The sequence below is a fragment of the Deltaproteobacteria bacterium genome, from assembly GCA_017302835.1.
GTDB lineage: Bacteria > Bdellovibrionota > Bdellovibrionia > Bdellovibrionales > Bdellovibrionaceae > UBA2316.
The window spans coordinates 228,557-343,899 of the sequence record JAFLCC010000002.1 but is presented as its reverse complement, the minus strand read 5'-3'; the positions used below and the strand labels follow the sequence as shown (position 1 = coordinate 343,899).

Sequence of the window (115,343 nt, the reverse complement as noted above, 5' to 3'; positions counted from 1 at the left end):
TTGATAAACAGTCGCTACTCCCATTTCTCTGCGACCCAATTGCTTGGGCACACCTTTTCCCGAAGTTACGGTGTTAAGTTGCCGAGTTCCTTAACTACGATTGACCCTATCGCCTTAGGATATTCACCCCACTCACCTGAGTCGGTTTACGGTACGAGTATTAAATTAAACATACGAAGCTTTTCTTGGAAGCATGGCTAGACCCACTTGATAGCACTAACGACTCAGAATTGTTTTACGGATTTACCTTTAAAACTTCCTAATCGCTTACACCTGAATCCATTAACAGGCTGGGCTTACCTACTACGTCACTCCTTACGCAATCATTTAATAGTTACGGAATATTAACCGTACATCCATCGATTTAACAAATTTGCTTAATCTTAGGTCTCGACTAACCCTGGGAGGATTATCCTTGCCCAGGAACCCTTGAGTTTTCGGCGCTCAAGTTTTTCACTTGAGTTAAACGCTACTTATGTCAGCATGATCACTTCTGTTTCGTCCAGCTGTCTTTACAGTCAACCTTCATCCTAATACAGAACGCTCCCCTACCCTTGCTTACGCAAGCCATAGCTTCAGTACTACACTTAGCCCCGTTGTATCTTCCGCGCAGAGTCACTAGACTAGTGAGCTATTACGCTTTCTTTAAAGGATTGCTGCTTCTAAGCCAACCTCCTAGTTGTCAAAGTAACTCCACAACGTTTACCACTTAGTGTAGATTTAGGGACTTTAGCTGATGGTCTGGGCTCTTTCCCTCTCGTCTATGGACCTTATCACCCACAGACTGTCTCCTAGAATAAATATCAACGGCATTCGGAGTTTGTTTGGGTTTGGTAATCCGGTAAAGACCCCTAGCCCATTCAGTGCTCTACCTCCGTGATACAATTATCTAAGGCTATACCTAAATATATTTCGGGGAGAACCAGCTATCACCCAGTTTGATTGGCCTTTCACCCCTAATCACAGCTCATCCAAAGGTTTTTCAACACCAACTAGTTCGGCCCTCCACGAGGTGTTACCCTCGCTTCAGCCTGGCCATGATTAGATCACTGGGTTTCGGGTCTATTTCTACAGATTAACGCCCTATTCAGACTCGCTTTCGCTACGGCTACATCTTTCGACTTAACCTTACCTGCAAAAATAACTCGCTGACTCATTATGCAAGAGGTACGTAGTCGCGCATATAAAACGCTTCTACTGCTTGTAAACTTACGGTTTCAGGTTCTATTTCACTCCCCTCTCGGGGTTCTTTTCACCTTTCCCTCACGGTACTAGTTCACTATCGGTCATTGAGTAGTATTTAGTCTTAGAAGGTGGTCCTCCTAGATTCCCACAAAATTTCTCGTGTATTGTGGTACTTGGGAATTTACTAAATTTATTCAATCTTTAAACAACAGGACTATCACCTTCTATGGTTTTTCTTTCCAAAAAATTTGTCTAGATCTATTAATTTTTATGTAAACCCCACAACACCAACTCAAATTTCTTTAAGTTGGTTTAGACTTTTTCCGTTTCGCTCGCCACTACTACGGAAATCTCAATTGATTTCTTTTCCTGACGATACTGAGATGTTTCACTTCTCGTCGTTTGCGATTCGCTCTTACGAGCAGGTTTCCCCATTCGGACATCTACGGATCAATGTGTGTTTGCCACTCCCCGTAGCTTATCGCAGCTTACCACGTCCTTCGTCGCCTCTCAATGCCTAGGCATCCACCGTAAGCTCTTAATAACTTCAATAAATTGCTAAAAATCACTTAAATATACTTTTAAATTGTCAAAGATCAAGATTTGTTGGTGGGCCTGGGATGACTTGAACATCCGACCCCACGCTTATCAAGCGTGTGCTCTAACCAACTGAGCTACAGGCCCATGCCTTCACTCTTTCAAAACTAAATAGCTAGTACTTTTTTCCTTAGAAAGGAGGTGATCCAGCCGCAGGTTCCCCTACGGCTACCTTGTTACGACTTCACCCCAATCATCGACCATACCTTGGGCATTTGCTTCAATGTTAGCGCAATGACTTCTGGTACAACCAACTTTCATGGTGTGACGGGCGGTGTGTACAAGGCCCGGGAACGTATTCACCGTGGCATGCTGATCCACGATTACTAGCGATTCCAGCTTCATGCAGTCGAGTTGCAGACTGCAATCCGAACTTAGACAGCTTTTCTGGGATTAGCTTCACTTCGCAGTTTTGCTATTGCCCTTTGTGACTGCCATTGTAGCACGTGTGTAGCCCTGGATATAAGGGCCATGAGGACTTGACGTCATCCCCACCTTCCTCCGACTTAACGTCGGCAGTCCCTCTAGAGTGCCCAACTGAATGCTGGCAACTAAAGGCAAGGGTTGCGCTCGTTGCGGGACTTAACCCAACATCTCACGACACGAGCTGACGACAGCCATGCAGCACCTGTAGACAAGCTCTTGCGAGAAGACCATTTCTGATACTTTTCTTATCTATTTCAAACCCAGGTAAGGTTTTTCGCGTTGCATCGAATTAAACCACATGCTCCACCGCTTGTGCGGGCCCCCGTCAATTTCTTTGAGTTTTAATCTTGCGACCGTACTTCCCAGGCGGGATACTTAACGCGTTAGCTTCGTCACTGAAGGGGTCAATACCTCCAACAACAAGTATCCATCGTTTACGGCGTGGACTACCAGGGTATCTAATCCTGTTTGATCCCCACGCTTTCGGGTCTTAGTGTCAGTGTTGGACCAGCTATCCGCCTTCGCAACTGGTATTCCTCCTGATATCTACGTATTTCACCACTACACCAGGAATTCTAATAGCCTCTTCCACACTCAAGCTTGATAGTATCAGATGCACTTCTAGGGTTGAGCCCTAGGATTTCACATTTGACTTAAAAAGCAACCTACACCCGCTTTACGCCCAATGATTCCGAACAACGCTAGGATCCCTCGTCTTACCGCGGCTGCTGGCACGAAGTTAGCCGATCCTTTCTTATATGGTACATTCATTATTATTCCCATACGACAGAGCTTTACGACCCGAAGGCCTTCATCGCTCACGCGGCGTCGCTGCGTCAGGGTTTCCCCCATTGCGCAATATTCCCTACTGCTGCCTCCCGTAGGAGTCTGGACCGTGTCTCAGTTCCAGTGTGGCTGATCATCCTCTCAGACCAGCTAGAGATCAAAGCCTTGGTAAGCCATTACCTTACCAACTAGCTAATCTCACGCAGGCTCATCTCAAAGCGAAATTCTTTTACTACAAAATGAATCGTAGTCTTATGCGGTATTAGCCAATCTTTCGACTGGTTATCCCCCACTTTGAGGCAGATCACCCACGCGTTACTCACCCGTGCGCCACTAGTACTCACCTTGCGGCTTTCCCCGTTCGACTTGCATGTATTAGGCACGCCGCCAGCGTTTGTTCTGAGCCAGAATCAAACTCTCCAAAATATAATTCTTTAATTTTTGTACTAGCTATTTAGTTTTCAAAGAGCGATGTTGAGGCTTATATTTATTATTAACTACTAAGTCAACATTTATTTTTGTGGAGGCAACAGGGATCGAACCTGCGACCTTCTGAATGCAAATCAGATGCTCTCCCAGCTGAGCTATGCCCCCAAAGTGTTGAAATGTAATAATCAAACACATTCTAATAGTCAATTTTAAATATTTGATCTAATTTTTTTTAATTCATCGTGCTAAGAGACCGAAGAATGCTCTAGCTCTACAAGTACTAGAAGCCAAAAGGTCTGCTGTTGTGACACCGTCAAATAACTGTTGAGGAAAATAAAAGAAGGGAATTTTAGAAAGACTTTAATTGGCTATAGGATAAACCAAACCAAGGGAGAAAATTTTTCGGTCAAAAATACTTATAAAAATGTACGATAGTATTAAAATTTTACAGTATCTTAATAAATGCCATTGGAGAATTATCACCGGATCTGTTTGGCATTTTAACAACTGTTGTGTATCCACCATTTCTTTGCAACATTCTTGGAGCTATTTCATTGAGAAGCTTACTAGCTGCCTCTTTATTGCTAAGTCTTGCCATCAACAACCTAAACGAATTTAAATTATTCTTTTTTGCTAATGTTACGCTCTTATCAAAGAGCCTTTTAATTTCAAATGCTTTTGCCTTCGTTGTAACCATTTGATTGTGTGTAATTAAATTTACTAACAATCCCTTAATTAACATTTTTTTTGGACCATTGCGTCTTGAAAATCTTTTTGTCAGCTTTTTATGAGAGCTCATTTTTAATTCCTATTGTTGTTCACGTTTAAAATTTGCAATACTAGGATCCCAACCTACAGGTGGCCATCCATCAATTTTCATTCCGAGACCAAGCCCCATCTCAGACAAAATCTCCTTAATTTCATTTAAAGACTTTCTTCCGAAATTTTTTGTTTTTAACATTTCAGCTTCAGATCTAACAACAAGTTCCCCGATAAATCGTATATTTGCGTTTTTCAAACAATTTGCAGATCTAACTGAAAGCTCTAGATCGTCTACCGATCTAAACAAATTATCGTTTAACTGAGGTGAGAACCCATCAGCTTTATCCTCTTTAGGCTCAAAAGCCTCATCAAATAGTAAAAAAACCTGCAATTGATCCTTCATAATTTTAGATGCCAACGAAAGCGCCTCATCTGGTTTTATAGAACCATCAGTCCACACTTCCAAAACTAAATTATCGTAATCAGTCCTTTGCCCCACTCTCGCACTCAAAACACTATAATTTACTTTTTTAATTGGACTAAATAGAGAGTCGATAGCAATAAATCCCAAAGGAAAATTATCTTGTTTCATGTCTGATGAAACATAACCTCTGCCAAAACCAACAATAATATCCATGTTGAAATCACCGTTTGGACCAACGGTAGCAATATGTGTATTTAAATTTAATATTTCAATTTTATCGTTAACCTGAATATCAGATGCTTTTATCTTACCAGGACCTTTTTTACTTATACGCAATGTTAAATTTTCAGAAGTAAACATTTTGAATCTTAATTCTTTTAAATTTAAAATAATATCAGCAACATCTTCCAACACATCAGGCAGTGAAGAAAATTCATGCAATACGCCCTCAAATCGAACTGCTGTGACCGAAGCTCCCATCATAGAAGAAAGTAATATTCTTCTAAGAGAATTTCCTATTGTAACTCCAAAACCTTTCTCTAATGGTCTAATTGTAAATCTACCATAATCATCTTTAAAAGTATCTTTATCGACTTCGAAACTTTTTGGCTTAATGAGATCTCTCCAAAATTTATAATAATGCTCTTGCATGCAATCCTCACTTTATCTTGAGTAATACTCAACAATCATATTTTCTTCAACTGGCAACGACAACTCAGATCTACTTGGCATATCCTTTACCACTCCAGTTTTAAGATCAAAATTAAGATCCAACCATGATGGCACGGTTTTTTTACCTTGACTGTTCAAATTAGAAAAAAAACTATTCTTAGCACTGTTTTCAGATACTTTAACAACATCACCTTTTTTAAGCATAATACTTGGTATATTTATGACTTTATCATTTAACATAAAATGCTTATGTAAAACCAACTGTCTAGCTTGACGCCTTGATGAGGCTAGCCCTAAACTGTACACAACATTATCAATACGCAATTCTAAGTTTTTTAGTAACTCAATTCCCGTCATCGAATCAGTTTTAGATGCTCTCAAAAAATTATTACTAAACTGTTTTTCAGACAATCCATACCATCTCTTTGCTTTTTGCTTTTCTCTTAACTGCAAAGCAAACTCAGAGAACTTCAGTCGTGATTGGCCATGCTGCCCAGGGGGGTATGGCCTTCTCTCAAACGCACACTTATCCGAATAACACCTATCGCCCTTGAGATATAATTTCAAATTTTCTCTTCTGCATAATTTACAAACACTATTTACTACACAACTCATTTACATCTCCCTAAATTCTTCTTCTTTTTGGAGGTCTACATCCATTATGGGGAACCGGCGTTATGTCCTTTAAAGACAATATTTTTAATCCCGTTCCGGAAAGAGCTCTAATTGCCGGCTCACGCCCAGCGCCTGGACCCTTCAAATACACTTCAACTGTTTTAAGGCCTGTTTCAATTGCCTTTTTTGCAGCATCTTCTGCCGTTACCTGAGCCGCAAACGGTGTGCCTTTCCTGCTTCCCTTAAAACCCAAATGACCCGCAGAAGACCAAGATATCGTCTCACCCTTCAAGTCTGTTATTGTTATAATAACATTACCAAACGCAGCTTGAATAAAACACAATCCATTTGGTGAGCTTTTCTTATTTTTTTTCTTTTGAACTTTTTTTTCTACTGTATTCATAACACTACCTATACTATTTTTTTCTTATTTGCGACAGTTTTCTTTGGTCCTTTTCTAGTTCTTGCATTTGATCTGGTATTTTGACCACGAACTGGCAACCCTTTTTTATGTCGAATTCCACGAAAACAATTTAAATCTGTTAGTCTTTTAATTGACAAACCTACTTCTCTTCTTAGATCACCTTCTACTTTAAAGCCTTGTTCCACCATAGCCCTAATGTTAGCAACATTTTCATCTGAAAGATTTTCAGTTCTTAATGAATCGCTAATATTTAACTTCTTACATATTTCTTCAGCTCTGGTTTTTCCAATTCCAAAAATATATGTTAAAGCAACTTTTACTCTTTTATTCTTTGGTAAATCAACACCGAATAATCTAGCCATTTTTATCCCTGCCTTTGTTTGTGCTTAGCATTCTCACAAATTACTCTCACAACACCTTTTCTTTTTATAACTTTACATTTATTACAGATTTTTTTTACAGATGGTTTAACTTTCATAAAACTTCCTAATACTTTAAATTTTTAAATTTTCCTATAACTAATTAAAATTAACTCTTCTTGCTGAAATTTTTTTTCCCTTTAAAAACCCTTCATACTTCTGAGTTAAAATATATGAGTTAATCTGTTGCGCCGTATCTAGAGCGACCCCAACTAATATTAGAAGTGATGTTCCTCCGAAATAAAAAGGTAACTTTAACTCAGAAGCCAACAGTCCTGGCATTATACAAATAAAGCTTAAATAAATACAACCTAATACATTGATTTTATTTAACACATCCTGAATGAATTGCGCGGTTGATGTTCCTGATCGAACGCCTGGAATAAAGGCCCCCGATTTCTTCAAGTTTTCTGAAATATCATTAGGATTAAAGATAATATCAGTATAGAAAAATGAAAAGAACACAATTAAAAACACGAAAAGAAGATTGAAAATCACACCATTTGGATGAATGGCCTCTTGTATGGATTTTAGCCATTGAATATTGGTAAATTGGGCCAATGTAGCTGGAAACATTAAAATAGAACTAGCAAATATTGGAGGAATAACGCCGGCATAATTGATCTTTATTGGCAGATGCGAAGTTACTTGTTTTGCAGTCTGACTCGTACTTGTTCTCTGTGAGTAATGGACCAAAATTTTTCTTTGAGAAGTCTCCATATAAACAACAAAAGCAATAACGGAAACCATCATTATCAACAAAAGAATCAGTGAAATCATATTAATTTCATTTTGAGAAAAAAGTGTATACAATTGGCTTGCCCCATTAGGAATAGACGAAGCTATACCAGTAAAAATTATAAGGGAAGAACCGTTTCCAATCCCACGCTCAGTAATTTGCTCACCAAGCCACATTATAAAACAAGTTCCAGCCGCCAAAGTCAGAACCGCAATTACTTCAAACGGAACTACCCCCACATAAGGCGAAGAGACTAACATTTGCCCAGACTGAGACCTATAATTAATAAGAAACTTGCTCATCCCATATCCTTGAACAATAGCCAATAACAATGTGAAATAGCGAGTATATTGATTAATCTTTTTTCTTCCTGATTCTCCTTCTTTTTTTAGACCTTCTAAAGCTGGCACAGCAGAAGAAAGCAACTGAAAAATAATTGAAGAGGAAATATAGGGCATTATGCCCAAAGCAAAAATACTAAATTGCGAGAAGGCGCCGCCAGTAAATGAATTAATTAAACCAAAAATCCCTGCTGAATTATTAGAAAATAACTCCATAACTGCTACAGAATTAACACCAGGAGTTGGAATATGAACTCCGACTCTATAAACAGACAGTGCAATTAGAGTGTAAAATATCTTTCTTCTCAATTCACTATTTTCAAAAAATGTTGCAAAAACTGACACCTTACATCCTTATTATAAAATTGTTACTTTTCCACCATTTTTTTCAATTTGTTCTTTAGCACTCTTCGTAATTTTATGAACAGTTAAATTTATTGCCTTAGAAATTTTACCATTATTAAGAAGCTTAAAAGGTCCATTTTTAAACATTGATTCCAAATCACTGATATTTATTTCTGAGCCAAATTTCTCTAAATCAGAAAAACTAAGTGATTTATATTTAGTTTTAAACATATTGTTTGTGAAACCAAACTTTGGCAATCTTCTATGTAGGGGAGTTTGACCCCCCTCAAAACCTCTTCTAATCGATCCACCGCTTCTCTGAGTTTGTCCTTTTCCACCCTTACCACTATAACCACCAAGACCTGAACCTATTCCCCTACCAACTCTTTTTCTGTAATGAACAGATCCATCCTTAGGCCTTAAACTATCTAAAAGTTTCATTTACTTTCCTTTTCTAGAATTATCAGATGCTGAATCTTCTTAACTTGCCCTCGAAACTGTGGAGTATCAATGAATGTACGAGAATTATTAATTTTTTTTAGCCCTAATACATTAGCTGTCTTAATCTGTGACTGAGAACATCCAATTAAAGATTTAACCAATTTAACTTTAAATTTTTTCATTTTTAATTACTCCAGCCTTTAACTGAATTAGACCATCAATTGTTGCCCTAACGGCATTATGAGGGTTTCTTGTCCCAATGCATTTTGTTAATATGTCTTTTATCCCAACGGACTCTAAAACAGATCTAACCGCACCACCAGCAATAACACCTGTTCCCTCAGAAGCTGGTTTTAAAATAACCTTAGCTGAACCAAATCTACCAATTACTTCATGGTTAATAGTCCTGTTTTCCTTTAAATTTACCGAATATGAATTTTTTTTTGCAGATCTAGTTGCTTTTCCAATTGCTTCTGGAACCTCACCAGCCTTACCAGAACCAAATCCAACCTCTCCAAGTTTATTGCCAACAACGACTAGGGCAGCGAAAGAAAATCTTCTTCCTCCCTTAACAACTTTAGTTACTCTGTTTATGGCTACAACTCTTTCTTCAAAATCACTATTAACTTTATCCATTTTTCACCCTTAAAATTTAAGACCATTTTCCCTTGCAGAATCCGCCAAAGATTTAATCCTACCATGATAAATAAAACCATTTCTGTCAAAAACTACCGATTCAACATTAAGTTTTTTTGCTTTATTTGCTAATAACTTCCCAACCTCGACAGCTTTTTTTGACAAACTCATCTTCTCTGAAATATCAAGAGATGATGCCTCCAAAACAGTCTTCATTGCAACATCATCAATTATCTGTGCATAAATGTGATTCAATGACCTGTAAATACATAATCTTGGACGCTGTAATGTTCCATTAACTTTTTTTCTAATTCTATTTTTTTTAGAAAGTCTATTGACCAATCTGTCTGAAAAACTTTTTTTAATAATAACCTTCACTAAATCCTCCTATTTTCCAGCAGATTTTCCAGCTTTTCGTTTTATAGTTTCTGAAGTATACTTAATTCCTTTACCTAAATAAGGCTCAGGAGATCTAAATCCTCTGATTTTAGCTGCAACTTGTCCCACCAGCTCTTTGCTAGAACCAGAAATTAGTATATTAGTCTGCTTCTCTACTTTAATTTCAATTCCCTCCGGAATTAAATATGAAATAGGATGACTGTAGCCTAAAGAAAGCTCCAATTTTTTACCATTAATTGAAGCTCTATAACCAACACCATTCAAATCAAGAGATTTAGAAAAACCTTTAGTAACTCCAGTTACAGCATTTTGCAGAAGAGCTCTATGAAGACCATAAAGTGCCTTAGTTTTTTTATTATCAACAGATGTAGTCAAGTGTAGTTTATTATCAACCAATTTGATATCAACACCAGGAAGTCTATTTATTATTAAAGAGTTTTTTGCACTTTTAACAACAATATATTTTTTATTACTAAGATCAACTTGAGCTGCTTCGAGAGAGACTGGTAATTTACCTATTCTAGACATTTAAGCTCCTTTACCAAACTTCGCAGAGAATCTCTCCGCCTAATTTATATTGTTTCGCTTTTTTACTAGATAATACACCCTTATTTGTACTTAAAATACTAATTCCATACCCAGATCTTACATTAGGAATATCTGTAGATTTAGAATAATATCGTCTTCCAGGAGTGCTCACTCTCTGAATTTTATTAATTATATGTTTACCCATATCATCATACTTCAAATAAATTCTCATGATTCCCTGTTTCGAATCCTTAGCAATTTTGAAAGATTTGATATAACCTTCTTCTTGCAAAATCTTAGCTATACCAAATCTCATATTTGATGATGGCATATCCACTTTTTCCAATCGAGCTGAACCCGCATTTCTAATACTTGTTAAAAACTGTCCAATTGTATCCATATTTCCTCTTACCAACTTGCCTTTGTTACGCCTGGAATTTTGCCATCAAGAGCTAGTCTTCTAAACTCTAAACGACACAACCCAAATTTTCTATAATTTCCCCTAGGTCGCCCTGTCAACTCACATCTAGTTTTATGTCTAGACAAAGAAGTATTTCTTGGTAGCTTATTTAGTTTTAATCTATATTCCATTCTTTCCTCTAAGGAGAGTTTTAAATTTAAAGACTTCTCCTTTAGATCTTCCCTATGCTTATAATATCTTATAGCCGTATTCTTCTTTTTGTTATTTTTTACAACTGATGATAATCTTGCCATTCATTTCCTCTATTTTCTAAATGGAACACCCAAAGCTTCTAATAAACTTTTTCCATGCAAATCATTTTTAGCAGAAGTACAAATAGTAATATTCATCCCTCTTGTTTTCTCAATTCGATCGTAATTAATTTCAGGAAACACAATCTGTTCTTTAAGTCCCATATTATAATTACCTTTTCCGTCAAATCCTTTTGAAGGAAGCCCTCTAAAATCTCTCACCCTAGGCAATGCTAAGGTATTTAACCTATCAAGAAATGACCACATACTGTCTTTTCTTAAAGTCACTCTGGCGCCTATAGAAAGACCTTTTCTTAATTTAAAATTTGAAATTGCTTTCTTTGACTTAGTCATAACAGCTTTTTGTCCAGTTATTGATGTCAATTCATCGACAACACCATTTAAAATTTTAGGATTTTGAACGGCCTCACTAGTACATACGCTTACTACTATTTTTTCAAGCTTAGGAACTTCCATAATATTCCTGAGGCCCAATTTAGCTTTAAGCTCTAACTTAATTTGATCATTATAGATTTTTTGCAGTCTATTCATTTTTTCCTCACAATACTTCTGGAGCAAGCGATACAATTTTAACAAACTGTTTTGCTCTTAGTTCTCTAGCTACAGGGCCAAAAATTCTTGTTCCTATTGGTTCTTTAGCTGCATTAATCAAAACAGCAGAATTTTCATCAAATTTGATATAGGAACCATCCGGTCTTTTCAACTTGTGTGACGTTCTAACTACAACAGCTTTAGCCACATCACCTTTCTTAACTTTTGAATTAGGCATTGCATCCTTAATTGATACAACAATTACGTCACCTATAGAAGCAAATCTTCTCTTAGAACCACCTAAAACCTTAACACACATAACTTCTTTCGCTCCTGAGTTATCAGCAACAGAAAGCCTTGTTTGCATTTGAATCATAAATTTATCCTACTATTTTAAAATTTTTACCAATTCCCATCTTTTTGTTCTGCTTAGAGGTCTTGATTCTCTAATCAAGACTTTATCTCCAATTTTAGAATCATTTTTTTCATCATGAGCTTTAAAAACTGTGCTCTTCTTCAAATATTTTCCATACTTAACATGCTTTACCACTCTTGACACGGAAACAGAAATAGTTTTTTGCATTTTATTACTTACAACCTCACCAACAAGTTCCATTTTTTTTGACAAATTTTCCATAACTAATTAAACCTCTAATCTTTTCATAGAAATAACTGTATTAATTCTAGCGATATCTTTTTTTAAAAATCTAATTTGCAAAGGATTTGTTAGTTGACCCAAGTTGTTTTTAACTCTCATCTCATAGAGCTCTTCTTGCTTCTTTTGCAACGATTTGTTGATTTCCACTATTGTTAAATTTTTTATTTCACTGTATTTCATTTTCTACTCTCTTGACAAAAATCTTGTCTTAAATGGAAGTTTATGTGCTGCTCTTTCAAAGGCTTCTTTTGCTTGCTCCGTAGTAACCCCATCCAACTCGAATAGAATTTTTCCAGGCAATATCTGGGAAACCCAAAACTCAGGATTTCCCTTTCCGCTCCCCATTCTGGTTTCAGCTGCTTTTTTTGTTACAGGTATGTTAGGAAATACCCTACACCAAATTTTTCCACCTCTTTTTACGCTTCTTGAAATCGCAATTCTACCAGCTTCTAATTGTCTTGCCGTTAGCTTACCCGCCTCTAAAGCTTGCAATCCATAATCTCCAAAATCTAAATTAGAACCCCTATAGGCCAAGCCTTTAGATCTTCCAACAAACTGCTTTCTCCATTTAACCCTTTTAGGACTTAACACGACCAGCCTCCTCAATTTCACGAGTGCTTAAAATATCACCTTTATAAATCCAAACCTTAACACCGATTATACCATAGGTAGTTAAAGCCTCAGCCGTTCCATAATCTATATCTGCCCTCAATGTGTGCAATGGTACACTTTTTTGGTTATACCACTCTGATCTAGCTATTTCTGCACCATCAAGCCTACCAGACACTCTAATTTTTATTCCCTTAACTCCACCCTTTACTCCGGCAGCAAGAGCTTTTTTCATTGCTCTTCTCCAAGAAACTCTTTTTTCAAGCTGAAGAGCAATGTTCTCAGCAACCAACTGAGAATCAATATCTGGTTTTCTCACTTCTTGAATATTTAAATAAACTTCACTTTTAGTTAAAGACTGAACCTCATTTTTAAGAGAATCTATCCCTGTGCCTTTTTTTCCAATTACTATCCCTGGTCGCGCTGTTTGAATTATTATTTTTAGTTTTTCGGCAGCTCTTTCAATTTCAATCCGCGCCACCCCAGCGTGTTTCAATTTCGACTTCAAAAAATCCCTTAATCTCAAGTCTTCATGTAGATTTTCAAAGTATTTTCTTCCCTTTGCAAACCATCTTGACTCCCAGGTTCTTATCACGCCTACTCTAAAACCAATTGGATTTACCTTTTGACCCACTTTATTTCTCCTCTAATACAACGTTTAGATGACTAGTTTTCTTCTTTACTCCAAACGCCCTGCCTTGCGCTCTTGGTCTAAAACGTTTTAGACTTGGTCCTTGATCAACATAAATAGATTTCACAAATAATCTATCAATATCCATAAGTTTTTTAAATTCAGCATTTGCGACCGCAGACTCAATTAATTTTCTAAACAATTCAGCTGATTTTTGGTCCATAAAATTTAAAGTTTTCAAAGCCAGATCCACCTTTTTTCCCCTAACAACGTTAGCAACCAATCTTGCTTTTTGACATCCAACTCTTGCATATTTTAATGATGCTTTAGCTTCCATAATAAACTTCCTATTTTTTCACTGACGCCGGAGCTGCTTGCGCTTTTTTCTCTGCGTGTCCGTTAAATGTTCTTGTTGGTGCAAACTCACCAAATTTATGGCCAATCATGTTTTCAGTCACATACAATGGGACAAATTTTTTTCCGTTATGAACCGCAAACGTAAGCCCAATACAATCTGGCAAAATTGTAGATCGTCTTGACCAAGTTTTAATAACTTTTTTATCATTTTTTTCAATTGCATTATTAATTTTACTTAACAAATGATGATCCACAAATGGACCCTTTTTTAATGACCTACCCATTTTTTGCCTACTTTCGTCGCTTTACTATAGAGTAATCTGTACGTTTTGAGTTTCTTGTTTTGAATCCTTTACACTGCTGCCCCCATGGAGTAACTGGATGATGTCCTTTACCAACGCCTTCTCCGCCCCCCAAAGGATGATCAACCGGATTCATAGCCATCCCTCTAACTGATGGCCTAATACCTCTCCATCGAGATCTGCCAGCCTTACCAAGATTAATGTTTTCATTATCTGTGTTTCCCACTTGACCAATGCTGGCCCTATTTGAAGATAATACTTGCTTAACTTCACCAGATGGCATCCTTACTTGACAATATTTCTCTTCCTTAGCAACTAATACAGCGCTGGCACCAGCACCTCGACAAATTTGCCCACCCTTTCCTGGTCTTAACTCAATGTTATGTATAATAGTTCCGACCGGAATATATTTGAGTGGTAATGAATTTCCTGGTTTTATATCAGCTTTATCACTTGAAGTGACAGAGTCCCCAACATTAAGACCAATGGGACAAAGAATATACGATTTTGCTCCATCTAGATAATGGAGCAAGGCAATTCTACTCGTTCTGTATGGATCATATTCTATCGATTTTACTACTGCAGGTACATCTATTTTTTCTCTTTTAAAATCAATAATTCTGTACAACTTTTTATGACCACCACCAACATGCCTCATTGTTATTCGGCCATAGTTGTTTCTTGCGCTATGCTTCTTCAACTTAATCGTTAAAGATTTTTCTGGTTCACTTTTTGTAATTTCAGAAAAATCATACCCTGTCATTCCCCTACGACCATCAGATGTTGGATTAAATATCTTTATTCCCATATTCTACACACCTTCAAAAAGAGGAATCTTCATCCCCTTACCAAGTTTAACGTACACTTTTTTAAAATAACTCTTAATTAGTTTTCCATTTTTTTTATTTTTTTGCGCTCTTGAAAAAATAGAAGTTCTTACAGATACAACCTTCACAGAGAATCGTTTTTCAACAAAAGATTTAATTTCAAGCTTATCACAATCACACTTTGACTTGAATACGTAAGTACCAGCCTCTGCATTCAAAGCTGCTTTTTCCGTTATCAAAGGGAATAAATCTAAATTTTTCAAGAAACCACCTCAACTCTTTCAACAAGCCCCTTAATTGAACTTTTTGTACAAATTAATGCGTCATATTTAAGTAAATCATAAACATTTAGGCCCACAGTAGGAATAAATACATATTTTTCTAGATTTCTGCTTGCTCTTAAAATCAGTTCATTTGAACTTGAATCCGTAACTACTGCCTTTTCCAAGCCCAACTTTTTGAGATTATTTAAAAATGATTTAGTTTTTCCATCTGATTTTAAATCATCCAAAACTATAAACTTATTATTTTTTATAAGATGAGTGAGCGCCATTCTTAACCCCGCTCTTCTCATTTTTTTCGGAACAACATAAGAATAGTCTCTCGGCTGAGGACCAAAAACAGTTCCACCACCTGGCATAAGAGGAGACCTTGTCGATCCCTGCCTTGCATTTCCAGTACCTTTCTGCTTAAATGGCTTTTTGCCTCCACCACTGACCAAACCCTTTGTTTTAGTCATATGCGTTCCTTGCCTTCGAGAAGCCAATTGCCATTTAACAATAGAATGAAGCAATGATTGATCAACCTCACCCTGAACAATCGAATCTGGCAATTCAACCGAACTCACTTTTATATTGTCCATATTTACCACGTCTAAAACTGCCATAACTACACCTTCACCAATCTTACCAAAGAATTTCTGGCCCCTGGAACCGAGCCCCTCACGATAAGCACATTCTCTGCAGGGATTACATCAAAAACTTTTAAATTCTTAACAGTTACAGTCTCATCCCCCCAATGACCTGGAAATTTTTTACCTGGCATTACTCTTCCAGGCCAAGTTCTATTACCACTTGAACCAGGCTGTCTATGAAATTTCGACCCATGAGATGCTGGCCCACCAGCAAAACTCCACCTTCTCACAGAACCAACAAACCCATGTCCCTTTGACTTTGCGGTAACCTTAATCAGATCACCCTTTACTAAAGATTCAATTGATACAACTGCCCCAAGAACGGCATTTTGGTCAAAACTCCCTCTAACCTCTTTTACATATCTAAAACCAACCTCTTGTCCAATTTTTTTACTATGACCAATTTCCGATTTATTAGAGTTTTTAACTTTTTTAGGCTCACAAGAGATTTGAAGAGCTTCATATCCATCATTCTCTTTAGTTTTTATCTGAGATACAACCCAAGGAGAATATCTTAATACCGTAACAGGAATAGCCGCACCGTTGTCGTCAAAGTAAGTAGACATGCCCTCTTTGAATACATAAAGCGAACTTAATTTAATTTGATTAGATTCTGTCATTTTGCACCTTATTTAGCAGATAATTTAATTTCAACGTCAACACCAGCAGACAAGTCCAACTTCATAAGCTGATCAATTGTTTGCTGAGTGGGCTCTAGAATATCAAGCATTCTCTTATGAGTTCTTATTTCAAACTGCTCTCTCGATTTCTTATCGACATGCGGAGATCTTAAAACCGTATATCTGTTAATTCTAGTCGGCAAGGGTATCGGCCCAGCTACCTTCGCACCAGTCCTTCTGGCTGTATCAACTATTTCTTTTGTGGATTGATCTAATAACTTATGATCAAACGCCTTTAGACGAATTCGAATTTTTTGACTTTGCATATATTTCTCTGTTTTCTCTTTAGTTATTGCCACATCAAAAGCTTTTTTCCCAAATTTTAGATAGGGGGGAGCTTTCTGTAAGCTTCTTTTATTGAGATGTGTGAATATTTACAAAATAGTTAGAGATGTCAAATGTTTTTTTATCTACCCATTGAATTTAATAATTCCATACAGGTTTTAGGGGGCACTCTTAAATAATTAAGAAATTCCATTGAAAAAGTTGCACGCCCCTGACTAAGACTTCTCACATCTGTAGCATATCCAAACAGTTGCCCCAAAGGCACTTCAGCATTAATCACTTGCCCCAACGCGCCTTTTGACTCAATTAATGTTATTTTACCTCTTCTAGAATTTAAATCAGACACTATGCTTCCTAAAAAATCCTCTGGACAAATTACTTCCAGTTTAAAAATAGGTTCCAAAATTTCACACTTACATCGCTTTAATGCTTCTTTAAATCCAACCATTGTTGCCGCTTTAAAAGCAATTTCAGAAATACTTTCTTTATTGTATTCTACACTCAATAAAGTTGCCCTTACTCCGAGCATGGAAAATCCAGCTAGCGCACCAACCTCAGCACTTTCTCTAAATCCATTCTCAACAGCTTTTAACATCAATGTATTAAATTCATTATTTAGAGATACATTATTTTTAAACTCAATACCCTTTTCAACTGGAATTGATTCAACAAAAATTTTAACTTTCGCAAAATGATCTTCACCTGCAATATTTTTTTCAAATGATTCCAGAATCTCAACAGAAGTTGAAATAGTCTCCCTGTATGAAACCTGAGGCTTTCCTTTGTTTGCATTAATTTTAAACTCTCTGTTCAATCGATCCAATAGAATTTCTAAATGCAATTCACCCATACCAAAAAGTAAAATTTGTCCGGTTTCTGGATCGGTTTTGACTTTACAAGATGGATCTTCTTTCTCTAACTTTTCTAATGACTGAATCATTTTTACTTGATCCGCAGAAGATTTAGCCTCAACTACGACTGAAATTACAGGCTCTGGACTCTTTATTGATTCTAGAATGATTAATCGTTTTTCATTACACAGGCTGTCCCCTGTGCCAGTGAACTTTAAACCAATAACAGCACCTATATCTCCAGCTTTAAGGTCCACCACTTCTTCACGATGATTAGCATGCATTTTTAATATTTTTTGAATTTTTTCTTTTTTGTTTACTCTTGGATTTAAAAGCACATCTCCCACTTTTAAAGTTCCAGAATATGCCCTAACATAGGTTAAATTTCCAGAAAAAGGGTCATTTGCAATTTTAAATGCAAGGCCAACAAAAGGATCCTCGAAGTTAACTTTAAACTCAACCGGAAGCTCGTTTCTATAATCAGTTGCCGTTAGAAATAACTTATCGATAGGAGAAGGCAAGTAGTCAATGACAGCATCTAAAAGCGGCTGAATGCCCTTATTCTTAAAAGCAGACCCACAAAAAACAGGAAAGGCTTTTAGATTTACTACAGATTTTCTAAGAGATTTTTTTAAACTTAAAACACTAATTTCCTCACCCTTTAGAAATAAATCGACAAGGTCATCATCTAATTCAACAATACTTTCAACTATTTTTTTTCTATATTCGATAACCTCTTTGATATTCTCTTCAGGAATATCAGAAGTTATGTAAGAATCTCCAAACTTAGATTCTTCCCCCCAGAGATGCAGCTTCATTTCAATAAGATCAATTACACCTTTAAAATTATCCTCAAGCCCATAAGGAATTTGTAGAATTATCGGATTAGCATTTAATTTTAATTTTATAGAGGAAACTGATTCAAAAAAATTTGCCCCAACTCTATCCATCTTGTTTATGAAACAAATTCTAGGAACTTTAAATTTGTTGGCCTGCCTCCAAACCGTCTCCGATTGGGGCTCCACACCGCTCACAGCATCAAATACCGCAATTGCTCCATCAAGCACCCTTAGTGATCTTTCAACCTCAATTGTAAAATCAACATGTCCAGGGGTATCAATTAAATTTATACGATAATCATTCCAAAACAGAGTCGTTGAAGCGGAGGTTATTGTAATACCTCTCTCTTGCTCTTGGACCATCCAGTCCATAGCCGTATTACCTTCGTGAACCTCACCAATTTTATGACTCTTGCCAGAATAGAATAATATTCTTTCAGAAGTAGTTGTTTTTCCAGCATCGATATGGGCAGCGATACCAATATTTCGTGTATATGCTAAATCACTGACCTTATTAGGCTCTTTGGCCGACATCTAGTTTACCAATTATAATGAGAGAAAGCTTTGTTAGCTTCAGCCATTCTATGAACATCTTCTTTTTTCTTAACAGAGTTACCTTTATTATTAAAGGCATCTAATATCTCTCCAGCCAGTCGCTTAGAAAAATCCTTCTCTCCCCTACTACGAGAGTACTCTATCAACCACTTCATAGCTAATGATAATCTTCTCGTCGGCCTAACATCTACAGGAACTTGATAAGTTGCGCCACCCACCCGTCTTGATCTAACTTCTATAGACGGCTTGGTATTTTCAATGGCTTTTTTTAAAACATTTATCGATTCTTCATTTGGAACTTTTCCTTCGAGTTCAGATAAAGCTCCATAAAATAACTTTTGAGCGGTAGCCTTCTTACCCTGAATTGTCATTTTATTGATAAATTTGGCAAACACTAGATCCTTGTATACAGGATCTGGTATGATTTCTCTTTTGAAGGTTTTTTTTCTGCGTGACATTAAATTTTCCTTTAAAAATTACTTTTTAGGTCTTTTTGTTCCATATTTTGATCTACTTCTCAATCTACCATTTACACCTTGAAGATCTAGAACTCCACGAACGATATGATATCTAACACCTGGCAAGTCTTTTACTCTTCCACCTCTAATGAGAACAACTGAGTGTTCTTGTAAGTTATGTCCTATGCCTGGAATATAAGAGATAACTTCAAAACCATTTGAAAGCCTAACCTTTGCCACTTTTCTTAATGCCGAATTTGGTTTTTTGGGAGTTGTTGTGTACACTCTTGTGCAAACTCCCCTTTTTTGAGGACACGACGTCAACGCAGGAGACTTAGTTTGATTTTTTTGAGATGATCTCTCTTTTTTTATAAGTTGGTTAATAGTAGGCACAAATTCTCCTTAAAATTTCCTTATTTTTACACAAATAGCTTAAAGCTTTTAATACAACGATCAATCCAACGTCAAGCTATTTTATTTATCTGTTCACGCTCATCCCAGGAAGTGAAGCTTCCATCATCATTTCTTCATCTTCTTTAATAATAACTTTCCATTTTTTATAAGACGTTAAACCTGTTCCGGCAGGAATTAATCTGCCCATAATAATATTTTCTTTCAGCCCTCTAAGATTATCAGTTTTTGAATTAATAGCCGCATCAGTTAACACTTTTGTTGTTTCCTGGAAAGAAGCAGCTGAGATCCAACTTTCTGTACTCAGAGAAACCTTTGTAATACCTAACAATAAAGGTTTCATGCTGGCTTGAGCACCACCATCTTGTAAAACTCTCTGATTCTCAAGATATAGTGAAAATTTTTCAACTTGTTCACCACTTAAAAATCGAGTATCACCAGGATCAGCAATTTCTACTTTTCTCAACATTTGTCTTACTATAACCTCAATATGTTTATCATTTATATTAACACCTTGAAGCCTGTAAACTTCTTGAATTTCATTTGTTAAATAAGCAGACAATTGTTTCTCTCCCAAAACAGCAAGAATATCATGAGGATTGGTCGGACCATCCATTAAAGGCTCACCAGCTCTTACATATTCGCCTTCTCTCACTGCAACATGTTTCCCTTTTGGAATTAAATATTCTCTCTGCTCACCTACATCTGGAGTAACAATAACCCTTTGTTTTCCCTTAACATCTTTTCCAAAGGTTACATAGCCATCTATCTCTGAGATAATGCTAGCTTCCTTAGGTTTTCTCGCTTCAAACAATTCAGCTACACGAGGAAGACCTCCCGTGATATCTTTTGTTTTAGATGTTTCCCTGTGAATTTTTGCAATAACATCTCCAGAATGGACTTCCTGACCATCGGTAACTAAAAGCTGGGCTCCAACAGGAATAATGTATCTTGCTGGAATATCCCTACCAGGTAGATTTAATTGTTTTCCATTTTTATCAATTAAATAAACTGTTGGCTTCACATCTGACGATTTTGACTCGGTAATTACTTTTGTTGCAAAACCGGTTACAGCATCAACCTGCTCTTGCATGGTCGAACCTTCTTCAATATCATGGTACTGAACCAATGCTGAAACCTCAGAAATAATGGGATTAGAGTAGGGGTCCCATTCAGCAACAACCGAACCTTTGTTAATTTTTTGTCCTTCTTTAAAACCTAAAATGGCACCATAGACTAATTTAAATCTTTCCTTTTCTCTACCTGTCTCATCGATAACAAGAGCCTCACCATTTCTATTCATGACAGTTAACTTGCCGCTTCTGTTATTTACCGTATTTACATTTATCAATTTCAAAGTACCATCATACCTTGAGGTATGAACGGATTGCTCAACAGATCTTGATGCGGCTCCTCCTAAGTGAAAAGTTCTCATTGTTAACTGTGTTCCCGGTTCTCCTATCGACTGAGCTGCTATAATACCAACGGTCTCACCCAAGTTTACTGTTGCACCCCTAGCCAAATCACGACCGTAACATTTTACACAAACACCACGTTGTGTTTTACAGGTAAGTGTTGATCTGATATTAACTTTTTCTACACCAGCCGAGTCTATCAACTTTACAGACTGTTCATCAATCTCTTCACCTGCTCGAACAATAATATTACTTGTAAGAGGGTCAAGAATATCAAACAAAGCGGTTCGTCCTAAAACTCTATCAGATAAAGGTTGAATAATTTCACCGCCCTCAAATAGAGGCGTCACTTCCAAACCATCTTCAATTCCACAATCTATTTCCGAAATAATAACATCTTGAGCAACATCAACTAATCTTCTTGTTAAATAACCTGAATTCGCAGTTTTTAATGCCGTATCGGCTAAACCTTTTCTCGCCCCATGGGTAGAAATAAAATATTGAATAACTGTTAAACCTTCACGAAAATTAGCAGTAATAGGAGTCTCAATAATTTCCCCAGATGGTTTTGCCATGAGGCCCCTCATCCCACCAAGCTGTCTTATTTGATTTGCAGATCCCCTAGCCCCAGAGTCAGCCATAATAAAAATAGAGTTAAATGATGGGCCAATTAATTCTTTTCCATCAATTAAAAACTTTTGTTTTTCAATTTGGTTCATCATTTCTTTGGCAACCTTGTCGCCAGTCTGCGCCCAAATATCAACAACCTTATTATACCGTTCACCGTCAGTTATCAACCCTTCATCGTACTGATGTTGAATTTCTTCAACTTGCTTTTGAGCATCTAAAATCATTTTATTTTTATTTTCAGGTATGACCATATCATCAATGCAAATAGACATCCCTGCCGCAGTAGAATGTTTAAATCCAAGTTCCATGATTTTATCAGCTAAGATACATGTAGCTTTCGCTCCTGCTAATCGAAAAGTTTTATCAATCAACGCCGCAATGGTTTTTTTATTCATAACCGTATTAACTTCAAAAAATGGAACTTCATCGGGAACGATATCAGACAATATAGCTCTCCCTACTGATGCTTCTTCCAATTTTCCTTTAATTTTAACTTTACAAGACGCCTGTAAATCAACCATTCCTGTCTCGTAAGCATATTGAGCTTCTTTTACAGATGAGAAAAGTTTTCCAGTCCCTTTTGCCCCTGGACGAATCCTTGTTAACCAGTACAAACCCAAAACAACGTCCTGCGAGGGATTAATTATCGGTTTGCCATTGGCAGGACTTAAGATGTTGTTCGTTGACATCATTAAAACTCTCGCCTCAACTTGAGCCTCAACTGACAAAGGAACATGAACAGCCATTTGATCACCATCAAAATCAGCATTGAAGGCCGTACAAACCAAAGGATGTAATTGTATGGCCTTTCCCTCATGAAGAACTGGTTCAAACGCTTGAATACCTAATCTATGAAGAGTAGGCGCCCTGTTCAACATAACAGGATGTTCTTTCACAACATCAGACAAAATATCCCATACTTCTACAGTTTCTTGATCTACTAATTTCTTAGCCTGTTTTATCGTTGTTGCAAAACCCTTCTCTTCAAGTTTGTTATAAACAAAAGGCTTAAATAACTCCAAGGCCATTTTTTTCGGTAAACCACACTGATGCAATTTTAAATTAGGTCCAACTACAATAACAGACCTTCCAGAATAATCGACTCGCTTTCCTAGTAAATTTTGTCTAAATCGACCTTGCTTTCCTTTAAGCATATCACTTAAAGATCTAAGAGGGCGCTTATTGGGACCAGTAAAAGTTTTTCCCCTTCTTCCATTATCCAAGAGAGCATCTACTGCTTCTTGCAACATTCTTTTTTCATTTCTGATAATAATATCCGGCGCATTCAACTCCTGAAGTCTTCTTAGTCGATTATTTCTATTTATAACCCGTCTATAAAGATCATTCAGATCGGATGTAGCAAATCTTCCTCCATCAAGAGGAACCAAAGGTCTTAGATCAGGAGGCAACACTGGGAGAGCGTCAAGCATCATCCATTCAGGTTTATTTATAGAATTTTTGAAAGCCTCAACAACTTTTAATCTTTTCGAAATTTTCTTAATCTGGGCCTCTGATTTTGTATCTTTGACTTCCATTCTTAATTTCTTAGAAAGATATTCCGGATCAATCTTTCTCAATAAATCCCGAACAGCGTCACCGCCCATTCCAGATTTAAAATTTGGCCCAAAGTCATTCAATGCAGCCTGATAAGCCTCTTCTGACAAAACCTGACCCTCAATCAATGCTGTTTCCATTGGATCTATAACAACATAGGCTTCGCAATAAAGTACCTTCTCCACATCCTTTAACGACAAATTTAATAAATTACCAATTCTTGACGGAAGAGATCTCAAAAACCAAATATGCGCTACGGGCGTTGCAAGTTCAATGTGTCCAAGTCTTTCTCGACGTACTTTTGTTTGAGTAACCTCAACACCACATTTCTCACAAACTACCCCTCGGTACTTCATTCTTTTGTACTTGCCACAAAGACATTCGTAGTCCTTTATTGGTCCGAATATTTTAGCACAAAACAAACCATCTCTTTCTGGTTTAAAAGTACGGTAATTAATTGTTTCAGGTTTCTTTACCTCACCAAATGACCACTCACGGATCATCTCAGGAGAAGCCAAGGAAACTCTCACGGAATCGAATGATAATGGATCTTTTGGTTTGTCAAAAAAATTTAATAAATCTCTCAAATTAAACCTCGTTATTAATGCTTAGGTTCATTGTTAATATTATCTTCCATAGGCTCTTCTTCAGCTTTATCTGTCAAAATATCAGATTCCACCAGTTGAACATTTAAAGCTAAGGATTGAAGCTCTTTAACCAAAACATTAAATGACTCTGGCAAGCCAGGCTCAAGAATGTTTTCACCCTTTACAATGCTTTCATACATTCTAGTTCTTCCAGCAACATCATCAGATTTAACTGTCAAAAACTCCTGCAATGAATAAGCAGCACCATAAGCTTCAATAGCCCAAACCTCCATCTCTCCAAGTCTCTGGCCACCAAACTGGGCCTTACCCCCAAGAGGCTGCTGAGACACTAACGAGTATGGACCAATAGAACGAGCATGAATTTTCTCTTCAACTAAATGATGTAACTTAAGCATGTACATAATTCCTACAGTTACAGGATTATTGAAAGGCTCTCCGGTTCTACCATCAAAAAGAATTGTTTGAGCTCTATCTGGAAGTTCTGCTTTTTTAAGAAGCGATTTTATATCCGCCTCACTCGCTCCATCGAACACAGGAGTACCTACATGAATTCCATTCTTTAACGTTCCAACAATTTTTTTAAGAGATGCTTCATCTGATTTATCAATTTTTGTTGAAATCTCAGAGTCATTATAAATATCTTTAATTTCCTTCTTTGCTTTTTCAAAATTCCAGTTATCCACATATTTTGATAGCTGCTTACCCAAACTATGGGCTGCCCATCCTAAATGAACTTCTAAAATTTGTCCTATATTCATCCGCGAAGGAACACCCAATGGGTTTAATACCATATCAACAGGAGAACCATCTGCCAAATAGGGCATGTCCTCAACTGGTAACACCTTTGACACGACGCCCTTGTTTCCATGCCGCCCGGCAAATTTATCGCCCACTTGAAGCTTTCTCTTAATGGCCACATAAACTTTAACCATTTTAATAACACCAGGAGGCAATTCGTCACCTTTTCTGAGACGATCTATTTTTTCATTGAATACCATCTTCACTGCATCCAATTGATTTCTGGCCGAATCAACGATCTTGGTAACATGAAATTCTAACTCAGTTTCCAAGGGAATATAACTCAACAACTCAAACGGAATTGTTTCCAAATCAGCAACTGTAATATCTTGTCCTTTGCTCAGCAACTTTTGACTTCCATCTTCATTCAAAAGAACACCGGTAGTTTTTTTCCCAACAATAATTGATTTTAATTTTTCGATGGCATTATTTTTAATAACATTTATTTCAACAGATAAATCTTTCTCTAATTTTTTCTTTTTTTCCTCAATAATGGAACTCAATCGCTCGTCTCGCTCTGAACCCTCACGAGAGTAGACTTGAGCATCAATAACTGTTCCATAAACACCCGATGGAACTCTTAAAGAAGTATCTCTAACATCCCCAGCTTTTTCACCGAAAATAGCTCTTAATAATTTTTCTTCAGGAGACAATTGAGTCTCCCCTTTAGGCGTGACTTTCCCTACAAGAATATAGCCTGGCCTAACATCAGCACCAATTCTAATAATACCAGAAGAATCAAGATCTTTGAGAGCTTCCTCACCAACATTAGCAATATCTCTAGAAATCTCTTCCTTACCTAGCTTTGTATCTCGCGCAATACACTCAAACTCCTCAATGTGAATAGAAGTGTAAGTATCTTCGTGTAGCAACCTTTCAGAAATTAAAATTGAATCTTCGAAGTTATATCCCATCCATGGAGTGAACGCCACGAGGATATTTTGGCCTAGCGCCAATTCACCCAATTCAGTTGAAGGACCATCCGCGATGATATCACCTTTTCTAACAATATCACCCAATTTGACTATTGGTTTTTGATTAAAACACGTATTTTGATTTGTTCGTTGATATTTAATTAAATTGTAAATATCAACATTAGCGCCTAGCTCGCCACCCTTTGCAAATCTTCGCACTACAATTCTAGCGGCATCGATTTCTTCAACAATACCATCATTTGTAGCCACAACAGAGGTACCTGAATCTCTCGCGACAAGTCTTTCCACTCCGGTTCCTACCAGGGGCGCCCTAGATCTTAACAAAGGAACAGCTTGCCGTTGCATGTTTGAACCCATCAGAGCTCGATTTGCGTCATCATGCTCCAAAAAAGGGATTAAAGACGCCGCAATAGATACCAATTGAGAAGGAGAAACGTCAATTAAAGAAACTTTATCCTTATCTACAGATTCGTACTCGCCATCTCTTCTCACCGTCACTATTTGAGACTGAATAACTGAGGTACCTAAATTATCTTCAGTTGCCTGGGCCTTTAAGTGACCGGCCTCTTCAAGAGCAGACATGTAGGTAATTTCTGGAGAAATTTTACCAGCGTCTACTTTTCTGTACGGAGTTTCAATGAAACCATAGTTGTTAATTCTTGCATACGTAGCCAAGGATGCGATTAATCCTATATTTGGCCCCTCTGGAGTTTCAATTGGACATATTCTACCATAATGAGTAGGATGAACATCTCGAACTTCAAAACCAGCACGATCTCTTGTTAGACCTCCTGGCCCTAAGGCTGACAGTCTTCGCTTATGTGTGATTTCAGACAATGGGTTAGTTTGATCCATAAACTGCGATAACTGCGAAGAACCAAAAAATTCCTTAACTACAGCATTTACTGGCTTAGCATTAACCAAATCATGAGGCATCATGGTCTCAACGTCTTGCAAACTCATTCTCTCTCGAATAGCCCGTTCCATTCGAACCAAACCAATTCGATATTGATTTTCTAACAACTCACCAACTGATCTTACACGACGATTTCCCAAATGATCAATATCATCGACAACGCCTTTACCGTTTTTCAAGTCGATCATTGTCTTCACCGTACTCAAAATATCATTCTTAGTTAAAATTCTAAACGAGGGGGGACACTCCTCCATACTAATACCAAACTTATGATTAATTTTAATCCTACCAACCTCGGACAAATCATAGGTTTCTGGGTCAAAAAATAATTTTTGAAAATATGCTGCCGAAGCATCCAATGTAGGCGGCTCCCCTGGCCTTAACCTTTTATATATTTCAACAAGAGCCTCATCCTTATTATTGACCTTATCAACGAGCAAGGTGTTTCTTAAATAGGGCCCTACAGTCAAACCATCAAAAAATATTAAAAAGAATTTATCAATTCCTGCCTCTATTGCCTTTTTAATAAAACCACTATTAAGTTCAGAATTAGCATCGGCAATAATTTCGCCAGTTGACTCATCAATCAGTGGCTTAGCCAAAACCTTACCTTCTAAATCACTAGGACTAACCTCTAATTCAGTTAAATTTATTTCTTTAATTTTTTTCACGATGGCCCTGGTGATCCTTCTTCCAGATCTCACAATAGGCTCACCTGTCTTTGGATCTAAAATATCAGCCAAAGCTCTTTGACCAGACATTCGGTCAATTTCCAGTTTTCTAAATAATTTTCCACCAATAACAGACACTTCGTCTAAATCATAAAAATACTCAAGAAGTTGTTCAGTATTGTAGCCAAGAGCTTTCAACAATATGGTAACAGGAAACTTCCTTCTTCTATCAATTCTAACATGGATTAAATCTTTTTGGTCGAATTCCACATCCAACCAAGATCCTCTATATGGTATAACTCTAGCTGAATAAATTAGCTTTCCACTTGCATTATTTTTTCCGCCATCATGGTCAAAAAAGACACCCGGAGAACGATGCAATTGCGATACAACAACCCTTTCAGTTCCATTTATAATAAATGAACCATTTGAAGTCATAAGTGGTATTTCACCCAAATATACTTCCTGCTCTTTTACATCACGTATACTTTTAGCATCAGACTCTTCATCCACATCAAAAACTATCAACCGCAAAGTTACTTTTATCGGAGAAGCAAACGTCATCCCCCTCTGGCGACACTCGTCCACATCATATTTTGCTGGCTCCAAGGTATAGCTTACAAACTCCAAACTAGCCGTATTATTAAAATCACTAACAGGAAAAACTCCCTTAAATACTCCATTTAAACCAAGAATTCCACGCCTGTCAGGATCAACATTTTTTTGCAAAAATGCCTCATAAGAGCTCTTTTGAAGTTCTATCAAATTAGGTATGTCTATAAGTTGTTTGTTTTTTGCAAAAGATTTACGTATACGTACATTCGAGGCAGCAATAGGGGTTTGGTCCATTAATTCTCCCAATTTATAGAGCTAAAATAAAAATTCTAAATAAATCAACCACAACATCAAAGATGAGCAATCTATATGTCTATAGATTTAATGCGCATTTGGCTAATAAAAAAAATGGAGCTCTGCACATAGCATAGCCCCATTCATATATTACTTAACTAGTACTTTAGCACCAGCAGTTTCTAATTGTTTTTTAATTTTCTCAGCGTCGTCTTTAGTCGCTCCTTCTTTAACTGTTTTATTTCCTGCTTCCACTAAAGCTTTAGCTTCAGCAAGTCCCAATCCAGTTATTGCTCTCACTTCCTTAATAACATTGATTTTATTAGCGCCCGCATCTACCAAAACTACATCAAATGCAGTTTTTTCTTCAACGGGAGCAGCTGCTCCACCACCAGCTGCCGCAACGGCTACAGGTGCCGCCGCAGAAACGCCCCACTTGCCTTCTAATAACTTAACAAGCTCAGCAATCTCGAGGACTGTCTTTTGTGATAATTCTTCTACTAATTGTTCATTTGATAATGCCATTTTAATTCTCCTAGTTTATTTTTAATAATTAATTTAATTTATTTCAGATTTTGCTTTTAAAACTCTCGCAAGCGCCGTAGGCACTTCATTAAGAACTCTAACAACTTGAGTTGCAGGAGTATTTAACAATGCAAGAAATTGGGCCCGCAATTGATCTTTTCCAGGCAAAGTAGCTATAAAATTGATTGATTTCTCATCCAATTTACGACCATCCATAACTCCTGATTTCAATTGAAAAACTTCTATGTCCTTTGCAAACACAGACAGGGTTTTGGCCGCAGCAGCAACATCTCCATATGCAAAAACAAAAGCGTTAGTTCCCTTAAATGCGCTAGAAATTGCGTCACTCATTACAGGGAAATCTTTTAAAGCACGCTTAGCAAGAGTATTTCTTACTACTTTCATTTCAGACTCTACTGGGTGAAGTTTTTTTCGAAGATCAGTAACCTGATCCACCTTCATACCTTTAAAATCAACAATGAAAGCTGCTTTTGATTTGGCCAACTTTTCAGAAATGATTTTTACTTCACTTTCTTTATCAGCACGTGTAATCACAAACATCCTCCTTTCAATAGAATAAATGCGAACAGGCAGGACTGCTTGTCAATCTCGGTAGGCACTTTATGTATTAAACCTTTCGGAACCTACTGTCTCTGATCGCAATAATTTTAATATTAATTAATCTTCTTTATTTCCCATTGCCTCATTTGCATCAATCTTAACCCCAGGCCCCATTGTTGACGAAACTGCAACTGATTTAATGTATAGCCCTTTAGATGTAGAAGGTTTTGCCCTAAGAACAGCACCTAACAATGCCATAAAATTTTCTTTTAATTTTTCACTACCCATGGACTTCTTACCAACAGAAGCATGGATAATACCCGCCTTATCAACTCTAAAATCTAGTTTGCCTTTTTTTTCAGCAGTAACGGCCTCAGCCACATTCATAGTAACTGTTCCAATCTTTGGGTTTGGCATCAAGCCTCTAGGTCCCAATATTTTAGCGACCTTTGAAACTGTGGACATCATATCCGGAGTAGCTATAGCTTTATCAAAATCCAACCAACCGCCTTGAATCTTTTGAACCAAATCGTCAGCACCGACAAAGTCTGCTCCAGCATTTTTTGCATCAGCCTCCTTAGGGCCTTTTGCAAACACAATAACTCGAACCTTCTTACCCAAACCATTTGGCAAAGCAATGGCGCCTCTAACCTGCTGGTCCGACTGCTTAGGATCAACGCCCAGCCTAAATGCCGCATCTACAGATTCATCAAATTTGGCAGGAGCCGTTTCAACCACCAAGCCAAAAGCTTCGTCAATTGAATATTTTTTGTTTGCATCAACTTTTTCAGACATTTTTTTATATTTTTTTCCTGACATATAATCCTACTATTCCTGAATTTCCAGGCCCATGCTTTTAGCAGTCCCTATAACTTGCGACATACCAGACTCAACTTTTATACAATTTAAATCAGGTAATTTTGTTGTTGCTATTTGCTTAACATCACTGATTTTCACCTTGCCGACCTTATCTTTTTGCGGCTGTTTCGATCCAGATTGAATCTTAACTGCCTTTTTTAACAAAGATGACACTGGCGGAGTCTTAGTGATAAATGTAAAGGACCTATCCTGATAAACAGTGATTATTATAGGAATAATATCATCGCCCATTTTTTGAGTACGCGCGTTGAACTGTTTGCAAAACTCCATTATATTTACACCATGTTGTCCGAGCGCCGGTCCAACGGGAGGTGCCGGATTGGCCTTCCCTGCCGGAATCTGCAATTTGATCATTCCTGTAACTTTTTTTGCCATATTCCCACTCCTACAAAATGTATTCGAATCCACCTTCTATTCTAAAAAAGTGAAAATTCCAAATAGTATTTTATTTTTTTTTAATTTTCTTAAAATGATTAATTATAATAATGATGAAATTTATTTAGATTTTAATGAAAAAATACAAATTTGTGGTCTTTTTTAGTAAAATCTATTTAATTTTTATCTACCTGAACAAAATCTAACTCTACTGGTGTCGACCTACCAAAAATACTTACGGAAACCTTAACCTTTCCTTTATCTTCATTAATATCCTCAACAACCCCATTAAAATTACTGAAAGGACCGTCAACGACGACAACCGTATCGCCAACCGAATATCTTATTTTTGGTTTTGGCTTTTCAGAAACCCCAGCCATTTGCTGAGTTACCCTCATAACTTCATGCTCAGGAACTTCTGGAGGCTTTACTTTTCCACCAACAAAGCCAGATACTTTTGAAGAACTTTTTACCAGATGCCAAGTCTCTTCGTTTAAATACATCTGAATAAAAATATATCCAGGAAAAAATTTTCTTGATTTTGTTTGTTTTTGACCTTTTACCAACTCAACTACATTTTCAGCAGGTATTAAAATTTCACCGAAATATTTTTCCATCTTAGAAGATCTTATTTTTTCTTCGATAGCAGATTTAGCCGTTTGCTCACATCCAGTTTGAGTATTTGCTATGTACCATTTTTTTGGAAATTCTTGGTTCATCCGAACTCCTTAATTAATAATATGTTTGACTATAGCGTTGGAGACAAAATCAAACAACGTAATAATAACAGAAGAAATCATAACAAAAATAACAACAACAATAGTAAGCGCTGTCGTGTCTGCCTTTGTGGGGAATACAACCTTTGTGATTTCCAAAACCACTTCACTTCCCCACTCCAATGTTTTCTTATTAAATTGCAAATAGAAAAATATGACCAAACCAATCATGACCGGAAGACCATGTTTAAACAAATCATTTTCATTCAGCCTAGCAACAATAGCAAAAGCCCCAGAAAATGATTTAAGAATCAAATGAAGACTGAATCCAATCAAAAATGAAAACAAAGCGAAACTAATTGTCAGCAATTTACTATTTGTTTTATTCATAAAATCCCTTAATTCATTTAGATTATTTTAACATGGAAGAATCAACTGATTTTTAAAGAAATTATTTAAAATGGCAGGGCCGGAGGGATTCGAACCCGCGACCTAACGATTTGGAGTCGTTCGCTCTACCGCTGGAGCTACAGCCCTTTATATAAAGGCTACAAACTTCCATCTGTAGCCTTAATTAGTTTTAAAAAATTACTCAACTATTTCAGTAACAACTCCAGCACCAACAGTTCTTCCACCTTCACGGATAGCAAAACGAAGTTCCTTTTCCATTGCAATTGGAGCAATTAACTCAACATTAATTTCAACTCTGTCACCAGGCATAACCATTTCTGTTCCTTGTTTCAAAGTTACAACTCCTGTTACATCCGTAGTTCTGAAATAAAACTGAGGACGATAGCCATTAAAGAAGGGCGTGTGTCTTCCGCCTTCTTCTTTTGTAAGAATATAGGCTTCAGCTTTGAATTTTTTGTGAGGTTTTACAGAACCAGGTTTAGCCAAAACTTGCCCACGCTCAACATCTTCTTTTTTAGTTCCCCTTAGAAGAACTCCACAATTGTCTCCAGCCTGCCCCTCATCAAGAAGTTTACGGAACATTTCTATGCCTGTAACAGTTGTTTTTTGAGTAGGTCTAATTCCTATGATTTCAACTTCCTCATTTACCTTGATAATTCCACGCTCAACACGACCAGTAACCACAGTTCCTCGACCAGAAATTGAGAATACATCCTCAACTGGCATTAGAAATGTTTTATCAGTAGCACGAACAGGCTCAGGAATATAAGCATCACAAGCGTCCATCAATCGCTTAATAGATGGTTTTCCCAAATCAGAGTTATCACCCTCCAAAGCTAACTTAGCAGAACCTAGAATTATAGGAATTTTATCGCCAGGAAATTCGTACTTACTCAATAACTCACGCACTTCCATCTCGACAAGCTCTAGAAGATCCTTATCATCAACCATATCCACTTTATTCATAAATACAACTAACGCAGGAACCCCTACTTGCCTTGCAAGAAGAATGTGCTCCCTAGTTTGGGGCATCGGTCCATCTGCAGCAGAAACCACCAAAATAGCACCATCCATTTGAGCGGCGCCTGTTATCATATTTTTTACATAGTCAGCATGTCCAGGACAGTCAACGTGAGCATAGTGCCGTTTGTCTGTTTCATACTCTACGTGAGTTGTAGAAATAGTGATTCCACGCTCTTTTTCTTCAGGAGACTTATCGATTTGATCGTAAGACATAGCCTGAGATTTGCCCTCAGCCGCCAATGTAGTAGTAATGGCTGCAGTTAAAGTTGTTTTTCCATGATCGACGTGACCAATGGTTCCAATGTTAACATGAGGTTTATTACGGTTAAATTTCTCTTTAGACATTATTTCCTCCCGAAGAGATAAATTGTTATTTATATTTATTAACTAAAAATCCAATACTAATTCATTATATTCAAAATTCAACACCCATTTTAAAATAATGGCCATCAAATGGAGCCCGTGATCGGAGCCGAACCGACGACCTCACCCTTACCAAGGGTGTGCTCTACCACTGAGCTACACGGGCACATAACCCCACCCCTAAGAAAGATACAGCCTGACCGATCTCAAGATCAAACCGACCTCAAACTTAAAAATGGAGCGGGAGACGGGTCTCGAACCCGCAACCCTCTGCTTGGAAGGCAGATACTCTAGCCAATTGAGCTACTCCCGCGACTTTGCCCTTCATACTACCAAAATTCTGGGCAAGAATTTTGGTGGACAGGGAAGGATTCGAACCTTCGTAGACGTTAAGCCAGCAGATTTACAGTCTGCCCCCTTTAGCCACTCGGGCACCTGTCCAATGGAGCTGGTTATGGGACTTGAACCCGCAACCTGCTGATTACAAATCAGCTGCTCTACCAATTGAGCTAAACCAGCACATAAAACAGCACATCAAAATATACTTGAATTGTTATCTTGATAACCGAAACTTTTTACGAGCAAATAGTTTTAGAGTCAAAGAGAATTATAATTACTCAAGGACGACCTGATGCGTAATTGTGTTGTCTATAACCTTCGGAAAGCACCAATCCTGCAGCCACAGAGGCATTGTAGCTTGCCGAAGAAGAGACCTGAGGGATTGACACAAAATCATCACATAATTTTTCCGTGGATCCTCTTAATCCTTTGTCCTCAGCCCCTACGCACCAAATGACTTTTTTGGGAATCTCAAGTTCGAAAATGCAATTTTGAGCTTGATGACTCAATCCGAACACCCAATAACCCATTTCTTTAAATTTCTCTAGAGACGTCTTAAACTGTGTCTCAACTGAAATGGGAACATGCTCAACTCCTCCACAGGCAACTTTATGCACCGCTGGAGTTATATCGACAGCTCTATCTTCCGGAATAAAAATGCCCTGAACTCCCAAAAGCCATGAGGTTCTGCAAATAGCTCCTAAATTATGAGGGTCTTCAATCCCATCCAAGAACAACAATTGAGAGGGTGCGGTCAAGTTTGAATCTAACAACTTAGGTCTTCCCTCGACAAGGACCAAACACCCCTGATGATTTAAAAATAATTTATCCAAAACGCCTTTAGGTTTTTCTTCTACTTCTATGGCCAATGTCTTTACTTTTTTATAGATCTCATTTTGCAAATGAAGCCCTTGCCATCCCTGTTGAAAAATTACTTTTAATATGGATCGAGGATGTACTGAAAGCACTTCCAAAACAGCATGATTGCCAGAAACCCATCGCTGTTTTTTTAAATTTATATTTTGGATATTCGATTTTCCATTCACTGCCTTGGGGTGACTTTTGTTTTTAGGAGCAAAAGAAGAAATTTTTCTATTCTGCTTCACAGATAAAACCACCCTTTGTTAATTTTTCTTTCAAGGTAATAAATACATCCTCACAGCGTAAAGTACCCTGTTTTTGCTGAGCAATGATTTTATCAGAGCCTTGTTTTGTATACAAGACCTCGCAGCCTAAACCCTTTGGCTCTAGGACAAGAACTCTGATCTCTTTTTGCGTCTTGCAGATCATTTTCTGTTTGCTATTGGGGTCCTTAGTTATCAAGTCATTTCCCCCAAGGGCAACAGATATGGATAGAAAAATCTGAAAAATACCTATAAAAATGAACTTCATTTATTCTCCTATCTAATTTTTAGTTTCTTTTTATTTTCTTTTTATTTTTTTTGAGCTTTTGATAAAAGTTCTCCAAAGGTTCCTACCCCTTTTTTAGGACCTCCTAATGTCGCATGGGATTTCCATGAATCATCATACTCTTCAGACTGCAATCCAAAGGAAATTCGACGATCTTCTTTGTTAATTTGATCGATCTGAATAGCAATCACATCGCCCTTTTTTTTACCTTCGATTTGGGCGGCATCTGGAGAATCCTTCCACTTGGATCTTGGCAGTAACCCTTGTAGTCCTGGTGCTATAGAAATAAAATATCCAAATACTTCTTTCTTTTCTATAGTTCCATTTATTTTTTTTCCAATTGGAAAATCCGTATCGATTGAGTTCCAAGGATCCATCGATGTTCCGCCCTCTTTAATTGAAAGCGAAATTTTCATTCTCTCTGAATCTTCAATTTTCAAAATTTTTGCCTGAACTGTTTGACCTTGGGATAAAACGTCCCCTGGATTTTGCACTCTTCCCCAGGCGATCTCAGAAATATGAACCAAGCCCTCAATCCCTTTTTCTATTTCAACAAATGCCCCATATTTTTCTAACTTTGTGATCTTTCCAGTTACAATATCTCCAACATGATATTTTTGCAGGAAAGCGCCTTCGTTTTCAACTTTTTGCTGATCTAAAATCCTTCTCCTTGAAACAACAATATTCCGCCCTTTATTTTCATATTGAGTAATTAAAAATTCAAACTTTTGCCCAATATACTTTCCATGATCTAGATCAACTTTAAAATCCATCTGACTTATTGGACAAAATGCAATTTTGGAATTTATAAGAACGCGAAATCCACCCTTGACTTCTTCTGTTACTTTTCCTTCTATTGGCAGCTCCATATCAAATGCATCTTCTAAGGAGTCAACATCTTGGGCCACGGACTTAGCTAATTTATAGCGAAGCAAAATTTCATCTTGATTCTCCCTCACAACAACTACATCAACAAAATCACCTTTTTTAAATAATAATTCTTTGTCGCCATTTAGCAATTCTGCCTTTGGAAGAACCCCATCCCTTGTTGTACCCGTGGCAATAAAAACAGAGTCTTTATCAATAGAAATAATTTCTCCCCTTAACTCATCCCCTTTTTTAAGCTTCTTGTTTGTCATGGATAAACTATTTTCAAATAGACTCGCAAAATCATTCTTTTTAGTTTCAATTTCGTCACCAAAAATGTCTTTATTGTCACTCATACTTTTTCCTAACTTTTTTTATTTGCAAATTTCTTTCTTAAAAAAGCCAATAACTTCTTGTGGCTTTATTTTAGTTATTTTTTTTGTTTTTCTTTCAATAATTTCAAGTTCCCCAGCTTCAATCCCTTTAGCCCCTACATTTAAACGGTAAGGCATCCCAAGAAGATCTGCGTCTTTGAATTTAAATCCAGGCCGCTCGTCCCTGTCATCAATAAGTACATCAAGACCTAAACTTTTTAATTCATTGTAGAACTCTAAGGCCTTACTTTTGATTGTTTCATTTTTAACATCAAGAAGACAAATGTGAATCTGGAATGGCGCTATAGCTAATGGCCAAATGATTCCATCTGAGTCATGGGACTGTTCGATAATGGCTTGAATGGTACGACTTACACCAATCCCATAACATCCCATTTCGAAAGCTTGAGCTTTTCCTTGTTGGTCTAAATAATTTGCTTTCATTTTTTCTGAATATTTTTTTCCCAAATAAAACACATGCCCCACTTCGATTCCTCTATAAGAAATTAATCTTCCGGAACTTTCAGGGCACTTATCACCTTCTTTGGCCATTCTTAAATCGGCAATCTTATCCACAGAAAAATCTCTAGAGTGGTTCACATTTTTTAGATGAAATCCATCTTCATTGGCACCGACGATATAGTTCCTCAATCCATGAACACCCTGATCCATATAAATGGGAATTTTCAGCCCTACGGGGCCACAAGAGCCAGGATTAGCACCAGATACAGCGCGGACTTCAGCGTCAGATAACATCAATGGAGGATTAGCGAGACCTAAAAAATTTTTCAACTTGATTGGATTTAGCTCATCCTTGCCACGCAACAAAATCGCGATAGCTTCATTGTTTACCGAGAAAAAAAGTGTCTTGACCAATGCCGGCTCGTTGGTGCTGTCATCGGAGGCTTCACGGGAGGTCTCATTGGGGACCTCCACGCTTTTCTCCTCAGCCCTAAGAAATTTTATCAAGTCATCAATTGTCTTCACATTTGGAGTTGCAAATTTTTCTTTTGGTTTTAATTCAGCCATAGAAATTTGTGGAGAAAAATCAATTGCTGGACATACTTCAATATTGGCTGCAAATGAAGTTGTATCCGAGACCAACAGCGAATCTTCTCCGGCATCTGCCAAAAGTTGGAACTCATGAGTTTGAGATCCACCAATATTTCCCGCATCAGCCTGAACAATTCTATAAGAAGCACCAATTCTATCAAAAATGGCCTTATAAGCCTCGTACATATTTTCATATGATTTTAATGCCGCTGGTTGATCCAAATCAAAGCTGTAAGCGTCTTTCATGATAAACTCTCGACATCTCATCAAACCAAAACGGGGCCGGATTTCATCTCGATATTTTGTTTGGATTTGATATAAGGTTCTGGGCAAGTCCTTATACGACCTTAAATCATTTCTTACGTAATCTGTTACCGCTTCTTCATGGGTAGCACCAAGACAAAATGAATGTTCATTTCTGTTTTTAAATTTAAGTAACCCCGCACCCATTTCTTCCCAGCGATCGGTCTCGACCCAAAGCTCTTTTGGTTGAACCATGGGCATCAAAATTTCCTGACAATTTTTTTTATTTAATTCATCTCGGATTATATTTTCAAACTTACGAATGGCCCTTAAAGCTAAAGTTCCGTAGGAATAAATACCAGGAGCCAACTTTTTGATCATTCCTGATCTAATCATCAATTGGTGAGAAATAATCTCGGCATCACTTGGCGCTTCTTTAGCTGTGTATAAATGACTTTGCGACCATCTCATGAAACCACCCTCTTTTTCAATTATGTTACTTCGATACCATAGGATTTAATTTTACGATGTAAATAACTTCGTTCTAGTCCAATAACTTCCGCAGTTTTAGAGATATTCCCACCGTTTTCTCGAATTTTTTGAACCAGATATTCTTTTTCAAATTGCGCCCTGGCGTCTCTGAAATTGCTCATAGACACGGAATCTGTGTTGTTTGGATTTGCCTCTTCAAGTCCCGCAAATTTTAGATCATGAACATCTATATATTCGGACGGAGTTAAAATATAAAGTCTTTCTACAAAGTTTTTTAATTCCCTCACATTTCCAGGCCAAGAATATTCTTTCAACATGTGAATAGCTTTTTCCGAAAAAACTTTTTTAATTTCTCCACTTTCTCTAGAGAAACTATCACTAAAATAGGAAACCAGAGTTGGAATGTCTCCATTTTTTTCTCTAAGACTTGCAATATGAAAAGGGAGAATATTGATTCGATGATAAAAGTCTTCTCGAAATTTTCCTTGTTTAACTAGGCTTTCAAGATCTTGAGTCGTTGAAGCAATTATTCTTACATCGGCAATTGTTTCTAAATTGCCACCGTAACGAGTAAACTTTTTTTCTTGCATCAGCTTCAGCAATTTCATTTGCACAAATGCTGGCAAATCTTGTATCTCTTCAAGATATAGGGTTCCGCCCTGACAAAGCTCAACCTTGCCACGACGGTTTTTTTCAATACCAGGATAGGCATTTTTTTCAATGCCAAATAACTCGCCTTCTATCAACTCTTCAGCAGCTGAAGCACAATTAAATTCGATAAATGGCAGGCTGGCTCTGGAACTAAAATAATGAATATTTTGTGCTACTAAATTTTTTCCCGATCCATTTTCGCCAGTAATTAAACACCATGAATGGGTGGGAGCCAATCGAGAAATGAGTTGTTTAGTTTGCTTAACAGCGTCGGCATCTCCCATAATAGCAAGACTTTTTCTGAGTTTATTTAGAAGCGCTGTTTTTTCTTCCTTCTCATGTAAATAATTTTTCAAATTATTCAAAGTGATGATAATTTTATCAATAGACAAGGGCTTTTCAATAAAATCATAAGCTCCCAATTTAGTAGATTTCACCGCCGTCTCAATGGTCCCATGACCAGAAATCATAATGAACTCAGTACTGTGATATTTCTGCCTGGCTTCTGTTAAAATTTCAATCCCATCTCGTCCTGGCATCCATATATCCAGAAAACAAATTTGCGGCTGAAATTCTTCTATTTTTCTTAGACCTTCATCACCATCTTTGGCTGTTTCTAAAATATACCCTTCATCCTGTAGAGAGGCAGACAAAACCTCTCTAATCGGTTTTTCATCATCAATAATTAGAATCTTCATAGCAACCTTTTCAAAGCCTATCCTCCTTAACTGGAGAATTTGAGGATGAGTATTCCATGAGTTTATAACTGGCTCACCTCTGAAAGTCTATGAGATTTTACCTGAGGTCCATCTAAATATAATGATCCTATTTATATAACTCAAACCGATTCAATCTGAATTGGCATTTCGATAATCATCTTAGTTCCCTGGGGCAGATTCTGTGTGACTCGAATGTAGCCATTGTGGTCTTCGATGATTCGTTTAACAATAGCCAAACCAAGTCCTGAACCTGTTTCCTTTGTGCTATAATAGGGCTCAAAAACTCGAGCCATTTGCCCCAAGGGAATTCCAGATCCATTGTCAGCAACGAGAATTTTAACAATTTTTAAATCTTTATTAAAATGAGTTTCAATCCTGATTTCATTGTTTTGGTTTTTATTCAGTGCTGCTATAGAATTATCTACTAAATTCACTATCACTCTGTGCATTTGCTCTTGATCGAAACTAAAGCTGGGTAAGTTTTCAGAGTAGTCCTCTATAAATTTAATTTGCGGATGCGCTGATTTGAACATTTTCAGGGAGTCTTGAATCACGTCATTCATCGAACCCATTAGCGGTTTCCTTTGGGGAAGCCTTGCAAATTGAGAAAATTCATTAACAAGCTTCTTCATTTGATCGACTTGAGAAACGATCATGGAAGTGCATTCTTTAAATGCAGGATCTGAAATCTCAGATGCGAACTTGCGCTGTAATCTTTCTGCCGAAAGTTTGATGGGAGTTAGTGGATTTTTAATCTCGTGAGCAATTCTTCTTGCCACTTCCGTCCAAGCTTGTGCCCTCTGAGCATTCACTATAGGAGTCATATCATCAAACACAAGAACCTTACCAATTTCAAGCCCATCATCGTCCTTTAAAATTGATAAATTCATCATTAAGGGAATAATATTCCCATGCAAGTTAAATTGAAACTCTTTCTGAATGGACTCCATTTTAAACAAGGCCATATTTTTTAATAATTCAGAAAAAATTCTAAAATATTCTAAAGTTAGTAACTCCCTGACGGAGCTTCCAATATAACCCATAGGATCAATCTCAAGTAACTTTGCTGCATGCTGATTGATGGTAGTGATCTTACCAGACTTATCCACAGAAATTACCCCAGCTGAAACGTTTTTTAATACAACCTCAATATACTTTAATGTTCCTTGAAGGTTATCGTTGGCGGCTTTGGCCTCATTTTTAGATTTTTCGAGTTGGAATGTCATATGATTAAATCCTGAAATCAATTGTGACATTTCTTCACTTCCCGAAGGAACGGATAGCTGTGAGTAGACACCCCTTCCAACTTCATCAGTGGCTTTGCCAAGCTGAACCAGTGGAATTGATAATTGCTTTGCTAAATGAAACCCAAACCACGTTGCCGCTAATAAAATGACAAAAGTCATTAAAAATAGGATGATCAAATAAATTGATTTTAATGGGTACTCCAACGGATTAATATCCCTAAATTCATCATAAGCATTCGCAACATCATTCATTCTTGATATCAATGACAGAGGTATAAACGAAGATATCACAATAGCTCCTCGGTCTTCTCCCTCTTTAACAGGAACAATAACTCTTACTAAATTTCCGTCACCAAATTGATGAATTGTAGAGCTTTCAACTTGATTTTTAATGCCCTTTTGTAGAAACTCAAGCGAAACTTTGGGCAATTCATAGAGATTTAAATCTTCTATTGTGCTTGCTATTCTTTCGCCAAAAATACTTGGATAAAATTCCACAGCGTCGATTAAGTATTCTTTTTGAATGGCTTTAATTTTCATTTCAATTTTTTGAGCACTTTGTAAGTTACCAATGTGATTAATGATTTCATGAGCAAAATGATAATTTTTTTTCTTTTCATTAAAATAATAATAGTTTTGTACTTCTAACGAACTTTTTAAAACCCCAACCATCTTAACGCTAAACCATTTATCAAAGCTGGAATTAATGTAAAATACCGAAATAATGAAAATTAAAATTGTTGGAACCGAGCTAAACGCTACGAAAGCAGCAATCAATTTTGCTTTCAAACTGCTGCCAAATAAACGGCTTCGACGTTCAACAAAAACTTTCATGACATTACGAAATATAAGAAAAATCAACAGAAGTAATAAAATAATATTGAAGTTAACTAAACCGAAAAAAAAGATACTGTGGACAAATGGCAATTGCTGAGCCGTAGAAAAAAGTCTAATTTCAAACCAAGTTAAAAATACAAAAAATAACGACAAAAAGAAAACAATCAATATCTCTCGTTTTCTTTTTGCTAACTCCCTGGAAACAGTTCCAGCCAGATTATAATCTTCAAGCGCCATATTTTGATCTATTTATATAATTCACGACCCAGCCCTATCATTTCCATCACGACCTGCGCGGCTTCTTGCCCCTTATGACCATGACGGCCTCCTACCCTTTGCAAAGCTTGTTCTTCATTCTCTGTGGTCAATATACCAAAAGCAATGGGTTTATTATTTTTAGTCATGACTTGAGTAATACCTTGCGTGACCCCCATACATACATAATCATAATGGGAAGTCTCGCCCCTGATGACAGCACCCAGAGCCACAACGCCATCACAAGCCCTGTCAAAAAGCCATTGACACGTTAACGGGATCTCAAAGGCGCCAGGGACCCGAATGAGTTCGATGATCACATTTTCGCAAGAATCCAAATACTCAATGGCTCCTTCTTCTAATTTTGAAGTGATCTCCTCATTAAATTTAGATACAACAACTCCGATTTTAATTGCTTTCTCTTGTTTAAATAATTTGATGTTTTTCTTTTTGGGCTTTTTTTTTGCTGGCATTTTATATATCCTTATTTTGATTTTTTAAAATCGATGAGATCCTTGATAGATCCCATTTTCAATCCATAGAATTGAGAAAACTTCTTTAACTCTGGCACTCTTGCCATGGAACCATCCTCATTCATTATTTCACAAATCACCGCTGAGGGATTGAGTCCTGCAAGAATTGCTAAATCAACACTCCCCTCTGTGTGCCCGGGCCTCTCAAGAACCCCCCCTTTTTTGGCTCGGATCGGGAATACATGTCCAGGGATATGAACATCCGTACTCTTTGCTAGAGGGTTTGATGCCACTTTTATCGTCCAGGCACGATCACTTGCAGAAATCCCAGTAGTCACACCCGTGGCGGCCTCAATACTTAATGTAAATCCCGTTTTATTTGAGGAATGACTATGCTCTTCACTCTGCATGAGTGGCAATTTTAATCGATCAATCTGATCAGGATGCATGGCGAGGCAAACTAGTCCCCTGGCCTTGGTAATCATAAAATTAATAGCTCGAGCATTGACAAAATCAGCAGCAAGAACAAGATCTCCTTCATTCTCCCGATCCTCATCGTCAATCAAGACTATCATTTTACCCAATTTAATTTCTTCTATGAGCTCTGCTGTTGTTGCTAAACTCATAAATCCTTCTTTATGACTCTTTCATCCGAAGATAATTCGGTCTGAGCCTTAAATTGAGTTATACCCTTGATAAGATAATCGCATTCCAAATTAACCCATTCGCCTTCTTTAATATCTGACAGGTTGGTATTTTTAAGAGTTTCTGGAATTAAACAAACCGTGAAGGAATTTTCATCTAATTCATTTACCGTTAAACTTACACCTTGAACCGCCACTGAGCCTTTTTTCCAAATAAATTTTTTAGATTGTAAGGGTAGCGAAAACCGAAAAAATAAACTTTCTCCTAGTTGTTTTTTTTCGATGGCTTGAGCCAATGAATCTACATGTCCACTGACCAAGTGACCATGTATCCGATCTCCAAACCTTAATGATCTTTCAAGATTTACATTTTTTCCTATAAGATTTTCTTTTTTCCATTGTAGAATATTTAATGTTTCATAGCCAAGGGTAAATTGGAGAGTCTCTGCATCGAATGCTTCAAGAGTTAAACAAACACCATTCACGGCGATACTATCACCACTTTTAACATCTTGAAAGAAATGAGGTCTCTCTAACTGGATAAGGAGAGCCTGATTCAGCGAAATCACTTTTAAAATATTCTTTTTGGCTTCAATAATTCCTGAAAACATATCTAACGCATTGATAGTTTTCTTTTTTTCCAATAGCAAGAAAAATCAAAGTGCCTTCGTCACTGGGGGGGCTTTAAGTTTGTTCACCTTAACCAAGGCTCCCATTTTTCTTGGAATTCCTGTTTCATAGATAACCTTTCCTCGAGAAAGGTCTTCTCCGACATAGTCAATTTCGATGACCGCAACTTTTTCACCAGGAATCGTTCCTTGCAATCTTGAATTACAAGGGACAGGTACCTCTCCATTGTCACTGATCCAATACGCTTTTTCATTATAAATATCAAAAGTATCACCCACTTGAATATTATGATTGGTTCCAGCTAAAATAGTGATTCCTTCTTCATGATCAAATAGCACCCGCGTGGACCAAAGATTTGATTTATTGTCCACCTCGGACTTAACCAATTGATCGTTTATACCGGCTAAGGCTTTTTCTAAAGCATTATACGATACCTTTGCCAAAGGCGTTTGAAAAAAGAAGCTTGGTTCAAACAATAAGTTTTGAAAAGGCAAGAAAAAGTTGACTTCTGTTTTCGTTTGTTTGGAAGTTACATTAACTGCCGCCAGATTTGTTTTTACTAAAGGAGGAGTGGCATTCATGTTCATATCTAACTGAAAGTTTTGGATCTTAAATCCAATTTTAGGAATCCCTGCTGAAGAAACTGGGCCTAGCTGAGTAAACCCGATACCTAATCCAATGGAGCTCACCATTTCAAAGGAATTTACTGAACCTGAAATTTCAAGTTGAGGTAAATTCACAAAACAAGAAACATCATCAGAAAACACCACTTTAGGAGGATTTGTAGTTAATGAATTTTTCAGATATTCATAATCCAGCTTGGATAAATTCATTTTATTTAAATCCAAATTTTGCTTATCTGTTTGATTATCCGGAAGTATGCTGTCCCTAAAAATAGGGTCATATCTAAACCAAAATTTGTCACTTTTTTGCAAAACAGGATAAATTTGCTGATTTAAAACAAATTGAAAATCAAATCGCCCTCCTCCTGGTAAATCAATAAGTCTTGACGAGACCAATCCAACTTCCACAATTTTTTTCAATACTCTGGACTTAGGTTGATCCACATTTTTAATTTCTTGGCATTGTTGGTTTCCCATCAAAAGGCCGGCGCCCAATACGAAAGTGATTATTTTAATTATTCTCATTCTTCCCCCAAAGGTCTTGTTATTAAGACTTTCGGAAGATATTGAAATGACAATAGTCTAGATTTTACTTTTCTAAAGGCTAGGGGAAATACCTATATCTCTAATGCGAAAAAACCAGCTTATTTCCTTTACACTCGACTTTGATCTTATCTCCAGATTTATAGGTGCCGGCGATCATTTCTTTAGAAAGAGGATTTAAGACCTCGCTCTGAATCACGCGCTTCAGAGGCCTTGCTCCATAGATAGGATCGTACCCCATTTTGGCAATAAAATTCATAGCTGAGTCAGAAAACTCGAGGGCGATTTTTTTGTTTTTTAATCTTTCGACGACAATCTTCAATTGCACTTTGACGATTCCAGCAATTTGTTCTTGTTTTAATGAATTAAAAATAATGGTTTCATCAATTCGATTCAAAAACTCGGGTCTGAAATGAGCCCTTAAAGCCGAAGTTACTTCCTTTTCTTTTTCGCTCTCAGACATCTTTGGATCAATAATAGATTGCGAACCGATATTTGAAGTCATAATCATGACGGTATTTTTAAAATCAACTGTTCGACCCTGACCATCGGTTAACCTTCCATCATCTAAAACCTGCAACAAGATATTAAATACATCTTGATGGGCTTTTTCAATTTCATCAAAAAGAACGACACTATAGGGTTTACGACGAACAGCTTCTGTAAGCTGGCCACCCTCTTCATAGCCTACATACCCCGGAGGAGCTCCCACCAAACGAGATACTGCATGCTTTTCCATGTATTCGCTCATATCAATTCGCACAACCGATTGTTCACTATCAAACAAAAATTCAGCTAAAGCTTTGACTGTTTCTGTTTTTCCAACGCCTGTGGGTCCTAAAAAGATAAACGAACCAATAGGTCGATTTGGATCAGAAATCTCTGCCCTCGACCGACGAATGGCATCAGCCACGATGGTCAATGCGTGATCTTGACCAACAACTCTTTCTTGAAGTTTGGATTCCATTTTTAATAATTTTTGAGTTTCAGCTTCTAACATTTTAGCAACAGGAATACCCGTCCATCTCGCAACAATTTCAGCAATATCTTCGGGACCAACTTCTTCTTTCAACATTCTTGACTCTTTGGAGACAGTTTTAGCACTTGCCTTTTCTTCAAAAAGTTGAATTTTCTTTTCTAGCTCAGGCAATTTGCCATATTTAAGCTCGGCAGCCTTACCCAGATCTCCGCTCCGTTGGGCCTTTTCGATTTCAATTTTAGTTGTTTCAAAGTCTTGTTTGAGTTTTTTTAGTTGCTCGATACCACCTTTTTCAAACTCCCACTGCTCTCTTAACTTCTGATTACTTCCGCTTAATTCTTTAAGCTCATTCTCGATAATGGCCAAGCGGTCTCTGGCCCCGGCCTCAGTTTCTTTTTTAAGAGCTTCTTTCTCGATTTTTAGTTGCATTAACTTACGTTCGATCTCATCAATCTCTTCAGGAACGGATTTTATTTCGATACTCATTTTACTAGCTGCCTCGTCAATCAAATCGATGGCTTTGTCCGGTAAAAATCGAGAAGTGATATAACGATGGGACAACTTAACAGCCGAGACTATAGCTCCATCCGTGATCCTGACTCCGTGATGGACTTCATATTTTTCTTTCAGGCCTCTCAGTATGGTAATGGCATCTTCTACCGAAGGCTCATCAACCAACACTGTTTGAAACCTTCGCTCTAAGGCTGCATCTTTTTCGATGTACTGACGGTACTCATCAAGGGTCGTTGCTCCAATACATCTGAGCTCGCCCCGAGCCAGCGCTGGCTTTAAGAGCTGACCAGCGTCCATAGCTCCTTCCGATTTCCCAGCTCCCACAAGAGTGTGCAACTCATCAATAAAAAGAATGATCTTTCCTTCGCTCGATGTCACTTCTTTGATAACTGCCTTGAGCCGATCTTCAAACTCGCCACGGTACTTAGCTCCAGCAATCAAAGCTCCGAGGTCCAAGCTCATGAGTTTCTTCCCAATTAAATTTTCAGGTATATCTTTTTTAACTATTCGAAGTGCCAAACCCTCAGCGATGGCTGTTTTACCAACACCTGGTTCGCCAATCAAAACAGGGTTATTTTTCGTTCTTCGCGAAAGCACCTGCACCACTCTTCTAATTTCTTCATCTCTGCCAACAACGGGATCTAATTTGCCTTCACTGGCTAAAGCTGTTAAATCCCGAGCGTATTTTTTTAAAACTTCCATTTTGTTTTCTGGTTGATCATCAATCACTTTTTGATTCCCCCTGATTTCATTCAATGATTTTAAAAAACCATCTATTTTGATTTGGTGCCGCTTAAATATACTATTTAGATCCGAATCATTTAACTTAATCCCTGCCAAAAAAAAGTGTTCCGTTGAGATAAAACTATCCCCCATGGCTTTGCACTCAATCTCTGCATTTTGGAAAACTTTTTGGAGTCTTTGACTGGCGTAAGACTTTTGCTCAGCCCCAGTGACCTGGGGAAATTTATCAATCCTGTTTTGAAAATCATAGGCAACGGATTGAATATTAATCCCCATTTTTTCAAGAACTCTGGGGACAACACCCTCCGATTGAACTAACAACTCAGCCAACAAATGTTCAGGTTCCACCGTCGGGTTTTTTTTGTTTTCAGCCCTTAAAGCAGCTGCTTGCATCGCCTCTTGACTTTTTTGTGTCATTTTTTCGATTTCGCTGGCCATAAACACCTCTATCTCATGGTTCAACTTGAGTCCAAAATAATGACTGTCAAATAAATTTAAGCTGATCTACTAAATAAAAACTAATCCACCCAAACAAATTCAGGACAAACTCTTTGGACTGTCGCTTTTAAAACAGAATCTCCTTGCAAATAAATTTCCTCATTTTTGTAATCAAAAATTTTCTTATTGAGCACACTACATCTTTGCCCTTGCGGGTTCACAAAAAAACTAGACCTTTCTGGATTAGTGGTTGGAGCTTGACCAAGAGAAAACCCTGTGTCCAGATACACCCCTGTGTACTTCTTAATTTCAACACCACCATTGTTTTTTCTATTAATCTTAGGATCTGTTATTACTTTAAAATTTTCTTGATTAACCAAGTTCAATTTTTTTGTTTCAAATTGTAAGTTTAATCTGCTATTGAGTCTTACACTTAACAAATTTTTCTTTTGGCTAATTTCGTTTAAAAATACCTCTCTAGGAAGAAAATAAAACATTCTGGCACCTGTAAAGCTCGAATTTGGACCCTTTCCATAGGAATTAAATACCATCAATAGACCTTCTGTCGTAATTAAGTAACTACGATAGATAAGAGTCTTGTAGGCATCCATGTTATCAATAGAAATCCAGCATTCAGCGATTTCCTCTTGGTAACTTCTTCCAAACTGAAGATTATCAAAATGGGTTAATTTTTTAGGGCATTTGTCTGGATCCGAGTAGCCAAGGGACAAACTTGAAAAACCTAAAACCAATAGGGAAATAAATTTTAAAATGTTTTTACGGTATTTTTTATCCATAAATTAAGACTATTTTTATTCTCGTAAGGGTGTCACCTTTTTTCTAATGACTATAGATACCATTTTTTTTAAACTGTTTGACATAAGTGTTTGATAAATTCATGGCTGCAACACTACGGCATCAGCCTCGATCTCAACCAACATGCTTGGATCAATCAGAGCTTTGATCTCTACCATCGTGGTTGCTGGTGGATGATCCGCAAAGACCTTTCCGTCATCTGTAATAGACGTGGTGCCAGTAACGGCAATGGTGTTACCCATCCGTATGGCTCGACAGTAGCCGACTTTCTTTTCCCATGGCGCGCCGCTAAAGGTTCTTCCAATCGTCGGTTTAATTAGCTCAGTTTTTTCAAAGTCTGAATTGAAATTGTTATCCTGACTGGCCTCATTGGGATGTCTAACAGATTCCATGCTGAGCACCTCCATTTTGAAAGAAAACGGTCTCGCCCTTTGTGAGTTCAAAACAAAGGTTTACAGTTCTAGTTTTTGCAAATGTTCGATGAATCTTTTTTGCAGGTACAGTAAAAACGTCTCCCGGGAGAAGTTCGACAGATTTCTGATCTTGAAAATCGATTTGAAGACAACCCTCTAGGACGAGGAAAAGCTCATCGGAGTTTGGATGATGATGCCAGTCGAAAATTCCTTCAATGACGGCAAGGCGGAGACAACTATCATTTACTTGCGAAACGAGAACATTTTTATGCTTTTCTAAGATCGAATCGCTGATCTGCTTCAGAGAAATTGGAGCTGACATTAAATAACCCCCTCGATGAGCATTTCTTAAAACTCGGTAACAGATGGATTCGCCCAACTTGCCCACCGCCAAGATGTTTGTGCCACACTTCTGTCGGCAATTCAAAAAATATGACAATTTATTTTTAACAGGGTCAAATACATGAATTATGAGTAAAATAAAGTCTAATTTTTTGAAATTAATTGCGCTTTTTTATTTCATCGGTTTTGTTCTACATGTACTCGACGTGCAAAATATGAGAATGAATCTGAGCGAAATAAACTCCTTCTGGAAAATTTGGATTTGGTGTTTATTAGTTTTAAAGACAAATTTGGTGACCAGTCTGCTCTAGCTTATTTTCATTTAATTTGTTTGTCTATTTATGCCGCTTTGTTGGTTTCAGAAAGGGCTAACAAAGGAAACGAAAAAACCAGGAGAACAAAGGTAAACTGTCGCAGGATGACCTCCCTTTAATATGAAAATTATTGGTGTTCTTTAAGGACATGTCAAGGCTCCAAGGAACTCTCTCGCCCTCCTAGGGTAAACGCATCTAAAATTGAAAATTTAAGGATAGCGTTTCCAGAACTTTCTGAGTTTATTTGGACTGATGCATAGACTCAAATAACAAGAAGGGGACCGTCACATGTGTTCGGAAATTTGAAAAACTAACGTCGCACACACCTGGTCAACCTAAACAGATTCTTTTGGGCGAGATAACTGACGTTACCGTCAGAGAAACGAACAGCATAGACTCCGTCAGAACTATATTCTGTGGCAGACCAATAGTAAGATCCACTGGTATCAAAGTTGCGGATTATATTTTTGTTGGAATACAGTATATTTAATTCAGACAATGCGGGCAGATACCAGTCAGTTTTACCATCGATGTTTAGTGTTTCACAGTAGGCGGCTCCTTCATAGGGTGATCCCGTATCGGACAGACCATATAAGCCCGCAGAATTGGTTTTACCTGTGACGGCACTACCATAGCCAGTGACAGGCCTGTTTGTGGTTCCATTATTCCAACTGAGGCTGGCTCTTGCACCTATACAAATTGATCCATCCCAGGTTTGACCAGCATCGCAACGGGTTGTGAACATTTTGTTGTTACCATCCGGTGAAAGCCCCGCATAGATGGTGCCATCAGCACAGACAGTCCCGATGCTTGGTGAGCCCGTACAATCGCCTCCAGCGGTAGTGACGGTCCAAACAGTGGCTCCGGATCCAATGATTAGAGTGGCCTGAAAGCTAGCGCCCCCTACGTTGTCGGTAGTTAGTCTCGTCTGTAAGTACTGACCTGTGGTGACAGAACTTGAACTAGAAGTCCAAGCCTGAATCACTGTTGTGCAAGAAGCATCACTGCAAATTTGATACTGCGGAGATCCCTGACCAGTGATAGTGACAGGCACCGAGCAGTTTATGCCGGTCACTTGCTGAATATCGGAGATATAGAGGGTTGATGTTGTTGCATTGGCCTCATTAGTGAAAGAAATCGTATCAGGAGTTGGGTCATTGCAAGCAGCGGCCTGAATGAGATTCCACCCGGTGCCATTACAGAATTCAAGCACGCTCGTGACATTGTTGTAACGGATAGATCCTTTTGTTGAGGAGCTACATGATTCCCCACCATCACCGACTTTGATTGTTCCACTGACATCCATTCTAACAACAGGGGCCGCTGTGCCGACACCGACTTTGCCCCCGAGATCTGCAACTATAACGTTTGCGCGAGTGGACGCCCAGCTGCCCAGACCTCCATTGAGATAGACATTTCCACCCGATGCCCCACCGCCGGTTGGACCGCCAGACAATCGCACATCCCCGCCAGGGCCAGTGGTTGCATCCCCAGCCGACAAGACAACAGAGCCCCCAGGCTCTCCATTTTTACCAGTGCCCCCAAAAAGAGTTGCGGAGCCTGCTTGACCAATATTGTAGGCTCCATCCAAATTAAGAGATGCTCCGGTACTATAAGGTCCGGTCGTCCAACTCGACCCTGCGGCAATATTTACATTTCCGCCAAAAATTCCCATGCCAGCCGCCAAAGATATATCGCCACCTCGAGCTGGATAAACTGCGCTCGTATTTCTGCCGCCGATCACTTTCAGTGCATAACCTAGGGGCCCGGCGCTGACATCTCCGTTAGTTTGGGTAATATCCAGCGTGGCCCCGGGGGTGGCCGTTCCCACACCCATTTTGCCGGTTGTATAGTAAATATCCGATCCAGTCGTGGTCCACTGAGACCCAGCCCCCGTGCTATCGGTACCACACCCTGCAAAGCCAGAGGCATCAAACTTGATGATTTGTCCGATGGTGCAATTCAATGAACTTATCGCAGTGCCTGTGCCATTCGAAACCAATACACTGTTGTTCCCATAACTCGTGAGTCCGGTTCCACCTCGAGCCACAGGCAATGTTCCTGTCGTGATTTTTCCAGCATCCAAGCTAGGGATATCTGATGAACTTAAAGTTCCAAAACTGAGTTGACCAGATCCGTTGGTTTTCATCAAAGTACCGGAAGCTCCATCTGTGGAGGGTAGTATGAAATTCAAATTTCCAGCACCTAGTGCCGGCGCTGCCAGTTGAACATAATTAGCGCCGTTGTAGGCTCGCAGATTCGTCGCACTCACTGTGGCTCCTTGAACTGTGCCCGTGGTCACAAGATTTCCAGAGGAATTGATGGCGGTGCTTCCGGCCAAGGTGCCTGCATTGATAGCGCTGCCGCTGACTTTTCCCGCAGTGGAAAGTGTCGGGATATCTGCTTCCACTAAGGCGGCTCCTGTTGTCACTCTGCCCTTTGTATCTGTCGTTACTTTCGCATAAGTCCCTGGAGTTCCCACATTGGGTAAACCTGCCACTACCTGTGCGTCCACATAGGTTTTGTTGACAAGATCATTGGCTCCCGAAGGAACTCCATTCCACTGGGGAGCTGCCGTGAAATTAGCCGATCCCGATTTCACATACTGAGTGGTGGTTCCACCAATCAAAGCTAGAAGCTCGGTCCATGAAGCACTATTGAGTTCTGTTCCTGTTGTCGATACCCCATCAGCAATCTTTATAAGTTGCTCTTTCTTGTAACCACCCACTTGCATGCTTTCAATGGCCATAGGAACAAAGTTAATTGCCATCGGAGCCACGGGTTCCCACTGGCCTATGGGAAAGGTTCCATCATTAAAGAAAACCTGAATCTTCCGACTGTCCGTCGTATTAGGAGAATAAGTAATTCCCGCGGTGCAGCTGCTCCCTGCAAAGGTAAAAGAATTTCGATTCGCAAAGATTTGATCCAAAGTGTATCCCGAAGAGTCCAATCTAGACCCCGTGCCATCATTAATTGTTACTGCGTAGGCTCCACTTGTCATAGAGAGATCTTTGTTTTGGACTTCCTCATACATCAAACAATTTTCATTTCCTGGAGTTCTAATCTGCAATCGAAACTGAACATTTGTTCCCACAACGGGATTACCATTGGGATCTATGAGCCTGCCATGATAGGTAATCCCAGCCCCCGTTGCATGGGCTTTTTGAATTCCGATAAATATCACAAAGATGGATGATATTAGAATATAACACCAAGAATTCAAACCAAATGAAACCTTTAATAGTTTGTAATCAGGTTCTACGTCCATACAGAGTCTTCTTCGACTGATTCAGACTAAACAAAAGTATCTATTTGAGAAATCAACAATTTGGACTAAGAAATCACCAACAATGACAACAGGATAAACTTTTACATTTTTATGTTGAACTTATTACGTGTCTCAACCTAAAACGGCAGATCGATTTAACTTTCTTTCTTTATGTTTCTTGGATCATTCAGAACTTTTACATTTGTGTTAGAGGTATATACTTTATCTGCTTGCGAGTATCAAAAGCTCTCGATAGAATCAACTTGGCAATTGCCCTCGAGTCTTCGATCAGGGATCCTCCGCCTATGACGGAGCGGTGAGGAAAAGAGTGAGAAATGAAATGAATCGATTATTATATGCTCTTTTTTTTCAATGTGCTCAGTTCTTTTTGATACATCCCGCTTTTTCCCAGATGGTGCCATCTCAACCTCTTTCAGTTGATGTTATCGAAAAACAGGTCCAAGTGACTTTGCGTGAAATTTTTCGACAATCGATGGCAACTTGGATTGCGACCAATGAATGTCCGACTGATCTATTCGACCTTGATTACAGGATTCCAAAATCGATTGAAGGACTATTTGAAGTTGATATTGACGATAAAATGCCCTCCTGCAGAGTGGAATTTAGGGGTGTTCATTCACCTGTTACAGGGAAAGTATATGCGATTGAAGGCCAGGGAACAATTTCTGGAATGGAACAATTCAAAATCCTCAATGAAGGTTCGGGAACGGTCCAACCCAGAAATGAATCTGCACCTTCACCAGCCAAAGCAGATCCCAAGCTCGCTTTAGCCAAGCTCGTCTTTAGAGAAGTTCAAAAACAACCTTTAGTGAGTGGTGCTTTTAATCAGTCGCAGACCAGTATGGAGTCGTACGTGCCCTTCAACTCCAAAAAACCTTTTATTCCCTATGATAAAGAAAGAGCTCAATTATTTGGTCTTCGATATTATTTTCAGGTTGAACCTTTAAATCAGAGTTCAAAGAAAACTCTATTTCTCTTCGAAAAAAATGGAAAGCCTAAAGGGTCGATCCAAAATTTGGATAAAACAACAAAGTTTGCAAGTTCAGAAGACTTTTTTGTTTGGCAAACGAAGGTGGGTTCGGATCGTACGAAAATCTGCCAGTTACATCTTAATGAGTTGATTCATAAGTGTGTTGAAGCAATGGGGCCACCAAGCTCATTTCTGAGTCTATCACCATCAGGAAGAACTGTGGTTTTTGAAAGCAAAGGGAATCTAGTTCTGGCCGATTTCTTGGAAAAAGAGGTCATCCGAACTTCCATTGCGCATTTTGTAAGAGTGAAGTGGAAGGATGAGACTCATTTTCGCGTTTCTGCGAGAAACTATAGTATTGCAGAAGTAAGAGCTCTTCGGGATCAGAACCTTGCTAATGAAAGAAATTGCATTAGATTTATTGCTGAACTCAAGAAGAAGTATTTGAAAGGATCCTATGCTTTTAAAAGAGAGTTTAAAGTCAGAAAAATATTTGAAGGAGATCTAGATCAAACATACTCGAAACTTAAAAATGAAATAGATATTTTTCCAATTTTACTATATACAGAAAATCCCTTGAGGGACTTTACGGAAATGAGTTTGCCCTTGACTTCGAACTGTGAGCACCTCAGAGATGCCAATGAAAATATTCAACTCGAGTTTGCGGCTGGATCGGAAGAATTTTTAATGGCAGAGGCTTTGAAGTTATCAAAGAACAATTCTTGCCAAAAGACCTCAGACTGCGGAAGAAACATCATTTTTTTTGGCAAAAGAGCCTTTTTCCTCAATCGGAAAAATGAAGAACAACTTTTTTCCCGCTTATCTAAAGTCGGATACAGTAAGGATCGACTTTCTTATTGGACTCACCCTGAGCGCCTCGAAAATCTCTATTGCAGGGATCATCAGTGTGTTGATTCTTCCCATTTTAAATATCCCAACGGCATGTTGCCTGGTCCTGAAACTCATTTGTGGCAGCAGTCAACTGTGAATTTCCGTGAGCGCCCTGTGGCATCTCAAAATCTCGACCCAAAGAAACATATTTCCCTTTTTAGGGTCATTTTTAAGTCAGATGCAAGGGTGAAAGATGTCAATTCTGTCTTAACCAACAATAAGCTGAAGATTTTCAAATCAAAACGCGAACATAGTAAAATATTTCTTATCGTTGATCAAAATATGAATGCTGAATATATTCAGCAAGTCTTGTTAAATCTCGAAAAGAATCCTTTGATTGTTGCTGCAAATAGAGTTCGAATACCCTTGGATTTTAGAACCTGTGTAAACACCGGAGGAATTTCAGATGGCCAAGACTGCCGATGGCCTGTCGCAGATTGGGCATCGATCTTGCCAGATAGAAAAAACGAATGTGAGCGCGTTGGAGGAAGGTATGTGGTGTTTGGAAGTACCTGCGTTGATAATTGTTTCGATCAAGTTTTTCCGTCTGCTTGCGGGGCCGCTATGACTGGTGGATGTGATTGCGGGCCGGAACGTTGTTGGCATAGAGGAACATGCATTAACAATCCTAAAATAGGAGATGAAGACTTTGAAAGTGACAATAGTCTTGTGGATTAGCGGGGCTCTATAAAAAGGAATTATTTTTCGCAATGGTGAAAATCTGAAATAAAAATTTATAACTTTGCCAGCAGTTCTCAATAGCTATTTTGTTTTTCATTTGAAGGCTTCATAGCAATTTATCGAGGTCGAAGTTAAGTTGATTAACAAAAAGATTTCTTACTGAGTTTAAAGAATGGAAGAAAGAAGCTTTGAAATTCAAAAAAATTTCAATCGAAAGTCTTTCCGCCATTTAAGTATTTGTTTGTTGATCGAGCCTTTACATCCTGGTTCAATTAAATCATGAAATATTATTTTGGAACTATTTTGATTCTTTTTCAAAGTCTATCAAGCGCCCAAATCAGCTGGGAGTGGGTAAAGTCTTCAAAAGGAAAAAGTACTAATTCGGTAATTAGAGAACTAAAGAAGTTAAATTTTTTGAAAGCAGAGTTGCCTACCTTTAGGGAAGATTTCGGCTTTGAAAAAAGACATAAGAAAAGTAGTTTGTCTGATGCCCTATTAACCGTTTTAGGAGGCCCACCTGATGAGAGTATTTCTCCCAATGAAAATTCAATCGTTTTGACCGCTTGTAGGCAACACAGTTGTGATGAAAAAGGATTTTATTTTGCAGATTCCAAAGGGAAGACTTCTGTGATGGCAATAATACATTTTATTTACGAGGGGAAATTTGATAAAGCACCACAACTTTTCCTAGCCTCTAAAAATTTTAAATGTGGTGAATACCCAGATCTCGTTAAATCACAGATCAAATTTTGGCTCGAGTCTAAAAAATTGAATCCAGAAAAAATTTATATATCAGAATGCAATAATTAAAAACCAATAAATTTGAATAAATTAATCTCAAAAAGAAACTACTGGCTCAGTCGATCAATGGCAGGAATTTCATCATCAACAATAAAGGTTCTAGCCAAAGGCCGCTCCTTTCAATGGAATATGGATGCACGCTGTTGTTTCATTTTTATCATTTCTTGAAAAAATAAATTTGGATTCAGCTCCATACTTCAGCTTTACTCGGGATTCGCAATTCGAAAGGCCTGAGCCTGTCCCCTTTGTGGATTTCTCAAATTGAATGCCAATTCCATTATCCATCACGCTGATTACAAAATGAGAATCAGTTTTTCTTACATCAATTGAAACAACTCCTCCGTCGCGTTTAGGGTAGATACCATGCTTCACTGCATTTTCGACAAGGGGCTGTATAAGTAAAACGGGGATTTTCATTTTTTTTGGATCGATGGTCTCAGCAACGAGAATCTTGTAGTCAACTCTTGGGCCGAAGCGCTTTTGTTCAATATCTAAATAGGATCGGCAGAGCCAGAGTTCATTCTCAAGAGAGTGCACCTCATCCTTAGCCGACTTCAATATCCCGCGATAGAGTTCGGATAGCTGGACAACCATTTCTTCGGCAGACTTTGGATCCGTCGTGATCGTCGATGCGATAGTGTTGAGTGAGTTAAAAAGAAGATGTGGATTCATTTGAGCTGTCAAAGCAGAAATCTGTGCTTTGAGATTTTCATTTTCGAGGGTGCGAAATTTTAGTTCGGCAGCTTTCTTTGCCTGCTTTGATTCCCGTACGACCTCAAAAAGTGAGAATAGGCCAGAAACCATTATTCCAAAAATCACACCGGAGCTATAGTCTTGAAAGCTAGGTGGGTCCCAGGTGTGACCAATGGCTGTGCCAAACGCTCCTGCGAAGATAAATCCAAAATAGAGACCAGGAAGAAGAAAAGGATAAGCTAAAAAAACTCCCCATAGGAAACTAACTTTTTTGGTTTCTTGGCCACGCCATCGTCGATAGCTATTGTAAAGATCGCTAGTCAGCCAAGAACCAAAAAAACAAGAGGTTGCCACTGTTGTAGAAATGATCATTGAAATTGAAAATCTACGGGCCAAATTGTCGATGCTTCCGAAACCAAAAATAAACAAGACGGTCACGATGGGACACCAAATGAAAACGACCCTAAGATAGTTATTGAGGCGATCTTTGAAACTGCAGATCTTTGAAAATACAAAAAATCTTTTGAGTCGTTCCATTATTTTTTCCCCTTAGAAAGAAGGTGCTCCTTGGTTTATTTTTTATGTAACTTCTCGCGAAAGAACCGAACTGCCGATTAAGCCTACTGAACGAACGAAAGATTAAATTCTTAATAAGATTTAATATTCAGATCGCCAGAGCCAGTTTTCATTGAAACTTTAAATGAAGCCTCAGGGGTATCACCCAGCTCATTGCTGAGTTTGCCACTACCAGCTTTAAAATTTGTTTTAATCTTTGCTCCTTTGGGAAACAAAATTGAAGTCCGACCGCTTCCTGTTTTTAAATCAAGTTCACCATTTAGAGAAACTGCAGCATAGGTCAGATCCATGTCCCCGCTACCAGTTTTAAGCTCTCCACCACCAATCAAGCCTCTAAGTGAGATTTTTCCACTTCCTGAAAAGCCGCTAATTTTTCTAAATGTTCCATCAGCTAAGATATCACCGCTGCCGATTTTAAATGCCAAATCACCATGAATGCCCTTAACTGTAACATTACCTGATCCCAAGGCTATGTCCAGATCCACATTCTTAGGTACTTTTACTTGAAAATCAACATTGCACTCTTCAGTTGAGAAAAAGCTACTTGTCTTTTCAAGTTTTATAACTAATTTATTTGCAGACCGCTCCACCGTCATTTTACATTTATCACCAAATTTATTTTTAGTAGCAACAACATAGGCCTTTGAACCATCTGTTTCGGTAATAAAAACTTTTCCAGAAGTATTCTCAACTGAAACGCCAGTTAAGTCCTTTACTTCAAACTCTTTGGACTCGGAAGTAGCAAAAGCAGAACACCCAATTAAAAAAATTAGAATCAAAACAACTTTATTCATTTATCTACCTCTTTTGACTATTTTGAAAAAGATTAATCTTATTTCGTACTCCTCATAAACGACGATTAAAAAAATATCAATCACTTAAGCGTCTTTATTTGTAATATGTTCTACGCAACATTAAAATATTTTCAAGTACGAAAGAAAGTTGTGGATATCGAAACCGTGGAAATATACTGTTATTGGATTATGGGATGGAAGGCATTTGCAGTATCCGTATTTATCATTTCAATTTCGAATACGAACACTAGCTTTGCCATTTCTCCTGAATTTAATCCTTGGATTCAAAAAAATGGAATTTACTTTGATCATCTTGAGGACCTTTCAACTTCAACAGCCCTTAATTCAATTGATAAAATGATAGTAACGAAGAGACTTTTGTTTTTAGGCGAGCCCGATCATTACATAACAGAAAAACTTCAATATCAATATCAGCTCATTAAAAGATATGTCTCAAAAGGTTATCACACCCAAGCTATAGAAATGGGCCGAAGTGATGCCCGTCGTATCAATAAATACTTAATGACGGGTAATGAAGAAATTCTCAAATCCGTAGCACTATTCGGAAACTTGTCAGAAGTCATCACACAAAGAGACCTCCCAAAAGGTTTGCTTGGGACCGCTCAGAGCGATGAGATAAAAAAAGGCAAGCTTCAATGGATCGAGGGCAATAAGGCTTTTTGGCGAAAAATTCGTCAGTTGAATAGCACGCGGACGGCGACTCAGCCACCCCTGCAAGTTTTCGGAATTTGGATGCTATATGGTGGCGGCTCACGAGGTCCCGGCCCCGAATGTCCACAAATGGAATGCTCCATCGATTTAAACAATGAATCTCTTAACGCAAAATTTCTAAAAGCCAGTCCAGATAAGCCAGTTTTAGTGCCAATGCTTGGAGGGCTTCCATTGGAATTAAAAACACCACATGACTTTCAGTTCAATGGAGTAAATATTAATAGTACTATTTTCGCTGAGCAGGCTAATGGAGTTCTTTTCGTGCCCAAAGTAACTCCAACCAAACCATTTTGAGCCGTTAAATTAATATAAAGAAGTAGGTTTACTTAATGAAAACACCCAAACGATTAACCCCCTCCATAAAAAAAGATCATGTCAATCCTAGCGATTATTTAAAATTCGATCACCGATGGTCTTGTGAAGATTGTTCCCACTTTAAAAGAAAAGATGAACTTTCTGACGAAGCTTGCACTATAGGATATATTATTTCACACCATCTCAAGGCACAGCAAATACATGACTACGAGCTAAGCGGAAAAATAGCCTTTTGTCGTTTTCATGAAATTGATTGATCTGGTATCATTCCTCCCAAATCTTGGGATCTTTAGTAAGATTTAATTTTCATGTCGCCAGAACCTTCAATTTAAATTGACTTTAATATAAAGTATTACTTTAAGTTTTTCACTGTAGAGATTTGAAAAGTTAAGCAATAACCGTCACTAACTATTAAAAACTAAATAAAACCAAATGGTTAGTATTGATAATACTGTTTTTTTTGATTCTTTATATATTGTATGGTACAATATGACTGATGAAAGATGTCATTATTGAGTTTGATAAATATTTAGAAAGCCAAAATCTCAATTTTGCAGCTGTTATTATTGGTGGAGCTGCGCTTAATATTCTGGATATCAGTTCTCGCAAAACAAGAGACGTGGATTGTCTTGATCCTGAAATTCCAGAAAAAATTAAAATCGCATCTAAGGAGTTCGCGACGAAAAGGCTAGATTTCGCACTTGATATCAGTTGGTTGAATAACGGCCCCCAATCCCTAAAAACAGATCTTCCTAAAGGCTGGAGGAACCGAGTACAGCCTCTGTATCATGGCCGAGCTCTTTTTCTACAAGTTTTAGGGAGAGACGATCTGCTTAAATCCAAACTATTTGCATATTGTGACCGAACAACGCCGGACTTTGAGGATCTTCGAAATTTAAAACCTACAGTTGATGAACTGAAAACTGCCATCAATTGGGTCAAAGAACGAGATTCCAACCCAAAGTGGCCTAGCCATGTGGAGACTGCCTTCGCGATCTTAGGAAAGGCTTTGGGTTATGAGTAATCTATCTCTTGACCAAAAGCTGATTTACATTGGTGTTCAGCTAGCTGGCGTTCAAAAAATAAAAGATCCACAATGGGTCGATATTGAAAATACTTTGCATGATGCCACTTTAGAAATTCCTCATGATAGTAGCCTATTTTCATTGCTATGCAGTTGGGTATCTGTTCATGGAGACTACGTCATTATTGAAAAATTGATGAAGCTTCAAAAAAAGAAAAATTCCCCATGGCTTGTTGCTGTAGCGATTTGTGCATTTAATATGGGCTTTCATCAATGGAAGAGACTGATAAAAAAACAAAAAGGTCCTCTGGCTTTAGTCAATACTGAACTGGCATTAAGTTCGATGATTTTAAAAGGAGAAGAACCTAATTTTAAAAAAAATGGATTTTTAATACCAAACGGAACTATCAGGATACGTGCTTCAGACTCACAAACACCTGAACGACTGGTTAGAAAAAATCCACAGTATCGTAATCGTCTTATTTTTGGCGCTTCGTGGAGAGCTGATATTATAACTGCGATTGATGTAGGAATTAAAACTCCTTATCAGATAGCGAAAATTTTGGGCTGCTCCTATGAACCAGCCCATCGAATTCTCAAAGAATATACTCTCGCTGTTACATAAACTCATCTACACATATCCTCCACCTCAAATTATTTACTTAACACGAGCTCGTTGGAGAACTCGCCTATATATATTTTTCCTCTACGTGGATTTTTTTTCCTCGTTCTAAAGACCGAATTTGATTTCTGATTGCTTTTTCTTACCTTATGTCCTGTCAAGAATATGTCACTGCTCCCGAACTGTTATTTGTAAGCAACGATTTAAGATGTGAAGCAATAACTGGGATTCAGGAAGAACCGAAAAGTGAAGTCACACTTTTCAACCTTAAAGAAAGGAGGCCTTCAAGGAAGATACTAAAGAACAATAGAATGTTCAAATAATTTTCAAAAATAGTAATAGGCCAAAATATTTATTAATTCGCAAGGAATGCGGCCTCAAAAGATTGAGGAGAAAATTAACAACAAGGAGGTATATGAAAGAATTTAATTTAACGGAGGATTAATTTATGGGTATGAGAGTAACAACGAACTTGGCGGCTATCAATGCACAAAGAAATTTAGTGGGTAGCCAACGATCAATAGGAAAATCCATGGGGCAACTAGCCTCTGGTAGTCGAATCAACATAGCTGCAGACGATGCTGCTGGTTTGGCTATCAGCGAAGGATTAAAGGCGAGTATCAGATCTACATCGCAAGCACAAAGAAATGCGAATGATGGTATTTCAATGGTTCAAACTGCTGAAGGTGGTTTAAACGAAATTGGTAACGTCATTGTTAGATTAAGAGAACTAGGCATCCAGTCAGCGTCTGACACTGTTGGCTCAGTAGAGAGAGGATTTCTAAATAAAGAGGTAGATCAGTTGAAATCGGAAGTCCAAAGGATTGCTTCAGTGACTACTTGGGGTAAAACTAAACTTCTTGATGGATCCACACCAACTTTCGATTTTCAAGTTGGTATTTTTAACAATGCTGAAGAAGACAGAATCTCATTTAATGCATCAGAAAATGTAGCTACTTTAGATGCCTTGGGATTAAGTGGATTAGACTATACGTCCAAAGAAGGAGCTCAAAGTGCATTGATGTCTTTAGATTCTGCCCAGGAACTTGTAAATGGCTACAGAGCCAATTTGGGAGCCTTACAGAATAGATTGACATCGACTGTTGACAATTTAGGAGTTGCTCATGAAAACATGAGTGCTGCTAATAGTCGAATCAGAGATACCGATGTTGCTCAAGCTTCATCAGAGATGGTTAGAAATAACATTCTCTTACAAGCAGGTACAGCAACTCTTTCTCAAGCAAATCAAACTAATCAATTAGCTCTTAAACTAATTGGCTAAAGTCCCGCTATTATCACATCGTTAGGGGTTAACTTAAATGTTAACCCCTTTTTTTGTTTTTAAACTGAATAATCTGATCAAACTGATTAAACTAAAAGAGCCTGTCCCCAAAAGGTCAGATACAAGGCGTGATTCCGTCAAAAAATTCGTGGAGACTTACTTTATGTAAGTTGGAACGAATTTTTTGACGGTCCAACGAAGTAGATGACCTTTTAGGGACAGGCTCTAAAAACACTTCCCTAGACTAAGGTACATTTTATATAAAAAGCCTAAAGTCTTAATCCTTAGGGCCGATGACTAGCTGTGAGTCCAGCAAATGAGCTCATTAGACTTAGACCCAAGGGGGAAATTATGAAATTAAATTCAACTTTTTCACATAAAAAAATAGCGCTTCTCACTCTCACTTTATGTTGTTTAACCAATTGCTCACCTGAAAGTTTTAACTCTAAAACGGCATCTTCCACTAATGAAGACAGTCAGGAAGCAAATCATAATACTGACAATGGAACCATAGCCGTTCCTGACAAAAAAACTTCTGCTGACCGAAAAAAAGAAATTTTAGAAATCTTAAAAAAAACAAACCTTAGCGGGTTTATAGCTAATGGACCTGCTAAAAACATAACAACTCCCGCATTGGACTTTAATAAAGAAAGAGGCGAATTCTCGATAGGAATTCCGATGTCAAATTTTTCTAACTTAGTAAACTTTGAAATGGAGATTAAAAACTACCCTGGAATGAGAATTATCTCGGACAATTCTGCAGACAATCCGCTTATCAAACTCATTATCCCCGTCAAATATGTGCTGCAAAATGTCAGTGAAGTTCCTGCGAAACTTCCAAATGGTAACAGAATACCCTTCTTTCCCTCTGGAGAACCGCCATCAAAAGGTTTTTTACTAACTCCTGACAAAGAAGAAAAGCTCTATCTTTACCTAAGCGCCGAAGCGATTGGCTTTTATGCCGAGACTAAATTTGATCCCGTTATCAACTTTGGTTCCATACAGATCAATGAGCTGGTGTTTAGTATAAAAAATAAAGAAAATACTAAAATCATGGGCTACTTAACTTTTCTAGGGAAAAAGAATGTAACGAATGGTGGATTCTTTATGTCTTATCGATTGGATCCACAGCTAAGTAAACTCCTCGAAGAGTACTATCTTTACTAAGTAATTTCTTGCCCTTAAAATTTTCCTCGTATAGCATAATCTCGTAAACCCTATTATGAATATACTTTAAGGAGTTTTAATGGCCAAATCAACGAAACCTGCAACTAAGAAAAAAGCGACTGCTAAAGCAGCTACCAAAGCAGCTGCAAAGCCTGTTGCTAAAACCGCAACTAAGAAAAAAGCGACTGCTAAAGTAACTACTAAAGCAGCAGCGAAGCCTGTTGCTAAAACTGCAACTAAGAAAAAAGCGACTGCTAAAGCAACTACCAAAGCAGCTGCTAAGCCTGCTGCCAAAACTGCAACTAAGAAAAAAGCGACTGCTAAAGCAACTACCAAAGCAGCTGCTAAGCCTGCTGCCAAAACCGCAGCTAAGAAAAAAGCGACTGCTAAAGCAACTACCAAAGCAGCAACTAAGCCTACTGCTAAATCTAAAAATGGTAAACTAGCTGCAGCTGTTGCGGCTGTTGCTGTTGCCGGAGCTGGGCTTTCCGCTTTGAGCGAAGAAGCTTCAAAATCTTTAGAGGAACTTTCTTCTGAATTTGATGACGATGGAGATGTCGATACTCTTGTTGGTTTAGACGATGAATCCTCATCTTCTGAAGAAGATGACGACAATTGGGACGAAAAAGATGAAAGCACCACTGAAGATCAATTTGAAGATATTGACGACTCAGATGATGAAGAGGACGACGAAGAAGACGATGGAGAAGAAGGTTATTTCTAAATAAAAATAGGGGTTATATAGACCCCTATTTTCCGTTATTTGGACTTTAGATTTTTTTATTTATTTTGTTGGCTTTGAGTGTACTGCAAATTTGTCAAATTCACCATACTCATGAAGTTTATTATAAAGAGTCTTAATAGTGATTCCTAAATTATTAGCCGCTTGGGTTTTGTTTCCACTGAAATGGGCCAATCCTTTTAGAATATATTTTTTTTCAATTTCATATAGGGGAATTGTTGGGTCATATTCCAAAAAATCGATTTGAACATCTGGATTTTTAATATTTTCAGGTAAATCTCCCACTTCAATTTGGTGCCCATCGGAAAGAATTTGTAGCCGTTCACAAACATTTTGTAATTCCCTGATATTTCCTGGCCACTCGTATTTCATCATATTTTGAATAGCCTCAGAACTCATTGTTTTAAGTTTGCCATATTGAGATTGGGAAGAATGGCTCATAAAATGCTGAATAAGAACTGGAATATCTTCCTTTCTTCTTCTTAAAGGAGGAGCATTAACGATGATTGTATTTATACGATAAAATAAATCTTCTCTAAAATTTCCTTTTTGTACTTCTTGGTCTAATTCACGGTTTGTTGCAGAAATTAATCGAATATCAACTTTGATAGGATCTTTTCCACCAACTCTAAATATCTCACCCTCTTGAATAAATCTTAAAAGTTTCGCTTGTATTCCAGGGGATAACTCACCGATTTCATCTAAAAATAAAGTTCCATGGTTAGCTACTTCTGCTAATCCTGTTTTTTTGGTGTAAGCTCCAGTAAAAGAGCCTTTTTCATGACCGAATAATTCACTTTCAAGTAAAGTCTCGCGAAGAGCTCCGCAGTTAATGGCAACAAAGGGTTTATTTTTGCGAAGTGACCTTTCATGAACAGCCCTTGCAAGTAATTCCTTGCCTGTTCCTGATTCTCCAAGAACTAAAACATTGGCATTTGAAGGGGCCACTCGATCAATCATCTTCATGAGATTTGACATGGCATCTGATTGATAGATTATAGATCGATTAATTTCAGGAACTTTAACTTGCTCTGTTGGCTTTCCCCAAAGAATCTGATTTTGAGTTTGACTCGTCGGCAGGACCTGAGAAGAGATTATCGAGTTTTCGTTCATATTTACCACCTTTCTATGCTAATTGTGCTGCTAAATGTGCTAGTGTTTGAATTGATGACTTACAAAAAATGTCACCTTGTGTATACGCAGCGCAACATACATCGTCCTTGTAGAATCTGCAAGAAAAATTTGCATGGTACTAAATTAATTTTATGAATTGCCTAAAAATGAAGCCTTTTTATCCACAACATGAAATAGATAACTATTTAAAATTACTTGAAAATGTAAACTTTTCATCCGTAAACACCCTCAGAGCTTACAAAAATGACCTGTTTGAGTTTTTTAATGTAAAATCTGAAGACTCCACTTTAAAACCATTCCAATTTATATCTGTTGATCAATTAAAAGCATTTATCTTTAGCAGGCTTTCCATCTGGAAGGATAAAAAACTTTCAACTAGAAATAGAAAAATTGGGGCCTTAAAAAGTTTCTTTAACTATCTCTTTAAAGAAAAAAAAATAGAGGAAAATCTTGGAACATTGATTCCCTCTCCCAAAGTGCCAAAAAAAATCCCTCATTTTATCTCTTTTGATGAAGTTTTAAGCTGTCTTAGCTTTTTATCCAATGAAATTCAGGCCACTCATGAGGATCAGAAAAGAAAATTAAATAGCAGTCAGACTCTTTTTTTTCTTGTTCTTTACGGAGGAGGCCTAAGAGTCTCTGAGGCCTGTCAGTTAAAATGGAATAACATATCATTTGAAAAAAGATCCCTTCGAATCCTTGGAAAAGGGCAGAAAGAAAGGATCATTGTTATTCCCAAAATCGTTAGCCTATCCCTAAAGAGCTTTTCTGAGAAATATTTTTCATCTTCTGAATTCGTTTTCGGAGATCGGGAGTTATCCCCACGAACTGGATATGAGTGGATTCGAAGTATTGGGAAAAAGGCCGGACTAACAAAAAGCCTTAACCCCCACGCTCTCAGGCATAGTTATGCGACTCATTTATTAAGTAGTGGTGCCAACTTGAGAGTTATCCAAACTCTTTTAGGCCATGAAAGTTTAGCCGCAACAGAAAAATACACCCATTTAAGCTTAAACCATCTCTATCACGTTATGGAAAACCATCATCCTCTTGGAAAAAAAATCAAACCTCTTTAAGAGCTCTCATCCAAATTAGCATGGAGCAAATAGTGTTTTATCTTATTTTCGATCTGAGAAACAAAATTCTTATCGTGCAAAATTTTTGTCCTCAAGATCTCATGGTCACTCAATTTGGTTTGTAAGTAACCAAACATCCAGGGTTCTGGATCCAAAACCCCTTGTTCCGTTAACAATTTAATATAAAATTGCAATTTTAATATGGGTAGATCCAAATCTAGATTTATATTTTCCTTACAAAGATTCTTCAATGTATGGCCTACCAAATTATAAAGTGTTGCAGAATTTTGATCCCCCTCCTGACAAATTTTATAAATACAATCTACAGTCTGAAGGGCGAATTCTAGAAGGTCATAATTTTTCCTTAAAGAATTGAAATCATTTACAAGCTGTGCTTCTTCTAAAATATTTAATTGATGGCGATCCTCTTTATTAAGATAAGTTAACTTAACATAGTGAGTGGGCTCCAGGACTCCTCCTCCAAATCTTTTTTTACTTTTGAGAGCGTTCCTAGCTAAAAAAGATTTTTTTTCTCCCAGAGAAGAAAGAGCCGTTAATATCAAGTCGGCCTCAGAATATTTAACTTTTTTTAATATGATAAAAAATCCGGTGTGTAACAAAAACTAAAACACCCAGGAAGAAGAGGATTTGATCTCTTCAATACATGTTTTAATTTGCTCTGCACTTGGAAAATCAGACAATTCCTTGAAAGAAAACAATATTAAATGATTTAAATCTGTCTTTAAATATTCTGAAGATAATCCTTTATGGAACATCTTAACGGAACCAAAGCTGCAGACGCTCAAAGAAAAAACGTTATTAAACCCCAGCTCTTTTAATCGATAAGCTAGCTCATCGGAATGAACTTCAGAGAATTTGAGTAAGGATCTATCCCAGATTCTTTGATCAGAATGAATCATATTATTTTCAACGAAAGAGTTTTCAAAATGTAGAATTTCTTTCTTAAAAGTCTGCCTATGGTGAAAGTTTTTGAACTTATTCTTCAGAAAAAGGTCATTAAAAAATAAATCATTTTTAAACCCAAAATTCTGAAAATAACCCACAATAGAGTTTACCTTTAACTTTTCACCAAGGTAAACCAAGGTTAAATCTTCATCCTGCCAACAGATACGCGAGCTCAGTGGATAGAAACTTTTACTTCGATTTAATACATTTTGATGGCTCACAGAGATCGAAAATATTTTTTTGTGGCTCAAAATATTTTCCAAATTCTCAAAATCGTAAAGTTCTCCTGTTAAAGGGTTATCTTCAGCATAAAAAAAGAATAGAGTGTCTTTTTTTAATTGATCAACAAACTTCAGAAGATCGATCGCCTCTTTCTGAAATTCTTCTAGAGTGTAAGTCTGAATATGGTAACCCTCTCGAACAAAATAAGAATACACACTATCAAACAATGGGGATAATCCCTTGATCCAAGCAATACTTCGTTTATGGGAAAACAACTGTGATAACCCAATAACTAAATCATAGGTCGCCAGGTAAGGATTGACGTACGCACGCACGGATTGATCAGATTTTAATTCATTTTTTAATTTATTATTTAATAAATCCCATTTTTCCGGTTGTGGAAACACTTCTAGCATATTCAAGATATTAGACCTGAATTCGCTCTATTTATCCATAAAAAAAGTTGTTCCTACTCCAACAAAGGTCTATCCTGTCGATGTCGATTAAAATTTAATTTTTTAAGGAGGCTCTATGACAAAGATTCTAATTCTTTTATTGACCGTTTTTTCTGTACATTCTGCTCATGCACTTGTTGAGGCTCGACTTAGTTACGGCTTACTTGGAAGTAATCCAAATTTAGCCAGTATTTATGATCCCGCTGGAACCACAGCCGTACCTTCCATTGTCCCCAATATGGGTCTTGGAATTGACGCTATCTTTATCGTTCCTATCATAGGTCTAGGAGGCGGTTTAAGATATGAAAATTTAGGATTCACAGCAAGCTCAAACGGCCTAGAGTATAAATCTCAAATTACCCGCACTTCTTTAGTTGTTAATTTCAGACTGATCAATACTCTTATCTATCTTGGACCCATAGCCACTATTGGACTTTCTCATTCTAATAACATTAAATGGACGGACTCAAATACAAGCCTCTCTGCAGATTTAACCCCAGACTCTGCAAGTTCCTATTCTGTAGGGTTAGAAGCTGGAGTGAAGTTATTGAGCTTTGTCATTGGAGCTGAGGCTGGTTATCAAAATCTAAAATGGAATACATTAAAAGATTCAAAAGGCCTCATCACTTCGAATCCTGATTTGGATATGAGCGGCACTTACGCTAAAATCATGTTTGGTTTTGGTATCTAAATTTTATATTCCTTCTTTGTGGCGTTCTTCATCGTCAACGTGGGATTGAATTCCGCCTTTAAGAGTTGGTCGATAGGCTAAATGATTAATATCGTAGGTGAAATTCTTTCCATTAAGCGCTGGGGTTTGCCACTCTGGACCTAGGCGTATGGCATCAACAGGGCAAGCTTCTTCACAATAGCCACAAAATACACATCTTAAAATATCAATTTCATAGCTGATTGGGAATTTTTCAACTTTAGGATCTGGATTTTCACTGGCTGTAATTTTAATACATTCAGCGGGACAATTTGTTGCACATAACATGCAGGCCGTGCACCGAATATGACCATCTTTTTTCACAGTTAAAATATGATTCCCCTTAAACCGAGAACTGTATTCATACTTTTCTTCCGGATAATTTACTGTAGGCATGTTTTTTCGAGAGATCAGATTTTTCAGTAAATGCCTGATAGTAATTCCCAAGCCTCCTAGAATTCCAGGAAGATACCACTTTTCTTGAGTTGCAGACTTCTGAACTATGCTCATAGTGTTCCTCGCTTGAATACAAATTCGTTTTTCTTTCTATTTTCTAAAAGAACCTGATCTTTTCTTCTTTGCGATTCAACAAAATCTGGCTTTTCTTGTGAATAGGGCATCATCAAATTTTTCCCAGCAAACAAAATAGCTACTTCCGTCAAGGTTAAACATTCATGTAAAATGGTGGTCGCTTTTTTAAATTTTTGCTCTAAACCTGCATGATTAATAAATGTTCCCTCTTTTTCAACAAAGGACTTCAGAGGAATAACAAAAAGATTATTTTTTAAACTCAATAAAGCTTCAATTTTTGCAGACCCCAGCCAGATTAAATTTTCTGCCTTTTCATACAGTTTTAATTTGGCATCCATATCGTTAAAAACAGAGGCATTTTCTGGTCCTGCAACGATTAGATTTTTTATCGCCTTAGAGGAGATCCCCTTTTCGAGATCAACCCATTCTGTCTTTATCTGGTATTTTTCAAAAATTTTCTCTAAGCCCTTGGTATTTGGATTCTTATCTCCACGAATCAACAAGCCATCAAAATCATTCCTTTGCTCAAGGCAATTATCCCAATGAAAAAACTTTTTAATACCAAATTCTTTACTCAAAGTTCCTATAAAAGAGTCATACTCTTCTGAAGTGTACTGACCCGTAAGAACCACTGCCGTCTGATCCTTTCCACGCTTAACAACTTCGTGGAGCTCTTTAGCCAGTGCTCCAGGCAGCATCTCTTGTTGTCCAGATGAATCTTTCTTTAGAGCTTTCTGAAAACGAAATTCTTTATTTGCAAATTGATAGATTTGACGTCCATCATCGCACATCCAATGGCCATTCACCTTTTCATTGTAAACAGGTTTAACTCGAAACATACCTTCTTTATTGAAATAAACCTTCACATTGCATCCAGTGGAACAGCCATTACATACGGTCTCAGAATCTTTTAGGTACCACACCCGTTGCTTAAATCTAAAATCTTTAGAGGTCAGAGCGCCTACCGGACAAATATCCACGGTGTTTAAAGAGTATTTGTTATCAAGTATTTTTCCTTCTACACAGCCAATTTCTGAACGATCGCCCCGGTTGTAAATACCTAACTCATTCGTCTTTGACACTTCTTCAGTAAAGCGAACACAACGAGAGCACAAAATGCACCTTTCCGAATCCAAAACCACTGTAGGACCTAAATCAACCACCTTGTGCTTTTTTACTTTTCTTTCTGCCATTTCGGGATCGTATTTTCCAAATTCCATGTATTGTTCTTGCAAACCGCACTCACCAGCTTGATCGCAGACTGGGCAATCCAAAGGATGATTGATCAAATGAAAATCTAGAACCCATTTCACGCCATCCTTGATTTTTTCTGACTTGGTCGAAACTTTCATCCCCTCGGCAACGGCCGTATTGCAAGCTATCTGAGGTCTTGGATTTCCTTCGATATCACAAATACAAAGACGACAGACACCTGCGACACTCAATCCAGGATGATAACAATAATGAGCAATAGGCTCACCGGCTTTATGAAAAGCCTCCATAATAGTTTGACCGTCTTTGACTTCGACTTCTTTTCCGTTAATGGTGCATTTGGGCATAGAAGTTTCCTCTCACTTTGGAACGTCCTTCACGAACATAAAATTCAAATTCTTCTCTAAACTTTGATACAAAACTCAATACGGGTAAGGCCGCAGCATCGGATAAAGCACAAATGGTTCGACCTTTCATGTTATCAGCCACTTTGATTAATAAATCGATGTCTTGCAATCGTCCTCGTCCTTCTAAAATAGAATGAACAATTTTATTCAACCATCCTGTTCCCTCTCTGCAGGGAGTGCACTGGCCACAGGATTCATGATGATAAAAATGCATTAGAACTCCTAACATATCCACCATACATTGAGAATCATCAATCACGATAACGGCTCCAGACCCCAGCATGGTACCCATTCCTGCCAAGCACTCGTAATCTAAAGTGGCTTTTGCGACCTCTTCGGCGGTTAAGACAGGCGCCGAAGATCCTCCAGGGATAACGGCTTTGAGCTTTCTGCCAACCTTCATTCCACTTCCTTCTTTCATAATTAAATCCATCAATGAATACCCCAAAGGGACTTCATAATTTCCGGGAGTTTTCACATTACCACTTAAAGAAAATAATTTCGTTCCTGGAGCTTTTTCGGTACCGAACTTTCTGTAGCCTTGGGCTCCATCACGAATAATATATTTCACAGCAGCTAAAGTTTCCACATTGTTTACAACCGTTGGCTTTCTGAGATAGCCTTGTATCGCTGGAAACGGAGGCTTTAACTTGGGTTGTCCCTTTAGTCCTTCTAAAGAGGAAATCAACCCCGTTTCTTCTCCACAAATATAAGCTCCAGCTCCACGATAGACATCTAAATCGTGGTCAAATCCTGAACCTAATATGTTTTTTCCAAGATACCCTGCCTTATAGGCTTCTTGGACTGCCTGCTCGAGAACCTTAATAGGAAAGTCATACTCCCCACGCACATAAATATAACTTTTCTTAGAATTGACGGCAAAAGCCGATATGATCATCCCCTCAATCAATTGATGGGGAGCTCTTTCCATCATCAGTCTGTCTTTAAAAGTTCCTGGTTCCCCTTCGTCGGCATTACAAATCAAATATCTAGGTTCATTATTTTTAGGTAAAAAACTCCACTTCATACCCGTGGAGAACCCCGCGCCACCGCGGCCTCGTAAACCACTGGCTTTGACTTCATCAACAATTTGTTGAGGTTGCATTTTCAAGGCTTTTTCCAGCTGGACATAGCCACCATTTTTTTTATAACCCTCAAGATATCGAAATTCATCCAGATGATAAAATTCAGTTAAATATTTCACTTCCATTATTTTATCCCTCTCAAAATATTCATTGCAGACTCTGGCGTTAGTTTTTCAAAATATTTTTCATTCACTTGCATCATCGGAGCCGTTCCACAAGATCCAAGACATTCCACTTTGGAAACAGAAAATCTTCCATCCTTTGTCACTTCATCATACTTCACGCCTAATTGATGACAAATATGATCCGCCAGTTCACGCCCTCCCTCTAGGGAACAAGAAATATTTGTACAGACTTGAACATGATACTTTCCGACAGATTTTTGATTAAACATGGTATAGAACTTGAAAACTTCATTGATACGGCTCGAAGGGAGTTCCATAACTTCTGCTAAATAATGAATAATTTCCGTAGTGATAAATCCTTTATTTTCTTTTTGTGCCACATAAAGAGCTGGAATAATCGCCGACTCTTTGGTCTCATATCGTTTCAATTCCTTTTGAACTTCAGCTAATCCTTCTTCAGATAATTTGAAAGCCTCTTTAACAATTTCATGAGCTTCATTAACTTCATTTACTTCTGACATTTTATCTCCTCTGACTCTTTCTTTGGCTTGAGCTTACCTATCAAGCTCGCCGGCAATGACATTCATACTTGCCACCGTGGCAATGGCATCTGCCAACATGGATCCCTTCACTACCGTTGGAAAAGACTGATAAATGGCAAAGCAAGGAGGTCTCACTTTTAACCGATAAGGATTCGCAGAACCATCACTGACTAAATAAAATCCCAATTCTCCATTAGCTGCTTCTGTGGCATCGTAAACCTCCCCAACTGGAGGTCGCAGGCCTTTAATCACCAACATGAAGTGATTCATTAATCCTTCAATATTTCCATAAACATCTTTTTTTTCTGGAAGGACAAGACTCTTATCCCGAAGAGTAAAATCACCACCAGGAACATTCTTACACACCTGTTCAATAATTCGAATACTCTGCCTCATCTCTTCAATACGAACTAAATAACGATCAAAAATATCACCATTAGTCCCAATGGGCACATCAAAATTTAATCCATCATAACCATAATAAGGGGTCGCTTTTCTTAAATCTAAGTTCACACCACTGGCTCTGAGCAATGGTCCTGTGTAACCCCAATTGATCGCATCAGCCGCTGATACCGGACTGATCCCTTGAGTTCTTTTAATAAAAATTTTATTATCGATCATGAGCCGTGAGATCTCATCAACCCCAGCACTCATTTCTTTACAAAAGGCCATCACATCATCGAACCAGCCCTCGGGTGCATCTTGAGCCATTCCTCCCACTCGGGTCATAGAGACCGTCAGACGAGCCCCACAAAGTTTTTCAAATAAAGTATAAACTTTCTCGCGATAGGAAAACAAATGAAAGAAAGCGGTTAAAGCTCCTAAATCCACGCCCCCCGTTCCTACAGCAATAATGTGATCAATAATTCTTGAAAGCTCACAAAGAATGACCCTCATGGCTTGGGCTTTGGCTGGAATTTCAACGCCTAAAAGTCTTTCAACAGCTTTGCAATAACCCACATTATTCATTGGCGCCGAACAATAATTTAGCCTATCGGTATAGGGAATGACTTGATTATAGGGATGAGTCTCTGCCATTTTCTCAAAGCAGCGATGAAGGTAACCAATTTCGCAATTGGCTCTGACAACGGTTTCGCCATCTAACTCAACCATAACCCTTAATGTCCCATGCATTGCGGGATGAGAGGGACCAATATTTAAGGGGACAAGATTTTCATTTAAAACATCCCCACGGCTGCTTCCCTCATTGTTAAAGAAAATGGGCAAGGTTTCAGTACAGTGCTGTTGATGATCAGCTTCATAATCTTTTCTTAAAGGGTGTCCCACAAACTGATGGTGGGTCAAAATTTTTCTTAAATTGGGGTGCTTATCAAAACGAATCCCAAACATATCATAAGCTTCTCTTTCAAACCAGTCAGCACCTTTCCAAATAGACGTAGCTGTTTCAACAGCTTCGCCTTCTGCAACTTGAGTTTTTAATCGCAACCTTGAAGAATCTTTTGAGGAAAACAAATGATAGACAACTTCAAATCTTTTCTCACGATTTGGAAAGTCAACACCACATATATCCATTAAAAAATCAAAGCGATGAACTGATTTCAAATGAATTAAAACGGCAATTAATTCTTCCTTTGGAACCTCAATGACATCATCGCCAACAGAGTTGGAAAATTTAAAATTTTGATTTTGAGCCTGGGCTTGAAAGTGTTTTTCTAATTCTTGTTTTAATTCATCAATTTTAGTCATTTTATTTTCCATCTACAATTCGAGGTTGATCCAAAGAACTTGCGGGAAGATCCAGAGATTTTCCAGTATACGGGTTTTTCCAATGATCTCTCCATGGACGCGGTTGATTGGTGGCAATCATCCTTTGCAACAACATAATTCCATCCAATACAGCTTCGGGAGCGGGAGGACACCCAGGAACATAAACATCCACAGGTATGACTTTATCACAACCTTGAAGCACATGATAAGCTCGGTAAAAACCGCCAGAGCTCGCACAAGCCCCCATGGAAAGAACATACTTTGGCTCCAGCATTTGTTCATAAATTCTAACCAGAACCGGCGCCATTTTCTCGGTAATAGTTCCAGCAACAAGAAGCAAATCTGCTTGACGAGGGGAAAATCGAACCACCTCTGCGCCAAACCGTGCAAGATCGTAACGTGGCCCCATCACACTCATCAGCTCTATCCCACAACACGCCGTTCCGTAGGGCAAAGGCCATAGTGCATTCTTGCGACCCCAAGCTACGAGAGAATCCAGTTTTGATGTAAAGGCAAATGACCGCGATAAATCCTCAACACTTTTCTGACTCATTTGAAAACCTCTTTTTTTTCTGAATACTTAATGGTTACTTTAATTTTATAATGATGACAACTCTAATATTTTCTTGTCTTCACATCTAAAACTTTGCTCTAATCTTAGACAATCATTCCAAGATCAATTCTTGGGGAAAAAAGGAGTTTTCATGGCTATTTTAAAAATCTACCCTTTAGCTTTACTGATTTTTTCACTTTTATTTTCGACTCTGTCTCAAGGGAGCGAATCTGATATAGAGGAATCAGCCTTTTTAATTAAATACAAAACTCCAGAACTTCAACTCAGAGCGATCAAAAAAATGGAGAATGCTAAAACATTTTTATCAAACTCGACTCAAAAAGTGGAAGCTTTAACTCCTGAATGGGTTAAAATTTCTGGAAATCCGCAAAATATGAACCGCATTCTGCAAATGCAGAAAAAAGAAATTGAATACATCCAACCTGATTTTAAAATTAATTTAATCGAAGATTACCAACTCAACAATCCTAAGGAGCGAGCTGATTACTTAACCTACCTTCAACAGAATCAACAAATCATGGCTAGCTCCAAGTACTCTGATAATCCTAAAATCAGTGAAGCTCTTCCTCAAAAAACCAACCCCGATCCCATGCTAGCTAGCCAATGGGGAATGCTCGACATGGGTGGCCCCCAAGTTTGGAAGCAAATCCAAACAACTCAAATGAATCAACAAACTCCTATTATTGTGGCCGTGATAGATACAGGGGTGGATTACACCCATCCAGATCTGAACCCCAACATGTGGAGAAATCCCGGAGAAACAGGACTAGATGCTTCTGGGAAAAATAAATCAACTAATAAAATTGACGATGATGGAAATGGTTATATCGATGATGTTGTTGGCTATGATTTTTTAAGTAATGACGCTTTTCCTTATGACCTTGCCGTGCCCGCTTGGCAATTGCTTCTCGGTGGTGGAAATCCTGGCCATGGAACTCATTGCGCGGGAAACATTGCCGCTAGAGGAAACAATGGTCTTGGCATTTCGGGAGTTGCCCCCAATGCTCAGATTATGGCTTTGCGTTTTATCGGCAATCGTGGAGGCACAACTTCCGCTGCCATCAAAGCCATTAAATATGCCGTTGATAATGGCGCCAAAATCTTGAATAATTCTTGGGGTTCTGAAGGAGAAAATCCCGGGGAAGACACCGAAAACAGAGCCTTAAAAGAAATAATTGCCTACGCGGAGGCCAAAGGCGTTTTATTTATTGCTGCCGCAGGAAATGGCCATGCCGGAAAAGGTTATGATAATGATACAGATTCTCGACCTGGCTATCCCGCAAGTTACAAATACAGTAATATTATCAGCGTTGCTGCCATTGATAGCGAAAATAATCTAGGTGGTTTTTCAAACTGGGGAAAAGAAACGGTTCACATTGCCGCTCCCGGAGTCAAAATTTTAAGCACGATTGTTGGCGGAAGTTATGCGGATAAGGTGATTCCTTTTTTAGCTAATTGGGAGGGAACCAGCATGGCAGCTCCCCATGTTTCTGGAGCTGCCGCCCTCTATTGGTCGATGCATCCTGAAAAAACTGCTAGTGAAGTTAAAGAAGCCATTTTAGCTTCAGCCGTAAAAATACCTTCCTTGGAAAATAAGATTAAAAGCGAAGGAAAATTAAATCTTATCAACTTAATGAAATAGATTTCTTTCGTGATTAAAATCTAACCAATGGATCCTTATACCAGCAGCTGGGTCTTGCGCTTCGAAATTGATTTCGTTGTAACAGACAAGCCCCAGCTCTTGGGTCTCGCAGGCTAAAAGGAATATCTTCAGAAACATTACAGAGCGCTCCCGCATAAAGAGTATCTAACCGACATTGAGCTTCTGGATGACCTTGGAAAGTTTCATTCACTTTAATTTTATTTGTTCTTGAAAAATCTATTTGTCTCCAATCACTACTAAAAGAAGCCAAAACCCTTGCTAGCGATAATCCTGCCATGGAAGATCTCATGCAAACGGCTGCACGTAAAAGATTATTCGGAAAAGCATTCTGACAAGAAGTACGTACCTCGAGGGGAATATTGGCCACTTGAATCCAGCCCTCATTATTAGGCACTTTAGAAAGGATCGTTTTGGCACATTTTGCTGTAGAAAAATAATCCGATTGGCCTTCCGTTGAAAGATTGCTACCCGAGTATAAAGGGGCTCCACCAAGGTGATGGCCAATTTCATGGCATGCAACTAAAAGCAAACCTTCGGCTGTCATTAATGGGTGTCTCGCTAGGCCTCCGTACATTTCAACAACTCTTGTTCTTACTGTCACGTTGGGAGCTGTATATAATAAACTCGAACACTTTTCTTTCATCGCCTTGGTGTTTTCATCAGAGGCCGAGTTATTTAATAATTGAGCTGGATCACAAATAAAGGCCACGGCGTTAACGGTGTCGTCAGTCCATAAATTTCTAATATGAAATCGTCCCTGCCCCATTTGTCTAAAAATAGGATCATACACTTCTTCTACCGCGTGAATAACTTGGTTAAACGTTTTTTCTGACATTTGTCCAAATGATCTAATTGGAAATCTGAGTTTATTCGGAGGAATAAAATGACAATTCTCCTTTTCTTGAGTGGAAGATTTCTCAGAATTCTTGGATAAGTTTTTATCTGAAGTCATCACAGTGGTGTTTGCAAAACTAATGGGAATTAACCAAAAAATAAAAATGCATAGGAATTGTCTAAATATAAGTTGGACATTTTTGCCTAGTCGATTTTTGAAATTAGAAAAACATTTTTGGTTCACTTTTCCCCCACGTTGCAAAGTTGCAAAATTGCAAATTAACTTGCTGGAAACTAGATTCAGACAAGGCTGGAGGCAAGGCAAAAGATTTTTAGGGAGCCATAAGGAGAATTAATAACTCTAGTTTAGGGTTCATCTCAAGGTGAAAACAGGTGTTACGCGTTTTAATCCCTACCTAAGGAAACAAGAAATGGATTTTCTTTTTGCAACAAAATAAAATCTGATTTTGAGCTCAAACTTTTCCAATTATTTTCAATAAATATCTGACCCAGCGCTCCACCAAGGGAGTTTCCTGGGCCCAAAAGAATCACCTGATCAGGGCAAAATTCCTTCAAACAATAAGTGATCGCTTTGCTAAAATCATAGGGTTCAAGAACCTGATGCTCTAGAGTGTATTGATATAACTCTGTTAAGTCAGTTGAATACGGCATCCACAGGTGCCCACGGCCATCAACAAGGGGTAATTTAGGCGTATCCAACAAACTGAGGGGAAGCTCTTGAAAGGCTTGTTGCGACGTCATTTTTAGTAATGGCGTATGAAAAGCAGCATGATTCAAGAGCTGAAACGGGTAATTTTCGTATTTGGGTAAGGTTTTTAATAAGTGATTCAATGCCTTTTGGTTCCCACCGATGACTAAATACCCTCCCAAAAAAATGGAAATGTAAGCTTCACAGCCAGAGATCAAATTGACTTCCATGAGGGAGTTTAGAACTAATATTTTTTTTTCTTCAATTATTTTCCAATCGGAATCCATGATGGGATAAATGATTTGTCCCCCGATGACCTCATCTTTCATCATTGAACCCATGGTATTGATAACTTTGAAGGCTTCCTTAATTCCAAAAGATCCTGCCACCGCCATGGCAATATACCACCCCATTGAATTTCCAGTAACGGCTACGATCTCGTAATTTTCTTTGTCCAAATTTAAAAAATCAGCAAAGGCACAAGCGTAAATAAGTGTTGATGCATGTTCGCCTTTAGTATGCAACTGAGGGTTAAACAAAGGGGCCTTATCCAATTCTGAAATGGTTATTTCATTCAAATGCTGCTTTTCCGAATCTAACTGAGAAATAAAATCTGGAAATTTTGAATCATATTTTTTTAAATAGCCCAGGGTTTCTTTGGTATAAGACCCCCGTCCAGGGCAGACAACCACGACTCTTTTCTTCATTCTGACTTCACTTCTTTGATTTCTAAATTATTTTGTAAACTCATTTCCAAACATTTTTTAATAATTTCATCTCGAGATGGCAATCCGGCGGCGGCGGCCACACCTAGGGTGATGAAACAATCATGTGCAGCTATCACTTGAATTTGTGGACTCAAAGGAAGGGAATTAAATCCCTCGACTAATAATGAAACCAAACCTTCACTTAAAGATCCCGTTTGTCGGCACTCATCGACGATTAAAATATTTTTAAATTCTTTTGCGACCGAAAATATTTTTTCCTTATTTAAGGGCGCTACCCATCTTAAATCCAAAACATGAACTTTTAGTTGATGTTTTTCATCCAAGATTTTTTGGGCCTGCAAAGAGAAATAAACCCCATTTCCGTAAGTGATGATAAGAATATCTTCCGCAAGAGGGCTTTGTTTGCTATGGAGAGCAAAGTCCCCAATCTCAATCTCGTCTTCTGGATCAGGATAGGCGAAGCACCAGCCCTTATCTCCCTCTTGATGCAAATCTTTTGTCATATAAAGAGCAATAGGTTCTATAAAAACAACGACTCGCCCTTTTTCATAAGCTTCTCGAACGCATCTTCTTAGCATTTTCGCTCCATCTAAACCATTTGAAGGCACAGCTAGAATCAATCCGGGAATATCCCTAAACACAGCTAAAGAATTATCATTGTGAAAATGGCCACCGAAACCCTTTTGATAGGGCAATCCTGCGATGCGAACAACCATAGGATTTGTAAACTGACCTTTCGAAAAAAAAGCCAAGGTCGCGGCCTCCCCACGAATTTGGTCTTCGGCGTTGTGAACATAAGCTAAAAATTGAATCTCAGGAATAGGCAAAAGACCATTTTGAGCAAAACCCAAAGCTGTTCCAAGTATCGACTGTTCGTCTAACAAAGAATTAAATACTTTTTTGGCGCCAAATTTTAAATAGAGACCATCCGTCACATTATAAACACCGCCTTTTTGCGCCACATCTTCACCAAAGACACAAGCTCCTGGATATTGAGCCAATAGATCGATCAAGGTGTAATTTAATAATTTGGCTAAATGCTGAGGCGTTTTCAATCTCGCAAACTCGTTACCAAAAAATTTTTCTCTTTGTTTTATCGATGGTTTTTCAGGGGCCACACGAGGATGATCGCAAGCGATCAGCGAGGACCTAATCTCTTCTGGCTTTAAAAGCTTTGGCCTTGTGATGACATACTGACCAACGCTATCAATTCTGGCTCTTAAATCTTCGTACATTTCAATTATTTGATTCATAGAAAGAATATTATTTTCAATTAAGATCCGAGCGCTGTGGAGTAAGGGATCTTGAAACTCGATGGCTTCAATATGCTCCAGGGTGTGATAGTTAAATTCAACATCGGAGCCGGCATGGCCTAACATACGAATCACTTCTATATGAAAAAATACGGGCCTTCTGGTTTGACGAACATAGGCCTCAACTTCTTTAGTTTTTATAACCAAGTCCAATAAGTTTAATCCGTCTGCTTTAAAATACTTTATTCCTGGCCTATTTGAAAAATTACTTTCTATCCAATTTTTAGGAGTGTGAACTGAAATCCCAATCCCATTATCCTCGCAAATGAAAATCAAAGGTAAGGGAATATTTTGATAGGCAATCCAAGATGCGGTATTGATAGCCCCCACGGCGGTTGAGTGGTTAGCCGATGCATCCCCAAACTCACAAAGAACAAGGCCATCCGAGGGAATCATACTAGGTAAGTTTAATTCTTTGGCTCTCGAAATAGATAAAGCAGCCCCTACTGCCTTTGGCAAGTGAGACGCAATGGTGCTTGTTTGCGGTGGAATATTTAAGGCTTTGCTTCCAAATACTTTGTGACGACCTCCAGAAATGGGATCCTCGCTTGAAGCGACAAAGCTTAACATGGCATCATAGATGGCGGAAACCCCAGGAACTTGTTTAGATCTTTGCACCATGAAGGCCCCGCATCGATAATGCAAAAATGCCATATCCGAGTGTTTAAAGTACTTACCAAAAACAGCATTGCCCTCATGCCCAGAACTCCCAATGGTGTAAAAACACAGATTTGAATTTTTAAGAATTCTTGCTCTTAAGTCTAAATGACGGCTGATAATTTGACTTTCGAAAAGATCAACAAGTTCTGTGGGTTTAATAAGTTTTATAAGTTTTTCATCATAAAAAATTTCCTGCTTTGATTTGGGAAACTGTAAATGACTTACAAACTTAATAAAATTTTGATCAACAACTTCGGCTCTATTATACATAAGGCTCAAAATGGATTCTGTACCTTAAATTCGCCAGTCACTTTTAATGGGAACTCTTCATAACTGCTATTATCTGCAGCATATCTTTTTTCTATAGCGATCAGTTCCCATTTTCCCTTGGCAGTAAACTTTATGGAATCCTTTTTAATTGAAACTCCGCCACACTTTATAGGACAAGAAGTATACCCCTTGGCTTTAAGTTCAGACGTTGAAGTAATTGTATCAGCGGAATTGGCTCCCAAATGATGATCCCAAGAGGATACCAAAACGTTTTTGTCTTTATCATATTCACGTTTCCAAAAAAGAATATTTAAAGAACTGGAGGATAAGGTGCATTCATATTTACCAATTTGAGCGGACTCCACGGTTAACTTTAGAACCTCCACTCGTACCTCTGAAGTCTTGCTTCCTTGCCAAACAATCACGGGAGTTGGAACTTCAAAGTAATTTGTAACCGAACCTGCAACCAAAGTCCCTTTGGCTTCTTCTTCACAAGAACGCGTGGATGAAGGAATAATATTATTAACTCCCGATGAAATCTCTACCTTCAGATTATCACTAGCATCCTCACCAGAACCGGAACAGCTCAGCAATATTGAAAATACCAGGAGGCTAAACATTTTTATTCTTAGCATCGTCATTTTTAACTTTGTCATTTTAACCTCCTTGTCTGTGGCTAATTCTATGTGGCTAATTCCATGCGTTTAATTCCGTGTGCTTGATGCTAAGTAGTTACCTCTATGAGGTTGCACCAATGATTCAATATGGTTAGTTCTTATTAAAATCACTGTTTAACCGCCTCTATGTCATTATACGTTAAAATCTTTGGAGTTAAAAACACTAAAAGCTCGGTATTAATCCTGGATGAGCTTTTCTGCCTAAATAAATACCCCAAAATAGGGATATCTTTTAAGCCAGAAATACCCACTTCACCTTCGGCTGTATCATTTTGAAATATTCCACCAATAACCGACGTTTGTCCATTTTTTACTAACACATTGGTTTCCACATTTCTTTCATATTTGGGAGCCGATGCCGGTAACGAAGGATTTGAGGCAATACCTGGATAGGATCGCAATACTTTGATATTCATTTTGACGGAACCGTCATTTGTTACCTGAGGAGTCACTTCTAAAGTTAAGGCTGTAGACATTGTCGCCCCCTCTATCAATTTTCCTGTATTATCAACAACAGCATTTTTAACATCATTTTTTGCAGAAATAGTTGCTTTATTATTATTAATACTCACAACCCGCGGCGAAGACAAAACTTTGACCTTATCTTCTTTTTCCAAAAGAGCTAAGGTTGCAGCTAAACTTCCCAACACATCTAGAACACCAATATTAAGTCCAAATCCATATTCAGAAGTACTACTTGCTTTCCCTAAAGAGAAATTTGGAGTCATCTCTACTTTTCCTTTTACTAAACTTACGGCCTGTCCTGAGAACCCCCAATTCACGCCAATCTGATTTTGAAAGTTTTCATTAGCTTCAACAATTTTACCTTCAATCAGAACTTGAGCCGGAGGGGTATCTAAATTTCTTATCATGATGCCTATTTTTTTAAGCACATCTTCTGTATCAATCACAATCATCGAATTGGTGCGCGAATCAAAGGAAATACTTCCACGATCCTTAGTTAAAAAGATTTTCATTTTGTCTTGCAAGTCACTTCCCTCTGCAAAACTGATAGGGAAAATCTGTACCTTTGTCGGATCGATCTGTTTTCGATCATTGTATTCTTTTACCTTGTCATTGAGTTCTTTTGACAAAACATCTAAAGTTGCGATTCTCAAAATATTACCAATTTTCGCATAGCCCAGTTTTTTAATTTTCATAATGACTGTTAAACATTGATCCCAAGCCACTCGATTCAGACTTATTGATATTTTAGAAACTGGAACTTCTTCCGTAATTAAATTAATATTAGCAGAGGAAGCCAATAGGTTTATAACTTCTTTAGTCTCCATATCATCAAAATTACAATCAATAATTTCTCCATAGAATTTAGTGTTTTTCTCTAAAAACTCTGAAATACTTTCTTGTCCTGTCAAAACGCTAGAGGAATTTAACTTACTTGTACTCTGCGAATCATTTTTTGAAGAAAACTCTTGAGAGGAAGATTGTTTCATTTCCTCCAACTTATCTGTATTTACCACTTGATCTGTTTTCTCAGTGGCTTCGTTAGTCGCCACAACCAAAGAATTTCCCTCCAACTGAATAAATGGATCACTCGCCCCAGCTCTCAATTGCAAAACCACTCTCGTAATTTGAGTTCCAGGATTTTTATAAGTATCCACAGAAGCTATTCCACCTTTGAATTCTTTCATATTTAGAGGGCGTAAAACTTTTGCCAAAACTTCAGAGTTGGGAATTTCAATAATCAGTTGATTGAGCTCAGGTTTTTTTCTGGTCGTGTAGGTAAAGGGACCTGAAGCTTCCAAAACCAATGAACCGCCAGTATCATTACCTTTGAATTGTATCCCTTTAATTGTGACTGGTTTATTTACGGGTGCTGGTTCACTGACAACCACCGGAGCCGCTGTTTCCTGTGGAGGAAGTTCCTGCTGCTGAGGTTGTGGTTGTGGTTCTGCAGGCGGTTGTTCTGCGAGGGGCTGGTCTTGCATCGGCTGTTCGGACGGTGCTGGCTCAGGCTGAGGAGCCTCGTTCAGAGAAAACTCGTCCTTAGCTGGCTCTTGCGGTGGCGGATTCTCTGCTGTCGGAGGCGGAGGGTTCTCTGGAGTATTTTCACTAAACTCATCTACTGGATCTGAACCTTCAGAAGGTTTCTCGACAGCGGGATCCGCATTTGTATCACTAGCCGCTACCTCTGAACTGGCACCCTTATCCGAGGCTAAGTCTTCATCGGAACCTGTTGGTTGAGAAGAACAGGATACCACAAAATATCCTAAGGCGAGTACAAATATTATTTTTCTTTTCAAATTCATATAAATCTCCCTAGGAGTTAATGCTTTTCACTTCTAATTCTGTTCATTTTTTTTAAACTTTAGGACAACTTTTTCTAAAATTTTTTGCCCATCGAAATTTCTAAATTGCTCTATCAGCACGGAGTTACTTGTAATATCAACTATTTTACCTTCATTTCGACCAATTTGATCATTCTTTTTCATATAATAAGTTTTACCTTCCTTAACTTTGATGGCCGCCACGGGGTTGTCTTTATTATAAACTATTCCTAAAAGAATCACATCAACAGGTACCAAAATGGTTTTAATATTTCTAATTTTTAGCAAAGCCAGATCTATTTCCTCTTTTTTGGGATCTTGTTTGGACTGCAAGATAAGACTTGGATCACGGTATCTTTTAAATGGATCTCGGCCTTCATTTTCGTTATATTCAAAATCATTTTTTGATTCATTTATAGGTGCGGTAACCTGGTTTTCCTCCAAGGGAACAGCAGTAACTGGGGCCGTAGCTGGAGTCGTAGGCGGGGACGTAGCCGCTGCATTAGGATTTGGATTTACTTCGGTCTTACCCTCTTCGGCAAAAGCCTGATTAAATAAAAATAAAAAAAGAAATAATTTGATCACTTATTATCCTTATTTTTTTCAACTTTATTCTCTAAGGACCGGTATCCATTAATTGTCAGATCCACGTGTAACAAATTTTTATCTGAGCTGGGTATTCGTGAAATTCTATACTTAGAAATCGTGGTAATGGTTTCAAAATTTCCAGCTTGAATAAAAAATATTCCTAGCTGGGAGTAACTCGCTTTAAATTCAATATCCAAAGGGAGTTTCTCAACAATATCAATTTTTTCAGTGGCTAAGGGCTTTTTTGATGAAATTTGAATTTGTGGCTTTCTCGAAAAGCCTTCAATATAAGAAATCACATCAGAGGTGGTGATATTATTGGGCAATCTTTTCTGAATTTCATCCAAATTTTGACTTAATTTGGTCACAAGTTGCTGCACCAAAATAGCTTTCTCTTCTGTTTTTTTGGTGTCTTGAGCTTTAGATTCCTCTTGATTCTTCTGTTGTTGTAGCGTTGTTAATTGTTGTTCAAGTTGAGCCATCGTGTCTTTAAATGAACCAATATAATAAAGACCACTAAGAACAAAAGCGGCAAGCATAATTTTTGAATACTCAAAACCAACTATTTTGATAAAAAAATTAATCATATCTCATTTACCCATTGAGATAATCATCTCAAAGCTTTCCAGTTTTTGACCTTCAAAATCTACGGTTTTTTGCTCAATTATTTCGCAAGAGTTAAACAATATATTTTGTTTAACTTCTGTTCTTAGTTTCTGCACATCAGAAGCATTAACCGATAACCCTTTTATTCTAATTTCACCTTTAACAGATACTTCAGTTTTTGATGGATCATAATTATAAGTAAATTCATCAATCCAAAGTTTTTCAGGCAAAGACTTTTGAAAAAATTTATGAATTTCAATTTCATGTCCCCTAATGGAGTTTAAAAAATTGATTTTCTTAATTTTTTCTCTGATGATGTCACCTTCCTTTTCAAATTGTTTGATATCATTAACAAACTTTTCTTTCGCTTTGTTAAACAATATGAGTTCATCAATTTGTTTTTGCAAAGGAGGCAATTGAGCTTTCATTTCATCTTGATAGTAAAAATTATCAAAAATATAAAAAGAAATTGGAAAAAACAAGAGGGTAAAAATTCTCAAAAGTGCCTGGTTTTTCAATTCAGATTTGGTAATCACCAAATCTTGATTTAAGGCAATCGTTGTCATCTGAGGATTTACTTGCGATTTAAGTTTAGAGGTTAAGAGGTTTACTTTAATCATTGTCACCAACTTGCCTCAACCCTAAGCCCATTGCGACTGCTGAAAATTGGGCAAGTTGCTTAACAAATTGTGGAGAAAATTTCTTAGAACTCGTGCTCACTTTTTTAAATGGATTTAAGTGCTCAAAAATAGCCCCAGTGCTTTTATGCAATGATTCAATAAGTCCAAAAGTGGCAGAGGCTCCTCCCGTGTAAAAAAATCTATCAATGGTAATACCATTGGTTGAAACATTAAGTAAATCCAAGGAGTTTTTGATTTCTTCAACAATAGAATCTGTTGTCATCTGCATAAACATTGTTACTTCTTCGGGAACTTCTTTTTTTGATGAGGCCGATATTTTGAGGGTTTCTGCTTCAATTAATGAAATTCCCAAGTTTTTCGAAATTTCATTTGTGTAGTTGATGCCTCCTGCTAAAATGTCCCTGCAAAAAACAACTTCCCCTTTAGACATAACAATAAAATTAATAACGGAAGCTCCAAAGCTTAGTATACCCACATTCAAATCATTTTTCTTACCATAGTTGAATTCAAAGATATTGGCTAAAGCAAAACCGGTCACATCCACTATTGACGTTTTTAGATTGGCATTTTCAATTACCGACAAGTACTGAGAAACAATTTCATTTTGAGCCGCAACTAACAGAACATCCATCGTGGCATCTTGAGTCTGCTTGTTTAAAACCACATGGGTTAAAGAAATATTTTGAATATCAAACGGAATATATTGCTCAGCCTCAAATTTAATTTGCTCTTTTAAAAGCTTATCTTCCATTTTTGGCATCTTAATTTTTCTGACAATAACTGACGTGCCACTGAGCCCCACCGAAGCATTTTTTCGTTTTGTTTTCATTTCAGAAATCAAATTAGATATCGCTGATCCTAAAGCGTGAGCATCTTTGATTTCTTCTGGAGCCATCGAATTTACAGGAGTAGGTAAAAAACCAAAATTTTGCAATGTCGCAGAGCTACCCTTCAAATCTAATTCTGCAATTTTTATCGAATTAGTACCTATATCAAGTCCTAAAACTTTTTTTGAAGTAAAAAACATTTGATTTCTTCCTTAGATTTCATTTTGAATTGTACTCAGTGAAGAGTCAAATGCACGACAGGCTCAAAATCCAGGTAAAAATAAATTAAAATACCATTCGCCAATTTTTTGGCCATAGAAAATAAATAACACCGCACCTAAGACCAGATAGGGGCCAAAGGGAATCGCGGTTTTGAATCCATCCTTTGATTTAAACGCGACTAATAGACCGACGACAGAGCCGGTAATTGCTGAACACATGATAACAAAAGGTATCGCCTTCCAACCAACTAAGGCCCCAATCCAGGCTAGAAGTTTTATGTCCCCTCCACCCATTCCTTCTTTTCCAGAAATCAAATAATAAATATAGGCCAACATCCACAATATACCTCCCCCAAATAGAACTCCTAGAACAGCGTCCAAGAAAGCTCTCTCTGGATTTAAAAGAGCTCCAAGGAGACCAATAACTATTCCGGAAAGGGTGAACTCATCAGGTAAAATCATGTGATCAAAATCAATAAATGTACAAACCACTGATGCAAATAAAAATAGGATAACTTCGATCAGATAATAATGAAAACCAATCTGAATGTAGGCTAGAGAAAATAAAATTCCAGTTAATAACTCCACTAAAGGATATCTATAAGAAATTGCAGCCTTGCATTTCCGGCATTTTCCTCTTAGAAGGCACCAAGAAATTACAGGAATATTATCATACCATTTAATCTGAGTTCTACATTGATAACAGTAAGATCTTGGACGAATGGGACTTTCTTCACGGGGTATCCTAAATATCAAAACATTTGCAAAACTTCCAAAAATCAAGCCGTAAAAAAAAAATATAAATATCAGAGCCTCTGAAGAAATACCCAAACTATCTAACATAGTTTTATTAAACACTATTTTTTTTTTAAGACAAGACTATTTTTTTTTGATAGAATTGATTGAGAATTAAAAAAAATAGAGGCGTTTTCCTATGAAAATAAATTTTAATTTAAAGTTTCTTTTAATTTTGTCCTTCTTTTGTCTTGGTCTTCAGTGTTCAAGCTCAAATAAAAACATAAATAGCAATCCTCTCGTTTCAGCCAAGTCCAGAGAGCCCAGCTCTCTGCTTGAAAAAAATGATGTTAAAATTGTCGCCGACTCAGCAAAAGAAAGAATAAATAGACTGCTTAAATTTATATTGATTTCAGAAAAGAATTTTTCCGCAGTCTCCAGGGGAGACTGCAAGGCCTTTGTTTCCCAAAATGATTCTTATTGCACTTCAAAAAATTGTTTGGCTATTTTGAAAAACCAAAGCGCTCTCTGCGAAAGTAATGACTGCAAAGCGCTTACTGAAGGCAATCCCATTTTTTGCGAGTCAAAAAATTGCTCTGCTATCATTAAAGATTCAATGTCTGAATGCGATTCAAATAACATGGATTGTCTATCTCTTTTCAATTCCGCCTATTGCACAAGTCCTGATTGCGAATCCTACATCAAGGAATTCGCAGGCAGATGTCAAAACTTTTTTTGTCATGCTATTAGCAAAGAAAACATTATGGAATGTGATAAATAAGGGCTCTAAACAATGTCTTTCTTATTAAACTTTTTAATTGCCAGAATTAAAAACAGAATAATCCAAATGGAAAAATAGCCAATCATGAAAAATAGCTCTTTAACCTCAACAGATTGCTTTAGGTAATAAAAATTTTTCCAATTCATTCTATAAAATTGAGGACTCACTAACTCTAGGATTTTATAAAATTCAGTTATTTTTGGATCCTTCATTAGTTTTACAAAAAATTCTACATTATTTATCCAATGCCCATACAAATAAAAACTTAATCCAAACAATAAACTTAAAATGGGTCTAATAAAAATACTCAAAAGAAATACTAAAGAACAAACCACGGTTGTTTTCATAAAAATGTTTATTAAAATAAATAGGGAGTTTAAAATATATTTCTGTTCCCAAAAAATGATATTTAATAAAGTCATTAAAAATACGTTATTTAATAACATGAGAAAGGACAAACCTAAAAACTTACCAATTAAGAAATGAGCTCTCCTTAATGGTTTTGAAAGAAGTAACAAACAAGTTTGTTTATCAAACTCTTTATTCAACATATAAGAACCAGAAAACAAAGCTAAGCCCAAAGTGGAAATTTCCATCGTCGACATTCCTAAATCCGCTAAAATTCTTTGATATTCAAAAATTGTCATATTACTTAGTGCTAAACTTAAAAAAATAAATAAAATTGAAATAAATACCATGACCAAGAATAGTTTTTCTCTGATCAACTCCTGAAAAGTAACACTGGCAATCAATAACGTACTTCTCATTTTATTGTTTCCTTTTTTCTAGATCTAAAAGCTTCTTCTAATGATGGATACTCGCTCATAAAGATTTTTAGTTCATCATTATAAATAATTTCTCCTTGATGAATTACTACAAGAAAATCGCAAAGTTCTTCCATATCTTGCAACAAGTGACTACTGAAAAAAAGGGTAATACCTTTCTTTTTTTCTTCTTTTAAAATATCTTTTACCATTAACCGACCGTCAGGATCCAGTCCAGACATAGGCTCATCGAGAATCAGCAATTCTGGTTCATGAATAAGGGCTTGAGCCAAACCAATTCGTTGCAACATTCCTTTTGAAAAGCTTCTTAAATATTTATCTTTTGCATCACTCAGGCCTACCTTCTGCAGGACCCTACTGATCTTTTCAATGATCAAAGAACGAGGACTGGTGACATCTGGAGTGCTCAATTTATAATGAAATTCCAAAAATTCTTTAGCAGTTAAAAACTCGTAAAGATAAGGTCTTTCTGGAAGATAACCAATTTTGCTTCGCATTTTAGAATTTAAAGGGTGATTAAAAAATAATATCTCGCCAGAGTTTTTAAAAATAAATTCTAACAAACATTTAATCGTGGTTGTTTTACCTGAACCATTATTTCCAACAAACCCAGTAGTTTTATTTTTTGGAATCTTAAAAGACACGTTATTAAGAATTAACTTATCCTTTTTAAAGAAGGATGTTTTAAACTTTTTAGTTAAACTATCAACTTTTATTGCGTACTCATCCATTAAATTTCTACCTTTATCGAATCTCAATGTCTAAATTTTTTATTACTTCTCTCACTGGATCATACTGTTTACTTGTTGCCGGCATGAGTTCTTTTTCTCCTAAGATTTCAGAGAACCTTTTCTTATCTTTATTTTTTTCAAACAAGTCTACAATATTAACCATGACTGAATGAACCACGTTGGGGTACTTATCATAAAAATCTTGGCGAACTGTAAAAGGATCTGTAGGAATAGGGTCACTGACCCAAATCACTTTAAAATAATTTTTTTTGCTTGAAAATTTAGTCCATGCTCCCGAACTACCTTTGGCATTATCGCTGAAAACCGCAATCGCATCTACTTTTCCATCTTCTAATAACTTAACTGACTGGGAATGGTTTCCAGAATAAATAATTTGTTTAAAATCAGAATCAAGAAAATTCATTTTTTTTAGATAAGCTTTCGGATAAAGAAACCCTGAAGTCGATTTTGCATCCACAAACGCAATTATTTTTCCTTTGAGATCAATCAGTCTTTTGATCTTACTTTTTGAATTGGTCACCAATCCAGAATAGTAGAAAGGCTCAGAATATATTTTTTTAAGCAATACCTTTGCCTTGGCCATTTTTTCTGCATACACAAAAGATAAGGCAGTTAAAAAAGCAAAATCTATTTTTTTATCTTTCATTGCTTCTATCAACGTACTGTAGTCCTTAGAAATATAAATATTAGTTTTAATTCCTATCATATTTTGAAGTTCAGAAGCTAATTCAATGCTTTCTTTTTTTATAACTTCAGGATTTCCTCCAGGGATAACGCCAATCGTGATTTCATCCGGAGTGTCAATTGCTGACGTCCTGGCCAAGGGAGGTGCTAGCAGAAGGCTCAGAAAAAGCAAAACTTTAAATAAAAGAGTTTTTGAATTTATTAATTTCATTTAAATTTATATTCCAGATTTAACTCACACTCTATTTAACTCAGAGATTGATTGAAAAGCCTTAAAGCTGTTCTTTTCAAAAAGGCTCTTAATTCACTTACAAACATTGAACCTCAAAAGATCCTTCAATTTTCTTTTTCAGAGCTAATAAAAAGGCTTCTGCGGCATCACTCTCTGTTATACATGGAATACTATAATCAATACAGGCCCGTCGTATATCAAAACTCGCTTCTATAGACTTACGTCCAGTTGTGGTGTTAATAACCAAATCCACATTGCCTTGCCTTATATGATCCACACAATGCGGTCGGCCTTCATGGACTTTCTTTAAAGCTAAGCATTTTAATCCATGATCTTGAAAGTATTTAGCGGTCCCCGTCGTTGCAGACAGCACGAAACCCATACTCGCAATTTCTTTAGCTAGGACCAACATTTCACTTTTATCTTTTTCTCTGAGCGAGAAAAAAGCCTCACCTTGAGATGGCAAATTCACATGACTTGAAATAAAAGCCTTCATCAAGGCTTCCGAATAGTCTTTTCCTCTCCCCATGGTTTCACCCGTTGACTTCATTTCAGGACCGAGGATGGAATCGGATTCAGAGAATTTTTTAAATGGAAAAACAACGCCTTTAACGCTGACGGTATTTAAATTTCTCCAGTTCCATTTTTCAAATTCAATTTCAGATTTTTTCTTTCCCAAAGTTGCCATAACCCCTAAATCAACCAGAGGAATATGCGTGGCTTTGGCAATAAAGGGAACAGATCTAGAACTTCTTGGGTTTGCCTCCAAAATATAAATTTCATCGTTTTTAACTGCCAATTGTAAATTTAAATGACCAATCACATTTAAACGATTGGCTAATTTTTTAGAAACATCTTCAATTTTCAAACAGGTCTCATCTTTTAATCGCTGAGGGGGAATCACTCCCATACTATCGCCGGAATGCACTCCCGCAGCCTCAATGTGTTCAACAATTCCTCCAATGACAATCCAATCGTCTCCTCTAATAAGATCTACATCGACTTCTAGAGCTCCTTCTAAGAACTGATCCATCAAACACGGTTGCTTATCAGAAATAAAATCGTGCTGCCGTTCAAAATAAGATCTTAACTCATCCACTGACTCTAAAACTTCCATTCTTCTGCCACCAAGAACAAAACTAGGCCTACAAATCATCGGAAAACCCACATGTTTTTCCAATTCTAAAGCTTGATTTAAAATTCCAGCCATACCTGACTTTGGAATTTTGATGCCAATTTCTTTGCAAATAGAACTAAACAAACCCCTATCTTCGGCTAAATCAATGGTATTATTAGAAGAACCTAAAAGCTTAAATCCTAATTTTTCCAAAGGCCTAGCTAAATTTATCGGTGTTTGCCCACCTAGCTGAGCTACAAAACCAAACGGATTGGTGGCACTCATGATTTCAGATAAAGACTCAACGGTAAGTGGCTCAAAAAATAATAAATTAGACGTATCATAATCAGTCGAAACAGTCTCTGGATTTGAATTAACCATGATAACGGGCATTTTATTTTTTTGGAAAGCCTTCACCCCGCGAACGCAGCTATAATCAAACTCTATCCCTTGACCAATTCTGTTTGGTCCACTGCCAATCACAACTACTGGATCTTTCAACACTGGCAATTCTGAAAAGTCAGACCAATAGGTTGAATACATATAAGGAGTTGAAGAAAAAAATTCACCAGAACAAGTGTCCACACGATTGAATTTTGGTTTTAAATTTAAGACCTTCCTGCATGATAACAATTCCGACTCTTTAGCTCCAACCAGTTTCGCAATTCTCGCATCTGAAAATCCCTTTTGTTTCGCCTGTTTCAATAAATTATAAAAATTTTGCCATCTGTGCTCGCTGTGCTTTTCAGCAAGAGATTGAGATAAATCTTCTGCTAACGGGCTGGACGCACTAGACTTACTGAAATCTAAAACCTCCGAAATTGTTTTCAAAAATAACTCTCTATGGGATTTCAAAGTTTTTTCAAATAAAATAATTCTTTCAAGATGCTCTAAAAACCAGGGATTTATTTGTGTTAAATTTTGAATCTCAGAAATTGATTTCCCATCTCTGAAGGCTTGGAAAATGGCAAAAATTCTCTTAGAGTTGGGATAGGAAAGCTGTTCTGATGTATAAACGACTTCTGGAATCCCTTCGGGGTGAAATTCCAAAGACAAGAGTGCTTTCATTAACGACTCTTCAAAAGTTCTTCCAATTCCCATGACTTCACCCACACTTTTCATTTGGGTCGTCAATGCATCCTTTGTTCCGGCAAATTTTTCGAAAGCAAACCTAGGAATCTTGGTCACTACATAGTCAAGAGCGGGTTCATAACAAGATGGTGTTGATTTGGTAATATCATTTTTGATTTCATCTAAAGAATACCCGATGGCTAAAAGTGCAGCTAACTTTGCGATTGGAAATCCTGTGGCCTTACTTGCTAAAGCGGAAGACCGACTCACCCTTGGATTCATTTCTATAACAACACGTTGTCCCGTCGTAGGATCTACGGCAAATTGAATATTTGCTCCTCCCGTTTGGATACCCACTTCTTGAATTATTTTATAAGCCTCATCGCGCATTTCTTGATATTGGCGATCGGATAGAGTCATCTGTGGAGCCACGGTAATGCTATCACCTGTATGGACACCACAAGGGTCAAAGTTCTCAATGTGGCAAACCACCACAAAGGTTCCCTTATGGTCTCTCATCACTTCAAGCTCATATTCCTTCCAACCCAAAATACTTTCATCAACCAAAACTTCACTCGTTGGACTTTCATGAAGAGCTCTCACCAACATACTTTTATACTCTTCGGGTGAGTAGGCAATGCCGCCACCGCCACCACCCAGCGTGTAATTTGGTCGTAAAATTAAAGGGTAACCCAACTCATCGGCCACGGTAAGGCCAAATTCAAAATTTCGTACCAAAAAACTCTTTGGATATTTAGCCCCAACTTTGTCTAAAATATTTCTAAAAAGCTCTCTATCTTCTGCTGCTTTGATAACCTCCGGTGTCGCACCAAGAAGTTCCACATTATATTTTTTCAGAATTCCTTTTTCATGCAAATCTAAAGCTAAATTTAAAGCCGTCTGTCCGCCTAATGTGGGAATCACGGCCTGCGGTCTTTCTTTTATCAAAATCTTTTCAATATACTCGGCCTTTAGGGGTTCAATGTACACGCTCGTAGCTAGCTCTGGGTCCGTCATAATCGTTGCAGGATTTGAGTTAACCAAAACCACTTCTAAATTTTCACTCATAAGAGCTTTACATGCCTGAGTACCTGAATAGTCAAACTCACAGGCTTGACCGATGACAATGGGACCGCTTCCAATAATCAATACTTTTTTTAAATCTTTTCTTTTTGGCATAGTTTACTTTCTTGTCTGAAAAATGAATTAAACATAAAAATACTAATTAAATATTAATTTTAGATTCGTTTTGATATATCAATTCTGGCTTTACATGTTTATATTGTTCATATTTATAACGCATTTTCATCAAACGAAACATCAACGCCTCTGGATCTAAATCAGAATTTTTCCTGTACTTTTTAATTTCAGCTAAAATAATATTTTTTACTGTTGAGGGATGAAAGCAAAAACCCTTAAGAAATACATAATAACCATTAATCTCGATGAGTCTGGTTTCAAAAAGCTCGTCCTCATTAAAACCAAAAATCACATGAGAGTTCTTTACAACCATTTTTTGGTTTTTTACTAAATCCTTAATGTAAACATCTGAATTTTTAATCTTAACAAACTCAAACAAGGAATGAATATTTTTTTTCAATATATCGATCATTGCAATTTCTTCCTCGGTAAACCTAAGCTCTCTCACCAGAAAACAAGACTCCAGCGGCGTTTGACCAAAATTACTTAGCTTTCTGGAAAAAAAGTACCAATCATAAAATTGATTCATTCTTAATTCAAAATGTTTTGAAAAGTCCTGATCTAAAGATGTCTGATCAAAAAATTCTTTTTGTGCTATTTTCAGCTCGTCAAAAAAAAGAGGTCCCGCAAAGTGGTTTAAAATTTTTTCAATAAGTTTTTCGTGACTCATCATAATTGATCCTTGGCCTTTTGAGAACCTTGCAAAAACATTTTTTCAAAGAAAAACTTAAATAAATTCATGGCCTCATGAGGACCAGGGCAGGCCTCTGGATGATACTGAATTCCCAAAAAATTTCGATCCTGAGAGTAAAAACCAGCCACGGTATTATCATTAAGATTTATTTGTGTTACTTGAACATTTTTCGGAAGGGACTCTTTATCAACTGCATAACCATGATTTTGGCTGGATACATAGATTTGGTTCAATAATTTGTCATCAATGGGATGATTACTCCCTCTATGGCCAAACTTTAATTTGTAAGTTCTAGCTCCAATTGCCAAAGCGAGTATTTGATGTCCCATACAAATTCCAAATACTGGAATCTTACCAAGAAATCTTTTAACAACATCAACGACGATTTGAACTTCAGCGGGGTCCCCAGGGCCATTTGTTAACATCAATGCATCTGGCATGTATGCTTGCAGGTTTTCGTAAGAAGTACGGCTATTAAAAATAGCCACTTCCTTAGAGTAACGACAAAGTAATTTGATTATATTTTCCTTAACTCCGAAATCTAAAACTGCCAATTTGGGCCCAAAAGGAATCTCTCCTCTTCTCAATTCAGTTTCTTTTCTGGACACTTCAAAAACCCAATCCTTAGGATTCATTTTCTTTTGTGAAATTAATACATGTGCTTTCTTTAGAGCCTGCTCTTTTGAATTAGCAACAACAATAGCTCCCCAAGGAGTTCCCTTTTCTCTGAGGCGAAGGGTGATAAATCGAGTGTCCAATCCTGACAATACAGGAACGTGATGTTCCTGTAATTGCTTTCTCCAAGAATGATCCCTCACCGAGTCTTGAACATCCAAAGCAACGAAACCTTCAATCCAAATTCGTCTTGATTCCCAAACCTCTTTACTAATTCCATAATTTCCTTGCTGAGGCGCTGTGAGCACAACAATCTGAGAGAAGTAGGAAGGATCCGTAGCAATTTCCTCGTATCCAAAGTGAGAGGTATTAAATACCACCTCCCCGGCTCGCTCAAAAGAATAAAATTCCTTTTCACTTTTTTCTTCCGGAAAAGACAATTCTCCTTGAAAAACCTCATTGGATTCAAGAACCAGATAACCTTTCATAGAGTTTCCTTTAAAAAGTGATAAATTAAGGCCATACGAATCAAAACACCATATTGCACTTGTTTTAAAATAATATTTCTAGAATCGATTAAAATTTCTTCAGCGAGCTCAATACCATAATTTACAGGACCAGGATGCAGGATCAAGCCGTCTTTTTTCCAACCCTTCAGACTTTTATTATTAATTTGAAATTGGGTACTGATATTATTTAAAGAATATTTTTCCGTATGTCTCTCAATTTGCATTCTTAACGAGTACACACTGCTCGCCCAATCTAAACCATCCTTCAAATTATCAAAGTAGACTTGAGAACTGTTTTCTGGAATCATTTCTTTGGGGGCACAAAAAGCTATTTTGTAACCCAAAATCTTTGCTAATTCTAGATGTGAAGACACGACTCGCGAATGGCGAATATCCCCTACAAATAAAATTTTCTCATTTTCAATATTTCGGTTAGAATCTTTAATTGTTAAAATATCCAACAACGCCTGGGTCGGATGCCCCTTGGTGCCCCATCCTGCATTTATTATTGGTGGAGAGACCTCATTGATCATTTGGTTTAAGTTTACATTATCATTAGCTCTTATCACCAGTAAATCTGGTTTCATTGCTGCGATATTTTTTATCGTATCTTCAGGCGTTTCATCTTTTTCTAAACTGGTACCAACTTTACCATTTAATAATGAAACCTTGGCCCCCAATCTAAGAGCTGCCATTTCAAAACTGATTCTTGTACGCGTGCTTGGTTCAAAAAAAATAAGGGAAATAACTTTATTCTCTAACTTGGGCTTAGCTTCTTTAGTTTTAAAAAAAATAGCATCAGTAAAAAGATTTTCTACTTGTTCTGCTGTGAAGTTCCTAACTGACAAAAAAGACATTAAAACAAAAACTAACTTGAGACCAGAAATAATGTCAATGTCTAAGTCAGTTTGTTATTGCATGGGTCCTAAGAATATCCGAGACTCTAAATGACACCAAAACTTTTCCACTTAAAAATTTTGCTGGTACCATTCCAAAGGTTCTAGAGTCTTCCAGTTGATCTCTATTATCATTTAAAACAAAAAAATGCCCCTCGGGAACCTGAGTTTTATTAAAGTTTGCCGTTGGCGAATGAAGCCTCAAAGAAAAAATTTCCCAAACTGTTTCTCTAAATTTCTCTTCAAAAACTGTTTCTAATTTATTTTTTACCCTTACATCTAAGGGAGCGCCATTTATCCACACTCTTCCAGCCTTGATTTCAACAAAATCACCAGCAGCGGCTATCACTCTTTTTACAAATTTTTTCTCTTCATTACCTGGCAAGGCAAATAAAACCAAGTCGCCAGTTTGCACTTTTTGTTCAAAATAAACACTCCCTCCCGGCGTCAATCTTAAACCATAGGCTAACTTATTTACCAAAACATAATGGTGAGGCAGAATCCCCGGAATCATACTCTCTGAGGGAAAATAATAAAAAGATAAAATGGTCCATCTAACTATGATAGCAATAAATAAACCCAGAAATAATACATTATAATAATCTGACCACTTTTGAAGTTTCATAAATTTTTTTCTACTTTTTTAAAAAACCTACCCCACCTTATTTTCATAGGATCACATAAAAAATCTACATCTGATAGGGTCTCATCACAACTTAACCAAATGAGCCAAGCTTTACCTACAAGATTATTTTTAGGCACAAAACCCCAAACTCGCGAATCGCTAGAAAAATCTCGATTATCGCCCATAACAAAATACTTATTTTCAGGAACATTTATTATTTGTTCTTCACTATCTGCGACTTGAGAAAATACATATCTGACTATATGTTTATGCCCATTAATTGACTCAACAAAAAGGGTTTGATCCTTATCTTTTGATAATTCTAAATAGGTTGCTGGAGTGTTATTTAATATAACCCTACCGCTATGGATTTTAACTTGATCTCCAGGCCTACCAATAACTCTTTTAATATAAAATAAGTTAGGATTTCGAGGGTATTTAAAAACGACAACATCACCTGTTTTTGGATCATTCCACGATGAGACCCAAATGTCTGAAAAAGGCAATTTTAATCCAAAGACAGATTTAAAAACTAAGATATGATCATGTTTTAATAAATTAGGGACCATGCTTTCTGAAGGAATAACGAAAGGCTCAACGACTGCCCATCTCATCGTTAAAAATAGTAGTAGTGGCGAAAAAAAAGTTACCAGTGCCTGTTTCCAACTTCCTTTTAAAGAAATAGCACTTAAGTTATTAGACATATTTTAACTATTAATTAACTTGATGGTAAAATCTTTTCCATCGAATGGTTGTTGGATCACATAGAAAATTAAGACCTGGAAGAGTTTCCTCACAGCTTAACCAAACAAACATAGCTTTACCTAATATATTTTCTTTTGGTAAAAATCCCCAGTATCTCGAATCTCTAGAGTTATCCCTATTATCACCCATCATAAAAAGACTATTCTGAGGAACGGTGTAAGGACCAAACTTGGCATCAAAAACTCTATTTTTTTGTAAAATAATACTATGATTTTTGTCTCCCAAAACCTCTGTAAAATGAGCAAACTGATCCCTAGAGCCCAAGCCGACATGGCCTCGTTCAAAATCCTCTGTTCGTAGCCAATTCCAGTCCTCTTGAGAAAGGGGAACATTTTTATCTACTATTTTATCATTCAAATAAAGAGTTCCATTATCATACTCAATTTTATCTCCAGGAATCCCAACCACTCTCTTGATATAAAAGGTGCTCATGTCTTCAGGATATTTAAAGACGATAACATCACCCCGTTTAACATCTCCAAATTCGATCAACCATTTCTCGCTGAAGGGCATTCTGATTCCATACACGAATTTATTTACAAAGATATGATCATGAATAAGTAAAGAAGGGAGCATGCTGCCAGAGGGAATCACATAGGCCTCAAAAAAACCCCATCTAATAAAAAGAGCGACTCCAATGGCAGCAACAATGGAACCCCAGCCATCTGTCCAAAAATGTTTGGTTGCCACATTCCAAAAAGAATCATTAGTCGATGTATTTTTATTATTTTCATTACTCATTTTTTTGCTCCCAGGGACGTCAAAAAGTTCTACCCCTCCTAATTTAAGATACTCTGAATTGAGAATCAATAAACCAGTTTTTTTGAATAGTTTTAACTGCTTGCGTAGAAAGAAGAATGGGTCTTAAAGATTATTTCAAAAAAGACATTTCAAACACGAACTTAGTCTTCCACCTTTAAGATTGCTAGAAAGGCTTCTTGGGGAACTTCTACCGAGCCAATTTGTTTCATTCTTTTCTTACCTTCTTTTTGCCGCTCGAGAAGTTTGCGCTTCCTTGAAATATCTCCACCATAACATTTCGCTGTCACATCTTTTCTTAAAGCCCCAAGAGTTTCCCTGGCGACAATTTTTGAACTGATTGCTGCCTGAATAGCAACTTGATACTGCTGCCTAGGAATAAGCTCTTTCATTTTTTCAACTAAAGATCTTCCTCTGGCCTGAGCCTTTGATCGATGAACAATTAATGAAAGGGCATCTATTGGCTCTCCATTAATCAACACATCCATTTTTACGAGATCCGACTCCTCAAAATCTAACAGCTCATATTCTAACGACGCATAACCCTTTGAAATGGATTTAAGACGATCATAAAAATCCATCACCATTTCATTCATGGGAAGCTTATATTCAATAATCACTTTCGTTTCAGTCACATAATCCATTTTGATCTGATGTCCGCGCTTATCTTCACAAAGTCTTAAAATACTTCCAATATATTCGGTCGGAGTGTGAATGGTTAACTTTACATAGGGCTCTTCCATCTTGACAATTTTAGCCTCATCGGGAATTTGCGAAGGATTGTCCAACTCTTTCACTGAGCCGTCTGTTGAATGAATCTTATAGACCACCGTGGGGGCTGTAGTTATTAAATTTAACTTAAATTCTCGTTCCAATCTTTCCTGAACAATTTCCATGTGCAAAAGCCCAAGAAATCCACACCGAAATCCAAAACCTAGGGCAGCTGACTTTTCAACTTCATAGCTTAAGCTGGAATCGTTTAAAACCAATTTTTCCAAGGCATCCTTAAGGTTCTCGTAATCAGTGGCATCGATAGGAAAGATTCCAGCAAAAACCATAGGCTTAATTCTTTGAAATCCTGGCAAAGGTTCCTTTGCTGGCATTTTGTAGGAAGTCACCGTATCGCCAACTTTGACATCACGAATATCTTTAATTCCACAAATTAAAAATCCTACCTCACCCGCATCCAGCTGATCGACAGAAAGTGGAAAGGGAGCATATTTACCCAGTTTTAATACTTCATAATTTCTATCGGTTGCCATGAATTTTATACGATCGCCTTTTTTGACAATCCCATCAATTGACCTAACTAAAATAACGACGCCCTGATAGGAATCGAACCAAGAATCAAAAATCAATGCTCTTAAGGGTAAGGACCTATCCGCTTTGGGCGGAGGGACTTTTTCAACAATAGCTTCTAATATTTCTGTGATACCCACACGTTCCTTTGCAGAAGCATGGATGATACCAGAGCAATCCAGACCAACCGTATCCTCAATTTGTTTCTTGACTCCCTCGGGGTCTGCCGATGGCAAATCTATTTTATTTAAAACTGGAATAATTTCTAAGTTATTTTGCATTGCCAAATAAACATTGGCCAATGTTTGCGCCTCCACTCCCTGGGCCGCATCAACCACTAAAATAGCTCCTTCACAAGCGGCAAGGGATCTTGAAACTTCGTAACTAAAATCAACATGCCCCGGAGTGTCTATAAGATTGATTTGATATTGATTTCCATTTTTGGAAGTAAAAGGCAAACACACCGTCTGCGCCTTTATCGTGATACCGCGTTCACGCTCCAAATCCATATTATCTAAGAATTGAGCCTTCTCTTCACGTTGAGATAAGGACCCCGTCGCATTTAACAGGGCATCTGCAAGGGTTGATTTTCCATGGTCAATATGTGCGATAATCGAAAAATTTCGAATGTACTTAGGATCCAATGGCCACCCCTACCTAGGTCTTTAAAATGATTTTAGTTTATCAATCTTATCCAATTTTTCCCAAGTAAAGGTTTCTTCATTTCTCCCAAAATGACCATAGGCCGCCGTTGGGGAATAAATGGGTCTTAACAGATCAAAATTTTTAAGAATATGAGCCGGTTTTAAATTCCAACACTCCTTAACAATTTTTTCAAGTTTTTCAGGACCTAAAATACTTGTGCCATAATCATTCACAGTGATACTGACTGGCTCTGCCACTCCAATAGCATAAGCGACTTGCACCAAGCATTTCGTTGCCAATTGTGCAGCAACAATATTTTTTGCAATATGTCTTGCCGCATAGGCCGCAGATCTATCCACTTTCGATGGATCCTTTCCAGAAAAAGCTCCGCCTCCGTGAGCTCCATGCCCACCATAGGTATCAACTATAATTTTTCTACCAGTAAGTCCCGCATCTCCCATAGGACCACCGGTAACAAACCTACCCGTGGGATTTATATGGAACTGAGTATTTTTGTCTAGCCAGTGAGAAGGTATTACTTTTTTAATTAGCTCTTCCCTAATAAACTCTTTAATTTGAGATTGAGAAACATCCTCGGAATGCTGAGTTGAAATAACAACGGTATCAATCCTTTTTGCCACTCCATTTTCATACTGAACAGTCACTTGCGATTTTGCATCAGGCCTTAACCAATTCACCTTATTTGCTTTTCTCAATAAAGCTAACTCTTTTACAAGCTTGTGGGAGATTGAAATTGAAAGTGGCATAAATTCAGGAGTCTCATTCACAGCATAACCAAACATTAAACCCTGATCCCCAGCCCCTTGCTCATCACTACCCGTTTCCTTCACGCCCTGACCAATATCAGGACTCTGTTGTCCAACAGAAACCACAACTCCACAAGTTTTATAATCAAAACCCTTATCCGTGTGATCATAACCAATCTTTTTTATCGTGTTTCTAGCAATCTCAGAAATATTAATTTTTGCCGTTGTTGTGATTTCTCCCGCGACCACAACCAAACCGGTAGTTAAAAGAGTCTCACAAGCAACTCGTCCTTTAGGATCTTGCTTAAGAATCTCATCCAAAACAGCATCAGAAATTTGATCAGCCATTTTATCAGGATGTCCTTCAGAGACGGACTCACTTGTAAACAAATAATTTTTCACAGTAATACCTCTTTTGCTTAAGAGGTATTACCTAACATCGACCCAAAATGGGGTCAAGCTGCTTTTCTGTATTTTACTTTGATCTCAAATCTTGAGTTCAACTTCTCAAGCTTACCCCATTTTGACAATTTAGCTTTTTTGTGATTTTTATTAATTTTGTTGATTTTAAGTATTTGTTTTTGAATTTTTTTAATGACCAAATCTACCGCTGAATAAACATCAAAATGCACTGCCTCGGCTTTAAAAAATTTAAGTCGGCTCGGAATCGTCATTTGTACCATAAAATGATTATTCGATTTACTAAAAAACACTGATCCTGGATCTTCCTTTAATAAATAAAATGAAATTTTATCAAACTCTTCTTGAGTGTAATTTTCAAGACTTTTAGAGTAATCAAGTTGTTTAAAATTGAACGACAGCTTCATCGTAATCCTCCCACCTTTTAGTTGCTATAGCATTAGAATCATCTGTGAAGTTATCGGGGATGAGAAGCTAACTCATAAGACATTTTTTAAAATTATTTTTTAATGGTATCTATAAATTTAATAGGATTTCAAAATGATTTGTTTTTTATGTAATCTTTCCAAAAATGAAACAAATTAACACGCGCTTTTTCCAGGTTTTCTTTCCATTGAACTTTGACTTGAGAATCAGAAATATCCGTTATGTATTTAATTGAAACAAAAGGAATATTTTTCAATGTACAGGTTTTTGCCAACGCGTAAGCCTCCATATCGAGACAATCCCATGGGGGTTCGCTCTGCTTTATCATAGAAAGATTGCAAGAATAATCTTCCGAAAGCATATCTATTGAATCTCCCGTGCCACACTTACCCACTGGCAATTCAGTACAAGGTTTGATTTTGATTGGGATCGATCTAAAGGACGTATCACGTTCATAAAACTCAGTGATTTCAACAAGAGTTCCCACTTTAATTTTTCGACTTCCAGCCGTTCCCAGATTGACGATCAACAAATTCGTTTTATTTTGCACTTGATTCAAGTAATTCATAACAGCGATAGTTGCATTCACTTTACCCATTCCCATTACTGTGAGAGGGCATTTTTCATCGAAGAATCTTGCATCTATTTCCTGTTTCAGGGCGAAAAATATATGGAAATTATGATGACTCACGCCTCTAGTACTCTATCAATGAATAAATTTTCTGATGATTAAACTCAATATTATTTAAGAATGTTAGATTTATCAAAACAGCCACATCCAGCACTTGATAACCAGCTTTCTCAGCTAATGAAACTGCCGCCAACAAGGTACCACCAGTTGCTAAAACATCATCCAAAATAACTATTCTTCCTTTGCCGGGGTTTAACTCCAGGCTTGCTTGACCATACTCTAAGGAATATTTTTCATACACAACCGGTGGAGGCAACTTGCCAGCTTTCCGAATAGGAATAAATCCTTTGTTTGTTTTTGCCGCTAATAACATGGCCAAAATAAATCCCCTTGATTCAATTCCAGCTATATAATCAACTTCATTAAAATTTATTTTTTCAATTAACTTTTTAGCAACAAAATCTAAAGCTTCAGAACTTTTCAACAAAGGTGAAATATCTCGAAATAAAACATCTTTTATAGGAAAATCCGGCACAGAGTGTATATATTTTTTCAAATCCATGGCACTTAATACCCAACTTTGGTCTGGATGACAAGGTTTCTTAGACTAAATTTTTTATTTCTATTAAGTCTTTCATCTAATCACCGAAGTTATTTTCGAGGTTCAAATGTCGAAATATTATTTATTTAATAAAACCAATGAGGAAAAGTTTGAACAACTCAACAAAAAACAACTTGTTGAAATTGTCCAAAAAAAATCTCAACCTAGTGATTTTTATTACTGGACCCAAGGGTTACCTAGCTGGAAGCTTGTTTCTGAGTCTCCAGAAGTTCTTGAATGGCTATCTTTCACGTGGAATGAAACCCAAGAGATTCCTCCTCTGCCTAGCCCTTATTCTCATGTTTCTTATAAATCCCAAAAAGTAATAATAGAAACACCTGACTCTGTCGTCGAATTTTCAGACCCAGTTAATGATGAAAAAAATAAAGAACCAGGCATTCTCACTTTTTCAGGAACGGTTATTGATTTTGAAGAGGCTGATAAATCAGATATATTGGATCAAACTCACACCAACATCTCTAATGATCCAAATCGGTTTGAAAATACAATGAAGTTTTCTCATGAAAACACTCCGAAGCTTGAAGAAACGCAAAGTATCTCTCGCATCATACCTGGTTCCTTTGATAAAACGATAACGACCATCCAGTTACCCGCATCAACACCCAGCACGACAGTTACAAATGAATCCCCAGCGAATCCTACACATATAGCCTTTCACGAAATAGAAAAAAATACTTCCAATGGACATTTTCATGGAAATACAAATCCAATTAACGCCGCACCTAAAAAAGAAAAAAAGCACACCCGACGATACCCTCGGATTCGAGGTCGATTAAGAACGATTATTACAAATAAAGCTAAAGCATTTATGACTTACACAAGAGATATCTCTCTTGGAGGAATTCAAACCGAAAATTCAATTCCCCAAGATATTTTAAATGCAGAGATTGAGGTTTATATTTCCGATCCTGGAGGCAAAAAAAGCATTCTATTCAGATGTCATCCCGTTGGAGATTTAAATCAACCCAACAGATTTTCATTCTCAAAGGCTGATGAAAAAAATTTACTTAAATTAGATCAATGGTTAAGGGATCTAGAGAAAAATCAGGTAGCCTAGAATTCACGCACCAAGAAATTGCAGGTTTTCTTCGTTGAGCCTGTTTTGACAGGTGTTTTAAATTTTTATTTTTTCGGTTGAAATACAAATGGATAAATTACCAATGTCGAGTTACCACTCGCGGCTTTAGGAAAGACAATTTTTTTGATAACTTCTAAAACACAGGAATCAAAGATTCCATATTTGGTATCAGAGCTCTGAATTGAGGCTGTATCTACAGGACCTTCACCATTCACTTTCCACCGCAAAACAAGACGTCCACCTAAATCTTTTTTATACGTTAAGTACTGTTCATGACAGTTTCGCAGTGACCTCCTGTTATCTGAAATCGCCTGCCTCACCTGTTCTTTAGTCAATCCCCCTTGAATTTCCATCGATTTAACTTCGATAGAAACAGATCCTCCCAAGCTTTCAATGGAATCCGAACCCTCTTTTTTATTTCCACCAAATAATCCAGAACCAATTCCTCCTGTCGCCTTGGATGAAACCATACCTGAAATATTAGTTCCCTTGGACATGTTATCCATTTTTAAAGTTGTCGCCGCTGCAGATAATCCAGCCCCCTCATCCGCACTTGCTTCTGTTTTTCCAGAAGTTAAATTGACGTTTCCAGACGGAGAGCCTTTAAGTTTAACTCTTCCCTCTGAACCAACTGCAGCATCGGTTGGAGTCACACTTGAAACTAACAATTTAGCATCCACACCAGAGCCAGTTTTTTTCCCACCACTGAGTTTACCTAACAATCCAACTGAGTTGACGTTTTTTATTGGAGCTTTTTGATTTAGACCTTGGGATGGTTCATCATTCTTAGATAAATTTTTTATCGTAGCTCTGGCACCCTGAATTTTAGGAGGTGTCTTTTTTGCTGGGTTAAAATCTTCGTTTTTTGGTTTGGTCTGAGGCTTATCCATTTTTGGTTTATCTTTTTCTGAATCTACCTTGACCTGATCCTTAGGGAGCTCGACAGGAGGGGGTTGAACAGTCTCCGGGCTAACCTCTTTGTCAATAACGGGAAGAGGAGGCTCTTCTTTAAGTACTGGCTGTAGATCTAAAATTTGAACAGTTGCCACTCTTTTGGGAATTGGAATATCCATCGTAACTGGTTTTTTTATCGACTGCATCAGAAGCCCAAACAAAAACATGGAGAAAATAACAAATATCAAGGTTAAAATAACTGGATCTTTTTTCCAAGCTCTAGGAGGTGGCGAGACTTGAACTTTTGGAACCCACCTTAAGTAATAAGCATTTTCTATTGAGGACAGTAAATAAAAATCCTCTATATCAATTTGACAAACTGAATTTTCTTTTGAAAAATAATCTATAAGGCGCTCGGAGCGATTATAAATATCAACTAAATTTTTTTCTCCTAGATTCTCAAATGAAAGTATGTTGGGCCGTGATGAATTGTATGTGAACTCCAAATTTGCCAGGGAGTTGATTTTAATCCCTCGGGCTAAAACATCTTTAGAGAAGTGGTTGATTGAAGTCACCAGATCATTACTACGACTATAGGTAACCAATTCTAATACAGACTCAGCATCATTTCTAACAAATGTTGCCCCATTATTATCGTATTCTAGAGAACGTGAAATAACACCTTTTGCCAAGGCTGTTTTTGCCAACTTTTCTTCAACAAAAGAAAATTGAAATTCTCCAATTTCAATTTCACTCTCAATCAAAACATGTGCTTCGCCATGATAATCTTTATTTACCTCTTCAGACTCAGATCCAGAAATATCAATGATTGTCCAAAATCCAGAATAAGGATCAAAACTGCCTTCCCCTGTCCATTCCATTAGAAAGTGCAGAGGTTTGATGTGTTCAATTTTTCGGATAACAAGATCGCACACAGGAGACCTACCGATCAGAAGACTTCTTCTGTCCGGGCTCACTCTGCCAATTTCTTTATTGTTTTTCTTTAAAACTAAAACTTTCATTGGTTACTTCATTTTAAAAAATTTATTTCTACTTTTTCTATCTACTTCTAAATAATCATTAAAATCATCTCTATTATAAATTAAAGAATCAAACTTTACATTATCAATAGATATTTGCAAAAATAAATCTGGCCTTCTTCTCTCTCCCTCGATCACTTCGCCCTCAAAATCTAGAATGGCTCCCACGTTGTCTTTTGCCTTGTTCGGCGTTGAACTTGTCTTCGAAGTACTTGAATTGGAAGTGCTCGACTTTCCAGACTCGACTACGGGAAATTTAGCTTCTTCCGTTGGTAAAGTTAGCGAATCCGTATTTTCCTGCTCCTGAGAAAAGACAAACACTGAGGATAAAATGACAAACACCATTACTTTCATTTTTTTAAAGATCTCCATTTACTTATTTGCGCTGTTTGATTTGCTGCCATCAACTCTTCAAAATAATACTTTCGCAAAGCCTCATTTGGTTTCATTTTTAATATAACCCACGTTTTGTAATTATAATACTCTTCCAATTCTATCTTCTTAGAATACAGTAGATTATCTAGGTACATCATAACAGCTTTCGCCGATGTCTTGGAAATTATTTTGTTCAGTTTTTCCCTAGTATCACTATGAGACACATTCCAATCTTCAATGCTAATTTCAGGCAAAACCGAAGCCAGATCATCATCGCTTTGCTTTTTCAGAATGTTTTCAATTTCCAATTTTGCCGCAGCAAACTCTTGACCTTGCTTTTCATAGTCCTTGGCCATCTCAACTAAACCTGATTTGTATTCAGAAAGCTGTGCTTCATCCAACCCCTGTGGTGGCGGAGAATTTTTAATAGATTGAGCCATCCCTAACTCGACCTTGGACATTTTATCAAAAATTCTCATTTTTTGAACTTGAGTGGCCGTTTTCAAAGATTTAAGTACGCGCGCCCTTAAGAATTTTATATTATCCACATTGTTGACAACATAGGACTCATAGGTTTTCGGTTTCATCTTTGAGTTTGGAAAAATAACGTTTTTGATATTTTCTTCTATTTTCAATTCAGTATCTTTAAGGTATTTCTCGGGAACTATATTCTTAATAGCACTGATTTCATTTTGTTCAAATTTCACATTTATAGTTCCCGCTTTTAACAACAACGATACTAAATAGATTTTTTTCTGCTCTTCGGAAAGATTTTTATTAAGTTTTAGAATGGAGAGCACCTCTGTTGGATTCAAGTAATTCATAAGAGCCAGCAGGTAGTTTTTCTTCTCTTCGCTCAGATTGCTAAAAAACACCAAATCCGTTGATGTCAATTGGGTATTAAAGGCAATTTTATTAATGACGATTTTTGCATTCAGGTCCTTATCTTCACCGTACGTCCAAAACAAGGATGAAGGCACAAAGTCACCCTCACTTAATGTTTTATCAAAATAGAAGGATTTGATTGAGGTGAATGTTTTTCTTGATTGCATTTGGGGTGTCAATTTTTTCCATTCATCAATAAATTTTTGAAAGAAATTGAGCTCGATTAATTTTTTAAAATAGTCAACATAGACGACCATTGCCTTTTCTTCACTTGGTTTTGTTTTTAGGTAGGCCTGAATATCGTTTTCATATTTTTCGAAATCTCCTTTAGTTGCATTAATCATAGCTGATTTAAGACTTGCCTCTCGTCTGATGTCTGTTATTTCAACTGAACTGAATTGATTATATACTGGATCATTCAAAACCATTTCATATCTTTGCATTTCATATAAACAAATGAGAATTTTTTGTACACTTTCGGCATTTTTTTCGACCTTAAAAAGGTTCTCTGCATAGGGCAATGCCTCTGCATAATTTTTACTATCTAAGTAAATGCCGAATAGTCTTTTCTGGCTTTTTAGTGAAATTGGATCCGATGGAAACTGCTCAGCAAATGATTTCAGTCTCTTCACAAAAGCTTGCTGGTGCTTGATCCTATCCTTTTCAAAAGCAGCATCATATAAGGCCAGAAGTTCAATTTGTACCTTTTTAAGATACTCAATAGAAGGAATGTTTTTCATGCCTGTTTTAAAAAGTGATTCCAGCTCAAATAAGCATGTTGAGTTCTTCAAATCAACACAGGTATCTATCCATAGGTTGTACAATATATTTTTTTTCTTGGACAACGGAAACCATTCAATGTGTCTTTGAATGTGTTTTACAGCTTCATTACCTAGCTCCAGTTTCGACACACTTTCTTCGGCCTTTAATCTTCCGGTGTAAGCATCAATATGAACTCTGATATTAAATTCGGAATCGTCTTCTAATTGATTTGCATCTAATTTAAAAAATCTTGATCTAGATTCGATATCTAAAATTTTCAATTTTTTTGCAACATTATCCAAAGCAACAACCATTCCTTTAGTAGGAATATCTTTCTTTTCGAAACTGACTTTTAAAACTAAAATCTTTAATTGTTTATAGGGATCTTTTTCAATACCTAACACTTCTTTAAAGAGATCATCCCTGGATTTATCTTTAGAATTCTGTAAATAAAAGAGAAGACAGTAATAGTATAAATGCCCCTTAACGACATTCGATTTTGTAAATGAATTTACTTTGTTAATAAGATGCAATTCATCATTATTTTGTGTCAAAATAAACGCCAAATCTTTATAAGCATCTTCTGTTGTACCCTTATCTAAATCTTGAACGATGACCTTGATAAATTGCATCTCAGCTTTTTCTGAATCTTTTTTATTTAAATAGGACCAGGCGACTTTATAGTCAGAAAGAGCTTTCTGGGTTTTGCTCATTCTATTGTAAAAAAGTTGATAATATTTTATGGCATCATCATATTTTTCTTCATCAAAGTAATACTCTCCAATAAATATAGACATGACTTCAGCTTGTGTATTTTTTGGATTTAATTCGATGGATTTAATAAAATTAGCTATTGTTTCTTTAAGATCATCTAACTCAAAACTGACCAAACCTTTAATGTTATATAAAGTCGATAGCGATCTTTTATTATTTTCAATATTTTTGAGCAGAAAATTAATAACTTTGATGGCTTCATCTAAATGTTTTTTTTCTTGATCGTTTATCTTTTCCCCAGCAACTCTTTTAATCCCATATTTTTTAGCAATCGAAACATGTAAGTAACTTAACCTTAAATATAAATTAATTTTTTTATTTCGATCTTTTTCATTTTTTAATATCAGCTGCAATGCCTTAACTTGTTTTTCTAGCTTAGAAGGATCATCCTCAATTAACATTTCTACTTTAAGTTTTTCTTTATTATTTGCAGGAGGCGCTTTTCTTGTTTCCAATGTTTTTTTATTATCTTGATCTATTCGCACCAGACCAGAGCTATCTAATTTTCCCTGAGCCTTCTTCTCTTCAGAAAAAATTAAAAATGGAATCATGATAATGACGATGCACAATTTCTTCTTCATTCTATGTCTTCAATCTTATTTTTCTGTATTGCTTGCATTTTCTTTACATTCTGATGGACCAATATATATGTGGCTGCCAATCTCGTCTAACCATTCTTCAGCATCCCCGGAAGGCCATAGCTCGTATCCTTTTTTTTCCAATACCTTTGCTTCTGGCAACGTACTTATTGGTTTCAGAAAATCCTGTTCGTTACTTAGAGCCAAGGAAGCATAACCATAAACTCGCTCAAGTTGGTTTTGCAAAACCTCTTTATGAACTTTAAATCTCTCCTTTAGAGATTCATGAATTTTTTTAATTTCATTTTGTCTTTCGACTCTAGAAGCATACTTCAATAGCTCCATTTTAGAGTTTTTAGAAACCTCTATGAGCTGAGCTAAAGACATATAATACAGGTCTGATTTAGCCCATTCAATCGCATCGAATTTCCCACTTTTAAGACTGGCTAAATAATTCTTTAATGCCTCAACCGTGTAAACCAAATCTTTTTTCCGACATAGGCGCTTAAAAATATAGACTTTAATCAAATAACTTTCCGGATGTAAATATTCCGAAAAATAACCAGACTGCTGTGAAGCGATCGCACCTAGAGCTAGGTCATACTTTCCTGCACGAAAGGCTGTCCACATTTTTTCAAATAAAACCTGCCGAATTTGAGGATAAACGGGGGATATCCAGCTGTAAACTTCCAAAGCCTCATTAAATCTTTTTTGAGCGTAGAGCGTTCTGCCCATTTGATGAATAATATTTAAGTACAGCTGTTGGTTCCCTTTAGGAACTCTGCCCTTATTCGAAGTTTTAAAATACTTCGCGGCCCGCTGATACATATCAAAACTCTTTTCATATTGCTGATTGAGTGTGTATTCATCTGCTTTTTCTAAAAACAAAAAAATCTTATCCGATTCTTTTTGTAGGTTAGAAGATCTTAAAGAAATTTGTCTATCCCAAGCGGTTTTCGCGTCAAAACCCACTTTTGGTCTTCTAATCAGGATCTTTCTTATTTCAAACCACTCTTGAATACTCAAGGACTTTTTGAAATTTTTGCGAATAACAATTCTAATACCTAAATCATCAGATTTTTTTTCCATTTCACGAAGCACACTCACCAAAGATTCTGCAAAACTCACCGTCTTAGACATCATCACCATTGATGTTAAAATGAAAAACATTCTTGAGATATTTTCTATTCGAAAAATTCTCATTTAGATTCACCTTCTGCGATAAACTGAATTGACTGAAATCCTATTTTCCTTAGAAATTTGACTGCGATAAAAATATTCTTATAACTATTTTCACGTGATGTCAGAAAGTTTACATTGATTGATTGAGCTCTTATCTTTTCATCTTTATTCCTAATGTAGGCTTCCACTTTTAACTTTAATTCTTCAATTTTTTCTTCCGTCATATTATTTATTTGAGAAAGATTCAAATTCTCATTTAAAAAACTTATATTTACTTCTTTGTCAGTAAGAACCACCTCAGGAAATGTTTCTAATCCTTCCTTGCTAAGACTTATTGGAGGATGCATTTGGCTCGGAAAAATAATCGAAACATCTGCAACGATTGTTGATTTCAATAAAAAAATGATGATTAAGAAAAAGATGTCTATCATCGGAGCCAATTGCAACCTGAGAGGATGCCTTTTCTGAGTTTCTAAAGATTCAAGATCCATTTGACTCCTCATTAAAGTGAGTCACATCATCAGGTGACATCAGGACAATATCCTGTATATTCTTTCGTATTCCATCCATGATAGTGATTAGTTCTTGATAGGTGCTACCTTCTGCCAATCCCAATTGAATTGTTTTTTCTTTTGGAAATTTTTTGACAAATTCCTCGATAAGTACAGTCATCGCTATTTCAAGGTCTTTGGAATATCTTTCAGACTTAAACCGACTAATTGTTTTCTTAATTTTCCCAGGAGCGCTTCCCGTCCATTTCAAAATGACTTCTAAATTTGAATTTACGATGTTCACAAATATTTTTGGCGTCAAAGGATTACCATCAGCAACATTTTGTTCTTTGACCACACTCACGGCAGAGGGGGGCAGAGTTAGGCTTGTCAGTTCCATAAAGGTAGTCGTGTACATCAAAAAAAAGATGATACAAGTCAACGCGTCCAGAATGGGTACCAATTCTGGCTCAGGCGTGTGTCTTCTTTGGATTTCTGCAAACTCTAAACTCATGCTCTTTCGCTTTGCTCTACTAAGGTAATGATATCAAAACCAGTTTTTTTGGCCTGCCCAATAATTTGATCAATTTTTTGTGTGCATAAAGTATGAATCACCATTGCTGAAATACCAACAACAAGTCCTGCTGCAGTTGCAGTCATGGCCTCTGAAATTCCCGTTCCCAAAAGCTCTGCTTTTTTCGCGGGATCAATATCTTTTAATGCCGCAAATGTTTTCATTAGCCCTGAAATAGTTCCAAGCAATCCTAACAAAGTTGCCACACTAGCTATCAAAGCTAAAAACTGAATCCCTTTTTCGCAATTCTTCATGATATCAACAACCGCTGATCCCAATGAAGATTTCATCGCTTCCCTACCCCCATCAACGGCCATAAGTCCTGACTTAATAACTTCGAATTCGGGAACATTCTTCACGGTATTACATACTTGGATAGCAGCTGTGTATTCTTTTTTCAAAACCAAACGGCTCACTTCTTTTAAATTGCTATCTCCTGCTGGCCGCAGCTGAACATACAAGTAGTTAATTTTTGCAATTGCTAAAATGACAAGTGCAATGCCGCTTCCAACTATAAAATAAGCAGTGGCACCACCTTCTTTAAATAAAATTTCCAATGAGTTAATGATAAACATAGAGTCTCCTTAAATATAATTAAAAATAGTAAACCAAACCGCCCTCTAATAAGCCAATCACAATAATTTCTTTTTTTCCTTTAGAAAAAGTTTCTAAAAATGATCCGCCCGCTTGCAACCTTAGATTCCAATAATCTGATATAAACCATGTTTTCCCCATAGCTAACTTCGTTTTATAACCAGAATTAGTCGTATAGTTAATTCGACTGAAGCCCACATTTAAATAGGTATCAGAACGAATAATTCCATAGGGACCCCAAGAATCTTTCCCATAAATGGGAACCCAATTTAACTCAAGCCCGAAAGAGTTCTTTACTTTTTCGACATCTATGTAAGGAGTCGTGCCATCATCAGGATAAGGTCGCAATTCACGAACTTTTTTCGAAATACTTCTTTCATTATTTACATAGGAGGGAACATAATTTAAATAAATCTCAAAAAACTCGCCGATAGCATATCCCATATTGAAATTAAAGGCATACATCGTTTGCGGTGAATCCGAAAAATCAAAAGACAAATAGGGAGCAAACAAAAATTTTCCAGATTTTACTTTCGCCTTTCTTTGAACTGCAACTACATTTTCAAACAAGGATGATATTTCATCTGAAACTGTTGGCTCCAAAGAACGATCTAACGTAGATTTTTTACTTCCCTCAACGCTTTTTGTCTGGCAAAAGCTTTCACTAGCGAATAAAAAAATAGACAATAATATGAAAATGGTTTTTTTATTTAATTTCATAACTTCATTTTTAACTATTTTTACTGATTTTAATAAATTATTTTAGCTTTTAAAATAATACTAGACACTTGTCCCAAGCCCTTTACTAATAATATTTTTTTCTTTGACTTGATGGCAACAATTTCAAAATTTCTCTATATTTTGCAACGGTTCTTCTGGCAATCTGTACTCCATCTTTGGAAAGAAGTTGTGCCAATTTTTGATCAGATAAAGGTGACTTGGGATCTTCTTTGGATACTAAATCCCTTATTTTTAATTTGACTGATTCACTGGCTACAGCATCTCCACCCGTTGAACTACTAATTCCTGAACTAAAAAAATATTTTAACTCGTAAATACCTTGAGGTGTATGCATGTATTTAGCTGTTGTCACACGACTGACCGTGGATTCATGCATTCCTATATCATTAGCAATGTCTCTTAAAATCATTGGCTTCAAATGCCCAGCCCCTTTATCAAAAAATTCTTTTTGGTGCTTTACAATACTATCTGCCACTTTAAATATAGTTCTTTGTCTTTGATGAATCGATTTTATTAACCAGACAGCTGACTTTAGCTTTTCTTGAATATAATCATGATCTTTTTTGCTACTTCCTTCTTTCAACATATTTCTATAGAAATTAGATATCTTTAACCTAGGCAGTCCATCTTCGTTTAAAGATACTATGTAGTCATCACCTACTTTATATACATAGACATCCGGAGAAACATAATGAGTATCTTGCGGCGAAAAGGCTCTCCCTGGCTTTGGCTCCATCGAGTATATAATTTTGCAAATTTCAATCACTTCCTGGACGTCTTTATTCAAAGCTTTCGCAATTCCATCATAATTTTTCTTTTCTAAATCCTTTAAATGATGACTAATCAGAAATACCAGATCTTGAGTATCTTCTTCTAAATGTTTTGCCTGAATTAACATGCATTCCTTCAGGTCCCTTGCTCCAACACCTGGAGGGTCAAATTCGTGAATAAGGGGCAAGGTATCTTCAATATCCTCAATCGGAATATTTTCTTCTTTGGCAATTTGTTCTAGAGGGGTTTTTAAATAACCATCATCATCAATATAACTAATAAGTACTTCAGCTGTTTTTTCTTCAAAATCACTAAAACCATTCATTTGAACTTGCCACATCAAGTACTCATGCAATGTCTCATGGGCCGTAATCACATTTTCGTAGTTCATTATTTCTTCGCTGCCACTCATCCCTGATTGAGGTGCCTTTTGATTCTGCTCAAAATAACTTTCCCATTCGAATTCATCTTGTTTTTGTGGATCCTGAGTAGCATTTTCATTTACTTCAACTTCTCTGGACTCAATATTTTCAGCTATTTCTTTGGTAAGCTTTAAATCTTCTTCTTTTAAAATTTCTGCTTCTTCTAAGATGGGATTTTCTTCTAACTCTGATCTAACATTACTTTCTAACTCCAGACGTGACATTTGTAAAAGCTTAATTGCCTGCTGCAATTGAGGTGTAATAACTAAATTTTGACCAAGGCTCATTGTCTGTCTTAAAGCCATTAACTTCTCCTTAAAGCTTAAAATTCTCTCCAAGATAAAATTTTCTTGCTATTTCACTATTCGTAATTTCATCAGCAGAACCACAAACCTGAATTCTTCCGTCTTTAAGTATATAAGCAAAATCACAAATCCCCAAGGTTTCTCGCACATTATGATCAGTAATCAGGACCCCAATTCCTTGAGATTTTAATTCACGAATTATATTTTGTATATCATTGACTGCAATCGGATCAATCCCAGCAAAAGGCTCGTCGAGTAGAATAAATTTAGGACTGCCAGCCAAAGCTCTTGCGATTTCTACTCTTCGCCTTTCGCCTCCAGATAAGGAAAACCCTAAACTAGACCTAATATGTTGAACTCTGAAATTATTTAATAGATTTTCAAGTTTCTCATTTTGCTCTGTCTGATTTAGACCTTGGGCTTCCAAAGCTACCATTAAATTTTCTTCAACAGTTAGTTTTCTGAATATGCTTGGCTCTTGC

The 115,343-nt window shown here is 37.3% G+C and carries 114 protein-coding genes, 7 tRNA genes and 2 rRNA genes (2 of these 123 running past the window's edge); 14 read left to right on the top strand and 109 right to left on the bottom strand.

Going from position 1 to position 115,343, the window contains the following annotated elements:
* The 63 genes from J0M15_03720 to J0M15_03410 all read right to left on the bottom strand — a co-directional run.
* A 23S ribosomal RNA gene (locus J0M15_03720) occupies positions 1–1,737 on the bottom strand; it reaches 1,107 nt to the left of the window's first position.
* 55 nt (positions 1,738–1,792) lie between these two features.
* Positions 1,793–1,869 (bottom strand) — tRNA-Ile (locus tag J0M15_03715).
* Positions 1,870–1,916: 47 nt separating this feature from the next.
* Positions 1,917–3,420 (bottom strand): 16S ribosomal RNA (locus J0M15_03710).
* The 16S and 23S rRNA genes sit together here with 2 tRNA genes alongside, the layout of an rRNA operon.
* Positions 3,421–3,515: 95 nt before the next feature.
* Positions 3,516–3,588: transfer RNA gene (locus J0M15_03705), tRNA-Ala, on the bottom strand.
* A 280-nt stretch (positions 3,589–3,868) separates the two neighbouring features.
* Positions 3,869–4,222, bottom strand: coding sequence for a 50S ribosomal protein L17 (rplQ, locus tag J0M15_03700; protein ID MBN8536132.1), 354 nt, complete (start codon positions 4,220–4,222; stop codon positions 3,869–3,871).
* A 9-nt stretch (positions 4,223–4,231) separates the two neighbouring features.
* Positions 4,232–5,260, bottom strand: coding sequence for a DNA-directed RNA polymerase subunit alpha (locus tag J0M15_03695; protein ID MBN8536131.1), 1,029 nt, complete (start codon positions 5,258–5,260; stop codon positions 4,232–4,234).
* 12 nt (positions 5,261–5,272) lie between these two features.
* Positions 5,273–5,896, bottom strand: coding sequence for a 30S ribosomal protein S4 (gene rpsD / locus J0M15_03690; GenBank protein MBN8536130.1), 624 nt, complete (start codon positions 5,894–5,896; stop codon positions 5,273–5,275).
* Positions 5,897–5,906: 10 nt separating this feature from the next.
* A complete protein-coding gene (gene rpsK, locus J0M15_03685; protein ID MBN8536129.1) occupies positions 5,907–6,299 on the bottom strand; it encodes a 30S ribosomal protein S11 in 393 nt (130 codons plus the stop codon).
* Positions 6,300–6,307: 8 nt separating this feature from the next.
* Positions 6,308–6,682, bottom strand: a complete 375-nt coding sequence (rpsM, locus tag J0M15_03680) for a 30S ribosomal protein S13 (GenBank protein ID MBN8536128.1) — start codon at positions 6,680–6,682, stop codon at positions 6,308–6,310.
* A 2-nt stretch (positions 6,683–6,684) separates the two neighbouring features.
* Positions 6,685–6,798, bottom strand: coding sequence for a 50S ribosomal protein L36 (gene rpmJ / locus J0M15_03675; protein ID MBN8536127.1), 114 nt, complete (start codon positions 6,796–6,798; stop codon positions 6,685–6,687).
* 40 nt (positions 6,799–6,838) lie between these two features.
* Entirely contained in the window at positions 6,839–8,164 is a 1,326-nt protein-coding gene (gene secY / locus J0M15_03670; protein MBN8536126.1) for a preprotein translocase subunit SecY, read from the bottom strand.
* 12 nt (positions 8,165–8,176) lie between these two features.
* Positions 8,177–8,605 (bottom strand): 50S ribosomal protein L15, encoded by a 429-nt coding sequence (gene rplO / locus J0M15_03665; protein ID MBN8536125.1) that lies wholly within the window; start codon positions 8,603–8,605, stop codon positions 8,177–8,179.
* Positions 8,602–8,787, bottom strand: a complete 186-nt coding sequence (gene rpmD, locus J0M15_03660; GenBank protein ID MBN8536124.1) for a 50S ribosomal protein L30 — start codon at positions 8,785–8,787, stop codon at positions 8,602–8,604. Before rpmD ends, rplO begins: the two co-directional genes overlap by 4 nt.
* The gene (gene rpsE / locus J0M15_03655; GenBank protein MBN8536123.1) at positions 8,774–9,241 is read right to left on the bottom strand and encodes a 30S ribosomal protein S5; all 468 of its coding nucleotides are present in this window, start codon (positions 9,239–9,241) and stop codon (positions 8,774–8,776) included. The genes rpmD and rpsE overlap by 14 nt, the downstream gene beginning before the upstream one ends.
* A gap of 9 nt (positions 9,242–9,250) precedes the next feature.
* Positions 9,251–9,610: a 50S ribosomal protein L18 gene (locus J0M15_03650; protein MBN8536122.1), complete on the bottom strand. Its 360-nt coding sequence runs from the start codon at positions 9,608–9,610 to the stop codon at positions 9,251–9,253.
* 18 nt (positions 9,611–9,628) lie between these two features.
* Positions 9,629–10,168 (bottom strand): 50S ribosomal protein L6, encoded by a 540-nt coding sequence (gene rplF, locus J0M15_03645; protein ID MBN8536121.1) that lies wholly within the window; start codon positions 10,166–10,168, stop codon positions 9,629–9,631.
* Between the two features lie 10 nt (positions 10,169–10,178).
* The gene (rpsH, locus tag J0M15_03640) at positions 10,179–10,568 is read right to left on the bottom strand and encodes a 30S ribosomal protein S8 (GenBank protein ID MBN8536120.1); all 390 of its coding nucleotides are present in this window, start codon (positions 10,566–10,568) and stop codon (positions 10,179–10,181) included.
* An 8-nt stretch (positions 10,569–10,576) separates the two neighbouring features.
* Positions 10,577–10,882: a 30S ribosomal protein S14 gene (gene rpsN / locus J0M15_03635; GenBank protein MBN8536119.1), complete on the bottom strand. Its 306-nt coding sequence runs from the start codon at positions 10,880–10,882 to the stop codon at positions 10,577–10,579.
* 9 nt (positions 10,883–10,891) lie between these two features.
* Complete coding sequence (gene rplE, locus J0M15_03630) at positions 10,892–11,431, bottom strand: 50S ribosomal protein L5 (GenBank protein ID MBN8536118.1); 540 nt, start codon at positions 11,429–11,431, stop codon at positions 10,892–10,894.
* Positions 11,432–11,438: 7 nt separating this feature from the next.
* Positions 11,439–11,807, bottom strand: coding sequence for a 50S ribosomal protein L14 (gene rplN / locus J0M15_03625; protein ID MBN8536117.1), 369 nt, complete (start codon positions 11,805–11,807; stop codon positions 11,439–11,441).
* 12 nt (positions 11,808–11,819) lie between these two features.
* Positions 11,820–12,068, bottom strand: coding sequence for a 30S ribosomal protein S17 (rpsQ, locus tag J0M15_03620; protein MBN8536116.1), 249 nt, complete (start codon positions 12,066–12,068; stop codon positions 11,820–11,822).
* 6 nt (positions 12,069–12,074) lie between these two features.
* The gene (rpmC, locus tag J0M15_03615) at positions 12,075–12,269 is read right to left on the bottom strand and encodes a 50S ribosomal protein L29 (GenBank protein MBN8536115.1); all 195 of its coding nucleotides are present in this window, start codon (positions 12,267–12,269) and stop codon (positions 12,075–12,077) included.
* A 3-nt stretch (positions 12,270–12,272) separates the two neighbouring features.
* Positions 12,273–12,680 carry a 50S ribosomal protein L16 gene (gene rplP / locus J0M15_03610; protein MBN8536114.1) on the bottom strand — a complete coding sequence of 136 codons (408 nt, stop codon included), beginning with the start codon at positions 12,678–12,680 and terminating at the stop codon, positions 12,273–12,275.
* On the bottom strand, positions 12,667–13,332 hold the full coding sequence (gene rpsC / locus J0M15_03605) for a 30S ribosomal protein S3 (protein ID MBN8536113.1): 666 nt from the start codon (positions 13,330–13,332) through the stop codon (positions 12,667–12,669). The genes rplP and rpsC overlap by 14 nt, the downstream gene beginning before the upstream one ends.
* A gap of 1 nt (position 13,333) precedes the next feature.
* A complete protein-coding gene (rplV, locus tag J0M15_03600) occupies positions 13,334–13,666 on the bottom strand; it encodes a 50S ribosomal protein L22 (GenBank protein ID MBN8536112.1) in 333 nt (110 codons plus the stop codon).
* Positions 13,667–13,676: 10 nt separating this feature from the next.
* Positions 13,677–13,970 (bottom strand): 30S ribosomal protein S19, encoded by a 294-nt coding sequence (rpsS, locus tag J0M15_03595; GenBank protein ID MBN8536111.1) that lies wholly within the window; start codon positions 13,968–13,970, stop codon positions 13,677–13,679.
* Between the two features lie 7 nt (positions 13,971–13,977).
* Entirely contained in the window at positions 13,978–14,796 is an 819-nt protein-coding gene (gene rplB / locus J0M15_03590) for a 50S ribosomal protein L2 (GenBank protein ID MBN8536110.1), read from the bottom strand.
* A gap of 3 nt (positions 14,797–14,799) precedes the next feature.
* Positions 14,800–15,078, bottom strand: a complete 279-nt coding sequence (gene rplW, locus J0M15_03585; GenBank protein MBN8536109.1) for a 50S ribosomal protein L23 — start codon at positions 15,076–15,078, stop codon at positions 14,800–14,802.
* Positions 15,075–15,701, bottom strand: a complete 627-nt coding sequence (rplD, locus tag J0M15_03580; GenBank protein ID MBN8536108.1) for a 50S ribosomal protein L4 — start codon at positions 15,699–15,701, stop codon at positions 15,075–15,077. The genes rplW and rplD overlap by 4 nt, the downstream gene beginning before the upstream one ends.
* Before the next feature lie 2 nt (positions 15,702–15,703).
* On the bottom strand, positions 15,704–16,348 hold the full coding sequence (rplC, locus tag J0M15_03575) for a 50S ribosomal protein L3 (GenBank protein ID MBN8536107.1): 645 nt from the start codon (positions 16,346–16,348) through the stop codon (positions 15,704–15,706).
* Positions 16,349–16,356: 8 nt separating this feature from the next.
* Entirely contained in the window at positions 16,357–16,674 is a 318-nt protein-coding gene (gene rpsJ / locus J0M15_03570) for a 30S ribosomal protein S10 (GenBank protein ID MBN8536106.1), read from the bottom strand.
* Between the two features lie 140 nt (positions 16,675–16,814).
* Positions 16,815–18,917 carry an elongation factor G gene (gene fusA, locus J0M15_03565; GenBank protein MBN8536105.1) on the bottom strand — a complete coding sequence of 701 codons (2,103 nt, stop codon included), beginning with the start codon at positions 18,915–18,917 and terminating at the stop codon, positions 16,815–16,817.
* A 5-nt stretch (positions 18,918–18,922) separates the two neighbouring features.
* Positions 18,923–19,396, bottom strand: a complete 474-nt coding sequence (gene rpsG / locus J0M15_03560; protein MBN8536104.1) for a 30S ribosomal protein S7 — start codon at positions 19,394–19,396, stop codon at positions 18,923–18,925.
* An 18-nt stretch (positions 19,397–19,414) separates the two neighbouring features.
* Positions 19,415–19,789, bottom strand: coding sequence for a 30S ribosomal protein S12 (locus J0M15_03555; protein ID MBN8536103.1), 375 nt, complete (start codon positions 19,787–19,789; stop codon positions 19,415–19,417).
* A gap of 85 nt (positions 19,790–19,874) precedes the next feature.
* On the bottom strand, positions 19,875–23,993 hold the full coding sequence (rpoC, locus tag J0M15_03550; protein MBN8536102.1) for a DNA-directed RNA polymerase subunit beta': 4,119 nt from the start codon (positions 23,991–23,993) through the stop codon (positions 19,875–19,877).
* A gap of 14 nt (positions 23,994–24,007) precedes the next feature.
* On the bottom strand, positions 24,008–28,183 hold the full coding sequence (gene rpoB / locus J0M15_03545) for a DNA-directed RNA polymerase subunit beta (GenBank protein MBN8536101.1): 4,176 nt from the start codon (positions 28,181–28,183) through the stop codon (positions 24,008–24,010).
* Between the two features lie 150 nt (positions 28,184–28,333).
* Complete coding sequence (gene rplL, locus J0M15_03540; protein ID MBN8536100.1) at positions 28,334–28,708, bottom strand: 50S ribosomal protein L7/L12; 375 nt, start codon at positions 28,706–28,708, stop codon at positions 28,334–28,336.
* 33 nt (positions 28,709–28,741) lie between these two features.
* Positions 28,742–29,269 (bottom strand): 50S ribosomal protein L10, encoded by a 528-nt coding sequence (locus J0M15_03535; GenBank protein ID MBN8536099.1) that lies wholly within the window; start codon positions 29,267–29,269, stop codon positions 28,742–28,744.
* Positions 29,270–29,386: 117 nt separating this feature from the next.
* Positions 29,387–30,088 (bottom strand): 50S ribosomal protein L1, encoded by a 702-nt coding sequence (locus tag J0M15_03530; protein ID MBN8536098.1) that lies wholly within the window; start codon positions 30,086–30,088, stop codon positions 29,387–29,389.
* 9 nt (positions 30,089–30,097) lie between these two features.
* Entirely contained in the window at positions 30,098–30,523 is a 426-nt protein-coding gene (rplK, locus tag J0M15_03525) for a 50S ribosomal protein L11 (protein MBN8536097.1), read from the bottom strand.
* A 176-nt stretch (positions 30,524–30,699) separates the two neighbouring features.
* Entirely contained in the window at positions 30,700–31,242 is a 543-nt protein-coding gene (nusG, locus tag J0M15_03520) for a transcription termination/antitermination protein NusG (GenBank protein MBN8536096.1), read from the bottom strand.
* A gap of 9 nt (positions 31,243–31,251) precedes the next feature.
* A complete protein-coding gene (gene secE / locus J0M15_03515; GenBank protein MBN8536095.1) occupies positions 31,252–31,629 on the bottom strand; it encodes a preprotein translocase subunit SecE in 378 nt (125 codons plus the stop codon).
* Between the two features lie 71 nt (positions 31,630–31,700).
* A tRNA-Trp gene (locus tag J0M15_03510) sits at positions 31,701–31,776 on the bottom strand.
* 51 nt (positions 31,777–31,827) lie between these two features.
* A complete protein-coding gene (tuf, locus tag J0M15_03505) occupies positions 31,828–33,018 on the bottom strand; it encodes an elongation factor Tu (GenBank protein MBN8536094.1) in 1,191 nt (396 codons plus the stop codon).
* Positions 33,019–33,127: 109 nt separating this feature from the next.
* Positions 33,128–33,202: transfer RNA gene (locus J0M15_03500), tRNA-Thr, on the bottom strand.
* 70 nt (positions 33,203–33,272) lie between these two features.
* Positions 33,273–33,349 (bottom strand) — tRNA-Gly (locus tag J0M15_03495).
* Positions 33,350–33,390: 41 nt separating this feature from the next.
* Positions 33,391–33,477 (bottom strand) — tRNA-Tyr (locus J0M15_03490).
* Positions 33,478–33,479: 2 nt separating this feature from the next.
* Positions 33,480–33,555 (bottom strand) — tRNA-Thr (locus J0M15_03485).
* A 98-nt stretch (positions 33,556–33,653) separates the two neighbouring features.
* Positions 33,654–34,481 (bottom strand): RNA methyltransferase, encoded by an 828-nt coding sequence (locus J0M15_03480; GenBank protein ID MBN8536093.1) that lies wholly within the window; start codon positions 34,479–34,481, stop codon positions 33,654–33,656.
* A complete protein-coding gene (locus J0M15_03475; protein MBN8536092.1) occupies positions 34,468–34,767 on the bottom strand; it encodes a hypothetical protein in 300 nt (99 codons plus the stop codon). The genes J0M15_03480 and J0M15_03475 overlap by 14 nt, the downstream gene beginning before the upstream one ends.
* 41 nt (positions 34,768–34,808) lie before the next feature.
* Complete coding sequence (locus J0M15_03470; GenBank protein MBN8536091.1) at positions 34,809–36,008, bottom strand: S1 RNA-binding domain-containing protein; 1,200 nt, start codon at positions 36,006–36,008, stop codon at positions 34,809–34,811.
* 18 nt (positions 36,009–36,026) lie between these two features.
* Positions 36,027–37,793, bottom strand: coding sequence for a proline--tRNA ligase (locus J0M15_03465; GenBank protein MBN8536090.1), 1,767 nt, complete (start codon positions 37,791–37,793; stop codon positions 36,027–36,029).
* Between the two features lie 20 nt (positions 37,794–37,813).
* Positions 37,814–39,163, bottom strand: a complete 1,350-nt coding sequence (locus tag J0M15_03460) for a sigma-54-dependent Fis family transcriptional regulator (GenBank protein MBN8536089.1) — start codon at positions 39,161–39,163, stop codon at positions 37,814–37,816.
* A 140-nt stretch (positions 39,164–39,303) separates the two neighbouring features.
* A complete protein-coding gene (locus J0M15_03455) occupies positions 39,304–41,505 on the bottom strand; it encodes a PAS domain-containing protein (protein ID MBN8536088.1) in 2,202 nt (733 codons plus the stop codon).
* Between the two features lie 8 nt (positions 41,506–41,513).
* Positions 41,514–41,996: a 6,7-dimethyl-8-ribityllumazine synthase gene (locus J0M15_03450; GenBank protein MBN8536087.1), complete on the bottom strand. Its 483-nt coding sequence runs from the start codon at positions 41,994–41,996 to the stop codon at positions 41,514–41,516.
* Positions 41,997–42,007: 11 nt separating this feature from the next.
* Positions 42,008–42,622, bottom strand: coding sequence for a 3,4-dihydroxy-2-butanone-4-phosphate synthase (gene ribB, locus J0M15_03445; protein ID MBN8536086.1), 615 nt, complete (start codon positions 42,620–42,622; stop codon positions 42,008–42,010).
* Positions 42,619–43,251 carry a riboflavin synthase gene (locus tag J0M15_03440; GenBank protein ID MBN8536085.1) on the bottom strand — a complete coding sequence of 211 codons (633 nt, stop codon included), beginning with the start codon at positions 43,249–43,251 and terminating at the stop codon, positions 42,619–42,621. The genes ribB and J0M15_03440 overlap by 4 nt, the downstream gene beginning before the upstream one ends.
* A 45-nt stretch (positions 43,252–43,296) precedes the next feature.
* Positions 43,297–44,418: a hypothetical protein gene (locus tag J0M15_03435; GenBank protein ID MBN8536084.1), complete on the bottom strand. Its 1,122-nt coding sequence runs from the start codon at positions 44,416–44,418 to the stop codon at positions 43,297–43,299.
* A gap of 100 nt (positions 44,419–44,518) precedes the next feature.
* On the bottom strand, positions 44,519–47,089 hold the full coding sequence (gene clpB, locus J0M15_03430; protein MBN8536083.1) for an ATP-dependent chaperone ClpB: 2,571 nt from the start codon (positions 47,087–47,089) through the stop codon (positions 44,519–44,521).
* 101 nt (positions 47,090–47,190) lie between these two features.
* Complete coding sequence (locus J0M15_03425) at positions 47,191–47,907, bottom strand: hypothetical protein (GenBank protein ID MBN8536082.1); 717 nt, start codon at positions 47,905–47,907, stop codon at positions 47,191–47,193.
* A gap of 99 nt (positions 47,908–48,006) precedes the next feature.
* Positions 48,007–48,243 (bottom strand): hypothetical protein, encoded by a 237-nt coding sequence (locus J0M15_03420; GenBank protein MBN8536081.1) that lies wholly within the window; start codon positions 48,241–48,243, stop codon positions 48,007–48,009.
* A gap of 61 nt (positions 48,244–48,304) precedes the next feature.
* Positions 48,305–48,661, bottom strand: coding sequence for a cupin domain-containing protein (locus J0M15_03415; GenBank protein ID MBN8536080.1), 357 nt, complete (start codon positions 48,659–48,661; stop codon positions 48,305–48,307).
* Positions 48,662–49,305: 644 nt separating this feature from the next.
* Positions 49,306–52,263 (bottom strand): DUF1566 domain-containing protein, encoded by a 2,958-nt coding sequence (locus tag J0M15_03410; protein ID MBN8536079.1) that lies wholly within the window; start codon positions 52,261–52,263, stop codon positions 49,306–49,308.
* Between the two features lie 340 nt (positions 52,264–52,603).
* Here J0M15_03410 and J0M15_03405 point away from each other — a divergent pair, with 340 nt between their 5' ends.
* Both J0M15_03405 and J0M15_03400 read left to right on the top strand, forming a co-directional pair.
* On the top strand, positions 52,604–54,823 hold the full coding sequence (locus tag J0M15_03405; protein MBN8536078.1) for a hypothetical protein: 2,220 nt from the start codon (positions 52,604–52,606) through the stop codon (positions 54,821–54,823).
* A 282-nt stretch (positions 54,824–55,105) separates the two neighbouring features.
* Positions 55,106–55,636, top strand: a complete 531-nt coding sequence (locus tag J0M15_03400; GenBank protein MBN8536077.1) for a hypothetical protein — start codon at positions 55,106–55,108, stop codon at positions 55,634–55,636.
* Positions 55,637–55,726: 90 nt separating this feature from the next.
* Here J0M15_03400 and J0M15_03395 read toward each other — a convergent pair whose 3' ends face one another.
* Positions 55,727–56,857, bottom strand: a complete 1,131-nt coding sequence (locus J0M15_03395; protein ID MBN8536076.1) for a histidine kinase — start codon at positions 56,855–56,857, stop codon at positions 55,727–55,729.
* A gap of 110 nt (positions 56,858–56,967) precedes the next feature.
* Positions 56,968–57,690: a DUF4097 family beta strand repeat protein gene (locus J0M15_03390; GenBank protein ID MBN8536075.1), complete on the bottom strand. Its 723-nt coding sequence runs from the start codon at positions 57,688–57,690 to the stop codon at positions 56,968–56,970.
* 105 nt (positions 57,691–57,795) lie between these two features.
* On the opposite strand from J0M15_03390, the gene J0M15_03385 reads away from it, so the two are divergent.
* From J0M15_03385 to J0M15_03355, 7 genes are all read left to right on the top strand, one after another.
* Entirely contained in the window at positions 57,796–58,716 is a 921-nt protein-coding gene (locus tag J0M15_03385; protein ID MBN8536074.1) for a hypothetical protein, read from the top strand.
* Positions 58,717–58,751: 35 nt separating this feature from the next.
* Positions 58,752–58,994, top strand: coding sequence for a hypothetical protein (locus tag J0M15_03380; protein ID MBN8536073.1), 243 nt, complete (start codon positions 58,752–58,754; stop codon positions 58,992–58,994).
* Positions 58,995–59,233: 239 nt separating this feature from the next.
* Complete coding sequence (locus J0M15_03375; GenBank protein MBN8536072.1) at positions 59,234–59,761, top strand: hypothetical protein; 528 nt, start codon at positions 59,234–59,236, stop codon at positions 59,759–59,761.
* On the top strand, positions 59,754–60,386 hold the full coding sequence (locus tag J0M15_03370) for a hypothetical protein (protein MBN8536071.1): 633 nt from the start codon (positions 59,754–59,756) through the stop codon (positions 60,384–60,386). Before J0M15_03375 ends, J0M15_03370 begins: the two co-directional genes overlap by 8 nt.
* Before the next feature lie 445 nt (positions 60,387–60,831).
* Positions 60,832–61,665 carry a flagellin FliC gene (locus tag J0M15_03365; protein MBN8536070.1) on the top strand — a complete coding sequence of 278 codons (834 nt, stop codon included), beginning with the start codon at positions 60,832–60,834 and terminating at the stop codon, positions 61,663–61,665.
* Positions 61,666–62,016: 351 nt separating this feature from the next.
* Positions 62,017–62,832, top strand: a complete 816-nt coding sequence (locus J0M15_03360; protein ID MBN8536069.1) for a hypothetical protein — start codon at positions 62,017–62,019, stop codon at positions 62,830–62,832.
* A 79-nt stretch (positions 62,833–62,911) separates the two neighbouring features.
* Complete coding sequence (locus J0M15_03355; GenBank protein MBN8536068.1) at positions 62,912–63,556, top strand: hypothetical protein; 645 nt, start codon at positions 62,912–62,914, stop codon at positions 63,554–63,556.
* A gap of 60 nt (positions 63,557–63,616) precedes the next feature.
* Here J0M15_03355 and J0M15_03350 read toward each other — a convergent pair whose 3' ends face one another.
* Positions 63,617–64,687: a sigma-54-dependent Fis family transcriptional regulator gene (locus tag J0M15_03350; protein ID MBN8536067.1), complete on the bottom strand. Its 1,071-nt coding sequence runs from the start codon at positions 64,685–64,687 to the stop codon at positions 63,617–63,619.
* 167 nt (positions 64,688–64,854) lie between these two features.
* On the opposite strand from J0M15_03350, the gene J0M15_03345 reads away from it, so the two are divergent.
* On the top strand, positions 64,855–65,784 hold the full coding sequence (locus J0M15_03345) for a tyrosine-type recombinase/integrase (GenBank protein ID MBN8536066.1): 930 nt from the start codon (positions 64,855–64,857) through the stop codon (positions 65,782–65,784).
* Here the strand turns inward: J0M15_03345 and recO are convergent.
* Complete coding sequence (recO, locus tag J0M15_03340; protein MBN8536065.1) at positions 65,781–66,404, bottom strand: DNA repair protein RecO; 624 nt, start codon at positions 66,402–66,404, stop codon at positions 65,781–65,783. The genes J0M15_03345 and recO overlap by 4 nt on opposite strands.
* Positions 66,405–66,407: 3 nt before the next feature.
* Positions 66,408–67,379, bottom strand: a complete 972-nt coding sequence (locus J0M15_03335) for a hypothetical protein (GenBank protein ID MBN8536064.1) — start codon at positions 67,377–67,379, stop codon at positions 66,408–66,410.
* A gap of 124 nt (positions 67,380–67,503) precedes the next feature.
* Between J0M15_03335 and J0M15_03330 the strand changes: the two genes are divergently transcribed.
* Positions 67,504–68,118 (top strand): hypothetical protein, encoded by a 615-nt coding sequence (locus tag J0M15_03330; protein MBN8536063.1) that lies wholly within the window; start codon positions 67,504–67,506, stop codon positions 68,116–68,118.
* Positions 68,119–68,121: 3 nt separating this feature from the next.
* Here J0M15_03330 and J0M15_03325 read toward each other — a convergent pair whose 3' ends face one another.
* From J0M15_03325 to J0M15_03300, 6 genes are read right to left on the bottom strand one after another with little or no spacing between them, the layout of a single operon-like run.
* Positions 68,122–68,646, bottom strand: a complete 525-nt coding sequence (locus J0M15_03325) for a 4Fe-4S dicluster domain-containing protein (GenBank protein ID MBN8536062.1) — start codon at positions 68,644–68,646, stop codon at positions 68,122–68,124.
* Complete coding sequence (locus tag J0M15_03320; GenBank protein ID MBN8536061.1) at positions 68,643–70,226, bottom strand: (2Fe-2S)-binding protein; 1,584 nt, start codon at positions 70,224–70,226, stop codon at positions 68,643–68,645. The genes J0M15_03325 and J0M15_03320 overlap by 4 nt, the downstream gene beginning before the upstream one ends.
* The gene (gene nuoF / locus J0M15_03315) at positions 70,207–71,499 is read right to left on the bottom strand and encodes an NADH-quinone oxidoreductase subunit NuoF (GenBank protein ID MBN8536060.1); all 1,293 of its coding nucleotides are present in this window, start codon (positions 71,497–71,499) and stop codon (positions 70,207–70,209) included. The genes J0M15_03320 and nuoF overlap by 20 nt, the downstream gene beginning before the upstream one ends.
* Positions 71,496–72,017 (bottom strand): NAD(P)H-dependent oxidoreductase subunit E, encoded by a 522-nt coding sequence (locus J0M15_03310; protein ID MBN8536059.1) that lies wholly within the window; start codon positions 72,015–72,017, stop codon positions 71,496–71,498. The genes nuoF and J0M15_03310 overlap by 4 nt, the downstream gene beginning before the upstream one ends.
* Positions 72,018–72,050: 33 nt before the next feature.
* The gene (nuoD, locus tag J0M15_03305) at positions 72,051–73,745 is read right to left on the bottom strand and encodes an NADH dehydrogenase (quinone) subunit D (protein ID MBN8536058.1); all 1,695 of its coding nucleotides are present in this window, start codon (positions 73,743–73,745) and stop codon (positions 72,051–72,053) included.
* Between the two features lies 1 nt (position 73,746).
* Positions 73,747–74,319 carry an NADH-quinone oxidoreductase subunit B gene (locus J0M15_03300; protein ID MBN8536057.1) on the bottom strand — a complete coding sequence of 191 codons (573 nt, stop codon included), beginning with the start codon at positions 74,317–74,319 and terminating at the stop codon, positions 73,747–73,749.
* A 151-nt stretch (positions 74,320–74,470) separates the two neighbouring features.
* Here J0M15_03300 and J0M15_03295 point away from each other — a divergent pair, with 151 nt between their 5' ends.
* Positions 74,471–75,982: a S8 family serine peptidase gene (locus J0M15_03295; protein ID MBN8536056.1), complete on the top strand. Its 1,512-nt coding sequence runs from the start codon at positions 74,471–74,473 to the stop codon at positions 75,980–75,982.
* Positions 75,983–75,995: 13 nt separating this feature from the next.
* On the opposite strand, the gene J0M15_03290 is transcribed toward J0M15_03295, so the two are convergent.
* The 10 genes from J0M15_03290 to J0M15_03245 all read right to left on the bottom strand — a co-directional run bounded on the left by J0M15_03290 (position 75,996) and on the right by J0M15_03245 (position 87,208).
* A complete protein-coding gene (locus J0M15_03290) occupies positions 75,996–77,081 on the bottom strand; it encodes a hypothetical protein (GenBank protein MBN8536055.1) in 1,086 nt (361 codons plus the stop codon).
* Between the two features lie 161 nt (positions 77,082–77,242).
* Entirely contained in the window at positions 77,243–78,253 is a 1,011-nt protein-coding gene (locus J0M15_03285; protein MBN8536054.1) for an ACP S-malonyltransferase, read from the bottom strand.
* Complete coding sequence (locus J0M15_03280) at positions 78,250–80,517, bottom strand: MFS transporter (protein ID MBN8536053.1); 2,268 nt, start codon at positions 80,515–80,517, stop codon at positions 78,250–78,252. The genes J0M15_03285 and J0M15_03280 overlap by 4 nt, the downstream gene beginning before the upstream one ends.
* A gap of 5 nt (positions 80,518–80,522) precedes the next feature.
* Positions 80,523–81,173 carry a hypothetical protein gene (locus J0M15_03275; protein MBN8536052.1) on the bottom strand — a complete coding sequence of 217 codons (651 nt, stop codon included), beginning with the start codon at positions 81,171–81,173 and terminating at the stop codon, positions 80,523–80,525.
* A 128-nt stretch (positions 81,174–81,301) separates the two neighbouring features.
* Positions 81,302–83,464 carry a type IV pilus secretin PilQ gene (pilQ, locus tag J0M15_03270; GenBank protein ID MBN8536051.1) on the bottom strand — a complete coding sequence of 721 codons (2,163 nt, stop codon included), beginning with the start codon at positions 83,462–83,464 and terminating at the stop codon, positions 81,302–81,304.
* Positions 83,465–83,497: 33 nt separating this feature from the next.
* Complete coding sequence (locus J0M15_03265; protein MBN8536050.1) at positions 83,498–84,067, bottom strand: pilus assembly protein PilP; 570 nt, start codon at positions 84,065–84,067, stop codon at positions 83,498–83,500.
* Entirely contained in the window at positions 84,064–84,657 is a 594-nt protein-coding gene (gene pilO, locus J0M15_03260) for a type 4a pilus biogenesis protein PilO (protein MBN8536049.1), read from the bottom strand. The genes J0M15_03265 and pilO overlap by 4 nt, the downstream gene beginning before the upstream one ends.
* A gap of 3 nt (positions 84,658–84,660) precedes the next feature.
* On the bottom strand, positions 84,661–85,296 hold the full coding sequence (locus J0M15_03255; protein ID MBN8536048.1) for a PilN domain-containing protein: 636 nt from the start codon (positions 85,294–85,296) through the stop codon (positions 84,661–84,663).
* A complete protein-coding gene (pilM, locus tag J0M15_03250; protein MBN8536047.1) occupies positions 85,289–86,344 on the bottom strand; it encodes a type IV pilus assembly protein PilM in 1,056 nt (351 codons plus the stop codon). Before pilM ends, J0M15_03255 begins: the two co-directional genes overlap by 8 nt.
* Before the next feature lie 63 nt (positions 86,345–86,407).
* Positions 86,408–87,208: a prepilin peptidase gene (locus J0M15_03245; protein ID MBN8536046.1), complete on the bottom strand. Its 801-nt coding sequence runs from the start codon at positions 87,206–87,208 to the stop codon at positions 86,408–86,410.
* Positions 87,209–87,299: 91 nt separating this feature from the next.
* Here J0M15_03245 and J0M15_03240 point away from each other — a divergent pair, with 91 nt between their 5' ends.
* Positions 87,300–87,881 carry a hypothetical protein gene (locus J0M15_03240; protein ID MBN8536045.1) on the top strand — a complete coding sequence of 194 codons (582 nt, stop codon included), beginning with the start codon at positions 87,300–87,302 and terminating at the stop codon, positions 87,879–87,881.
* A gap of 5 nt (positions 87,882–87,886) precedes the next feature.
* Here the strand turns inward: J0M15_03240 and J0M15_03235 are convergent, their stop codons facing one another.
* From J0M15_03235 to J0M15_03165, 15 genes are all read right to left on the bottom strand, one after another.
* Complete coding sequence (locus J0M15_03235) at positions 87,887–88,648, bottom strand: ABC transporter permease (GenBank protein ID MBN8536044.1); 762 nt, start codon at positions 88,646–88,648, stop codon at positions 87,887–87,889.
* Positions 88,645–89,397, bottom strand: a complete 753-nt coding sequence (locus tag J0M15_03230) for an ABC transporter ATP-binding protein (GenBank protein ID MBN8536043.1) — start codon at positions 89,395–89,397, stop codon at positions 88,645–88,647. Before J0M15_03230 ends, J0M15_03235 begins: the two co-directional genes overlap by 4 nt.
* Positions 89,398–89,410: 13 nt before the next feature.
* Positions 89,411–90,313: a phosphate/phosphite/phosphonate ABC transporter substrate-binding protein gene (gene phnD / locus J0M15_03225; protein MBN8536042.1), complete on the bottom strand. Its 903-nt coding sequence runs from the start codon at positions 90,311–90,313 to the stop codon at positions 89,411–89,413.
* Between the two features lie 97 nt (positions 90,314–90,410).
* Positions 90,411–93,701, bottom strand: coding sequence for a carbamoyl-phosphate synthase large subunit (carB, locus tag J0M15_03220; protein MBN8536041.1), 3,291 nt, complete (start codon positions 93,699–93,701; stop codon positions 90,411–90,413).
* A gap of 46 nt (positions 93,702–93,747) precedes the next feature.
* The gene (locus J0M15_03215; GenBank protein ID MBN8536040.1) at positions 93,748–94,395 is read right to left on the bottom strand and encodes a hypothetical protein; all 648 of its coding nucleotides are present in this window, start codon (positions 94,393–94,395) and stop codon (positions 93,748–93,750) included.
* Positions 94,392–95,519 (bottom strand): glutamine-hydrolyzing carbamoyl-phosphate synthase small subunit, encoded by a 1,128-nt coding sequence (gene carA, locus J0M15_03210; protein MBN8536039.1) that lies wholly within the window; start codon positions 95,517–95,519, stop codon positions 94,392–94,394. The genes J0M15_03215 and carA overlap by 4 nt, the downstream gene beginning before the upstream one ends.
* Positions 95,516–96,397: an aspartate carbamoyltransferase catalytic subunit gene (locus tag J0M15_03205; GenBank protein MBN8536038.1), complete on the bottom strand. Its 882-nt coding sequence runs from the start codon at positions 96,395–96,397 to the stop codon at positions 95,516–95,518. Before J0M15_03205 ends, carA begins: the two co-directional genes overlap by 4 nt.
* 46 nt (positions 96,398–96,443) lie before the next feature.
* Positions 96,444–97,061, bottom strand: a complete 618-nt coding sequence (lepB, locus tag J0M15_03200; GenBank protein MBN8536037.1) for a signal peptidase I — start codon at positions 97,059–97,061, stop codon at positions 96,444–96,446.
* Complete coding sequence (lepB, locus tag J0M15_03195; GenBank protein ID MBN8536036.1) at positions 97,058–97,765, bottom strand: signal peptidase I; 708 nt, start codon at positions 97,763–97,765, stop codon at positions 97,058–97,060. Before lepB (J0M15_03195) ends, lepB (J0M15_03200) begins: the two co-directional genes overlap by 4 nt.
* 10 nt (positions 97,766–97,775) lie before the next feature.
* The gene (lepB, locus tag J0M15_03190; protein MBN8536035.1) at positions 97,776–98,567 is read right to left on the bottom strand and encodes a signal peptidase I; all 792 of its coding nucleotides are present in this window, start codon (positions 98,565–98,567) and stop codon (positions 97,776–97,778) included.
* A 161-nt stretch (positions 98,568–98,728) separates the two neighbouring features.
* Entirely contained in the window at positions 98,729–100,528 is a 1,800-nt protein-coding gene (gene lepA, locus J0M15_03185) for an elongation factor 4 (protein MBN8536034.1), read from the bottom strand.
* Between the two features lie 21 nt (positions 100,529–100,549).
* The gene (locus J0M15_03180) at positions 100,550–101,704 is read right to left on the bottom strand and encodes a methionine adenosyltransferase (protein MBN8536033.1); all 1,155 of its coding nucleotides are present in this window, start codon (positions 101,702–101,704) and stop codon (positions 100,550–100,552) included.
* A gap of 47 nt (positions 101,705–101,751) precedes the next feature.
* Positions 101,752–102,123, bottom strand: a complete 372-nt coding sequence (locus J0M15_03175) for an HPF/RaiA family ribosome-associated protein (GenBank protein ID MBN8536032.1) — start codon at positions 102,121–102,123, stop codon at positions 101,752–101,754.
* A gap of 128 nt (positions 102,124–102,251) precedes the next feature.
* A complete protein-coding gene (locus J0M15_03170) occupies positions 102,252–102,740 on the bottom strand; it encodes a hypothetical protein (GenBank protein MBN8536031.1) in 489 nt (162 codons plus the stop codon).
* 97 nt (positions 102,741–102,837) lie between these two features.
* Positions 102,838–103,335, bottom strand: a complete 498-nt coding sequence (locus J0M15_03165; GenBank protein MBN8536030.1) for an adenine phosphoribosyltransferase — start codon at positions 103,333–103,335, stop codon at positions 102,838–102,840.
* A 106-nt stretch (positions 103,336–103,441) separates the two neighbouring features.
* Between J0M15_03165 and J0M15_03160 the strand changes: the two genes are divergently transcribed.
* Entirely contained in the window at positions 103,442–104,452 is a 1,011-nt protein-coding gene (locus tag J0M15_03160) for a PilZ domain-containing protein (protein MBN8536029.1), read from the top strand.
* Between the two features lie 65 nt (positions 104,453–104,517).
* Here J0M15_03160 and J0M15_03155 read toward each other — a convergent pair whose 3' ends face one another.
* The 10 genes from J0M15_03155 to lptB form a co-directional block, all read right to left on the bottom strand.
* Positions 104,518–106,389, bottom strand: coding sequence for an AgmX/PglI C-terminal domain-containing protein (locus tag J0M15_03155; GenBank protein ID MBN8536028.1), 1,872 nt, complete (start codon positions 106,387–106,389; stop codon positions 104,518–104,520).
* Positions 106,390–106,392: 3 nt separating this feature from the next.
* Positions 106,393–106,761: a hypothetical protein gene (locus J0M15_03150; protein MBN8536027.1), complete on the bottom strand. Its 369-nt coding sequence runs from the start codon at positions 106,759–106,761 to the stop codon at positions 106,393–106,395.
* Positions 106,758–109,784 carry a hypothetical protein gene (locus J0M15_03145; protein MBN8536026.1) on the bottom strand — a complete coding sequence of 1,009 codons (3,027 nt, stop codon included), beginning with the start codon at positions 109,782–109,784 and terminating at the stop codon, positions 106,758–106,760. The genes J0M15_03150 and J0M15_03145 overlap by 4 nt, the downstream gene beginning before the upstream one ends.
* Positions 109,785–109,799: 15 nt before the next feature.
* Complete coding sequence (locus J0M15_03140) at positions 109,800–110,984, bottom strand: tetratricopeptide repeat protein (protein ID MBN8536025.1); 1,185 nt, start codon at positions 110,982–110,984, stop codon at positions 109,800–109,802.
* Positions 110,981–111,454 carry a biopolymer transporter ExbD gene (locus tag J0M15_03135; GenBank protein MBN8536024.1) on the bottom strand — a complete coding sequence of 158 codons (474 nt, stop codon included), beginning with the start codon at positions 111,452–111,454 and terminating at the stop codon, positions 110,981–110,983. The genes J0M15_03140 and J0M15_03135 overlap by 4 nt, the downstream gene beginning before the upstream one ends.
* Positions 111,444–111,968: a biopolymer transporter ExbD gene (locus tag J0M15_03130; GenBank protein MBN8536023.1), complete on the bottom strand. Its 525-nt coding sequence runs from the start codon at positions 111,966–111,968 to the stop codon at positions 111,444–111,446. The genes J0M15_03135 and J0M15_03130 overlap by 11 nt, the downstream gene beginning before the upstream one ends.
* The gene (locus tag J0M15_03125; GenBank protein MBN8536022.1) at positions 111,965–112,603 is read right to left on the bottom strand and encodes a MotA/TolQ/ExbB proton channel family protein; all 639 of its coding nucleotides are present in this window, start codon (positions 112,601–112,603) and stop codon (positions 111,965–111,967) included. Before J0M15_03125 ends, J0M15_03130 begins: the two co-directional genes overlap by 4 nt.
* A gap of 19 nt (positions 112,604–112,622) precedes the next feature.
* Positions 112,623–113,342, bottom strand: a complete 720-nt coding sequence (locus J0M15_03120; GenBank protein MBN8536021.1) for a hypothetical protein — start codon at positions 113,340–113,342, stop codon at positions 112,623–112,625.
* Between the two features lie 85 nt (positions 113,343–113,427).
* Positions 113,428–114,861 carry an RNA polymerase factor sigma-54 gene (rpoN, locus tag J0M15_03115; protein MBN8536020.1) on the bottom strand — a complete coding sequence of 478 codons (1,434 nt, stop codon included), beginning with the start codon at positions 114,859–114,861 and terminating at the stop codon, positions 113,428–113,430.
* Between the two features lie 10 nt (positions 114,862–114,871).
* Positions 114,872–115,343: the 3' portion of an LPS export ABC transporter ATP-binding protein gene (gene lptB, locus J0M15_03110; GenBank protein MBN8536019.1), read on the bottom strand. The gene runs 251 nt beyond the window's last position; only the last 472 of its 723 coding nucleotides appear in the window; the start codon falls outside the window, past its right edge; its stop codon occupies positions 114,872–114,874.

Coding starts and splice junctions, on each gene's coding strand:
- rplO (MBN8536125.1), bottom strand. CDS start 8,605: ATGAAACTTTTAGATAGTTTAAGGCCTAAGGATGGATCTGTTCATTAC.
- J0M15_03350 (MBN8536067.1), bottom strand. CDS start 64,687: ATGAACGAAAACTCGATAATCTCTTCTCAGGTCCTGCCGACGAGTCAA.
- J0M15_03355 (MBN8536068.1), top strand. CDS start 62,912: ATGGCCAAATCAACGAAACCTGCAACTAAGAAAAAAGCGACTGCTAAA.
- J0M15_03215 (MBN8536040.1), bottom strand. CDS start 94,395: ATGATGAGTCACGAAAAACTTATTGAAAAAATTTTAAACCACTTTGCG.
- rpsN (MBN8536119.1), bottom strand. CDS start 10,882: ATGGCAAGATTATCATCAGTTGTAAAAAATAACAAAAAGAAGAATACG.
- pilM (MBN8536047.1), bottom strand. CDS start 86,344: ATGTTTTTTACTTCAAAAAAAGTTTTAGGACTTGATATAGGTACTAAT.
- J0M15_03170 (MBN8536031.1), bottom strand. CDS start 102,740: ATGGGTAAAGTGAATGCAACTATCGCTGTTATGAATTACTTGAATCAA.
- J0M15_03275 (MBN8536052.1), bottom strand. CDS start 81,173: ATGACAAAGTTAAAAATGACGATGCTAAGAATAAAAATGTTTAGCCTC.
- nuoD (MBN8536058.1), bottom strand. CDS start 73,745: ATGACTAAAATTGATGAATTAAAACAAGAATTAGAAAAACACTTTCAA.
- rpsS (MBN8536111.1), bottom strand. CDS start 13,970: ATGGGTAGGTCATTAAAAAAGGGTCCATTTGTGGATCATCATTTGTTA.
- J0M15_03320 (MBN8536061.1), bottom strand. CDS start 70,226: ATGCCCAAATGCACCATTAACGGAAAAGAAGTCGAAGTCAAAGACGGT.
- rpmC (MBN8536115.1), bottom strand. CDS start 12,269: ATGAAATACAGTGAAATAAAAAATTTAACAATAGTGGAAATCAACAAA.
- rplF (MBN8536121.1), bottom strand. CDS start 10,168: ATGTCTAGAATAGGTAAATTACCAGTCTCTCTCGAAGCAGCTCAAGTT.
- J0M15_03255 (MBN8536048.1), bottom strand. CDS start 85,296: ATGATTAAAGTAAACCTCTTAACCTCTAAACTTAAATCGCAAGTAAAT.
- J0M15_03245 (MBN8536046.1), bottom strand. CDS start 87,208: ATGTTAGATAGTTTGGGTATTTCTTCAGAGGCTCTGATATTTATATTT.
- phnD (MBN8536042.1), bottom strand. CDS start 90,313: ATGAAATTAATAAATTCAAAAACTCTTTTATTTAAAGTTTTGCTTTTT.
- rplL (MBN8536100.1), bottom strand. CDS start 28,708: ATGGCATTATCAAATGAACAATTAGTAGAAGAATTATCACAAAAGACA.
- J0M15_03435 (MBN8536084.1), bottom strand. CDS start 44,418: ATGAGAATAATTAAAATAATCACTTTCGTATTGGGCGCCGGCCTTTTG.
- J0M15_03280 (MBN8536053.1), bottom strand. CDS start 80,517: ATGTATAATAGAGCCGAAGTTGTTGATCAAAATTTTATTAAGTTTGTA.
- rplK (MBN8536097.1), bottom strand. CDS start 30,523: ATGGCAAAAAAAGTTACAGGAATGATCAAATTGCAGATTCCGGCAGGG.
- J0M15_03205 (MBN8536038.1), bottom strand. CDS start 96,397: ATGTCTTTTTTGTCAGTTAGGAACTTCACAGCAGAACAAGTAGAAAAT.
- J0M15_03165 (MBN8536030.1), bottom strand. CDS start 103,335: ATGGATTTGAAAAAATATATACACTCTGTGCCGGATTTTCCTATAAAA.
- J0M15_03695 (MBN8536131.1), bottom strand. CDS start 5,260: ATGCAAGAGCATTATTATAAATTTTGGAGAGATCTCATTAAGCCAAAA.
- J0M15_03135 (MBN8536024.1), bottom strand. CDS start 111,454: ATGGATCTTGAATCTTTAGAAACTCAGAAAAGGCATCCTCTCAGGTTG.
- J0M15_03130 (MBN8536023.1), bottom strand. CDS start 111,968: ATGAGTTTAGAGTTTGCAGAAATCCAAAGAAGACACACGCCTGAGCCA.
- fusA (MBN8536105.1), bottom strand. CDS start 18,917: ATGTCGGCCAAAGAGCCTAATAAGGTCAGTGATTTAGCATATACACGA.
- lepB (MBN8536037.1), bottom strand. CDS start 97,061: ATGAAACTTCAAAAGTGGTCAGATTATTATAATGTATTATTTCTGGGT.
- rpsK (MBN8536129.1), bottom strand. CDS start 6,299: ATGAATACAGTAGAAAAAAAAGTTCAAAAGAAAAAAAATAAGAAAAGC.
- rpmD (MBN8536124.1), bottom strand. CDS start 8,787: ATGAAAAAATTTAAAGTTAAATTGGTTAAATCTTTAATTGGATGTTCT.
- rplE (MBN8536118.1), bottom strand. CDS start 11,431: ATGAATAGACTGCAAAAAATCTATAATGATCAAATTAAGTTAGAGCTT.
- rpsH (MBN8536120.1), bottom strand. CDS start 10,568: ATGGATACAATTGGACAGTTTTTAACAAGTATTAGAAATGCGGGTTCA.
- J0M15_03235 (MBN8536044.1), bottom strand. CDS start 88,648: ATGAGAAGTACGTTATTGATTGCCAGTGTTACTTTTCAGGAGTTGATC.
- rplD (MBN8536108.1), bottom strand. CDS start 15,701: ATGGCAGTTTTAGACGTGGTAAATATGGACAATATAAAAGTGAGTTCG.
- rpsM (MBN8536128.1), bottom strand. CDS start 6,682: ATGGCTAGATTATTCGGTGTTGATTTACCAAAGAATAAAAGAGTAAAA.
- J0M15_03360 (MBN8536069.1), top strand. CDS start 62,017: ATGAAATTAAATTCAACTTTTTCACATAAAAAAATAGCGCTTCTCACT.
- rplQ (MBN8536132.1), bottom strand. CDS start 4,222: ATGAGCTCTCATAAAAAGCTGACAAAAAGATTTTCAAGACGCAATGGT.
- J0M15_03345 (MBN8536066.1), top strand. CDS start 64,855: ATGAAGCCTTTTTATCCACAACATGAAATAGATAACTATTTAAAATTA.
- rpsQ (MBN8536116.1), bottom strand. CDS start 12,068: ATGGAAAATTTGTCAAAAAAAATGGAACTTGTTGGTGAGGTTGTAAGT.
- J0M15_03365 (MBN8536070.1), top strand. CDS start 60,832: ATGGGTATGAGAGTAACAACGAACTTGGCGGCTATCAATGCACAAAGA.
- J0M15_03330 (MBN8536063.1), top strand. CDS start 67,504: ATGACAAAGATTCTAATTCTTTTATTGACCGTTTTTTCTGTACATTCT.
- J0M15_03425 (MBN8536082.1), bottom strand. CDS start 47,907: ATGGATAAAAAATACCGTAAAAACATTTTAAAATTTATTTCCCTATTG.
- J0M15_03530 (MBN8536098.1), bottom strand. CDS start 30,088: ATGTCAGGAAAAAAATATAAAAAAATGTCTGAAAAAGTTGATGCAAAC.
- J0M15_03450 (MBN8536087.1), bottom strand. CDS start 41,996: ATGCCAGCAAAAAAAAAGCCCAAAAAGAAAAACATCAAATTATTTAAA.
- J0M15_03160 (MBN8536029.1), top strand. CDS start 103,442: ATGTCGAAATATTATTTATTTAATAAAACCAATGAGGAAAAGTTTGAA.
- tuf (MBN8536094.1), bottom strand. CDS start 33,018: ATGTCTAAAGAGAAATTTAACCGTAATAAACCTCATGTTAACATTGGA.
- pilQ (MBN8536051.1), bottom strand. CDS start 83,464: ATGAATTTGAAAAGAAAAATAATATTTGTACTCGCCTTAGGATATTTT.
- pilO (MBN8536049.1), bottom strand. CDS start 84,657: ATGATTAATTTTTTTATCAAAATAGTTGGTTTTGAGTATTCAAAAATT.
- rpsE (MBN8536123.1), bottom strand. CDS start 9,241: ATGGATAAAGTTAATAGTGATTTTGAAGAAAGAGTTGTAGCCATAAAC.
- J0M15_03440 (MBN8536085.1), bottom strand. CDS start 43,251: ATGTTTTCAGGAATTATTGAAGCCAAAAAGAATATTTTAAAAGTGATT.
- rpsJ (MBN8536106.1), bottom strand. CDS start 16,674: ATGCAAAGTCAAAAAATTCGAATTCGTCTAAAGGCGTTTGATCATAAG.
- J0M15_03140 (MBN8536025.1), bottom strand. CDS start 110,984: ATGAGAATTTTTCGAATAGAAAATATCTCAAGAATGTTTTTCATTTTA.
- J0M15_03230 (MBN8536043.1), bottom strand. CDS start 89,397: ATGGATGAGTACGCAATAAAAGTTGATAGTTTAACTAAAAAGTTTAAA.
- J0M15_03120 (MBN8536021.1), bottom strand. CDS start 113,342: ATGAAATTAAATAAAAAAACCATTTTCATATTATTGTCTATTTTTTTA.
- J0M15_03295 (MBN8536056.1), top strand. CDS start 74,471: ATGGCTATTTTAAAAATCTACCCTTTAGCTTTACTGATTTTTTCACTT.
- rplB (MBN8536110.1), bottom strand. CDS start 14,796: ATGGGAATAAAGATATTTAATCCAACATCTGATGGTCGTAGGGGAATG.
- nusG (MBN8536096.1), bottom strand. CDS start 31,242: ATGAACCAAGAATTTCCAAAAAAATGGTACATAGCAAATACTCAAACT.
- carB (MBN8536041.1), bottom strand. CDS start 93,701: ATGCCAAAAAGAAAAGATTTAAAAAAAGTATTGATTATTGGAAGCGGT.
- J0M15_03535 (MBN8536099.1), bottom strand. CDS start 29,269: ATGTTTGTGATTACACGTGCTGATAAAGAAAGTGAAGTAAAAATCATT.
- J0M15_03175 (MBN8536032.1), bottom strand. CDS start 102,123: ATGAAGCTGTCGTTCAATTTTAAACAACTTGATTACTCTAAAAGTCTT.
- J0M15_03300 (MBN8536057.1), bottom strand. CDS start 74,319: ATGAGTCAGAAAAGTGTTGAGGATTTATCGCGGTCATTTGCCTTTACA.
- J0M15_03380 (MBN8536073.1), top strand. CDS start 58,752: ATGAAAACACCCAAACGATTAACCCCCTCCATAAAAAAAGATCATGTC.
- J0M15_03385 (MBN8536074.1), top strand. CDS start 57,796: ATGTTCTACGCAACATTAAAATATTTTCAAGTACGAAAGAAAGTTGTG.
- J0M15_03370 (MBN8536071.1), top strand. CDS start 59,754: ATGAGTAATCTATCTCTTGACCAAAAGCTGATTTACATTGGTGTTCAG.
- J0M15_03415 (MBN8536080.1), bottom strand. CDS start 48,661: ATGTCAGCTCCAATTTCTCTGAAGCAGATCAGCGATTCGATCTTAGAA.
- lepB (MBN8536036.1), bottom strand. CDS start 97,765: ATGTCTAATAACTTAAGTGCTATTTCTTTAAAAGGAAGTTGGAAACAG.
- J0M15_03145 (MBN8536026.1), bottom strand. CDS start 109,784: ATGAAGAAGAAATTGTGCATCGTCATTATCATGATTCCATTTTTAATT.
- rpoN (MBN8536020.1), bottom strand. CDS start 114,861: ATGGCTTTAAGACAGACAATGAGCCTTGGTCAAAATTTAGTTATTACA.
- rpsG (MBN8536104.1), bottom strand. CDS start 19,396: ATGTCACGCAGAAAAAAAACCTTCAAAAGAGAAATCATACCAGATCCT.
- ribB (MBN8536086.1), bottom strand. CDS start 42,622: ATGAGTTTAGCAACAACAGCAGAGCTCATAGAAGAAATTAAATTGGGT.
- clpB (MBN8536083.1), bottom strand. CDS start 47,089: ATGACACAAAAAAGTCAAGAGGCGATGCAAGCAGCTGCTTTAAGGGCT.
- J0M15_03460 (MBN8536089.1), bottom strand. CDS start 39,163: ATGAAGATTCTAATTATTGATGATGAAAAACCGATTAGAGAGGTTTTG.
- J0M15_03455 (MBN8536088.1), bottom strand. CDS start 41,505: ATGGCGCTTGAAGATTATAATCTGGCTGGAACTGTTTCCAGGGAGTTA.
- lepB (MBN8536035.1), bottom strand. CDS start 98,567: ATGAGTAATGAAAATAATAAAAATACATCGACTAATGATTCTTTTTGG.
- J0M15_03470 (MBN8536091.1), bottom strand. CDS start 36,008: ATGAGTGACAATAAAGACATTTTTGGTGACGAAATTGAAACTAAAAAG.
- rpoB (MBN8536101.1), bottom strand. CDS start 28,183: ATGGACCAAACCCCTATTGCTGCCTCGAATGTACGTATACGTAAATCT.
- J0M15_03465 (MBN8536090.1), bottom strand. CDS start 37,793: ATGAGATGGTCGCAAAGTCATTTATACACAGCTAAAGAAGCGCCAAGT.
- rplV (MBN8536112.1), bottom strand. CDS start 13,666: ATGGAAGCTAAAGCATCATTAAAATATGCAAGAGTTGGATGTCAAAAA.
- J0M15_03405 (MBN8536078.1), top strand. CDS start 52,604: ATGAATCGATTATTATATGCTCTTTTTTTTCAATGTGCTCAGTTCTTT.
- J0M15_03240 (MBN8536045.1), top strand. CDS start 87,300: ATGAAAATAAATTTTAATTTAAAGTTTCTTTTAATTTTGTCCTTCTTT.
- J0M15_03310 (MBN8536059.1), bottom strand. CDS start 72,017: ATGTCAGAAGTAAATGAAGTTAATGAAGCTCATGAAATTGTTAAAGAG.
- J0M15_03390 (MBN8536075.1), bottom strand. CDS start 57,690: ATGAATAAAGTTGTTTTGATTCTAATTTTTTTAATTGGGTGTTCTGCT.
- J0M15_03285 (MBN8536054.1), bottom strand. CDS start 78,253: ATGAAGAAAAGAGTCGTGGTTGTCTGCCCTGGACGGGGGTCTTATACC.
- rplN (MBN8536117.1), bottom strand. CDS start 11,807: ATGATTCAAATGCAAACAAGGCTTTCTGTTGCTGATAACTCAGGAGCG.
- secE (MBN8536095.1), bottom strand. CDS start 31,629: ATGAATAAAACAAATAGTAAATTGCTGACAATTAGTTTCGCTTTGTTT.
- J0M15_03150 (MBN8536027.1), bottom strand. CDS start 106,761: ATGAAAGTAATGGTGTTTGTCATTTTATCCTCAGTGTTTGTCTTTTCT.
- J0M15_03475 (MBN8536092.1), bottom strand. CDS start 34,767: ATGAAGTTCATTTTTATAGGTATTTTTCAGATTTTTCTATCCATATCT.
- J0M15_03125 (MBN8536022.1), bottom strand. CDS start 112,603: ATGTTTATCATTAACTCATTGGAAATTTTATTTAAAGAAGGTGGTGCC.
- J0M15_03375 (MBN8536072.1), top strand. CDS start 59,234: ATGAAAGATGTCATTATTGAGTTTGATAAATATTTAGAAAGCCAAAAT.
- J0M15_03155 (MBN8536028.1), bottom strand. CDS start 106,389: ATGAAAGTTTTAGTTTTAAAGAAAAACAATAAAGAAATTGGCAGAGTG.
- J0M15_03410 (MBN8536079.1), bottom strand. CDS start 52,263: ATGGACGTAGAACCTGATTACAAACTATTAAAGGTTTCATTTGGTTTG.
- J0M15_03395 (MBN8536076.1), bottom strand. CDS start 56,857: ATGGAACGACTCAAAAGATTTTTTGTATTTTCAAAGATCTGCAGTTTC.
- rplC (MBN8536107.1), bottom strand. CDS start 16,348: ATGACAGAATCTAATCAAATTAAATTAAGTTCGCTTTATGTATTCAAA.
- J0M15_03400 (MBN8536077.1), top strand. CDS start 55,106: ATGAAATATTATTTTGGAACTATTTTGATTCTTTTTCAAAGTCTATCA.
- rpmJ (MBN8536127.1), bottom strand. CDS start 6,798: ATGAAAGTTAAACCATCTGTAAAAAAAATCTGTAATAAATGTAAAGTT.
- J0M15_03325 (MBN8536062.1), bottom strand. CDS start 68,646: ATGAGCATAGTTCAGAAGTCTGCAACTCAAGAAAAGTGGTATCTTCCT.
- carA (MBN8536039.1), bottom strand. CDS start 95,519: ATGAAAGGTTATCTGGTTCTTGAATCCAATGAGGTTTTTCAAGGAGAA.
- rpsD (MBN8536130.1), bottom strand. CDS start 5,896: ATGAGTTGTGTAGTAAATAGTGTTTGTAAATTATGCAGAAGAGAAAAT.